Genomic DNA, 115,343 nt, shown 5'->3' on the forward strand with positions numbered 1-115,343 from the left:
AGCTGATAGAAACAGAAGCCACTGGAGCACCTCAAAAACACCATCATACACTAAATCAGTAAGTTGGCAGCATCACCCTCTCTTTAAGCCATCTTAAATGACTCTGAGGTGTCTGTTAAACCCGTGGCGATTCAACTCATTAATTATTCTTCACCAATATCTTTATAGAATGCTATTTCCTTATATTCCGCATTAGGTATACGTAGGAAAACAAAACAACGTTTTATATAATAACGATTAATGACGTTAGCAAAACCGTTCATATACTAAAATGGTCCATCTCAATGAATTTTGCATAGGGTCTATTGATTAGGCTGTTTTTTCTACAAGCAACAAGAAAGAATAGATATTACTAATTTTGTAATGTTATTATTTTTAACGAACTAATTATCGCTCTAATTTTTTTTCGTGAGTAACGCTTTTAAATTGAAGTGCTAGTTTGTTTAGTGTATTACTATTTTTTAACCATATAGCTCATTACAATATGCTTAGAAAGCAATAGAACAGATTGAGTTGGCACTGAAATAGGCTAAAACCGACATACGTATCGGGGAAGAGAACAGAATTTTGTGAGGCGGCGTGAGGAATGAGGGCGTAGAAGATTATGATTAAGAAAACATTATGCAGCTTATTGCTGGCCGTACTTTGTGGCGGCATGGTTGGCCCCGCAGTGAGTGCGGAGAATGACCATCGGTATATTAGTATTCGTAATACGGATAGCAGTTGGGTGCAGGGCGTGTGTTCTTTGGTATTCCGGCTGGGTAACCGCGGTGATGGGACATTCAATAACCTGACAGTCAGCTTACAATTAACTGATAAATCGGGAGCCGTTCTGGAAAAAGGAACTCTTGATGTTCAGCCGTTTGGCGATAGCAGTGCAACTCGCTCAACCCTTTCGGCAACTGAATTCAGCTGTGATGCGGTTGAAAATACAGCCAACATCGTGATTACCCACGTTGAGGAAACGTCTTCGGATGGTTCAGTCCATGCTCTGCCACTGTCGATGTTTGATCCGCAATATTATCAACCATTAAAAATGAGCGTACAAAAAAGCGGATAGCTTTAGCTGCCTTCTATGGGGATGATAGATATACATCCCCATTACGACGAAATAAGCGTTTATGCTTTGTTGATTAAATCGATAATACGATCGCCTTCTGTATCTTCTTGCGCAACTCGGCTAAAGATGCTGCCATCGTTTTGTGTACCCACCTTGATAGGTTCCTTGCAATCTTTGTGGAAGATTCTTTTCCCTTTTTTTGTGACAACCACACCTGACATATCGCCGTGCTGCTCTTTATCGTAAACAATATATTCATAGGGGCCTTTGACGACACGTATCCAGTAAAGCGAGCCACCGGCGATCATCTGAGAATTATAGTAGGCGTTAACCCCCGGTTGATTAGTGACAAGATTCAGCTCAGCAGTCGGAGCAGACTGGGTTCCCAGGGCATATCCCGCGCTATCCTGCGCAATAAAGGCGCTGGCGTATTTATTATTGGTGAGCAGGCATTCCAGCGTTAATTGTTCCTGATCCTCCGCACTGTAAGACGCAGCTAAAGCTGTCTGGCTGAGTGACATACAGACAATGGTCAACGCTGCAATTCGTAGAGTTAATTTCACGTTCCTTACTCCTTTATAAACTGACATGTTTAAGATTAGTGGCCGTTCTTTACTTGTTTGCAGGTATCCAGCCAGCCAGCTGTATCAATTTTGCCGTTCGCTAGGTATTTTTGCTGATTCTGCCAATGAGCAGCGAGGAACGGCTTAAGACCGGAAAGACGTTTATTCAGCGTCAGCATCTGATTGAACACGTTCACTTCGCCTTTTAGCCCTGCTTGCCCATACAGGGTGCCGGAATCCACCAGACTGCTGGCGTAGTAGCTCGTTAGCTGCTGTAGACGATCGGTTTGTTCCGCCAGCTTATTTTTGCGGATGGCACAGTTGGCATCGCTGCTGTCTTTATCTTTGCACAGCAGCTCATAATTGTGATTGAGGAAGTCAAGGAAACGACCATCATCCTGTAATTTGGTACAGAGAAAAGAGCCCAGATTCAGGCTGGCGCGGATAGACTGTGCTCTTTCTTCTTGCTGCTGCTGGTTGCTGGCACGAAGTTGGTTTTCCAGATCTTTCAGCTTTTTCTTCAGCTCGCCGTCTTCAACGCCAGAAGCCAGGCTACCTAACGCTTTCGCCGTATCATTGGACCCGGATTTGCTGCTCTCTGCGCCCGTTTTATCATCACCGAGAGTCGACCAGTTTTTCTCAAGAAGTTTGACCCGGTCCGTTGAGGTAATTGCCTGGGAAACCAGCACCAACCGCAGGCCCATTGTTTTACTGGTAAAAGGCTGGGCATTATCGTAATAGTTAATTTCTTTACGGCTAGCGCTGCGGATATCCGACTCACTGGACATCACGCTGCCGCCACGCACCACAAAACCGCCAGCCTGGCCATGCAATCGATTAATTTTATTGAGGTAGAAGGGGGTAAACATCATCTCAGAGACGTTGCCTAACATATCGTACAGGCCGAGCGGGTTAGGATTTAACAGACCGATGAGCTGAAGTTTCCCGTTTGAGGACTGCGAACCGGAATACCACTCATAATTTTTGATGTCGTCCATCGGATAACGGGAATCACGAAACTGTGCGGTATCCACTTTCAGACCGCCGCGCGCGGCAAACTCCCACTCTACTTCGGTGGGCAGTCGTAAAAAACCTGGCTTGTTATCTTCTTTCGGCAGCTTGTCGAGCGCGTTTGCGCGTAACCACTGGTTATATTTATCGGAGAAATTAACGGCCTCAAACCAACTGATGCTGGTTTGAGGGAGGCTAAGTTTACGCGATGGTGTCGGGCAAGTATCGGAAGTTAATGCCTGATATTGCAATGCCGTCAGCTCATATTTCGCCATTAAATAATAACGGCCTTTATTTTGGGGCGTTTCAGTAAAGCTACCGGCGATAAACGTGGGATAACTGTGTTCCACAAAGCCCCATTCACCGCCATCTTCCCCTAAGGTGATGGGAATATCATCCAGAGGACCGGCTACTGGAATTTCTACCCGACGAAATACCATCGAACCTTCGCAGGGCATAGGCAAAATCACGTCATCGCTATCCGGCTTCGGATTATAGGTTTTCTCTGCCCACGGTTCTGCCAGCGCGGGGGAGATCTTCACCAGCAGGGCTAGCGCCAGGCAGCGCGATAATGTGGAAGGAGTAAAGGCCATGAACGATCTCCGCTAAAATAGATGCTTAGGGCAAATTAAAAAAATAAGGGTTATGCCTCGCGCAGGCTCTGCGCAGGTTCAATATGGATCGCGCGCCAGGCACCGATACCGGCAACCAGCGTCGCCACAACCAGCGTCAGTAAGAGGGCGATAAGGCCGTGTAAGGGCGTTATCTTGCAAATCATCTGACCGGTGGCCTGGCTTGTGGACAGCGCCCGGTTAAATATCTGGCTGGCTAAAAAATAGATGCCAAAACCGCCTATATAGGCCATCAGGCTGAGCAAAGTGCCCTGACTAATGACGTAAACGCCTACGGCTGGTCGCGTGAAGCCCAGCAGACGAAGTACAGCAATATGCTTACGTTTACGATCGACATTGGCGATAAACGAGCCGATTAACGAGGCGATACAGCCAATGAGCGCGGTGATGGCGATCGTGTTAAAGATGATGCTCAACACACGGTTAATGCTTTTTACATTCTCAATATCCGCCAGCCGACTGGTAGTTTCGATGTGTTGGGCGCGCAAATCGCGTTCAAGGCTGGCGACATGGTCAATATCGCGTGCGTACAACCTTGCGCGGGCGTAGCGCGGCGCGTTACCGTTAAGCTGAGCGCCGCTGGCGACCCCTAACGCTGTTACCGCATAGCCATCGCGAAAATGTTCAAGAGCCATTAATAACGCGGGGCGGGTAAAGATAGCGGGGCGATTAAAATAGGTGGCTGGCAAAATCCCCACCACGGTCACGCGCTTACGTCCCCATTCGCGGCGTTCATCGAGCATACGACTCACGCGTAGCGTGAGCGTATCACCGGTTTTCACCGCCAGCTTGCGTGCCGCTTCCTGAGTAATAACAACTTCATGGTCATGATGGAGCACCTGCGTGCCGAGCAAAGGATCGCCAGCCTCTGTCGGAATGACTTCCGCATTTTCAATAAAATGTGTGCTGTCCGTCTGCAAGTCAGTCAGCGTATTGAGCGAGCGCGTTTGCCCGATGGCGAAGCCGACATCAGGCCGCTGCCGTAGCTGCGTGATCCAGTGCTGATCGTAGCTTCCGCTGCTCAACATGCGGATCTCCAGATTGCGGGGATCGTTGGCCAGATCGTTTTGTAACTGGTTCACAATGCCAAAGCGCAGGCCAAAAAGGAGCAGTAAAGGGGCGATGACCGCAACAAGAGAGGAGACGATGCAAAAAGAGATGATGCGATCGTGCCACAGGTCTTGCATTGCAAGGCGACCGAGCAGTCTTGCACGATTAAAGGACAAAGTAAGTACCTCCCCGTTCGCTCTGTGATGACGCCGTCAGCGATTCTGGCTGCGCAGCTAAACAGGGTAAATTGAAGTGTTTGACCAGAGGCCAGTCATGGCAAACGACCAGCGCCATCATGTCTTCCTGACGGACTAGTTCGATAAACAGGCTAAATAATTTCTGGGCATTGTAGGGATCGAGCGCCGCCGTCGGTTCATCTGCCAGTACCAGCGCCGGGCGATGTAATATCGCGCGCGCAAAAGCGGTGCGCTGCCGTTCGCCAAAGGAGAGCTGGGTAGGATATTTTGCCAGTAGTGGCGACAGTTTTAGCGTGTCGATGACCCTATCCAGCATGGTGCTGTCAGGGCGGGCTCCCAGCAGCTGGCACGGCAAGAGAATATTATCTTTGACGTTCAGGTAGGGAAGGAGGCCACCGTTTTGTAATACAAAGCCAAGTTCGCGTGCCCGAATCGCAGCGAGTGTATTATGTCGCTCGCCCAGAAGCAACGCGGCAATATCCTGCTGCTGTGCCCCTTTGCTGAGCGTGAAACGCCCAATTTTGCTGGGATGCAACACTAAACCAATGGCTTCCAGAAGCGTGCTTTTACCGCAGCCGCTTTCACCCGTTACCGCCACCACCTCGCCTGGCCGCAGCGAAAGCTGCGGCAGGTAAACACGGTGAGCCTGATGATCCTGACCACGAACCACGCACAAGTCTTCAATGTGCAGCATCAGGGCATCATTTCCAGTGGGATGGGATACACGCGATCGCGCGGATCGCTACCTTGCGCTAGCTCGACCCAACGGTCGACATCTGCATTATATTTTTGATAGTGACGCAGCTTGGATGACAGTGTGCGGATAAATTTCTCCTGTGACAGCCCATCCCAGCTTTTCCACGTTTCTTCATCGAGATTCAGCACATCGCTTTTGTAGGGAAGATCGGCCAGATACTCGCCCAGCACGCCAAGATCGCCGATGCTCGCGCTGTCTTGCTGTTTCAACTGGTTAGGATCGGTCCCCATTGTTGCCGCAACGGTGCGCAGTTGTTCAAACATCTTAGTGGGCGAGATCATCCCTTCATTAGCGGCTTTCAGAATCTGGCTGACGGCATCGCTTAAATCGCTCAGCTGTCCCTTGGTTAAGAGCACGCGAACATCTGTTGTGGGGATGTTCTGCTTAATCAGATCGCGATCGCTAATCCAGGCCTGGAACACCAACGGGGCTTGGGTGCTGTTGCGTTTGCCCAAATAGGCTAACTGCATCGCATGCCCGATTAACGCCGTATCCTGGAGCAATTTCTGCTCCGCCGTGAGCTTTTGCCCCTCATCTTTGGCATACAGCGCGCTGCCAATGGCGGCATCCCCCATATAGGCGGCTTTCACCTGTTCCGTAATGGCTGACGCCAGGGCATCAACCTGCTGACCGAACATTTTGATATCGCCTGCATTCACCGCCTGATAAAGGTTAGATTGCGTGCTATCAAAATTGGATAGATCGCGGTACTGGCCCTCGGCTTTGGTATGGTTTGCTTTGCCGCTGGCGGTTTTCAGGTGCAACGTATAAATAGCAATGCCGCGGTTACCGGCTTCCAGACGGAGCTGGCTGGCATCAAGGCCGGTTCCTGAAAGTTTATTGCTGCCCTCAATCGCGCCAGCATCGGTAATCAGCACCATATAGCGGGCGCCGAATGGACTCCAGTCAATGTCATCAATAGCTGATAACACGCCGGAATAGGCATCCTCGTCGTATAAAGAGCTTGAGACCTTCGCTTCTTTAAGATCGGCGACTTTCTGCAGAAAATCCGCGCCGTCCTTGACCTGGTTAGGGTCGGCGAAAATGCGGGTGTTATATTCAAGTCCCGGTACGGCTTTGGTATTTGAACGATAAGAGACCAAACCAAACTTGACCTGCCCATCCAGATGCTCTTGTTTAATTTTGTCGTAGATCTTATTGACCGCCTCTTTAGTGCGCTCAATATACGGCCCCATTGAAATGGTTGAATCGATAACGAACACCACCGAAGCGTTAAAGCCTTTCAACTGGTTTACGTCGTTATCTTGTTTTGCCGCTGCGTTATCATCCGCCTTGCTGACGGAGGCCACGTTGAGCAGGCGCGTATAGAAGCCATCTTCGGTCATGACCTCTTCGCCGCTCAGGATTGGCAGCAGATAAAATTGCTTTTGCAGATCGACAAAATATTCCGGCTCCTGGGCCTGAATACCTTCAGCGTGGCCGTCACGCTTCAATTTGGCGCGCAGCGGCGCCACCAGAGAGACAGGATCGGGGGCAGAAAGAATGTTATCCAGACTTTCTTTCTCTTTGAAAAAGAGTAACCGATCGCGGTTGGCCGGGTTGGTAAACGCCAGCGTCAGCTGCATTTTCCAGTCTACGGTACAGGATTTCGGCAACCAGCCAAGGGTTTTGCCATAGCTATCCGGCCCGACTTTAAGCCAGCTTTGCCCCTTAGCCTCTTCCTTTTGATAAACATAAAGGCTGCTAAAGGCAGGCTGAAGCTGCCCATTTTCATCCCCGGCGTTGTCGCTAAGCTTACAGCCTGGCGTCGTCAGGATGCGCTGGTATAGCGTTTTCTTCCCTTCCTGAAGCAGCGGTTTATCGCCCTCGGCGGCAAAGAGGTGCCCGCTGAACAACAGGCCGCATAATGGCAGCGCCAGACGGCAAAAAAAAGTCCGGGTCATTTTGCTAGCTCCTCAAGGCGCTGCTTAGCCGTTTGGTTCTCGGGTTCTGATTGCAGTACCGTTTCGTACCAATAGGCCGCGGTATCTTTATCCGCCTCTTTGAAACATTCGCTTGCCTGATGGTATTTCGGATCGTACTCACCGGCGTAAATCAGGGCGATTTTGGTATCGCCGCCCTGCGCGCGATTTGCGTACAGGCGCTGGGCGACGCCGCATTTCTTCGCCTCTTTCGCTGACTGGATAATGGCCAGCAGTTTATCGCTATCGAGTTTTTCCTGAACGCACGTCTGCACGAATTCAAGCTCGCTCAGCGTGTCTAAACTCTGTGCGGAACAGCCAGCCGGGGCTTTAGGCTCGGTGTTCGTCGCTTCAGGGGCGGCGGCGGCGGGGGCTTGCTGAGCTTGTACCGCCGGGACCACCTCCTGACCTTTGTCCCGGCCCATGAACCACCAAAGCGCGCCAGCAATCACCACTAAAAGCAGGATGGCAGCGATGATGAGCGGGAGGCGGGAAGCCGCAGGTTTTTGTTGCGGCTGCGGCTCGGCATGAATGGTCGGCGCAATGGTTTCAGATTCTGCGACGGGCGCTTCTACGATGGCCGCTGGTGCGGAGTCGGTTTCTGGGGTTGCCAGCATACTGCTGCTGCTGTAATTACCCGTCGCGCCCCTGGCTTCAGAAGAGAGCAACTCATCACGCACCAATTGGAGGGTGGTATTGCGCACTTCTCCTGAAGCCAGCTTGATCTGAATCTGGACCTGGCTTGCGTTTGCCAGCAAAGGGTCAAGTAGAGTAGGGCCGATACGAAAGCCGCTGCCGTTGGCCAGGGAGTAACCGCCGTTGACAGTAAACCAGTGCTGTGCAGGGCTCCAGCTGCCATCGGGCTGCAGATAGTTCTGCTCGTTATTACAAAGCGTAAAGGTCAGATCGGGCAGCACCGCAGTTTCGCCGCGCAGGCGAACCATCAATTGTGCGGTACCCGGCTCTGCCGGTTGGCAGGCGATGATTTTAGCTAGCATGGCATGTTCTCTTGTTTCAATTGGCTGATAATTTGACCAAGTTGGCGATTATGTTCGACGGAAATATCGCGCGTGGCGCTATGACCAGCGTTATCAAGTACGACGCTCATCAGGGCGGATAGCCAGTCTCCCAGATAAGAGACACCCGGCTGCGGCGCAACGGCGGCGAGCTGCGGCAGCTCGTCGTTCATCAGCGGTTTCTGGCGCAGGAAGACTTTATTTTTCTCGCCAACATAGCTGTTGGGCACCTTTTCAGGCGGTAGAGTGAGATAACCAAACCAGGCGATAAAATCACGCATAGTCAGTTGGGCGCGCAGAACCTGGCGTGCCATAAGATGTTCACGCCGCGTACCCGCTTGCTCCTGACCCGCCAGCGCGCGTTTCAGCGTGCCTTCCAGATCGAGGCGCGTGGCTGCGGTGATCAACTCTTCGCTGAGATGATTAATCAGTTCGCTGTTCATCCCCAACTGACGCCACTGCGGCGCTTGCTGCGGCAGTTCACGCAGATGCGCGACCCAGGCTTTAAACGCCTGATGGGCGAAATTATCGTCCTGGCCGACTCTTTCCTGGGCAGTTGACGCCGGCGCGTCAACCACGGCGGTTTCAGCCGGGGCGGCGGCGAAGGGATCGCTGCCAAACGGGTTATCACCGAAGGGGTTGCTGCCAAATGGGCTGGCGGTAAACGCGTTTGCCGCTGGGCTGTCGCCATCGCTTGACGGTTCCGGGTTGCGGTCGCGAATGCTTAAATAGATGTTATTAAGCTCCTGCGTCGGCAGATCCAGACGATTAATTAGCTCTCCCATACTGTGGGAACAGGCGGACAGCCCCTGCCATAGCTCTTTCGCAATGGCCTGCTTTTTCACGAGCTGCCCGTCGCCGTCTTTTTCGTACCAGCGGCCCAGGCGGCGATCGCCGGTCTCCTCGCGACACTGCTCAAGCTGTTGCTGCAAACGCGCCAGCTTAAATTCCAGATGCGCGACGCCGCGCAGCGCTTTGGTTAAGCGTCCCATACCGCCATCGTTGAGTTCGAGCATCGCGTGCCAGGCTTTGCTCGGCTCGGTGATGTGTTGCAGCACGTTTTTAGCGCTGATGAAGGTGCTGCCCATTTCGTCGAGCTTCTGGCGATAGCGCTCGGTGATGCACGCTTCCTTGTTTCGCTCCTGGTCTGTACCGTCTTTTAGGTCGATGAACGGGTTATCCAGCCCCGGTTTTCGCACCAGGAAACAGTTATTAAACGCCTGGCCGGGCGCCCATTGCTGCAGCCAATCATATTGGGCGAAACGCTCCAGCAAGGTCATGTGCAGCATACCTTCCCAGCCTTCTTTTAACTGTTCGGTGGTGAGTTGCAGACTGCTGTTGATGCGCATATCGCACATGGTGATGGCCCAGAACAGCCCAGGGTTACGGCCCTGACGTTCTTCGGCGCTTTTACCCTGCGTTTTTTCTACCCAGCGGTTTAATACCGGACCAACGTCAGCAACATCGCTCTGTTTGGCGGAGCTGGCGCACACGACCAGCGCGTTCATCTCCTGATTATCGGTGTAACGCTCAAACAGATAGGCGACTTTACCGCGCAGCAGAAGCTGGCAAATGGGATTAAGCCCCTCTCTACCGGCCTCTTCCAGCGCGGTAATTTTAAGACGCCCGCGATACCCAGGGAAATCGAGCAGATCGACCTGCTCCACGACGCTGTCGGCTTCGACTTCCGCTAACGGGAAGATAAGCTCGGTGGTTAACGCCGCCAGTTCCGCCTGGGTTAAGCTGGCGCTGCCGATTTGCTGCTCCTCTTTCCAGTAGCGGATCTCCACGTGGCGATCCTGGCTGGAGCCTAACCGGTTAAGGCTGTCGACGTTCATAATGCTGCCGTTACTGTGATCGATCAGCGTCTCCAGCGGGGCGAACACCGTCCGGGCATGATTGAGTTTGGTCAGTACATTGGCTAATGAACGATAGGTCTCGGTGAGGGCCGGCAGTTCTCCCCACAATAAAGAAAATAGCTCTGCGCGTTCGCCTGGACTCAGCGCAGGGGCAATTTTCAACACCTGCGGCCAATAGGCGTGTTCAAGTTTTTCAACCGATTTTCTGAACGAGGCGTTTAGGTAATCCCATAAGGCAACCACATCTTCCTGGCTCACGCCGTTATAGCTTTTTGCTTGTGTGGCGCGTTGCAGGAAGGGGCGCAGTCGCTCTTCAACCCTGGCTTCATCAAGCTGAAAGCTCAACTGCTCGTGGTTGAAATCATTAAACCAGGCGTTTGCCAGAATTTTTGCCAGATCGATTTCACTGAACAGGCGCAGAGGCACAGGGTAGCCCGCGGGCGCGGCGGGGGCCTGGCGGGTGAAGCGGGTGACCAGGCCGGTGGCCTCTTTACCGCCGCCGACGGGATTCACTTCTTTGATAAAGTCGACGCGCCGTTCGCCATAAAGGGCTTCCAGTGAACCGTTGCTGCCCGCTGCCAGCGCGGAAATCAGATAGGATTTCCCGGCCTGAGAAATGCCGAAAAAGCCGACGGTCATTGGCGTTCTGGCGACCAGCTTCAGGCTGTTGGCCTGGTTACGCGTGCGGAGCAAGCTCAGGTTGAGTTTATCCGCCTCGTTGTCGAGGCGACGTGAACCGGTACGCACCGCATCGACCCAGCCAAGCGCGTCGTGACAGCCCTGAGCGATAGCTGCCCAACCCTGAGTGAGAGATTTTTGATCGCTATTCATTATTTTTTAACGCTCCCGCTATCGAGCCAGTGTCGGCTATCAATGAGCCCCGTATCGGGCATGGTATTGAGTTCCAGATCTACATCACGCTTGCTGAATGACTTATCGGTGTTGCTGGTGATATCCGCAATCATCAGCCGATCGCTGATTAAGCCCAGTTGGCGCGCCCGTTTGCCTTTGTCGATAGCCAGTCTCACTTTCAGATACGGTGAACCGTTATCCACGGAGAGGGCGGCGGAAAACTTCTTACGGCCTTCTTCGCTAAAACGTAAGGTATAAAGCGGCGCGGCGGCCCAACGTTCGGCATCCAGTTGACGATAACCCAGCCGCAAATCGCCACGCATGATGATACTTTGCGTGGTGTTCTCGCCATTTTCGTCGGTGAATGTCGGCAGTTTTATCTGCCCGTTCTCCGATTCGATATGGCGATAAACGATATCGGCGCTGCGAATCAGGTTATCCATATCAATGGTGCCAATATGGCGAATCGTTGAGTAAGGCTTTAGCGCCGAGGTACGGAAATGGAAGTTAGGAATGCTGTGGTTTGCGCACAGCTGTGTGAGCATCGCGCCAACGGAGGCGGTGCTCTTCGGATCGTCGATATGGCCGTTTTTATGGAACGGATACCAGGTACCGGTCTGATAACCGTGCAGCGGTAAAATACGCCCCGGCGGCAACGGCAGGTTGCGACGGATAATTGCCTGAATGCCCGGCAGCTGTGAAGGGCGGCCCGTCAGCAGTAGCAGGTCGCAATGATAATAGCTCAGCACTTCGCACAGCGCGGTTAGCACTTTATCAATGTTGAACTTACCCGAGCACAGATCGTTATGCACTCTGGCGAGCGGCAGAGTAAGCATGACCTCCGCCAGTTTGAAATCGGTCGGGCCGCCGGCTTTCTGTACTTCGCGGCGAACAAAGCTCTCGACTTCATCACGCAGAGAACCTACCGGCAGCAGATCGCCGACACGTTGGTTAATCACGATATGCGTTTGTTCGTCCAGCGGATCGAACTGCTCGTATTTACCCAGAATGTGCAACGCTAGGGGAACGAAGAGTTGCAGGGTGAGCTGCTGACGCAGCACGGATTCCGCCGCGCTAATATTTTGCGAGCCGCACAGTTGAGACATCAGCGTCTCAACGGATATGACCCCCGTTTCACGCAGCGCCTGCTCAAAGGCTGGAAGCACATAGGACTGGATGACATCCAGCAGAATATCGTCGCCGGCAATTTTAAAACTGTCGCGGAAACGCTGGTGCGGGATGATATGGACGTTAGCGCCGCCTCCGCTATGACCATTGCGATCGAGATGATAATCGGTGATGACCAGATCGGTGGTGCCGCCGCCGATATCGATAGACGCGATGGATATGCTTTCACGTTGCGTGCTGTCGGGTCGGCTAAGGGCGTCGAAAAACGACTCCGGGTGACCGGCAAAGTTTTGGTTAATCTCGGTATAGAGATAAACCAACTGCGCGCAGGACGCTTCATCCCACTCGACCCTGATTTTCGGCAGCGGTATTTTAATGTTTGTCTGACTATGATCTTCTTGCTCATCCTCGTAAGGATCGTTTTCGCCGTTGTGCCAGCGTAGCGCTTTCCAGACTAAACCGACCGCCTGACGCATACGGTCATCCAGTACGCAACGTTCAGCCATCGGCATACCGGGCGGCACGGTCAGAATAATATGGCGTAGCTGACGCGGAATACCTGCGTGTCCCTGACGTATGCGCTGTTCCGGGCTATTAATCTGACTAATCGCCTGGGTTAATACTTCCGCGAGCATAAAGGTCATCAGCGAACTGCGGGAATAGCGCGGCGTAAAGACCGGGATGCGATCCATCTCATCTTCGATGGTGTGTAACGCCTCGCCCCGTTCATCGATCAGATTCGCGAACGGCGCAGCGGTGGCGAGCGGATTGCTGTCCTGCACGTAGCTACCGTTAAATCGCCAGCCCTGACCGTAATATTTTTCATCCCAAAGATAACGTTTAGGACTGGAGAGACCGGTTGAACCTTCGCTGCCTTTTCGGCGCGCCGCTAAACGACCCGCTTCTCCGCCAATACGGGCGATCGTCGGCCACTGGAAGGCATCGTGGCGGCCGCTACGCACCGAGCAGTGATCTTTGCCGAAGAAGGCCTGTGAAAATTCGACCCGGCTTTCAAAGGGTTCGGTATAAACATGTTCCGGCGCGCTAAGATCGCGCAATTTGAGCACATAGTTGTGCTGCATACCTGAACCCGATTGCCCATGATCTTCAATGAGAATACCGCAGGTGCGTGAGTTGCCGACATCGAGGATCAAATCCACGGGAATAGGCTTGATAGCGTTAGTTTCCCGATTGGCGATGACCCTGAACTGCGGCAGTTCAATGATGGGGGCGGTCTGACTTTGCAAACCTTCGACGGGAATCGCCATCAGTGAAAGAAGGTTAAGGTAGTGCGCCAGCGGATACTGCTGGTTAAGCTCCTGCTCGCGTTCGTCGATATCCCGGCCTTTGCTCGCCTCTTTAAATACCTCTTTCAGCCAGTCGACAATCCACTCTTGCGTGAGATACCAGTTGAGGGCATAGGTGGCTGTCGCTACCGCAAAGGTCGCCCCGGCATTGACATCTTCCTGGTTCGGGCTGAGGTCGGCGGCGGCCTGCTGTTTGGCCATCACGCGCGTATCGATAGCCAACGTCATTCGGTGGCTATGCCCGTCCATATCCGGCTCGTCCAGCTTGACGATACGAAAACGCGCCCAGTTTAGCGGCCCTTCCTGATAGACGTCAGGCGGGCTGAAACGGAGTAGGGGAAGCGGCAACCATGTTCCGTCAAACAGCTTAAGACTCTGCTCAACGGGAATATCGTACTGGCTTTTAGCCTTCTCGATATTTTCCGGGCTGGGCTGATAAAAATAGTAATCGCGCTGCTCGTTGTAGATTAAACGGGTCAGTACGCCATTGGCTAATTTAACAAATTCACCGGCGGGCAAACGTCCGGGAGACAAACCAAAATCCATAAACTGGATCCCGGAGTCACCTACCAGGGTTACTTGACGATCAAAAGATACAATCTCGGGCAACATAGTTATCTCGTCCCTGTTCAGGAATTAGGTTGAAGCATACGAATCGGGAAGGTTTTTTCCCCATCGTTGCTGCCAATACAATCGGCATGACCCGCGGAAGGTGATTTGCACTCGATGGTCGGCACAATAAAGTTGGAGCCATCGCTGCAGGTCATTTGCTCAGGGTTGGTAATGTTGAGCGCCCCCTGCTGCACGTTACCGCTGGCAGGACCACGGCACGTTACGCCGCTGGACTGGCGGACGCTGACGGTGCCGTTGCCCTGGTCAAAGTTATATTGCAGCTGGAGCGGGCGTCCGGTGTGCTTGTCCTGGATACCGCCATTCACGCGCCATTCGCCGTTAAGAAATTGCGCCGGGCCGTCTGGTAGGGTGGCCGGGAGGGTTAACGGTTCGCCCTGCGGCGCAACGAGCGGCGGGGCGGTTACCGGCGTCACGCCCGGAGGCGTCTGCTCGTCGTGGGTATCCGGCACGCCGGGCGGCAGCGGAGGTTCTACGCTGGCTTCATTCGCGCCAGCCTGCGGCGGCGTCGCATCGCCTTCTACTGCGCTGTCAGATGCGTCGGCAGGCATCGCGGGCACCGTTGAATCCAGTGCAGGATGCGCGTCCGCTGTTGACCCTTCCACGATGCCGGGTACGACGCGAGCGCCAACGGTGGTTTCTGACCCTCTGAGCGCCACGTCATGGTTGCTGGTGGCCGGGTGCGCAACCACAGGCTCCGCGGTGATCGTGGTGTTATCCGCAGAAAGACCAGGGTGGCCCGGCAGGGAAAGAGAAGGAGCGCAGCCGCGGAGCAGCCCTAACAGCAGCGCCAGCAGCAGTAACGCCAAAAGTAGCCATAGCAACCAACGCCAGCGCCAGCGACGCGTTCGAACATCAACAAAGGGCGCGGGAGCGGGTTCGACGGTTTTTTCCGTGGCGCTGGCCTGCGGCGGAACGGCCGCGAGGGCGGCGGCGGGAACGGACGATGAACTCAGCCAATGCATCGGGTGACGTTGTTCCCCTTCCGGGTGGACAAACCCCCAAAAGGTGATCACCAGCGTTCCATTAACGAGATAGACAAACTCATAATCGGGGAAATGGGTCACAGATTTAAGCAACTGGGCAAAGACCCGACGATCGCCGCCGGTTCCGCTTTGCTCCGCGTTGAGCAACTGTTCGCTTAGTGACTGCACTGCCATTTGAAACGCATTAAATTGCTGGCGCGCCGATTCTCGCTCCGCTTCGCTTGCGCCGCTCCACGGGATAACATCGCCGGGAAAACTGCTGTACCAGTCGGTTCTGTCACCGCCCTGATCGTTTTGCGGGATAGCCAGATGACGGGCCAGATCGCGCCCTGCATCAAGACGATAGATGGCTTCGCGTAGCTGGAAGGCCATCTTGAAAACAGGATAGCCCGTTTCACCCAGCGCCTTGAATGAAGAGTTATTTCCGGTACGAAGTAGTGGTCCCTGAATCGAATTTCGCATTATCTAACCCTTAAAGGCTGTAATTTGACTAAAGCCACAGTGGTACAGGCTAATTTTTGGTCGCGCCGGGCGTCCATTTGAAACCCCAGCCATAGTGCTTATCCATCGACTCGCGGTCGGGGAAGAAACGGTCAAGGCGTTCAACCTGAATATTGCCATCGACATTTTTGAGCCTGGCGATGGCGGCGACATTATTACGCTGGTCACTATCCGTGAGCATGGATGTAATCGGCTGCTGTTCGGGGACATAGAGGGTGACGGAGGCGTTTGTCCCTTGCCAGTTATCGGTGCCAGCGTAAATGAAGCTATAAATCAACACCTCATCAATGTCCTGCCAGTGGCTGCCGTTGACGAAAAGCCATTCGCCATCCACGTCATTGCCTTCACGCAGATCTTCCTGCAGCAGCAGATACGGTGGCTGGTCATAGTTGCCGGGCAAATGACTCAGCGCCTCAGCGCCGCTGATTTCACCGTTTTTTAAGCGCACAAAGGCGGCAATATCGAGATCGACAGGCTCTTTGTGGTCCCCCTGCTTCCACTGCAGATTGATTTTTATCCGGCCAAAATCCTGACGTTTCTCAAGCTTCACGCTGGGATTGGTGTCAGTTAATTCGGTATGGGTTGGTGTAACAACGGGGAGCTTCACGGCCGGGCGATGTGTAAACCACCACCAGACACCGACGAGCAGGAGCAGCAGTAGCAATAATGCCAGCCAAGGAAGAAAACCGCGCCACCAGGGGATAACCACTACTGTATGGAGGGGGGCCGCTGTGCTGGCTGTGGCCCAATTGACCAACACCGGTTCACCGCCGACGCTATAGCCGTCGAGGTGGTGTGATTGGGTGAGCAGCGTTTGCAACGCATGTGCTGACTTATCTTCGCCGCGCGCGGCCAGCTGGCTGATTAACCCCGCCAGAATGTCCTGATATTGCTGACGTTTATTCTCAACAGTCAGCCGTTCGGCGTCATTCAGTGCGGAAAAAGGTTTAGCCAGCCCCTGACGTGCTGTCCACCACTCCAGGCGTCCTTCAGCATTGCGACGCGCGGTGGCATACAGCAGCGCCAGTGAAGGAGGAAGATGACGATGTATGATACCGACCGTCTCTTCATAGGTTGTCAGCGTTGCTTCATCAATCGGCGCGGCAGTTGTTAATCGTTGCATAAGCAAATCATTATTGTTGTGGGTGATATGCATGAGATGTGTATCATCGCATCTCAGACAGCCGGAACGTTTTCTGCGCTTTTAGCGGAGCGTATTTGCTTCTTCGAGAACTTTAATTTTGTGCTTGGCTTCGGCGACCTTTTTCTCAATCGCTGAAATTTCGCTGGCGCTCGTTGCCGTTTGTGACTGGCGCTGCAGCTCCTGCAATTTGGCAATTTCCTGCTGGCGTTCGCGGCTTTGAATCTTGCTTGATTTCAGTTTTGCGAGAGTCTGCGACAGATCCGAACGCACGGCATTTAGCCTTGCTTGTTCATCTGCCAGCTTTTGATTTAAGGTCTGCTGTCTGTTTTGGGTATAATCCTGCTGTTGCCTGGCCGATTCATTTTGATATTGGCTCAGACGAACCTGCTGTTCTTTTTGATCAACCTGCTGACGATAACCACCCGACGTGGCGCAGCTCAGTTTGGTAATAAAGCTTGGATCTTGTGCGTGTAAATCACAGTCCTGGGGGGACGTAGTACAACCCGTAAGGACAAGGGCGGCAAGAAGTGCGTATTTTCTCATCAAATAATCCATCATTAGCGTCGAATAACGCTGCTTTAAGCAGTCTTAAACCGGCCGATAATGCTATCGGCCGAAAGGGTTAACCAAGGGAGATCGCCTGGCGCTGTTCATACAGCTCGTTGGTTTCTTGTTCCAGAGCAGCAATCTTGCTATTGAGATTGGCATATTCTTTGTTCAAATTTGCCAGCTTGCTTTTCTCTGCACTTGTGGTGGTCGTTTGACCTTGTAAAGCGACCTTATAGGCAGATTCTTTATCCTTCATGCCTTTCATGGTCTCTTTCATCTTGCTGATGTTGGCATCAATTTGCGCCAGCTGGGTTTTCGCACCGACTTTATCAAATCCAGCTTTATCTTTTTGGATGCTGATTTTGGTTAAGGTGGCCTGGTTTTCGCTAATAACTTGTTTCATCGCCAGCGTCGATTTTTCAACCGCTGCGGTATCTTTGCTGATGTCATTATCCATAGCCTGCAGACGATCGGCTGTAGAGGCATAATCTTTTTTCAGGCCATCAAGATAGTAGTTAGCGGTCATACCTGCAGCACAGCCAGCTGCGCCACCAATTGCAGCGCCGGCAAGCGCTTTCTTCGAGTCACCTGCTAACGCCCCTACTAACGCGCCGAGAGCTGCGCCGGATACGGCGCCTACGCCACAACCTTGTGCACCAGAAGCGCTAAAGAACTGTGATTGTTCTGTGGTGGTAAGGCGAGGATCCGGCTTTGTCCCAGACAGGAGAGAGCTTCCTGTATTGGCACAGCCTCCAAGTAACAATGCTGCGGAAATCACGATGCATGTGGTAGTTCGGTTAAATGTATTCACAATCTTTTTCCTTAAAAATAATTAAGTAACGACAAGCAAGCTGTATCAACTAAAAATTTAGAATTAGTAATGATTTTGTCCGACATTACTGATTATTGTATTAGTTATAAGATGTCAAAAGAGCTATTCAAAGAGTATTTAAATAATAAGCAATAAATTAATTGCAATGCGTTATTATGTGTTCGTAGGTATCCCGCACTGACAGCTTATGCAATTTTGTGTTTTCGTATCACTTTATGTTGGCCTTGCTGCTGAAACACATCTTTTTTAAAAATAATCGACATTTTCGAATTCGTAGGCCTTACCATGAAACATGGGAGGATATCTCCACATAAAACATACATTCCGTGAATGTATCTCAACGTCTGACATTTTTCCAGTGTGTACAATTAGGATGTTGATTCAACTGATTAATCTGTATTAAACACACTAAAGATCATGCCAGAAATGCCGATAAATCACAAGTATGCTGCCGTCTTTGCTTGTGATGTAGGTAGGGTTACAGTTCTTGTTTTCGCCGATGTAATCTGTATTTGATACCTTAATGTAGTTGTTTATTAGTTGCAGTGTTTTGTGTATGCGTGGAAGGATGAGTGTACGTAAAGTGGCAGGCGGGAATGTTAATGGAAACCTTGAAATATACTTTTGGGAGATAGGGGGGTTTTTAATTTAATATGCATGAAATTTTCATTTACTATCACCTTCTTGATTATATGTCCGTGATCTGATGCAAGTATCTATGAATCTAAAAAAGGGTGTAGTGAATTTTTTCTAACGGAATATACAATGTGGTTTTGTTCATCCATCAATGTTTGTTAAAATCATTTTATGAATCGATTCCGCGCACGATTAAATTGGAAGACTTTTTAGTACAGGGCTAGGATGTCAACGACGGGTGAAAAGTGATCCACTTACATCTCCACCTACATTCTAATATTGATCCACCGTTTTACTCAGGATTAGCTTCAGCGATAACTGTAGTGGTTTACAGAATTTTACCACCTGAACAAAGGTGATACGCTCATCTCAGAACAATACAGGCATCCCAATGAAAAAAAAGAAATTTCAGTGCTGAATTTAAATACGAATCCGCACAAATGGTCCTTGAGTAGAACTACACCATTGCAACTGCGGACAGTGCTATGGGGGTGGTTCTTTCTACCATGACGCGATGGGGAAAGCAGTTGCGAGATGACCGACAGGGCAAAATGAATTTCTGTTTAGTTACCTGAAAGCAGATAACCATGAGAGTTGCTCATTACCAGAGCCTGCTATGATCTCTGATTGTTTCATTTCAGCCTTGAAGGACACACTGGAAATCGTTCGGGCCTCGCAGGGCCGTGGATGTCAGAAACTGCAGCGCACTCATAACCCAAGTGTATCCAGAATGCATGATCATACTTAGCGACCAGAATTCACTTGCTGCTGCCGTGAGTAATAGCGTAACCAGTACGAGCATAATGGCCGACGTTATTCGCTCAACCCGGCGATATGACCACATTGCGGTATTAATGGGAAGACCCGCAAGCTCCTGATAATCTTGTTCATCCAGAAAACCATATAACTTACTTCTCCAGGTTATTCTGTTTTGTTCCAGCAGTGAAAGGGCATTCCGGTTGATATAGACCGACATCCCGTATGAGATGGCGATATACAGGGCCAGTGCACAAAATGCCAGAGCATACACTTTTTGCGGACCACTTGCCTTTAGGGCCTCCAGACTGTAGCGAAGGATCAGAGTGCTGATAACCAGGGCCATATCTTTCCACAACGTGGAAGACAGGTCACGCGACTGCTGCAGAATTTTTTGTGTGTCCTCTGTCAGACTTTTTCGCAAATCGCCCAGCGATTTCAGGGTGTCTTTTCCCCCTGTCCGGATATGGGCCTTGTAGAGAAGTCGGGCTGACTCCAGTGCCGGGGAGAGTCGATACACAATGCCTTCACAAAACGTAACGCCCTCAGGCCATTCTCTGGCCAGTTCACTGGACAAAAAGGTATGTTTAAGCTCGGTTTCGTTTCCTTCCAGAAAAATCCATTTTGCTGTTTCCTGAATGACGTCAAAGGCGGGCAGAGCCGCATGTTCTTCCCCGAAAGGGATTTTCCGCGGCGGTTTTCCTGACAGTCCGACCTTTTTTATTTCGGCAGCAAAAAGCTCATTGACGAAACATTTCAACAACTCCCGACAAGCGAGTGACTCCCAGAGTCTCATTGATTCGTCGATCACTGTATCGCCGGATATCAGGATCCAAGGTGCAATGGTATCTGGGGGAAGAAAGTCAGTTGAAAAACAACGGATAATGCTTTTTGTGACGGAGGCCGTCTGAGTTGGGACGTCGCTTTCACTCTCATCCGGGAGCATTTTTTTCCACGGCGCGACCTTCCATTGTTGTGTTTCAAATGCTTCGTTGATAAACAGGGCGTAGATGCGGTGATACTGACAGAGCCTGGGATCCTGGAGTAAAAACGAACGCCAACCTTCCAAGGTGAAGAGGCGCAAAATTCCGGGGAGTTCATCGCTGATGATGGTGATAAAGTGCTTCTGACCGGGGATACCTTGTGCGGGGTGGATATCATCTCGACTATCATCAACAAAGGTGATCCTGAGATTTTCGGCATCGGTATCCATTACTTCCCCCCATAACTGAAGGGTGTCATTATCCATGGTTCCAGAAATGAACAATTTCCGGGTGGTGGTTTGCTGATCTTCAGTGATCACCAGATCAGATGTGCGGCGTGAGCAGTCAATTGCCTTACCGATTTTTTCCAGTATCGATGTCATCTGTCACCAGCTCTGCAGTCACTATCACTATACGTTTTCGCCCGTCTTCCATCGTTTGGATATCCGGTGCATTATCCTCATCGTAGATAACAATAACATCTTCCAGAGTTACCAGTTTTCTTTTCCGTGGCTTAGGAATGTTCTCAGGGGTGATCCGGAAAGATTCACCTGAAATTCCCAGGTCTTTTATTTTACGGGTAAAGGATTTGACCAGCGGATGATCTTCTTCCATTGGTCCAAAAATCTGGTTAAGCAGGGAAAGGGGTTCATCGGTGTTAAAATCCTGCGCCCCGTGATGTAACGTTTCATAAATCTTGTTAACACCGCTGCGTCTGATGTCGTCCGGTAACAGGTCTCGATGCTTTTTGAAGACATCCTTGAGTGCGGCAACCAGTTTGTCGCTGAGATCGGTTGTACTGTTGACGCGCTGTACCTGTAAAAAACGCTCAAAATAAACGGAGATATTGGTTCGTTTGCTGCGATCCCGAACGACAACCCGCCCACCCTGAGCATCTGCCGTCAGGCGGACCAGAGCAATTTTCTGCATGGCTTCAGCTTTCTTGACGAAGCTTTCGCGGAAACGTTCGAGTCTGGGAACCTGAAACTCGTCTCCCTCCGCATCCAGCACGTAACGTACCACGTCCTCGTTATCATATTTAATGAGGGCAAACAGTTTTTCATCATTGAGGGTGTGAAGCTCAAAAAGAAAAAATACCCCCATGCTGGCATTTTTTGTGTGGTGATGAGACTGAAAATCGTTTGCCAGAAAGGTGGACTGTTCGGTGAAGCAACTAGCGTCGGTATCGGCATTGTTCCTTATGAGCCGCAGAATACGCTCGGTATTGGACAATTCCGTAAACCGGAACATGTTACCGCTTAATGCAGACTTAATCCGTTCCAGAAAAAAATCGACGTGTTCAGGTGGTGATATTTCGCTGAGCAGCACTGGGATCTCCAGTTCCCCACCAACGACATGAAAAATCATTCGTTTTATTGTCAGTGCATTAATTTCTTCATCCGTTAAAAAACTCATAGTGACACCCCGTTATTTCGTGTCTTATTTTATCGTTAATTGCTGTGACATGCTTTAAAGCGGGTAGTATAGGTAATCACCTGTACCTACGTAAAATAGTTCATCACAAGGACAGGCGGCAGCTTGCCATCAACCCCTCTGTGAATAAATGTATACAGGGAAAGAATAAGTAAACATTCTCCCGGCATTTCTGCCGGGAGAATAGATTATAATTGTTGTCTGGCGTAATCGAAAGGTGAGACCGGATTTTCACTATTCGCATCGAGAAAATCTGCCCACCATTGCAGCATCAATTTGCGTTCATCTAAGAACTCAGCTTTATGAATGTAGGCCGCACGTACGCCATTACGTTCCTGATGGCTCATCTGGCGCTCCACAGCATCTCTCGACCATAATCCTGACTCAATCAACGAACTACAGGCCATTGCCCGGAAGCCGTGACCACAGACATCGACCTTTGTATCGTAGCCCATAAGACGTAGTGCGTTATTCACTGTATTTTCACTCATGGGTTTCCATGGATTGTGATCGCCAGTGAAAATCAGTTCATATTCCCCGCTGATGGCTTGGATTTGTTTGAGAATATCCAGTGCCTGAGTTGATAGCGGGACCAGATGCTCTGTACGCATTTTAGAGCCTCGATGCGAGTACTTGACCCCTTCAATAGGTTTCCGCTCGGGAGGAATGGTCCACATGGCTTTCTTGAAGTCGATCTCAGACCACCTAGCAAAGCGTAGTTCACTGGAACGTATGAAGATAAGCAGGGTAAGTTTGGTTGCCAGCCGGGTGAGAGGTTGTCCTCTGTAGTTGTCCAGTCGTTCAAGCAGCTCTGAAATGCGATTTAAGGCGAGGGCAGGGCGATGCTGGCGCTTCACCGTCGTTAAAGCACCAGCCATATCCACGGCAGGGTTATAGCTGATAATGCCGGACTGGGCAGCATAGCGCATGATGGCAGTGATACGCTGCTGAAGGCGGGCTGCAATCTCATATATCTCTTTGGATTCGGCTGTTTTAACGGGGACAAGTAAATCGGGAGTTCTGAGGGTGGTAATATCACGTGAGCCGATAAGAGGAAATACGTGACTCTCAAGACTTTTGAGCACCTTCTCGCTGTGAGCTTCGGACCATTTTTTGTTGCTCTTGTGCCACTGACGTGCAACAAGCTCGAACGTATTGCTGGCCTCCTGTACTGCTTTCTTTACTCGTTTCTGTTCGCACGGATCAATTCCCTCCGTTATCTGTTTCCTTGCCGCATCGCGCTTTTCCCTTGCTTCTGATAATGAGACTTCAGGATAGACGCCCAGAGCGAGCGTTTTCTCTTTGCCCAGAAACCGATAGCGGAGTCGCCAGTAACGCGAGCCGTTAGGGTGAACGAGCAAAAACATGTTGCCGCTGTCAGCAAGTTTATAAGGTTTTTCATCCGGTTTAGCTGCCCGGATTTTAGCGTCAGTGAGCGCCATTGGTGGGGTCTCCTGATAGTAAAAGGGGTATAAATTTTATCGAATCAGACTATACCCTCAGTTGTACCCTCGCAAGGGACTTGAAGCGGGTTGAATTTGATTGAGTTGGGTGGAGTTAACGTATTGTGGATGTGTTGATTTTCGCGGGTTCAGAATGCAAAAACGGACCTCCGTGGAGGTCCGTTGATATGAATTTGGTGCCCGGACTCGGAATCGAACCAAGGACACGGGGATTTTCAATCCCCTGCTCTACCGACTGAGCTATCCGGGCAACGAGGCGCATTAAACCCGATTCACTTCGTTTCGTCAACGAAATTTCTTCAAATCAATGCAGACTGCACAATCTATCACCACATTGCTGGTATTGCACGCATTCTCAGGCAAAAAATGCCGTCCATGCTGCGGAAAGCGGCATTGCCAGCAGCAGGGCGGGAAGCATATTCACCACCGCAAACATTTTGATTCCGCAAATACGTAGACCCGTCGCCAGCAACAGCAGTCCGCCTACCGCGCTGAAATCGGCCATCATGGCTGGGGTTGTCAGCGGTAAAATCAGAGCCGCGCAGGTGGCGAGCGTCAACTGAATTGCCAACATTGGCACACAAATTGCCGATACCGCGATTCCTAATGAGCAGGCAAAGATGATGGCCGTGAAGAAATCCAAAAATGACTTGGCGATTAAAATATTAGGATCGCCGGTCATCCCTTCATGGATCGCACCGAAGATCCCGGTCCCGCTGGCGCAAAACAACACAATGATCGCCACATAGCTTTGGATAAAGGATTCGTGTGTTGCATTGACATCCGATTTGGTGAAAAGCTGCTGCGCTTTGGCGACAGCGGTATTAATGCCTTTTTCCAGATGACAGAACTCGCCGATCAGCGCGCCGAGCAGCGTTGCCAGCACCATCACCGGCAAGTTAGCGCATTTGATAACCAGCAGGATACCAATCCCCAACGAGCACAACCCGAATATTGAGGTCATTGAGATCCGAATACGTTCGGGTAAGTGCTGGCTGAGCAGCGCGCCAAGAACGCCACCGAGTAAAATGGCGCTGGCATTAATAAAGGGTCCGATTACCACGTTAGCTCCTGCATACCTATTATCGTATTGATGTTAAAGGCAATTACCTAGGTGAAATTATGTTTCAGATTGCATTATTATGCCGCTATTTTCAGACGAAATGTTTGTTTATCTGTGAGGTTTAAGCACAGGATTTTATCTTGCGCCTGTAGGTGAAAGGTGCCATGATTGCGCGAATTTTCTCCTGTCTGAATGGGGCTGCCTGGGATGACATTACTCCCCCTACATCGCCTTCAATATCGCCTTTTTGCGCGACGTTTGCCCCTTCCTGCGACTTATCTATACTCTCCCACCATGCGGTGAGGGCAGCGCACGCTCACTGCAGGATAACAGTAAAATCAGAGGCTATCTGCTTTTACTGATGTCTGGCGGTCGGGGCTGGTGACCAGTTTGACCTGTCATTTCGTGGGGCATAGCAATGCGGCTTTGCCCGGGACTTTTGATTCTCCCGATACGGGTTTTTGCGCTTATGAAATCAATGAATATTGCCGCCAGTGGTGAACTGGTTTCCCGTCTGTCTACTCATCGCAAGGTGGTGACGCTGGACAGTACCGATTTTACTGACGTCGCGGCAGTCGTCATTACCGTTGCGGACAGCCGCAGCGGGATCCTGGCTTTGCTGAAACGCACCGGGTTTCACATACCGGTGTTTATATTTTCAGAGACCAACGTGGATGTCCTGGCAGACGTTGAGGCGGTTATCTGCGGCAATGCGCAGGACTGGCTGGAGCTGGAGTCTGCCGCCTGTCGGTATGAGGAAGAGTTGCTGCCGCCGTTCTATGACACGCTGACCCAGTATGTTGAAATGGGGAACAGTACCTTTGCTTGTCCGGGGCACCAGCACGGTGAGTTTTTTAAGAAGCATCCGGCGGGTCGACATTTCTACGAGTTCTTTGGCGAGAACCTGTTTCGCGCGGATATGTGCAACGCTGACGTTAAGCTGGGCGATCTGCTGATTCATGAGGGATCAGCGAAACATGCGCAGAAATTTGCCGCGAAAGTTTTCCACGCGGATAAAACCTACTTTGTGCTGAACGGGACTTCTGCGGCGAATAAAGTGGTGACCAATGCGCTGCTGACGCGCGGCGATCTGGTGTTGTTTGATCGCAACAACCATAAGTCCAACCACCACGGCGCGCTGATCCAGGCAGGCGCGACGCCGGTTTATCTGGAAGCAGCGCGTAATCCGTTTGGCTTTATTGGCGGCATTGATGAGCACTGCTTTGATGAGGCGTATCTGCGCCAGCAACTGCGTAACGTTGCGCCGCACAAGGCTGACCAGCCGCGCCCGTTCCGTCTGGCAATCATTCAGCTTGGTACCTATGACGGTACGATCTACAACGCCCGGCAGGTTATCGACAAGATCGGTAGCCTGTGCGATTACATCCTGTTTGATTCTGCCTGGGTTGGCTACGAGCAATTTATTCCGATGATGGCCGATGGGTCACCGCTGCTACTGGAGCTCAATGCTGACGATCCGGGGATCTTTGTCACCCAGTCGGTACACAAACAGCAGGCCGGATTCTCGCAAACCTCGCAGATCCACAAAAAGGATAACCATATTCGTGGTCAGGCGCGATTCTGCCCGCACAAGCGTCTGAACAATGCGTTTATGCTGCATGCTTCCACCAGTCCGTTTTACCCGCTGTTTGCGGCGCTGGACGTGAACGCCAAAATCCATGAAGGCGAGAGCGGTCGTCGGCTATGGGCGGAGTGTGTGGCGCTGGGGATCGAGGCCCGTAAAGCGATACTTACCCGCTGTAAGCTGATTCAGCCGTTTATTCCTCCGGTAGTTGATGGTAAGCCGTGGGAAAGCTATCCGACGCAAGTGATTGCCAGCGAGCGCCGCTTCTTTAGCTTTGAACCGGGTGCTAAATGGCATGGTTTTTCCGGCTACGCGCGCGACCAGTACTTCGTTGATCCCTGCAAGCTGTTGTTAACTACTCCGGGCATTGATGCGCAAACCGGGCAATATACTGAGTTTGGTATTCCGGCGACGATTCTGGCGCATTACCTGCGTGAAAACGGTATTGTGCCGGAGAAATGCGACCTTAACTCGATTCTGTTCCTGCTGACTCCGGCAGAAAGCACCGAGAAACTGGCGCAACTGGTGGCGATGCTGGCGCAGTTTGAGCAGCATATTGAGGACGATACGCCGCTGGCGGACGTGTTGCCCTCCATCTTCAACAAGTATCCGGTACGTTACCGGGATTACACGCTGCGTGAACTGTGTCAGGAGATGCACGATTTATACGTCAGCTTTGATGTGAAGGATCTGCAAAAAGCGATGTTCCGCCAGGAGAGTTTGCCTGCCGTGGCGATGAACCCGCAGGATGCGAACAGCGCTTTCATCCGCGGTGATGTCGAACTGGTGCGAATTTCTGATGCCGCAGGTCGCGTTGCGGCAGAAGGTGCGCTGCCTTATCCTCCGGGCGTGCTGTGCGTGGTACCGGGCGAAATCTGGGGCGGGGCGGTGCTACGTTATTTCCTGGCGCTGGAAGAGGGCGTTAACCTGCTGCCGGGCTTCTCACCGGAGCTGCAAGGTGTTTACAGTGAAACGGATGCCGACGGTATTAAGCGTCTGTATGGATATGTTGTGAAGTAAGTGCAAAAAAAGCGGGTTACCTTTTGGCAACCCGCTTATCTCTGCGTAAACGTTAGTGCGCGATAGTTTGGGTACCTGCCGGAACGCGTACGTGTTTGTATTTAAACAGCGCCACGAAGGCAAAAGCCAGAACCAGCGAGTAACCTGCGAAGATCAGCCACACGGTCTGCCAGTCGGTAATACCGTTCAGCGTATAGTGTTCAACCACTTTACCGCTCACCAGACCGCCAAGAATACAACCGAAGCCGTTGGTCATCATCAGGAACATACCCTGTGCGCTGGCGCGGATTTCAGGGCGAACTTCTTTCTCCACGAATACCGAGCCAGAGATGTTGAAGAAGTCGAAGGCGCAGCCGTAAACAATCATCGACAGAACCAGCAGCACGGTACCGAACGGTGTCGGATCGCCGTAGGCAAACAGGCCGAAGCGCAACATCCACGCCACAATACTGATAAGCATCACGTTCTTAATACCGTAACGGCTCAAGAAGAACGGGATGGTCAGGATAAACAGCGTCTCGGAAATCTGCGAGATCGACATCATCACCGAGGCGTGTTCAACGATGAAGCTACCGGAGAACAGCGGGTTGTTATCGAAGCTGTGCAGGAAGGTATTACCGAACATATTGGTAATCTGCAGCTCAGCGCCCAGCATCATTGAGAAGATAAAGAAAATCGCCATACGCTTGTTTTTAAACAGCGCGAAAGCATCCAGGCCCAGCATGGACGACCAGCTCTGGTTTTTCTGCTGGTTAGCCACCGGAATATGCGGCAGCGTCAGCGTGAACAGCGCCAAAACAACGGACAGCGTTGCACCGATATACAGCTGCATATGACTCAGCTCGAAGCCGGAGAAGCTCACGCCCCACATCGCCATAATAAAGCCGATGGTGCCCCAGATACGGATTGGCGGGAAGTCTGTAACGATATCCATCCCGGCTGACTGCAGGCGATAGTAAGAAATGGTGTTGATTAACCCCAGCGTTGGCATATAGGCCAAAGAGTTAAGCAAGATCACAAAGAACATGGCGCCTGGGGTGGTGACTTCGGCTGCGGCGAACAGCGTTGCTGCGCCGACCAGGTGACAAATGGCGTACACCCATTTCGCACTGATCCATTTGTCGGCCACGATCCCTAATAGCGTAGGCATAAACACGGCGGCGATCCCCAGCGAGCTATACACTGCGCCAATGGATGCACCATCGAATTTTAGGGTGACAAACATATAGGAGCCGAGGGTAGTGAGCCAACTACCCCATAAGCAGAACTGCAGAAACGAGAGCACTTTCAGCTGCAGCTTAAGATTCATGTTAATTTCCTCACACCGTGATGCGGATGAATGTTTTAAAAGGCACATTTGCCGGGGCTTGATGATGTGATTCTATCAACGAGAGACACTCTTTTTTTGTTACCTGTGACAAATATTTGCAAACAATTTCTGATTGCAAAGCAAAAGAGTGATGGGGTTAACACTTTACCCTCTTCCGGGCCCCGTTTACCGGGGCAGAAGAGGGATATATTAGCGGCGTCGATATGATTTTTGTGCGGAATTGACCTTGTAAAGGTATCGGCGTGATTCAGCAGACGGATGTCGGGTGGTCAGTGTTTGATAAACGTCCCCCGGGGTCATGCTGTTGATAATATTCGCGGCCTGGATTTTATCGTTCGAGAAAACGCGCAGCACGCTGCCCGCACCGCCGTTATATGCCGTGATCACCGCGTAGCGACGGGACGTTGGATTATCAATGCCGCCTAAATAGACATTGTTGAGCATAGCCAGATAGGCGGTACCGGTATCAATGTTGCTGGCCGGGTCAAACAGGAAGCTACGGCTCGGCGTGCCGGAGCGCCCTTGCGAGCGAAACACATCTTTCCCGGCGCTGTGTTGCACCACCTGCATCAGTCCCAGGGCATCGGCATGGCTGACCGCATACGGGTTAAATGAGGATTCGGTTTGCATGATGGCCAGAATCAGCGACTCATCGACGCCATACTTACGCGAAGCCTGACGCACCATGCCGACGTATTTATGCGCGCGCTTATCAAGGTGGTTCGGTACCAGGTTGATGGTCACGCTATAGATGATGCGAATACCATTGCTGCGGCTTTTCAGGCGTGTTTTCAGCAGATAGTCAGCGAAATTGGTGGCGCGTCCCTCCCAACGAATGGGCTGGCCGGTATTATCGACCACCTGCCCGTACAGGAACGGCTCTTTGGAAATCTTGATGTCGTCGACATCGGAATAGAGGTCGATAGAACCCGGATCATCCCCCATCAGCAATGTCTTGATAATCGCCCGACGCAGATGTCCGGCGGGATCTATCCCGGCAATGGTCTCGACGGTTATCGTACCGTCATCAAAGTTGATATGGCTGCGGGTTTGATACTGATCGGTATACTTTACGTAGTCCTTTGGACCCGCAATCAGCACTTCCTTAAATCCCCACAAATTCTCAATGTTATGGGCGAATTGCCCCATCAGAATATCAAAACCGTTGGTATCCTTGACCCAGGCTTCGTTATAAGAATCGCCTTTTTTGGTCGAACTGGAACAGGAGATGAGCAACGGCGCAATAACGGCAAGCGCGAGAAATTTTTTCATCATTCCGGGAGTGCGTGTTGTGTTTGTTATTTGCAAGGACCAGATTAAATCGTAGGCCGGATAAGCGCAGCGCCATCCGGCAACGGTTCTTAAGACTCTGGTGTATAGCCTTCAATATGCACATCTTTGCCTTCAAACAGGAAGTTAATCATCTCCTGTTCCAGTAACTTACGATGCTCAACGTTCATCATATTGAGCTTCTTCTCGTTAATCAGCATGGTTTGCTTATGCTGCCATTGCGCCCATGCTTCTTTAGAAATCTCGTTATAGATGCGTTTCCCCAGATCGCCCGGGTACAGCTGAAAGTCCTGGCCTTCGGCTTCGCGTTGCAGGAAAGTGCAAAAAATCGTTCTGCTCATAAAAAATCCTCTCTATCGACCGGTACGTTAAACGTGTGTGCCGGCACGTAATTGCTGTAACAAACGCTCCACGGGAGCCGCCAGTCCGACCGACGGCGGTTGCGCTAAGTTATACCAGAGCGCGTTGCCTTCATCCATGCATGAGCCAAATGAAGACACAGGAAGCCACATAGGCACAATGTCTAAGTGGAAATGGCTAAAGGTATGGCGAAACGCATTAAGTTGGGTCAGATTATCTGCGTTAATTTGCCGTTGCGCCAGCCAGTTGCGCAGTCCGTTTTCATCGTCAAACTGCGGAAAACAGTATAAACCCCCCCATAAGCCGCTGGGCGGTCGCTGCGCGAGCAACACTTCGTCATCATGCTGCATCAGTAAAAAATAGCCCGTCCGTTCCGGCAGCGTTTGCTTGGGTTTTTTACCAGGGTACAGCGCCCAGCTTGCATTGGCGCTGGCCACACAGCCATTATCCAACGGACACAGCGAACATTTAGGTTTTGAGCGCGTACAGACCATGGCGCCTAAATCCATCATCGCCTGATTAAAACGCTCAACGCCATGGGCAGGCGTAACCTGCTCGCTCAGGTCCCACAGCTTCTTTTCGACCTCTTTTTTACCCGGCCAGCCGCTTACAGCATAACAGCGAGCCAGCACGCGTTTGACGTTACCGTCGAGAATCGGAAAATGCTGACCCAGAGAGAGGGAAAGGATCGCGCCTGCGGTTGAGCGACCGACGCCAGGTAGGGCGGCGACCTCATCAAAGGTTTGCGGAAATATACCGCCATGCATCGTCACAACCTGCTGCGCGGCTTTATGCAGATTACGCGCCCGGGCGTAATAGCCCAGTCCGGTCCACAAATGCAGAATTTCATCCAGCGGCGCATGGGCTAAATCCGTTACCGTTGGGAAGCGCGCCATAAAGCGCTCAAAATAAGGGATAACGGTCGCAACCTGAGTTTGTTGCAGCATCACCTCAGAGAGCCATACTTTGTAAGGCGTCTTATCAATTTGCCAGGGCAGCGTTTTCCGCCCGTATTTGTCGTACCAGCTCAAAACCTGAGCCGAGAATTGAGACGCTTGCATGATTACCGTTTCATTATTGCCGGGGGCAAGATTGCAGCACAGCGGCAACGGGGTGTAAACCGGAACTTTCCGCTGCTCACTTTCTTCCTTTACTTGCATCCGGCAACTAACTTTGGATAATGCCCGTTTTCAGAACTCAAACACAGCAGACTAAACTTTTATGAAGAACGACGTCATTTCACCGGAATTTGATGAAAACGGCCGCCCTCTGCGCCGGATTCGTAGTTTTGTTCGTCGCCAGGGGCGACTGACGAAAGGGCAGGAACACGCGCTGGAAAACTACTGGCCGGTGATGGGCGTTGAGTTCAGCGAAGAGCCTGTAAATTTCGCAGAACTGTTTGGCCGTGATGCGCCAGTCACGCTGGAAATCGGTTTTGGTATGGGAGCGTCGCTGGTCGCAATGGCGAAAGCGCGTCCGGAACAGAATTTCCTCGGCATTGAGGTTCACTCGCCGGGCGTTGGTGCGTGTCTGGCTTCAGCTCATGAAGAGGGTGTCGAGAACCTGCGCGTCATGTGCCATGATGCCGTTGAAGTCCTGCATAAAATGATTCCTGACAATTCTTTATCTATGGTTCAGCTCTTTTTCCCTGACCCGTGGCATAAAGCACGTCATAATAAACGCCGTATCGTTCAGGTACCGTTTGCTGAGCATATCTTAAGTAAGCTGAAGCTGGGCGGCGTATTCCACATGGCAACCGACTGGGAAGCTTATGCGGAACATATGCTGGAAGTGATGTCCTCCATTGACGGGTATAAAAACCAGTCCGAGAGTAACGATTATGTACCGCGCCCACAATCGCGCCCGGTAACCAAATTTGAACAACGTGGTCATCGTCTTGGCCACGGCGTATGGGACTTAATGTTCGAGAGGGTGAAATAATGGCAAAGAACCGTAGCCGTCGTCTGCGTAAAAAGATGCACATCGAAGAATTCCAGGAAGTAGGACTTTCGGTTGCATGGCGTTTCCCGGAAGGTACATCTGGAGAGCAGGTCGATCAAATCGTTGATGACTTTATCAATGAAGTTATCGAACCGAACAAGCTGGCTTTTGACGGCAGCGGCTATCTGGCCTGGGAAGGTCTGATCTGTCTGCAGGAAATCGGCAAATGCACCGAAGAACACCAGGCAATCGTGCGTAAGTGGCTGGAAGAGCACAAACTCGAAGAAGTGCGTACCAGCGAACTTTTCGATATTTGGTGGGACTAAGTAGCACAGGGTCGGCAAATGCCGGCCCGATTTGTCTTGAGGGAAAGATATGATGCGCAAAACGCTGCTGGCGGCAGTCCTAACGTTCACGGCGATGGCCGCACATGCAGATTACCAGTGCAGCGTCACCCCACGTGACGATGTTATTTTGAGCCCGCAAACGGTGCAGGTGAAAGGCGAAAACGGCGACCTGGTGATTACCCAGGCCGGTGATGTCACCTTCAACGGTAAACAGTACACCCTGAATGCTGCACAGCGTGAGCAGGCCAAAGATTATCAGGCGGCATTGCGAAGCAGTCTGCCATGGATTGATGAGGGAGCCAGAGCGCGCGTTGAGAAAGGTCGCGTAGCGCTGGATAAAATCATCGCCAAAGAAGTGGGTGAAAGCAGCAACATGCGCGGCCGCTTAACCAAGCTCGATGCGCAATTGAAAGAGCAGATGAACCGTATCATCGAGCATCGAACTGATGGCCTGACCTTCCATTATAAGGCGATTGATCAAGTCCGCGCGGACGGACAACAGCTGGTTAATCAGGCGATGGGCGGTATTTTGCAGGACAGCATCAACGAAATGGGTGCCAAAGCCGTACTCAAAGGCGGTGGTAATCCGTTGCAGGGCGTGCTCGGGAGTCTCGGTGGCTTGCAAACCTCAATTCAGAACGAATGGAAGAATCAGGAACAAGACTTCCAGCAGTTTGGCAAAGATGTTTGTGCCCGCGTCGTGACGCTGGAAAACGATCGTAAAACGCTGGTTAGCACTCTGAAATAATCTTCACCTCTGTTTAACGGCGCAGAAACATTCTGCGCCGTTTTATTTTGTATATTTCTGTTTTTTTTGATATCCATCTCTAAGAATGACAATTTGATGGAGATATAAATCTGGTTAATTGGATCTCGTCACATTATTCATCTGTGAGATAGACATAATGCTGCAAATTCAAGTAACTGGAGAAATAACATGGAGTTTTTCAAGAGAACGGCACTTGCCGCACTGGTTATGGGTTTCAGCGGCGCGGCGCTTGCACTGCCAAATATCACCATTTTAGCGACCGGCGGGACGATTGCTGGTGGCGGTGATTCCGCGACAAAATCTAACTACACGGCAGGCAAGGTTGGCGTAGAAAATCTGGTTGAGGCCGTACCTCAGTTGAAAGATATCGCCGTGGTTAAAGGTGAGCAGGTGGTGAATATCGGCTCCCAGGATATGAATGACGACGTCTGGTTAACGCTGGCGAAAAAGATTAATACCGAGTGTGATAAAACCGACGGCTTCGTGGTAACGCATGGTACGGATACCATGGAGGAAACCGCCTATTTCCTCGATCTGACCGTCAAATGCAACAAGCCGGTGGTGCTGGTAGGCGCGATGCGTCCATCTACCGGTATGAGCGCTGATGGCCCGTTCAACCTGTATAACGCCGTGGTAACCGCCGCAGATAAAGCCTCTGCCAACCGCGGTGTGCTGGTGGTGATGAACGACACCGTTATGGATGGTCGCGACGTGACCAAAACCAATACCACTGACGTTGCTACCTTCAAATCCGTTAACTACGGCCCGTTGGGTTACATTCATAACGGTAAAATCGACTACCAGCGTACGCCTGCGCGTAAGCACACTACATCCACGCCGTTCGATGTTTCTAAGCTGACCGAACTGCCGAAAGTTGGGATTGTTTACAACTATGCTAACGCCTCCGATCTGCCGGCAAAAGCGCTGGTAGATGCGGGTTACGCAGGGATCGTTAGTGCGGGTGTAGGTAACGGTAACCTGTATAAAACCATTTTCGATACGCTGGCAACTGCCGCGCATAAAGGAACCGTTGTCGTACGTTCATCCCGTGTACCGACTGGTGCCACCACCCAGGATGCTGAAGTTGATGATGCGAAATATGGCTTTGTGGCTTCTGGCTCGCTGAACCCGCAAAAAGCCCGCGTGCTGCTGCAGCTGGCGCTGACCGAAACCAAAGATCCTAAGCAGATTCAGGAAATGTTTAATCAGTATTAATCGATGAAGGTGGCTGCGCTTATCGACCTAACCCTGTAGGCCTGATAAGCGCAGCGCCATCAGGCAATTTGCCGGATGCGGCTCAAGGCCTTATCCGGCCTGGATCGTTACCGTATTACTCCGCCAGAAACAGCTCCAACAGAGAATTCAAAAACAGATTACCGTGTTGGGTAATCTGCCAGTATTCATCGCATTCACTCAGGTAGCCCTGGGCAATAGCCTCATCGATCTGTCGACGAATAACGTCCTCGGTAAGCCCGGTATATTGTCTGAACTCCGCGCGAGGCGCGGCCTCAAGCAACCGGAAACGGTTCATAAAGAACTCGAACGGCTTATCGGTTTCGGCGACATCACGCTGGCTTTCGAGATAACGCCCTTGCATGTAGCCACGCGGATGCCGCGTTTTGGTGGTACGCAGAATGCGCCCGTCCGGGAACGTAATTTTGCCATGCGCGCCGCAGCCAATACCGAGATAGTCGCCAAAACGCCAGTAATTAAGGTTGTGCTGACACTGATAGCCCGGCTTCGCATAGGCTGAGGTTTCGTACTGTTGATACCCGGCGGCGGTCAGCAACTGGTGGCCTTGCTCAAAAATATCCCACAGCGCGTCGTCGTCCGGTAATACCGGTGGTCGGGACCCGAACAGTGTGTTGGGTTCGATGGTCAACTGATACCAGGAAAGATGCGGTGGGTTGAGCGCGATGGCCTGCTGTAAATCGCCCAGCGCCTCTTCCAGCGTCTGATCCGGCAAACCATGCATCAGGTCGAGGTTAAAGCTGCGTAGCCCCAGATCGCTCGCCAGGTGTGCTGCTCGTTTGGCTTCTTCCGGCCCGTGAATACGTCCCAGACGCTCGAGTTTGGCGGAGCTAAAGCTCTGTACGCCAATCGAGATACGGTTGACGCCAGCGCGTTGATAATCAACAAAGCGATCGGCTTCCACCGTCCCGGGATTCGCCTCCATCGTGATTTCTGCATCTGCGGCCAGATTCAGCCGTGCGCGCACGCCGTCGAGCAGCGTTTGCATTGCCGGGCCAGAAAGCAGGCTCGGCGTACCACCACCGATAAAAATCGTCTTTACTTCACGTCCCTGAGCGTGTGCAACCTCAGAATCAAGATCGCTCAGCAGGTGCTGAACATAGTCGTCATGAGGAACCTCGCCCTTAAGTGCATGCGAGTTAAAGTCGCAGTACGGGCATTTCTGCACGCACCACGGGATGTGAATATAAAGACTTAGCGGCGGAAGGTTAACCATTACGCAGGGCATCCAGCAGCAGCTTCAGTGCCTGTCCGCGGTGAGAAATCGCACTTTTTTCTTCGCGGGTCAGCTCAGCAGCGGTTTTTCCTTCGGACGGCACAAAAAAGATTGGGTCGTAACCAAAACCACCGTTTCCGGCCGATTCACGGGTAATCACGCCCGGCCAGCTTCCGTGGCACACTAAAGGCGTGGGATCGTCCGCATGGCGCATATACACCAGCACGCAGTGGAATTGCGCCTGACGCTGGTCATCCGGGACATCCCGCAGGGTGTACAGCAGTTTTTCCAGGTTCTGTTGGTCGGTCGCATCTTCGCCGGAATAGCGGGCTGAATAGATACCCGGCGCGCCGCCAAGGGCATTAACCGCCAGGCCGGAGTCATCAGCAATGGCTGGCAAACCCGTAATTTGCGCGGCATGACGCGCCTTCAGAATGGCGTTCTCAATAAACGTCAGCCCGGTCTCTTCTGCAGAATCAACACCCAGATCCGTTTGGGCAACAACATCAAGACCGAAATCACTCAGAAGAGAGGCGAGTTCACGCACTTTACCGGCATTGCCGGTCGCGAGGACAACTTTTTGCATGGGATACCTAATCAGTTAGCGCCGCAATTTCGGGCGGGATCTGTTGCGGATGAATAATTTTAACCTGTTTATGGCGGCCAAGCTCGCCCTTCTCAATAACGACCTGGCTTTTCGCTACGCGGAACTGTTTGCCGAGAAACTTCACCAGATGGCTGTTGGCTTGTCCATCAACCGGCGGGGCGGTAATGGCGACTTTTAGCTCGTCGCCATGTAAACCCACAATACTGTCACGGCTGGCTTTCGGCTGAATGTAGAGCCGTAAAACCAGACCGTCATCGCAGGGTGTTACGGCACTCATAGCGCCATCCACAGCCCCGGCAGCAGCATGTTGCCTGTCGCCTGTAACACTTCCGCGATCCCCATGTTAATGACATAGAGCAGCAGAACCAGGATCATCGGCGAGAAATCTATCCCCCCCATTCCCGGAAGAATACGACGAATAGGACGCAGCAGCGGATCCGCCAGTTGGATCAGCACGTACTCCACCGGGCTGCGGCCCTGGCTGACCCAGCTCATAATCGCCATCACCAGCAGTACCCAGAAAATCAGCAGTCCGATGGTTTTCAGGACAATCAGCACGGCGGCGATCCAGATGATCGGCTGGAACGTCACCACCTTAAACAGCACGATGGCTTTGATAAAGCTGAGAACGAGCGCGACTAATGCTGATGCGCTGTCGATCGGCCCCATCGGGGGGATAATGCGGCGTAACGGCCCAATAATAGGTTGGGTGATTTTCACAATAAACTGTGAGAACGGGTTGTAAAAATCGCAGCGAGACCACTGCATCCACACACGCAATAGCAGCGCCATGGTATACAGCTCAATTACCGTTGAGAGCAGGAAGGTCAACGTATTCATGGTGTTCCTTAGTTTTCCTTATTTTTTAGTGTAATCACGAGCACCAAAAATGGCAGTGCCGATGCGCACCATCGTGCTACCCGCCGCGATAGCGGCATCCATATCATCAGACATCCCCAGCGAGAGCGTATCGATATTTGGGTAGCGTGTTTTCAACCCGGCAAATGCTACAGCCATTTGCTGTGCAACTTCAAACTGCCTTACATAATCTGACTCAGGCGCGGGAATCGCCATCAAGCCACGCAGGGTAATGCGCGGCAGCGCAGCGACTTCAGCGGCCAGGGCATCAAGCTCTGCCAGCGGAATCCCTGACTTACTGTTCTCATCGCTGATATTTATCTGGATCAACACATTCAGCGGCGGCAGGTCTGCCGGGCGCTGTTCGCTCAGACGGGCAGCGATGCGCAGACGATCAATCGTATGGCACCAGTCAAAATGTTCTGCGACCAGACGACTTTTGTTGGACTGCAGCGGGCCGATAAAGTGCCACTGCAGATCGTTGACGCTTTTTTCCTGAAAGTAGCGGATTTTATCCACCCCTTCCTGGACATAGTTTTCACCGAAGGCTCGCTGCCCTGCGGTAATGGCTTCTTCGATGGCGCTCGCAGGTTTGGTTTTGCTGACTGCAAGCAACGTAACTTCTTCTGAAGACCGCCCGCAACGCGTCGCGGCGGCTGAGATTTTGTCCCGGACATGTGCCAGGTTATGCGCGATATCGTTCATTTTCCGAGGATGTTCATATGAATATGGAAGAAATAGTGGCCCTTAGTGTAAAGCATAACGTGTCGGATCTACACCTGTGCAATGCATGGCCTGCGCGTTGGTGCAGACATGGAAAAGTCGAAAGCGCACCGTTTACCGCGCCTGGTGGGACTGTGGATGTGCTGAGTACAAAATGTGAGTCTGTAGGAGGATGTAAACAGATTTAATAAATAGAATTTTTAATTCGTTTTTATTTAGCTCAGGCTTGCTTTAATTTAAAGGTTTAAAGTAATAAAAACAGGTGTGAAATTATATCTCTAATAAAATTAAGGTATTACATAATTGGTGGGGTGAATATTTTTTCTTATTTTATAACTAAACGATAATACATATTGCAAATATAATTTTGGGACATGGTGATGATGTCAATAAATGGAGTTAGAAGCATTTAATGTTCATGCTAATGGTTCGCTTTGTGATATTTCATATTCTTCGTTTATAAATGAGGTGTTGTAAATGTGGAATAAAGAAGCCGCTATAAATTTTGTTAGACATAATGCTCATCCACACGCTACGGGTTATTGTGCCAGGGCAGTAACAGCAGCTATCGAACATGGCGGCGTATCATTGCACCATGATAATGCTAAAAATATGGGGAAATATTTAGTATTAGCTGGTTTTCGTGAAGTATATGGGAATCCTGTAAAAGGTGATGTTGCTATAATCCAACCATATACTGGAGGAAATGCAGCAGGTCATATGGCGATTTTTGATGGGCATTACTGGTGGTCAGATTTCAAGCAGGAACATGGCGTGTACCCCGACCCCGGTTATCGTAAAAGTCAGCCTTCGTATAAATTATATAGGCACAACTGATGAAGCGATTAATATTATTTACTTTTCTATTCTCATCATTTGCTATGGCAGAAATAGTTCCTGCTGATACGCAAGCATTAAAATTCAATACCTGGTATATAAAGCAGATTGCTCATAATGTCATCCCAGTTGCAGATAACCCGACGGCATTAGAGCCTTTCGTTAGTATTGATACATTGAATAAATTAAAACAAGCTTATATGAATAATGAGCTTGAAGAGGATTATTTTCTAAAGGTTCAGGATTTTGCAGATGAAGACTGGAGTAAGCATATTAGTATTGATCTGACTATAACTGATCCTATTTGTACCAATGTCTATTTGACATTTGGAACAGGTGAGTCATCTCAAAAAGTCATTGACTGCATGGTAGAAGAAAATGGTGTATGGAAAATCAAGAGCGTGGCTACTCGCCATTAGTTATTGTTTTCACCAATTGAAAATAATCCTGCGGTAATGGCTTCTTCGATGGCGCTCGCAGGTTTGATTTTGCTGACTGCAAGCAACATAACTTCTTCTGAAGACCGCCCGCAACGCGTCGCGGCGGCTGAGATTTTGTCCCGGACATGTGCCAGGTTATGCGCGATATCGTTCATTTTCCGAGGATGTTCATATGAATATGGAAGAAATAGTGGCCCTTAGTGTAAAGCATAACGTGTCGGATCTACACCTGTGCAATGCATGGCCCGCGCGTTGGCGCAGACATGGAAGAATCGAAAATGCGCCGTTTACCGCGCCTGACGTAGAGAATCTGCTGATGTGCTGGCTCAGTGAGCAACAACAGGTACAGTGGCGGGAGCAAGGGCAGGTTGATTTTGCCGTTACCCTGACGGACTCCCGGCGGCTGCGCGCCAGCGCATTTGCCCATCAGCAAGGAACGTCACTGGCGCTAAGACTGCTACCGCTGGATTGTCCTCATTTAGACGATCTCCAGACTCCCGCGGTCATACCTGAACTGCTGCGCAGTGAAAATGGGTTAATTCTGGTGACAGGCGCCACCGGCAGCGGTAAATCTACGACCCTGGCGGCGATGGTGGAGTATCTTAATCAGCATATTGAGGGACACATCCTGACGCTGGAAGATCCTATTGAATACCGCTACGCCAGCCAGCGTTGTCTCATTCAACAGCGGGAGGTGGGCGTACACTGCGCCTCTTTCGCCGCCGGTTTGCGCGGTGCGCTACGCGAAGATCCCGATGTTATTTTGCTGGGCGAGCTGCGCGACGTGGAAACCATTCGGCTGGCATTAACGGCGGCGGAGACCGGACATCTGGTGCTGGCAACGCTACACACGCGTGGGGCTGCACAAGCCATTGCGCGGCTGGTGGATTCCTTTGCTGCATCAGAGAAAGATCCGGTGCGTAACCAACTGGCAGACAGCCTGCGGGCGGTTCTTTCGCAAAAACTGGAGGAGGATAAGCAGGGGGGACGCGTGGCGCTATTCGAGCTGCTCGTTAACACGCTCGCCGTGGGCAATTTGATCCGCGAAGGGAAGAACCATCAGCTACCCGGCGTGATTCAAACCGGGCAGCAGACAGGTATGCAGACGTTTGCACAAAGTTTGCAGCAGCGACAGGCGCAGGGGCGGCTTTAATAGCCCTGCTCGAAATAGCTTTCGAGGATAATAACGGCAGAAGCGGAGTCCACTTTGCCTTTATTCAACGCCCGGTAACCGCCTTGCTCAAACAGGCCTGAGCGGGCTTCGACGGTGCTCAAACGTTCATCGTGCAGCGTTACGGTTACGCCAAAGCGACCATGAATGCGGTTGGCGAATTTACGCGCGCGCGCGGTAAGGGGTTGTTCGGTACCGTCCATGTTGAGCGGCAGGCCGAGGATGATCTCATCTGGTTGCCACTCTTTTAGCAGGCGTTCAATCGAATTCCAGTCCGGCGTACCGTCCTGCGCTTTGATGGCGGGCAATGGCCTGGCCGTACCGGTAATGCGCTGACCCACGGCGACGCCGATACTTTTCGTACCAAAATCAAAAGAGAGTAATGTTCCGCTCATCATGCGTGTCCCGCCACGCCGGGCATGGTCTGAATATCTATTCCGATAAGTTTGGCAGCGTCGCGCCAGCGGTCGGCAATCGGCGTTTTGAATAAGATGTTGAGGTCTGCGGGGGCGGTGAGCCAGGCGTTATCCAGTAGCTCTTGTTCCAGCTGGCCTTTTTCCCATGATGAATAGCCCAATGCCACCAGCACCTCGGACGGTTGCTCCTGCGTGCCCAACGTTTCTAATACATCGCGGGAGGTCGTGATGATAGTGTTATCAGAAATTAAGATACTGGATGCAAAACGGGCGGGCGGAGTATGCAGAATAAATCCGCGGTCTTCCGCCAACGGGCCGCCGAGCATCACTGCTTTATCCAGACGGATGGACGGATCGCGTCCTTCAGGCGTGATCTTCAGCTTTTCCAGAATCCCTTCAATTTGTAAGTTTTCCAGAGGCTTATTGACGATAATCCCCATTGCTCCGTTCTCATTGTGTTCGCAGATATACACCACGGAACGGCGGAAAATTGGATCCTGGAGAGCAGGCATGGCAATTAGAAAGTGATGCTGTAAATTCATTGTCAGAGGTTCTGTTTCCTGGTTCAAAAAAGCAACAGCGCCCAGTATGCGTACAAACAGGAGCGCTGTCACTATTAGTATTGGTAGGGTCCCTTCTACCGGCAAGTTCTTTTATTTTTGCAGGCGCGCTTCAATGGCGTCCATTAGCATACCGGTAATAGAGACCGGGAACTCCGCTTCAATTTCACGAATACAGGTTGGGCTGGTGACGTTAATTTCCGTCAGACGATCGCCAATGATGTCCAGACCAACAAAAATCAAACCTTTCGCTTTCAGCGTCGGCCCAATGCGACGGGCAATTTCCCAGTCACTGTCGGTTAATGGACGCGGCTCGCCACGGCCACCTGCGGCCAGGTTGCCACGGGTTTCACCGCCCTGCGGAATACGCGCCAGGCAGTACGGAACGGGTTCGCCATCAACCACCAGCACGCGTTTATCGCCATCTTTAATTGCAGGCAGATAGTTCTGCGCCATGCAGTAGCGGGTACCGTGCTCTGTCAGCGTTTCCGCAATAACGCCAAGGTTCGGATCGCCTTCCTTCACGCGGAAAATAGAGGCTCCGCCCATGCCGTCCAGCGGTTTGAGAATGATGTCGCTGTGTTTTTGCCAGAAGGCTTTCAACTGCGCTTTGTTACGCGTGACCAGCGTTTCCGGCGTCAGATCGGCAAACCATGCGGTGAACAACTTCTCGTTGCAGTCGCGCAGGCTCTGCGGTTTGTTGACGATCAGCGTTCCTTTTTCTTCTGCACGTTCCAGAATATAGGTTGCATAAATGAACTCGGTATCAAACGGCGGATCCTTACGCATCAGAATAACGTCCAGGTCTGCCAGCGGGAGATCCTGCTCGCTCTTGAACTCATACCATTTGTCGTAGTTCTGCTCTACGCTCAGGGTACGCGTATGGGCGCGGGCTTCACCGTTGATCAGATAAAGATCGGCCATCTCCATATAATGAATTTCGTAACCGCGGCGTTGCGCTTCCAGCAGCATAGCGAAGCTGGAATCTTTCTTGATGTTGATGCTTGCGATGGGATCCATCACGATGCCGAGCTTGATCATTGTTTTTCTCCGTTAGCCCAGATCGCCAAAACGCACCTGTAGCGCGGTAATGGCGGTGAGCGCAGTTGTCTCAGTACGCAGAACGCGAGGTCCTAACAGAATATCAGTAAACTGATACCGTGCGGTCATGGCAATTTCATCTGCCGATAGCCCACCTTCCGGGCCAATCAGCAAGCGGATGCGCTCCACCGGCAGCGGCAGCGTGTTGATGCTGGCGCTGGCGCGAGGATGCAGATTGAGTTTCAGACCTTCGTCCTGTTCTGCGCACCATGCTTCCAGATCCATTGCCGGGCGAATTTCAGGCACCCGGTTACGACCGCATTGTTCGCAGGCGGCAATGGCGATTTTCTGCCACTGCTGGAGCTTCTTGTTCAAGCGTTCACTGTCCAGTTTAACGCCGCAGCGCTCAGAAAAAAGTGGCGTAATGAGGCTTACACCCAGTTCGATCGATTTCTGGATAGTAAATTCCATTTTTTCACCGCGCGACATTACCTGGCCCAGGTGGATATGCAACGGTGATTCCCGATCGTCGAGTTCAGCGTTAAGCACCTTCACTTCCACGCTTTTCTTACTGGCGTGGGTAATTTCGGCGTCGAATACCTGATTGCTGCCATCAAACAGCTGTAGCGGCTGGCCTGGCCCCATACGTAGTACGCGGCCGATATGGTTGGCAGCATCTTCACACAATGAAATTCGGCTACCGGAAGTGATTGGCTCAGGGTGATAAATGCGGGGAATGCGCATAGTTAAACATCCGCGTCATGGCCCTGGGCTATTAAAGGCCAGGGCATGGTTAAAAATATTGCCGCTAGTGTAGGTTAGCTCTTTTGCGCCTGGCAAGCGCGTTGCACATACGGGTTATGATTCCCCTGTACCTTCGCGATGCGTTCGTCGCGCTCACACTCCCAGTCGGTGACCGGATACTGCTTATTCCAGGCATTAAAAAGCTGGGTTTGCTGGCGGGAGAGCGTCAGGTTGTATTGGTCGCGCATATAAAAATAGGTACGCGCGATGGCGCCACGTGCGCGGGCAGGCGGTTCGGCAACTTTTTCTTTAAAATCAACCTTCATCGCGCACTGTCCATACTGGCCTTCGCCACCGTTCCACTGGCTGTACATAAAGTTTGCGCGATCGCCATTCACTTCACCTACCGCAGGCTGCAGGTTATGCATATCGCTTTCCATTTTGCGATAGACCGGATCTTTAGCGCAGTTTTTACGCCCCCCGTCCTGCCAGCACTGGCGCTGATGACCAAACTGCCAGGCGGGGACAACGTGTTCCCATTCAATTCGACTGGCGCGGTTTTCGTTTTTTCGCACTTTATAGCCACAGGATTCGAGGTCCACGACCCCTTTTTTGCCTTGCCAGTTAATTTTGCAACCACAGTAGAAATCGCCTGGCGCATCGGCGTTAACTTTGACGCCAGCGGCTTTTGCCTGGGAAAAACTATTGATGCCTTCGGCTAAAGCCGGGCCTGAAAATGCTGCGGCTAACAGGGCAGCTGCAAAAGAAAGATTACGGTACATCACGAACTCCGTGTCAAAACGAGCCCGCAACGTAGCGAAAGTCATTCCTGTATGCAATCAGTTAGATCAGAAAAGTTCCTGATAATTCTGAAGATTATTCTGCAATCAGTGGTTCGCCGCAGTGAACGCAGCGGTAGGTGGCTTCACCGCGTACCACGCGGTTATGGCGGCGTACGGTCAGTTGGTGTTCCTGACACTTGCAGCGGTAAGTAAAGGTCTTACGCTGCACGGATTGCAGTTCGAACTGATGTGTGCGTCGGGCTGGCACGCCCAGCACGCTCTCCATCATCCATTTCCACTCTTTGCCGTGCGGCGGCACGCGACCAAAGTATTTCCACACCAGTAAATGCGCCAGTTCATGGGGCACCACCTCATTCACGAATGCGTCGACATTTTCCATCAGTAGTACCGGATTGAGGCGGATTTCGTAGGTTTGTAACCACGCGGTGCCTGCAGCGGTGCCGCGCTGTTGGTACACCAGCTTAGGTTCCGGATAATTACGCTTGAGCTTAAGATTGGCCTGTGCGAGTTTTTCCCGCAGGCTGCGCATAACGGCTTGCTGGATGGCGATAGGGAGACGGGAGGTTTTCATAACGCCAGAGGATAGTGCGACAGGGAAGGGACTGCAAGAGGAAGGCTTCCTCCCGCGGGGGAGGAAGCTTTTCGTGATTAGTCGTGTGCGCCAATTTCGCGCAGTTTACGACCTTTCATCAGGTTACGTTCAATGTGTTCCAGAGAGACGTTTTTAGTTTCCGGAATCAGCCACAGGGTCAGGAAGATGAACAGGACGTTCAGACCACCGTAGACCCAGAAAGTATTGGCGCTGCCCAGCGAGTTCAGCATCGTCAGGAAGGTTGCACCGACGATCATATTGGCAATCCAGTTGGTTGCGGTAGAGCAGGTGATACCGAAATCGCGGCCTTTCAGCGGCTGAATTTCAGAGCACAGTACCCAAATTAGCGGACCGGCACTCATGGCGAAACCAACAATAAACATCAGCAGCATCAGTACAGCGAAGTATTGCGCGGCTGCCGAGTGAATACCCACGTGCATCATCGTGCCCAGTACGCCCATACCGACGGCCATGACGATAAAGCCGAGGATCAGCGTAGGTTTACGGCCCCAGCGGTCAACCAGGCCAATGGCGATAAAGGTTGCCAGCACGTTGGTCAGACCGACGATAACCGTCCCCCACATCTGCTCGGTGGTGTTGGTGTAGCCCGCCAGCTCAAAGATTTTCGGTGCGTAATACATAATGACGTTCATCCCGGTGAACTGCTGCATCACCTGTAACAGGACGCCAAGGAATACCGCGCGGCGGAAGTTGCTGTTCTCTTTAAACAGCGCCCAGCCGCTCTGCTTCACCTGCAGACTTTCACGAATTTCATCCAGCTCGCGTTTGGCTTCTGCGCTGGTATCACGCAGACGCAACAGAACACGTTCAGCATCGACAAAACGACGTTTAGCAGCAAACCAGCGTGGGCTGTCCGGCAGGAAGATAACGCCAACCAGCAGCAGCAGGGCAGGGATGATGATCACGCCCAGCATCCAGCGCCATGCACCGCTGTAGCTAAACGCCGTATCGGAAAGATACGCGCCTAAAATACCGATGGTGATCATCAACTGATACATAGAGATCATGCTGCCACGAATTTTTTCCGGCGCGATTTCGGACAGGTACAACGGTGCGGTATAAGACGCAACGCCCACCGCCAGGCCGAGCAGTACGCGGGAAACCAGCAGCACTTCAACGTTTGGCGCCGCGGCGGAGAACAGTGAACCGGCAACAAACAGGATTGCGCCGATCATCAGACTCTTTTTACGCCCCAGTTTGAAGGAGAGCCAACCGCTGCCGACGGCACCCACGGCAGCACCAAACATCATCGAACTCACCACCCATTCCTGAGTGTGGGGGGTAATTTGGAACTCGTCGGTGATGAACGGTAAAGCACCGGCAATAACACCGATATCCAGGCCAAAAAGTAATCCAGCCAGGGCTGCAAGAAAGCAGACAAAAAATGTCATGGCTTTGTTGGAACGCCCCGTTTTTTTATTGTCAGGCATGATGCCCTCCGGTTGGGTAGCTAGTTTTGTTGATGTTAAGGGTAGGTGAGTACGGGGTAAAAAAATGCGAATCACATCACATTAGTGTAATCGGTTACACTGGCATTTATCATGATTATCGATTAACCATTTGAAAATTAACATTTTATAATACGATTAAATATGGTTAATTGCCTGGAATTAAGACGATCCTGAAAAATAATGTAACAGTGACGCAAGCTTGACGGAAAAGAGATGTTAACTTGTTGTGGATAGAAAATCGGTGCTATGTAATCGCTTTCATTGTTGTTAGAGGAACGCTTCACTGCATTGTTCAGGTGACGAGGCGTTGGGGGGAAAATTGGGGAATAAAAAAAGACCAGCACGAGGCTGGTCTTACTAAGCGGACAGTCTTCAGTAAATTACTTCAGACCGGCAGCTTCACGCAGCAGAGCGGCTTTGTCGGTTTTTTCCCATGGGAAATGTTCGCGGCCAAAGTGACCGTAAGCTGCGGTTTCTTTGTAGATCGGGTGCAGCAGATCCAGCATCTGAATCAGGCCATACGGACGCAGGTCGAAGAACTCGCGCACCAGCAGGGTCAGCTGTTCTGAAGGTACTTTTTCGGTACCAAAGGTTTCAACCATGATAGAGGTCGGTTCAGCCACGCCGATGGCGTAGGAAACCTGAATCTCACAGCGATCAGCCAGACCAGCGGCAACAATGTTTTTCGCGACGTAACGAGCTGCATAGGCTGCAGAACGGTCAACTTTAGATGGATCCTTACCAGAGAATGCACCGCCGCCGTGACGCGCCATGCCGCCGTAGGTATCAACGATGATTTTACGACCGGTCAGACCGCAGTCGCCCATCGGGCCGCCGATCACAAAACGACCCGTCGGGTTGATGAAGAATTTGGTCGCAGCGCTCAGCCATTCAGTCGGCAGTACCGGCTTGATGATCTCTTCCATGACGGCTTCTTGCAGAGATTTCTGGTCGATATCTTCAGCATGCTGAGTCGACAGAACCACGGCATCAATACCGACGATTTTGCCGTCGTCATACTGGAAGGTAACCTGGCTTTTTGCATCCGGGCGCAGCCACGGCAGAGTACCGTTTTTGCGTACTTCAGCCTGACGCTGTACCAGACGATGCGCGTAGGTAATTGGAGCTGGCATCAGCACGTCGGTTTCATTGGTTGCATAACCAAACATCAGGCCCTGGTCGCCAGCGCCTTGTTCCAGCGGATCCGCGCGGTCAACACCCTGGTTGATATCCGGAGACTGCTTACCGATGGCGCTCAGAACCGCGCAAGAGTTGGCGTCAAAGCCCATGTCGGAATGCACATAGCCAATTTCGCGAACCGTGTTACGCGTGATCTCTTCGATATCTACCCAGGCGCTGGTAGTGATCTCACCGCCAACTAAAACCATACCGGTTTTGACATAGGTTTCGCAGGCTACGCGTGCTTTCGGATCCTGCTCGAGGATTGCATCCAGCACGGCATCAGAGATTTGGTCAGCGATTTTGTCAGGATGCCCTTCTGATACGGACTCGGACGTAAAAAGGTGTTTTGCCATATTTAATTTCACCTAAGGAATATTTAGTTAGCTCAAACTGTCGAGTGGAATAGCCATGTGTAGAAGATTCTACCATGAGTCTGCAGATGACGGACACTGGCAGTCTGAGTGTTAATCGGTATAGATGGATTAACATCTGGACGGCTATTTTAGGACAGTTCTTCGCCTGATTTCCAGCTTTTTTTGATTGAGGTCGCATTGTACTGAAAATGTAACTGGAAATTTTTCCTGACGGTGCTGGCAATGCGCGCATTTATCTTTTGCTTTTTGACTTCCTTATGGGTATAAAACGCGGCGCGCGGCTCATACAAAAGCACACGACGTTTTCATCGTGTTGCCACTTCCAGCCGGGTTAACACTTTAGCTTTGGCTTGTGGGTTCGTTCCGTCAGGAGCAACCGTGGAGGTGATACGAGATAATGAACCGTTGTATTCTGCTGAATCTGTCGCACCGTTCTGGTGTACATATGTCCCCCGCAATCTGCATCTTGCATACCTGCCGATGTTATACCCATCTCGGCGCTTCTCAGGACTCCAGGGCCGGTAACGGTCACTAAGAACTGAACAAGGGCGCTCTTGGTAAACAAGAGTTTTCTCGTGGTTTCGCCGAACCGTCAGCATTAAGTTCGGTTACGTGTTTACATTGATATGAAAAAGAAACCGGTCGCACAGTCGGAGCGTCAGCACTATCTGCTGGAAATTCTGCCTGTATTTGGGTTGTTATCGCGTCTATGGATTGCGATAGTAGTCAACTGTTTTACACTTGTTAATAAAATTGAGGTTCGCTATGTCTGACGACATTTCTTTGGGTTCGCCTTCGTCAGCAGGCGAACACGGTGTACTACGCTCCATGCAGGAGGTTGCAATGAGTTCCGAGGAAGCCAGCAAGATGCTGCGTACTTACAATATTGCCTGGTGGGGTAATAACTACTATGACGTCAATGAGCTGGGCCACATCAGCGTGTGCCCGGATCCGGACGTACCAGAAGCGCGCGTTGACCTTGCTGAGTTGGTGAAAGCCCGTGAAGCGCAGGGCCAGCGTCTGCCTGCATTATTCTGCTTCCCGCAGATCCTGCAACACCGACTGCGTTCGATTAACGCCGCGTTTAAACGCGCCCGTGAATCTTACGGTTACAACGGCGACTATTTCCTCGTTTACCCAATCAAGGTCAACCAGCATCGTCGCGTGATTGAATCGCTGATCCACTCCGGCGAACCGCTGGGGCTGGAAGCCGGTTCCAAAGCTGAACTGATGGCCGTTTTGGCCCATGCCGGAATGACCCGTAGCGTGATCGTGTGTAACGGCTATAAAGACCGTGAATACATCCGTCTGGCGTTGATTGGCGAGAAGATGGGCCATAAGGTCTATCTGGTCATCGAGAAGATGTCTGAAATCGCTATCGTGCTGGATGAAGCTGAACGTCTGAATGTGGTTCCGCGTCTGGGCGTGCGTGCGCGTCTGGCATCGCAGGGGTCCGGTAAATGGCAGTCTTCCGGTGGCGAGAAATCAAAATTCGGCCTGGCGGCAAACCAGGTGCTGCAACTGGTGGAAATACTGCGCGAGCGCGGTCGTCTGGACAGCATTCAGTTGCTGCACTTCCACCTCGGTTCGCAGATGGCGAACATTCGTGATATCGCCACCGGCGTACGTGAATCAGCGCGTTTCTACGTTGAGCTGCACAAGCTGGGCGTGAATATCCAGTGCTTCGACGTCGGTGGTGGTCTGGGCGTGGACTACGAAGGTACCCGTTCGCAGTCTGACTGCTCCGTAAACTACGGCCTGAACGAATACGCCAACAATATCATTTGGGCCATTGGCGATGCCTGTGAAGAGCATGGTCTGCCGCATCCGACGGTAATCACCGAGTCTGGTCGCGCGGTTACCGCGCATCATACTGTGCTGGTGTCTAACATTATCGGCGTTGAGCGTAGCGAACACACCGAAGCCACACCGCCGGCTGAAGATGCACCGCGTGCCCTGCAAAGCATGTGGGAAACCTGGCAAGAGATGCACGAGCCGGGAACCCGTCGCTCGCTGCGCGAATGGCTGCACGACAGCCAGATGGATCTGCATGATATTCACGTGGGTTACTCTTCAGGCACCTTCAGCCTGCAGGAGCGTGCGTGGGCAGAGCAGTTGTATCTGAACATGTGCCATGACGTGCAGAAACAGCTCGACCCGAGCAACCGCGCACACCGTCCGATTATCGACGAACTGCAGGAGCGTATGGCGGATAAGATCTACGTCAACTTCTCCCTGTTCCAGTCGATGCCGGATGCATGGGGGATCGATCAGCTGTTCCCGGTACTGCCGCTCGAAGGACTGAATCAGGTGCCAGAGCGCCGCGCGGTGCTGCTGGATATCACCTGTGACTCCGACGGCGCTATCGACCATTACGTTGACGGCGATGGGATTGCGACGACCATGCCGATGCCGGAATACGACCCGGAAAACCCGCCGATGCTGGGCTTCTTTATGGTGGGCGCGTACCAGGAGATCCTCGGTAACATGCACAACCTGTTCGGCGATACCGAAGCGGTTGACGTGTTCGTCTTCCCTGACGGCAGCGTGGAAGTAGAGCTTTCTGATGAAGGCGATACTGTGGCGGATATGCTGCAGTATGTGCAGTTGGATCCGAACACTCTGCTGACGCAGTTCCGTGACCAGGTGAAAAAAACCGATCTGGATGCTGAGCTGCAACAGCAATTCCTCGAAGAGTTCGAAGCAGGTTTGTACGGATACACTTATCTCGAAGACGAGTAAGGCTGCTCGGGTTCGCTTGAACCTGGGCAAATTAACGGCGATAATTCGCCCATACAAGTAGTCACGTAAATCAATCCCTTCCTCGTCGGGCTTAACGACGCGGAGGGGATTTTTTTTCACCGATTTTAAAAGAGGTCAGTACATGAGCACCTTAGGTCATCAATACGACAACTCCCTGGTTTCTAACGCCTTTGGTTTTTTGCGTCTGCCGATGAACTTCATGCCTTACGACAGCGACGCCGATTGGGTGATCACCGGCGTACCGTTTGATATGGCAACGTCAGGTCGCGCGGGCGGCCGCCATGGCCCGGCGGCGATCCGTCAGGTTTCCACCAACCTGGCCTGGGAGCACAACCGCTTCCCGTGGAACTTCGATATGCGCGAGCGCCTGAACGTGGTGGACTGCGGCGATCTGGTTTATGCGTTCGGGGATGCGCGTGAAATGAGTGAAAAACTGCAGGCGCATGCTGAGAAGCTGCTGTCTGCCGGTAAGCGCATGCTCTCCTTTGGCGGCGACCACTTCGTCACGCTGCCGCTGCTGCGCGCGCACGCTAAACACTTTGGTAAAATGGCGCTGGTGCACTTTGATGCTCACACCGACACCTACGCGAACGGCTGCGAATTCGACCACGGCACCATGTTCTACACTGCGCCGAACGAAGGTCTGATCGATCCGAATCACTCTGTGCAGATCGGTATTCGTACCGAGTTCGACAAAGACAACGGTTTTACCGTGCTGGATGCATGCCAGGTTAACGACCGCAGCGTTGATGACATTATCGCTCAGGTTAAGCAGATTGTCGGTGATATGCCGGTATACCTGACTTTTGATATCGACTGTCTGGATCCGGCGTTTGCACCAGGAACCGGTACGCCAGTGATCGGCGGCCTGACGTCCGATCGCGCGATAAAACTGGTACGTGGTCTGAAAGATCTGAACATCGTCGGGATGGATGTTGTTGAAGTGGCTCCGGCCTACGATCAGTCAGAGATCACCGCACTGGCGGCGGCAACGTTAGCGTTGGAGATGTTGTACATCCAGGCGGCGAAAAAAGGCGAGTAAGCTGTTTTTTGCCGGATGGCGCAGCGCTTATCCGGCCTACATTGTTGCTGAATTTGTAGGCCGGATAAGGCGTTCACGCCGCCATCCGGCACTGTTCGAAGATTACTTGATCCCGTCTGCGCTCATGCGATCGCGAATATGTTGCGCACGTTCTGCGGATGCCGGGTGATCGTCAAACATTGAGCTTTGACGTCCTGCTTCCAGTTTTGCCAGTTTCTCAAAACTGGTGGCTAAGCCAGCCGGATTGATCCCACGTTTGCGCAACAGATCATACGAGTAATCATCCGCCTCGGATTCCTGACGCTGGGAGAACTGCGAGTTCACCAGTTTCTCGCCAAGATCGCCCAATTGCGACTGCGACAGGCTGCCGACAATACCGCCAGCGGAAGCCGCAGCTGCCCGCACGGCGTTCGTACCCAGCGCAACCTGCATCCCTTTTTTCACGTGACCCAGCGCAACGTGACCCATTTCGTGGCCGATCACCGCTTCGACTTCGTTGTCGGTCATCATATCCATCAGGCCGCTGTATACGCGGATACAGCCGTTCGCCATGGCGAAGGCATTCACATCTTTCGCCATATACACTTTGTAGTTCACCGGCTGGCCGTTAATGTTATCGCCAAGCGCGGCGGCGATTTTGCCAAGACGCGTTGCATACTCGCTGCCAGCCGGGGCGATGGTAGCTTTGCTGTCCATATCCTTACAGGCCTGATCGCTCAGCGCTTTTACCTGCGCATCGCTCAGACTGTAGGCCTGGAAAGCCTCTGCGCCTGAGGAAAGCAGTCCGTTTGAGTCCATGTTCTGGCAGCCGGTCAATGCCGCCGCCATGCTCGTAGCAAGCAGTAAAGCGCGAATTTTCATTTTTTCTCTTCCGCACAAGGTCAGGATTATTCTAAAAAATGCGTCGTTTACAGGTGAACCGACGCTCGGCCTAAGTATAAAGAAAAGAACAATAAGCGGGCGAGAAGATTGCGCAACTTGCGCGCATGATCCAGAGATTTCTGAAGCGGCGAAAGGATGCTCCATGTACATGACACGCGGCTTGGGTTACATTGTTGGCACTTTTTTCCGGCGTAGCCCAAAACGCGCTGTCGTCAAGTCGTTTAGGGCGTGGCCTTCATTATCCGATCTGGAGTCAAAATGTCCTCACGTAAAGAGCTTGCCAATGCTATTCGTGCGCTGAGCATGGACGCAGTACAGAAAGCCAAATCCGGTCACCCGGGTGCCCCGATGGGTATGGCTGACATTGCCGAAGTCCTGTGGCGTGATTTCCTGAACCACAACCCGACTAACCCGTCCTGGGCTGACCGTGACCGCTTCGTGCTGTCAAACGGCCACGGTTCAATGCTGATTTACAGCCTGCTGCACCTCACCGGCTATGATCTGCCGATGTCCGAGCTGCAGAACTTCCGTCAGCTGCACTCCAAAACGCCGGGTCACCCGGAAGTGGGTTACACCGCGGGTGTTGAAACCACGACCGGTCCTTTGGGTCAGGGCATTGCGAATGCAGTGGGTATGGCTATCGCTGAAAAAACGCTGGCGGCGCAGTTTAACCGTCCTGGTCACGACATCGTTGACCACTTCACCTATGCTTTCATGGGCGACGGCTGCATGATGGAAGGTATCTCTCACGAGGTATGTTCCCTGGCTGGTACGCTGAAACTGGGTAAACTGGTTGCGTTCTACGATGACAACGGCATCTCTATCGATGGCCACGTTGAAGGCTGGTTCACCGATGACACCGCGAAGCGCTTCGAAGCTTACGGCTGGCACGTGATTCGTGGTGTAGATGGTCACGATGCTGACGCCATTAAACGCGCTGTTGAAGAAGCACGCGCAGTGACCGACAAACCGTCCCTGCTGATGTGCAAAACCATCATCGGTTTCGGTTCTCCGAACAAAGCCGGTACCCACGACTCTCACGGTGCGCCGCTGGGCGATGCAGAAATCGCACTGACCCGTGAACAGCTGGGCTGGAAATACGCGCCGTTCGAAATCCCGTCTGAAATCTACGCGCAGTGGGATGCGAAAGAAGCCGGCCAGGCAAAAGAAGCCGCCTGGAACGAGAAGTTCGCTGCTTATGCCAAAGCTTTCCCGCAGGAAGCTGCTGAATTCACCCGTCGTATGAAAGGTGAAATGCCGTCTGACTTCGACGCGAAAGCCAACGAGTTCATTGCTAAGCTGCAGGCTAATCCGGCGAAAATCGCCAGCCGTAAAGCTTCTCAGAACGCGATTGAAGCCTTCGGTCCTTGGCTTCCTGAATTCCTCGGCGGCTCTGCTGACCTGGCACCGTCTAACCTGACTCTGTGGTCTGGTTCTAAGGCCATCAACGAAGATACTGCCGGTAACTACATCCATTACGGTGTACGTGAATTCGGTATGACCGCTATCGCAAACGGTATTTCCCTGCACGGTGGTTTCCTGCCGTACACCTCCACCTTCCTGATGTTCGTGGAATATGCCCGTAACGCGGTGCGTATGGCTGCGCTGATGAAACAGCGTCAGGTGATGGTCTATACTCACGACTCCATCGGTCTGGGTGAAGATGGCCCGACTCACCAGCCGGTAGAGCAGGTTGCTTCTCTGCGTGTGACCCCGAACATGAGCACATGGCGTCCGTGTGACCAGGTTGAATCCGCAGTAGCATGGAAATACGGTGTTGAGCGTCAGGACGGCCCGACCGCACTGATCCTCTCCCGTCAGAACCTGGCACAGCAGGAACGTACCGCAGAGCAACTGGCGAACATCGCTCGCGGTGGCTACGTGCTGAAAGATTGCGCGGGTCAGCCGGAGTTGATCTTCATCGCCACCGGTTCTGAAGTTGAACTGGCTGTCGCTGCCTGGGACAAACTGACCGCTGAAGGCGTGAAAGCGCGCGTGGTTTCCATGCCGTCTACCGATGCATTCGACAAGCAGGATGCGGCTTACCGTGAATCCGTACTGCCGAAAGCCGTCTCTGCTCGCGTCGCTATCGAAGCCGGCATTGCTGACTACTGGTTCAAATACGTGGGCCTGAACGGCGCTATTGTTGGTATGACTACCTTTGGTGAGTCTGCACCGGCAGAACTGCTGTTTGAAGAATTCGGCTTCACCGTAGACAACGTGGTCGCGAAAGCAAAAGAACTGCTGTAATTTCGATTACAGGTGAAAACGGGTCGCTCAGGCGGCCCGTTTTTTTGCTTATCAGGGTAGTTACGTGCGTAGCTGACCTGCTTCAAGACGTACTACGCGCGAAAAATGGCGCTGCGTAAATGCAGCGTCATGACTGATCGCCACAACGCTGGCACCACGCGTACGACACACTGCCAGCCAGTTTTCGAAGACGCCAAGCCAATGCGCATCAAAGTCCCGGCTGGGCTCATCCAGCAGTAGAATAGCAGGTTCGAGGGCTTCCAGACTGGCGACGGCAACCATACGTCGTTGTGCAGTATGCAGATCGAGCGGGTGCGCGTCGGCGACATCCTCTAACTGACATAATCGCAGCGCCGCCATCGTGCGTTGCGCAATTTCAGTCGCAGGAAGCTTCTGTAGCCGTAATCCGAAGGCCACTTCCTCTGCAACCTTGCTGTGAAAGATTTGATTCTCCGCCTCCTGAAACAGTACGCCGAGCACCCTGGCGCGCTCCCGGTTTTTCAGTTGCGCAATCGCACGATTTTGAACGGTTATTGTGCCGGATGAGGGCGTCAGTAGCCCGGCCATGATGCGCAAAAGCGTGGATTTTCCTGCGCCATTATCGCCCGTTAGCGCCAGCCATTCCCCCTCCTGGAGTTCCAGCGAAATATTGCGTAAACAGTCATCGGAGGCGTTCGGCCAGCGATAGCTGACCTGGTTTAGCGTTAGCATAGTGATGACAATGCTCCGTCGCGCAGTTGCCATGCCTGCTGGCAGTAGCTGAGAAAAGGTGAAGGGTTGCGTTCGAAAAGTATCACCAAAGCATGCTGTTCCTGTGCCCACTGCTGCAGTCGAGCCAGCAGCATTGCCGTGGCTTGCGCCGTCAGGCGACTGAATGCTTCATCCAGAATCAATATTTTCGGCTGCATGGCGAGTGCGCTGGCAATAACTACCCGCTGGGTTTCCCCACCGGAAAGGGTGCCGGGATGACGATGGCGCAGAGGCTGACATTCCGTCAGCGTAAGGGCGGCATCTATGCGCTGCATAATTTCAGTCTCGGTAAGGCAGAGATTTTCCGGGCCAAACGCCACTTCTTCCTCCACGCTGAAAGTACAACCTGAAAGCTGCAGGTAAGGTGACTGCTGCACAAGCTGGATGGTACTCGACTGCTCGACCAGCGACAGTTTCCCGATGGGATTACCCAGTAGCGTGCCTGTGCCCTCAATTTCTCCCGGAAGGAAGTCGGGGTACCAGCCAGCCATCAGCTGTGCCAGCGTACTTTTCCCGCTGCCGTTCTCACCAAAAATAGCCACCATACCAGGCCTGGCGTAATGGAAATCGTAACCGGCGGATGGCCGCATAGCGTGCGTCGGAATATAGCGAAACTGCTCTAACGTAACCATATCCAGATTCCTGTCTCAACCGCCATCAGAACCACCATACCGTAGCGGGCCAGACGTTGTAAGGTGCTGTCTGGCGGCGCCCACAGCGTGGTGCGAGTGCGATGCAGGCGAAATCCCCGCATATCGAGCGCTGCACCGCGAACGGCCAGGTCATTGAGCGCGTTATGGGTGAGCGGCACAATTAATGCCGGCATAGCGCGTAAACGTTGGTACCAGGATTCATCCAGCGGTACGCCGCGTGCGCGCTGAGCCTCGTGAATAATCGCCAACTGGTGTTTGAGCTGTTCAACCACCAGCAGTGGGCCTGCGAACAGATAGGCAACGCCTGGCGGCAGGCGTGAAGCAAACAGGGCGCGCATAAAGCGCGCAACCGGCACGTACTGCATCCACATCTGCGATGTCGACACAATGGCCAGGATCCGCAGCCAGAGCGTAACGGCATCGGCCCAGCGTTCTGGTGCGCGCGGCTGCCCGCTAATCCACTCGGTAAGCCATCCGCCGTGTACCAGCCATAGCCCCAGTCCTAAGGGGATCATCAGCCAGAGTACGTATTTCGCCCGCGACCGCGTAGCCTTCATACATAGCAAACCGACAAACGTCGCGGCGCTGTACAAGCTGAGCGGCACTCCGGCTGGCAGCAGGAGCGTGGAGCAGGCGGCAAGCGCCCACAGAGTTAACGACGTAAATGGATGCATTTAACGCACGGCAGACATCGTAGGGAAATGGCGCGTGGTGCGCAGCGGAAGTTGTCGCAGCAGCACCCAGACGATGATTGCCGTAAGGATTTTATCGACCAGATTCGCTCCGATGACGGTAATGGCGACGGACTCCACCAGGTTCTGACCGACCGAGTGCATCCAGGCGACAAAAAGATCCGCACCGCTGCCGGTGACACCGCCGAACAGAGTCGTGCGAATCGGCACGGCAACGAGGGTCACGGCAAGCGTGATAATTACGCCGCTGACCACGACTTTGGGTAAGGTGCGAAACCATCCTGCCCGTGCCAGCCAACCGGCGACCAGTCCAATAACCATGGCAACGGGCGCAAAGGCGGCGGCGATCGGATCGGTCAGTAATCCCCACAGCAAGTTAGTGAGTAATCCGGTTAGCATCCCCACAACCGGGCCTAACAGCACCGCGCTGATCAAAGTGCCAATCGAGTCGAGAAAAATAGGTAATTTCAACATGCTGATAAGCTGCCCACCGACCATGTTGATGGCGATAGCAATGACAATAAGAACCAGAGACTGGCTGGAAAATTGGCGACGCGCCATAAAAGACCTCGTATAAGTGAAGCGTTAGCGGGATGAAATAACCAGTTCGTCATAACCGGAAACGGCGCAGGGCTGACGGCTGAATGCCAGAGACGTCAACTCGCCAATCACCAGTTCCAGCGTGGTTCGCACGGTACAGCCCGGCATCATGTGTCCACCCAGCATCGTGCCGTGTGGGTCAGCAACCGCCAGATGGAGATGCTCGCCGGTAAGTTCTAGTGTGCCGTTCAGAGAGATAATTTCCCACGTACCCGTAAGTAATGTGGTTTCTTCACGTCCGGCGAAGCGCAGAGCAATGTTGGTCAAACTGCCGGTGCAACCCGCTATCCAGGCTGCCTGTAGTTGATGTTGCTGGATAAAAGCGTGTAGCTCTGAAAAGACTTCCTGGCCCGGTAATAAACGCAGCGCATGAAAGCGAGCTTCAGAGGGTTGGGGATAGAATGTTGCCATAGTTGAGGGACTCCGAGACTCGGACGTTGCGCTGATAATATAGACGCGGGTTAGGGAGCTTTCTGATATAAATCAGGATTTGTGACATGGCAACGAAATAATCTTGCTACGGTTATTCGTAATTCTGGAATATGGAATAAAAGTCGCGTTGAAGGACGTTAAAATGTGACGTAAGTCAGATAACTGTGTTCTGTTGCTGGACAATCATTCCTTTTATTCCGCGTTTCGCTTATTCTAGCTGAAGCGTTTCAGTCGATTAAATGTTCGACAATTAACCAATTAGTCGCAGTTTGCGACAGGTAAGGTTTCCCTGAGCGATTTGCTGCATTACTCTGTCTGCCACATCGTTTCTGAGAAATCCTTGCAGGAGACCTATGACCGTACGCGTAGCGATTAATGGTTTCGGTCGCATCGGACGCAACGTGGTTCGTGCTTTGTATGAATCCGGGCGTCGGGCGGAAATCACCGTGGTGGCAATCAACGAACTGGCGGATGCTGCAGGCATGGCGCATTTGTTGAAATATGACACCAGCCATGGGCGTTTTGCCTGGGATGTTCGTCAGGAACGAGACCAGCTCATCGTTGGCGATGACGCGATCCGCATTCTGCATGAGCGAACGCTCGATGCGCTTCCGTGGCGCGAACTGGGTGTCGACGTTGTGCTGGATTGTACGGGGGTCTTCGGCAGCCGCGAACACGGCGAGGCGCATATTGCCGCCGGCGCAAAGAAAGTGCTCTTTTCACATCCTGGTAGTCACGACATCGACGCAACCGTTGTGTTTGGCGTTAATCAGGATCAGCTGCGCGCTGAGCACCGGATCGTTTCCAATGCCTCCTGCACCACGAATTGCATAATACCCGTCATTAAATTGCTGGATGATGCTTACGGCATTGAGTCTGGTACCGTCACCACGATCCACTCCGCGATGCACGATCAGCAGGTTATTGATGCTTATCATCCTGACCTGCGTCGCACGCGAGCGGCCAGCCAGTCGATCATTCCGGTTGATACCAAACTGGCGGCGGGCATCACGCGAATTTTCCCGCAGTTTAACGATCGTTTTGAAGCGATAGCGGTGCGTGTACCGACCATAAATGTGACGGCGATCGACTTAAGCGTGACGGTGAAAAAACCAGTAAAAGCCAGTGAAGTCAACCAGTTGCTGCAAAAAGCAGCACAAGGTGCATTTCATGGTATAGTTGACTATACGGAATTACCGTTGGTCTCAGTAGATTTTAACCACGACCCGCACAGCGCCATCGTTGATGGTACGCAAACGCGTGTGAGTGGCGCTCACCTGATCAAAACGCTGGTCTGGTGTGATAATGAATGGGGCTTTGCTAACCGTATGCTCGACACGACGTTAGCGATGGCTGCTATTGGTTTCAGGCTCGACGCTTGAGCGTCGACAAAACTTTATGAATCAACGAGAGGATTCACCATGTCTGTAATTAAGATGACCGATCTGGATCTGGCTGGTAAACGCGTTTTTATCCGTGCGGACCTGAACGTACCAGTTAAAGAAGGGAAAGTAACCAGCGATGCGCGTATCCGTGCTTCCCTGCCGACCATCGAACTGGCCCTGAAACAGGGTGCTAAAGTGATGGTAACTTCCCACCTGGGTCGTCCTACCGAAGGCGAGTACAACGAAGAATTCTCTCTGCTGCCGGTTGTTAACTACCTGAAAGACAAACTGTCTGCTCCGGTTCGCCTGGTAAAAGATTACCTGGACGGCGTTGAAGTCGCTGCTGGTGAACTGGTTGTTCTGGAAAACGTTCGCTTTAACAAAGGCGAGAAGAAAGACGACGAAGCACTGTCCAAAAAATATGCTGCTCTGTGCGACGTATTCGTTATGGACGCTTTCGGTACTGCTCACCGTGCGCAGGCGTCTACTCACGGTATCGGTAAATTCGCCGATGTCGCTTGTGCAGGTCCGCTGCTCGCTGCCGAGCTGGATGCACTGGGTAAAGCACTGAAAGAACCTGCTCGTCCGATGGTTGCTATCGTTGGTGGTTCTAAAGTTTCTACCAAACTGACCGTTCTTGATTCTCTGTCAAAAATTGCTGACCAACTGATCGTTGGCGGTGGTATCGCGAACACCTTCGTTGCTGCTCAAGGTCACAACGTGGGTAAATCCCTGTACGAAGCAGATCTCGTTGACGAAGCTAAGCGTCTGCTGACCACTTGCGACATCCCGGTCCCAACCGACGTTCGCGTTGCAACTGAATTCTCTGAAACCGCACCGGCTACCCTGAAATCCGTTAGCGATGTAAAAGAAGACGAGCAGATCCTGGATATCGGCGACGCTTCTGCACAGCAGCTGGCTGACATCCTGAAGAATGCGAAAACCATTCTGTGGAACGGCCCGGTTGGCGTGTTCGAATTCCCGAACTTCCGCAAAGGTACTGAAATCGTTGCTAATGCCATTGCAGACAGCGAAGCATTCTCTATCGCAGGCGGCGGTGACACCCTGGCAGCAATCGACCTGTTCGGCATTGCTGACAAAATCTCCTACATCTCTACTGGCGGCGGCGCGTTCCTCGAATTCGTGGAAGGCAAAGTCCTGCCAGCAGTAGCCATGCTCGAAGAGCGTGCTAAAAAGTAAGACTTTAATGGGCAGGGAAACCTGCCCTTATTTCAGCGCGCTTTAGAGCACGCTTCAATTCTTTACACAAAATCATTCGAGTTGCATCAAGGCGGCAACAGAGTGAGTTCCCGGGAGCTTACTTACGTAAGTGACTGGGGCGAGCGAGAGCAGCCAACGATGAGGCGGCTTGAAGGATGATGTGTATAACGGCCGAAGATACAGGACTCGTAATATGTCTAAAATTTTTGATTTCGTAAAACCAGGCGTAATCACTGGTGATGACGTACAGAAAGTTTTCCAGGTAGCTAAAGAAAACAACTTTGCTCTGCCAGCTGTTAACTGCGTGGGTACCGACTCCATCAACGCCGTTCTGGAAACTGCTGCAAAAGTTAAAGCGCCGGTAATTGTACAGTTCTCCAACGGTGGTGCTTCTTTCATCGCGGGTAAAGGCGTGAAGTCCGACGTGCCTCAGGGCGCTGCAATCCTGGGTGCTATCTCTGGCGCGCATCATGTTCACCAGATGGCTGAACACTACGGTGTTCCGGTTATCCTGCACACTGACCACTGCGCGAAGAAACTGCTGCCGTGGATCGACGGTCTGCTGGACGCGGGTGAAAAACACTTCGCAGCAACCGGCAAACCGCTGTTCTCTTCTCACATGATCGACCTGTCTGAAGAGTCTCTGGAAGAGAACATCGAAATCTGCTCCAAATATCTGGCGCGCATGTCCAAAATGGGCATGACTCTGGAAATCGAACTGGGTTGCACCGGTGGCGAAGAAGACGGCGTGGACAACAGCCACATGGACGCTTCTGCACTGTACACCCAGCCGGAAGACGTTGATTACGCGTACACCGAGCTGAGCAAAATCAGCCCGCGTTTCACCATCGCAGCGTCCTTCGGTAACGTACACGGCGTTTACAAGCCGGGTAACGTGGTTCTGACCCCGACCATCCTGCGCGACTCTCAGGACTATGTTTCTAAGAAACATAACCTGCCGCACAACAGCCTGAACTTCGTCTTCCACGGCGGTTCCGGTTCTACTGCTCAGGAAATCAAAGACTCCGTAAGCTACGGCGTAGTGAAAATGAACATCGACACCGATACCCAATGGGCTACCTGGGAAGGCGTTCTGAACTACTACAAAGCAAACGAAGCTTACCTGCAGGGCCAGTTGGGTAACCCGAAAGGCGAAGATCAGCCGAACAAGAAATACTACGATCCGCGCGTATGGCTGCGTGCTGGTCAGGCAACCATGATCACCCGTCTGGAACAGGCTTTCAAAGAACTGAACGCGGTTGACGTTCTGTAATTTACGCCGTTCCATGTGACATGAGGCCCGCAAATGCGGGCCTTTTTTATTGCTATGTCAATGTACTGCTGGCAGAGAATTCTGTGATCTGTTTGGCAAAATCCGGGTTTATTGTTTACCCTTGTCAGGTTGCCAGTCCCGTCAGGGCGGCTTTATTTCTCCCGTTTGGGTAAGCAAAAAAGGAATAGTGAATGGAAGATTTGAATGTTGTCGACAGCATAAACGGTGCGGGCACCTGGCTGGTGCGTAACCAGGAACTGCTGTTGAGCTATGCCGTCAACATCGTTGCGGCCATCGCGATTGTCATTATCGGTATGATCGTGGCGCGCATTGTATCAAATACCGTTAACCGCCTGATGCTGGCGCGTAAAATTGATGCCACCGTTGCCGACTTCCTCTCTGCACTGGTGCGTTACGGTATTATCGCTTTCACGCTGATTGCCGCTCTGGGCCGCGTTGGGGTGCAAACTGCCTCCGTGATCGCCGTTCTCGGTGCCGCAGGTTTAGCCGTCGGTCTGGCGCTGCAAGGCTCCCTGTCTAACCTCGCCGCAGGTGTCCTGCTGGTAATGTTCCGTCCGTTCCGTGCGGGTGAGTATGTCGATCTCGGCGGCGTGGCCGGAACCGTGCTCAACGTGCAGATTTTCTCCACCACTATGCGCACCGTTGACGGTAAGATTGTTGTGATCCCAAACGGTAAAATTATTGCCGGGAACATCATTAACTTCTCTCGCGAGCCGGTTCGTCGTAACGAATTTATTATCGGCGTGGCTTACGACTCCGATATCGATCAGGTGAAAAAAATCCTCACTGATATCATTCAGTCGGAAGATCGCATTCTTAAAGACCGTGAAATGACGGTGCGCCTGAATGAGCTGGGGGCTTCCTCAATTAATTTCGTCGTACGCGTCTGGAGCAACAGCAGCGATCTGCAAAGTGTCTACTGGGATGTACTGGAACGCATTAAGCGTGAGTTCGATGCCAACGGCATCAGCTTCCCGTATCCGCAGATGGATGTGAACTTCAAGCGTGTGAAAGAGAGTACGGCAGAGTAATTACGCGCCCGGAGGTGCTTTCGCTTTCCGGGCCGATAAAACTATCTTTCCATTAATTTCCCTAATCTGCGATTAAAATTATCAATTTCCGCTAATGATTTTCCCGCGCTATAGTCTGCTCCTAAGAGAAACAGTTCGGGATGATTAACGTGTTATCGTATTATTTTCAAGGGCTTGCACTTGGTGCGGCCATGATACTTCCGCTTGGTCCACAAAATGCCTTCGTGATGAACCAGGGCATTCGCCGCCAGTATCACATCATGATTGCTTTACTCTGTGCTATCAGCGATTTAGTGCTGATCTGCGCCGGTATCTTTGGCGGTAGCGCTTTGCTGATGCAGTCGCCGTGGTTGATGGCGCTGGTCACCTGGGGCGGAGTGGCGTTTCTGCTCTGGTACGGTTTTGGCGCGTTAAAAACGGCGATGAGCAGTAATCTGGAACTGGCCAGCGCCGAGGTAATGAAGCAGGGGCGTTGGAAAATCATCGCCACCATGCTGGCGGTAACCTGGCTAAACCCACATGTTTATCTTGATACCTTTGTGGTGCTGGGGAGTCTGGGGGGCCAACTGGACGTTGAGCCGAAGCGCTGGTTTGCGCTGGGAACCGTCAGCGCTTCGTTCCTGTGGTTTTTTGGTCTGGCATTGCTGGCGGCCTGGCTGGCTCCGCGTCTGCGTACTGCTAAAGCGCAGCGCATCATCAATACGCTGGTAGGATTAGTGATGTGGTTTATCGCTTTTCAGCTGGCAAAAGAAGGTGTTGCGCACGTTCATGCGTTGTTCAACTAAGTGTTGTCTGATGGACAACGCAGCGAGATCGGCTAAGCTTGCCTGCATGTGCCCTGAGTTTCGGGGTAATTAATGAAACATGGAGGAACGACCGTGAAGTTCAAAATAATGGCCCTGGCGGCATTAGTTGGATTCAGCGCACTATCGGTACAGGCAAATGAGTTGCCAAATGGACCGCACATCGTGACTTCCGGAACAGCAAGCGTGGATGCGACACCAGACATCGCCACGCTGGCAATTGAAGTGAACGTTGCTGCCAAGGATGCGGCCTCAGCTAAGAAGCAGGCCGATGAGCGCGTGGCGCAATATCTGTCCTTCCTTGAACAAAACCAGATAGCGAAGAAGGATATTAACGCTGCAAACCTGCGTACCCAGCCGGACTACGACTACCAGAACGGTAAAAGTATCCTCAAAGGGTATCGTGCGGTGCGCACCGTAGAAGTCACGCTGCGTCAGCTGGACAAACTCAACGCGCTGCTCGATGGCGCGCTGAAGGCGGGTCTGAATGAGATCCGTTCGGTATCACTGGGCGTTGCTCAACCGGATGCTTACAAAGATAAAGCGCGTAAAGCGGCAATTGATGATGCCATTCATCAGGCTGAACAGCTGGCTGCGGGCTTCAATAGCAAACTTGGCCCGGTGTACAGCGTGCGCTACCACGTTTCCAATTATCAGCCGAGCCCGATGGTACGGATGATGAAAGCAGATGCGGCACCTGCTACCTCTGCTCAGGAAACCTACGAACAGCCGGTTATTCAGTTTGACGATCAGGTTGATGTCGTCTTCCAGATTGAGCCGACGGCGGGGCAGCCAGCGGCAACGCCTGCCAAAACTCAGTAATCTTTTCAGACCCGGCTTTCCAGCCGGGTTTTTTCTGTGAGCAACTGTAAAAATGAGACTTCACATCCGGTCTTTTTTTTCGCCGTAATGAGGATAGGCCATAGCGATTTTTAAGGGGACGCTATGGATATTTTTATCTCAAAAAAGATGCGTAATTTTATTCTGCTGGCGCAAACCAATAACATCGCCAGAGCGGCAGAAAAAATACACATGACCGCATCGCCGTTTGGCAAAAGCATTGCCGCACTGGAAGATCAAATCGGCTATACGCTGTTTACTCGTAAAGATAACAACATCAGCCTGAATAAAGCCGGACAGGAGCTGTATCAGAAGCTGTTTCCCGTTTATCAGCGCCTCTCTGCCATTGATAACGAAATCCATAACGCCTCTCGCCGCTCGCGGGAAATCGTCATCGGCATCGACAATACCTACCCGACGATTATTTTTGACCAGTTGATCAGCCTTGGTGACAAGTATGACGGCGTGACGGCTCAGGCCGTTGAATTTAGCGAGAATGGGGTGATTGATAACCTGTTCGACCGCAAACTGGATTTTATTATCTCGCCACAGCACGTTTCCCCCCGCGTGCAGGAGCTGGAAAACCTGGCGATCAGCGAACTGCCTCCGCTGCGTCTGGGGTTTCTCGTTTCCCGGCGCTATGAAGAAAAACAGCCGCAGGATCTGCTGCGCGAGCTGCCCTGGCTGCAAATGCGCTTCCAGAATCGCGCCAACTTTGAGGCGATGCTGGATGCCTACATGCGACCCTGCGGGATCAACCCGACGATAATCTATCGTCCGTACAGCTTTATGGCCAAGATTAGCGCGGTGGAGCGCGGGCAGTTTTTGACGGTGATCCCGCACTTCGCATGGCGGCTGGTGAACCCGTCGACGCTGAAATATTTCGACGCGCCCGGCAGTCCCATGTATATGCAGGAGTTTCTCTATTCGCTGAAAAATCATCGCTATACCGCCACCATGCTCCAGCATATTGCTGAAGATCGTGACGGTAGTGCAAGTTAACCTAGCATCGAGCCTGTTTCGAGAAGGTTGCGATGCAGATCGAACGCATGGCTGAGATCGTGATGGATATGCCCGCCGGGCGCTTTTTCCAGATAGCGGTGCAAATAATCTCTGTAAAGCGGATGCGCACAGTTATTGATAATCGTGTGCGCCCGCTGCATCGGAGATAGCCCACGCAGATCGGCAATCCCTTGTTCGGTCACGATCACTTTAACGCTATGTTCGCTGTGGTCGACATGGCTGCACATCGGTACGATGGTGGATATTTTCCCGCCTTTGGCAATCGACGGCGCCATAAAGATAGACAGGTAGGCGTTGCGCTCGAAATCCCCGCTGCCGCCGATGCCATTCATCAGGTTCACCCCCGCAACGTGCGTGGAATTGGCATGACCGTAGATATCAAACTCCAGACCAACGTTGAGCGCAATAACCCCCAGCCGACGGATGATTTCCGGGTTATTGGAGATCTCCTGCGGGCGCAATACAATCCGGCTGGCGAAGAAGTCCATGTTGTCGTAAATCTTCTGTAGCGACGGGGCTGAAATGGTCAGGCTGGAGGCGCTGGCACCGGTTATCTTGCCCGTTTCCAGTAGATGCACTACCGACTCCTGCAACACCTCCGAATACATCATAAAGGGCGGGATATCCGGGTTCTCGCCCAGTCGAGCCATTACCGCGTTGTTGATATTACCCACGCCGCTTTGTAAGGGCAGAAACTCAGCAGGAATGCGTTTGTGCGCCATTTCTGCCAGCAGGAAAGAGACCACGTTATCGGCAATTTGTTGGCTGACTGGATTGGTTTTATCCGATGCATTTCCTGTATCGGGCAGTTCGGTATCCACCACCGCAACCACCTTTTTGGGGTCTATCTGTACGCACTGACTGCCTACGCGATCCATGGTATGAAAAATGGGTACGCTGTTACGCCGCGGCGGCGCACCGGGTATCACGATATCGGCAAACTCCGCCACACGCGGATTATGGTAATGATTCAATTCAATAATCACTTTTTTCGCCCGCAGCAGCCAGGTGGGGGCATTACCGATACCGCTGGACAGCCAAATCCGGCCATCCGGCGCGATGGCTGAGGCTTCAATGACGGCAACGTCGATCTCGCCAAAAAAGCCGTAATTAACCATCTGCGCCACTTCGCTCAAATGGAGATCGACAAACCTCACCTGGCCCTGATTAATTTTCTCGCGCAGGCCCGATGACGTTTGATAAGGCGCACGCCAGGAAACGGCATCCGCCGCGGATAGTACATCATCAGCGGCGGCGCCAATTGATGCTCCGGTCAGCAGGCGGATCTGAAAAGGCTGTCCGTTCTGATGCTGTTCGCAGGCGCGTTGGGCAATTGCGCTGGGTAACGCTTTTGGCGAACCCGCGGGGGTAAAGCCGCTAAACGCCACCATATCATCGTGCTGGATAATTTCTGCCGCCTGTTCGGCGCTCATCCGTTTCATGGCCGTCTCCTTCCTCAGACGTGATTAATGGCCGACAAAATTAGGTTTACGTTTTTCCATAAACGCGTTCATCCCTTCCTGATAATCCTCGCTGTCGTACACCGCGCGGCGCATGCCCTGAATGCGCTCGAACTCATCGGAATTCATGGTGTGCGCTTCACCCAGCACGCGCAGCTCTTCTTTAATGACGGCGATTGCCAGCGGCGCTTTTTCCGAGATGTGGTGCGCCATTTGCAGAGTGAAATCTTCCAGTTCGTCTACAGGAACCACATGGTTGAGGATCCCGACGGCCATCGCACGCTGAGCGGTAATCGGCGAAGCGGTAAAAATCAGCTCTTTAACGATATGGAACCCAGCATCGCGGGTCAGGTTGTGGATGCCGACCAGGTTATACGGCACGCCGAGGTTGACCGGCGTCATCGAGAAGGTAGAGGTTTCAGCGGCGATGATGAGATCAGAACTCATGATCATCTCAAACGCGCCGCCCCAGACGCTTCCCTCAACCATGGAGATCACCGGTTTTGGATATTTTTGGATCATGCGGGTTATCTGACGCAGCGGATCGTCATAGGAGAGCGGATCGCGACGTCCGGTCGGGAGTTCATGAATATCATGCCCGGCAGAGAAAACTTTGGCTCCACTCGGAGCGCGCAGAATGATGCAGCGAATGTCCGCACGATTGAGATCGCTCAGCGCCTGCATCAGATCGTCAATAAACACTTTACTCAGGGCATTGAGCTTGCGGGCGTAGTTGAACTCAATAACCGCGACTTTCTGGATGATGACCACGTTGACGTATTGATAAGACATAATGTTCTCTTTATTGAAAGTAATGATGCTGGATAAATTCGCTGATGTGCCGCAGACCGGTGCGCGGCGACAGATCGTTATTTTTGACGGCCTGTAGCGTCTGCTGGAAATAGCGGTCGAAATCAGTCCGCGCAAACAGCAGATGTAGGGCTTCTTCTTCAGCCTGCTGGTGTAACCAGTCCACCGCCTGCTGCTGGCGGACTTTTTCCAGTCGACCGCTGGCGGTAAGGCACGTTCTAAAGTCGGTTATCGCCTGCCAGACCTCCTCAATACCGCGTTTTTCCAGCGCGCTACAGGTCAGAACATGCGGCTGCCACTCGTCATATTTGCGGCGCAGAATATGCAGGGCGGATTCGTACATATGGCGGGCGATGGCAACGTTGGTATGGTTCTCACCGTCGTCCTTGTTGATGACGACCAGATCCGCCATTTCCATCAGGCCTTTCTTGATGCCTTGCAAATCGTCGCCACCGCCAGCGATTTGCAGTGAGATAAAGCAATCCACCATGCCTGCGACTTCGGTTTCTGACTGCCCAACGCCGACGGTTTCTACTATCACCACGTCAAAGCCTGCCGCTTCGCAAAGCAGCATTAATTCGCGGGCGCGTTGGCTGGCTCCGCCTAAATGACCGCTGGAAGGGACCGGGCGAATAAACGCAGATTCGGCGCGAGACAGCTCCGTCATGCGGGTTTTATCACCAAGAATGCTGCCGCCGCTGACCGGACTGCTGGGATCGACGGCGATCACCGCCACCCGTAATCCGTGACGGATTAACAGCATGCCGAATGCTTCCAGAAAGGTGCTTTTGCCCGCGCCCGGCGTACCGGTTATCCCCAAACGCAGGGCGTTACCGGTGAACGGCATAATTGCGTCCAGCAACTGCGTACTCAGCGGCTGGTGGCGCGGGTGGCTGCTTTCGACCAGCGTCATCGCCTGGGCGAGCGTAGCCCGTTCGCCAAGTCGCAAACGACGGACGGTATCCTCAAGCGTGGCGGCGTTAATCATGATGCTGACTGATACGGGTTAACACATCGCGGACGCTGTCGAGCATTGGCGTGCCGGGGCCATAAATGGCTGCCACGCCATGCTCGTGCAGGAAGGCGTAATCCTGTGGCGGAATAACGCCTCCTGCTACCACGCAGATATCTTCACGCCCCCATTTTTTGAGCGCAGTAACCAGTTCCGGGATCAGCGTTTTATGACCCGCCGCCAGTGACGATGCGCCTATTACATGCACATCGTTTTCTACCGCCAGACGGGCGATCTCTTCTGGTGTGGAGAACATCGGACTGAGGTCAACATCGAAGCCGAGATCGGAGTAGGCGCTGGCGATCACCTTCGCGCCGCGATCGTGGCCATCCTGGCCCATCTTGGCGATCAGGATCCTCGGTCGGCGACCATTTTCTGCGAGGAACTGTTCGGTTTGCGCAACGATGGCGTCGAACTCATCGGCGGACTTGTCGGACTGGTGATAGCTTTGCGCAATCACGCCGGTGACGCACTGGCTGGGAACCAGATAGCGGTCAAAAGCGCTTTCCAGCGCGTCGGAGATCTCACCAAGCGTGGCGCGAACGCGGGCGGCGTTAACGGCGGCGGCCAACAGGTTTTCATTATGCTGTGCGGCGTGGGTCAGCACGGATAACGCGGCGTTAACGGCATCATTGTCGCGAGTTGCACGGATATGCTGCAGCGAGGCAATCTGCTCGTTGCGCACCTTCACATTGTCGATCTCCAGCACCGACGTCTCGTCTTCTTTATCCAGCTTGTATTTGTTCACGCCGACGATAACGCGTTTACCCTGGTCGATCAGCGACTGCTCGCGCGCGGAAGCTTCTTCGATCATCCGTTTAGGGAGCCCGGCTTCGATCGCTTTCGCCATGCCGCCTGCCTCATCAATTTGTTTGATGATCGTGCGCGCCTGCTTCACGATTTGATCGGTGAGCGACTCGACGTAATACGATCCGGCCAGCGGATCGACGGTGCGGCAGATCTCTGACTCTTCCTGAATGATGATCTGTGTATTACGCGCGATGCGGGCGGAGAAATCGGTGGGCAGACCGAGCGCCTCATCAAAGGCGTTGGTATGCAGGGACTGAGTGCCGCCAAGCGTAGCGCCGAGCGCTTCAATGGTCGTGCGGATCACGTTGTTGTAAGGATCCTGCTCGGTCAGACTCCAGCCGGAGGTCTGGCAGTGGGTACGCAGAGCGAGAGATTTCGGGTTAGTCGCACCAAAACCGCTGACTGCTTCACTCCACAAATAGCGAGCCGCGCGCAGCATGGCGACGTTCATAAACAGATCCATGCCGATGCCGAAGAAGAATGACAGGCGCGGCGCGAAGTCATCAATTTTCAGCCCGGCAGACAGCGCGGCTTTGATGTACTCAATGCCGTCAGCCAGCGTAAACGCCACCTGCTGGACGCAGTTCGCCCCGGCTTCCCCCATGTGATAACCGCTGATACTGATGGTGTTATAGCGTGGCATATTGGCGGAACACCAGGCGATGATGTCGGCGATGATGCGCATTGAAGGTTTTGGCGGGTAAATGTAGGTGTTGCGGCACAGGTACTCTTTCAGAATATCGTTCTGAATGGTCCCGGTGAGTTGCTCCGGCGTTACGCCTTGTTCTTCTGCAGCGACGATATAAAACGCCAGTACTGGCAGCACCGCGCCGTTCATGGTCATTGATACCGACATCTTATCCAGCGGAATCTGGTCGAACAGTACCTTCATATCTTCGACAGTATCGATCGCCACGCCCGCTTTGCCGACGTCACCTGCCACGCGCGGGTTGTCAGAGTCATAGCCGCGATGGGTGGCAAGGTCAAAGGCGACGGAAAGCCCTTTTTGCCCGGCGGCGAGGTTGCGACGGTAAAAGGCGTTGGACTCTTTGGCGGTAGAGAAACCAGCGTACTGGCGAATGGTCCACGGCTGCGCGGTATACATGGTGGCGCGCGGGCCACGCACGTAAGGCGGCAGGCCGGGAAGGGTGCCCGTGACTTCCAGATTATCGAGGTCCGCTTCAGTGTACAGCGGTTTGATGGCAATCCCTTCCGCCGTCTGTCTTTCCAGCGACTCAACGGTTTTTTCCCGTCGACTGAGTTCTTTGTTGGCGAGTGTTTGCCACTCCTGCACGTTTGCCATTTTTTGCTCCGTATTACGCAATAAGTTGAATCTTTGCGGATACGGTGAGCTTTTTCATTTGGCTTGTCGCCAGCAAAAAATAGCCAACAGGACGTCGTTTTTTGCCGCGTGGCGTGTTTTATTTTGTGATGTATTTCAAAGACGTGGCGGGAATAGCATGAAAAGAGGGTAAAGGCTTGTAGGCCGGATAAGGCGTTACGCCGCCATCCGGCACTCTGGAGCAATAAATGGTTTAATCCTGACGCAACACCTTGTGCCCGTATTCCAGCAGCGCGTCGGTAACGTTGCGCATCATGCGGCTTTCCGGGGCAAAACGGTGCCAGTACAGCATCCGGCGCTGGAACAGGCCCGGCGTTAAGTCGATCAGCTCGCCGCTTTCCAGCTCTTTCTCAATCTGCAAGTGGGGGATCATGCAGCAGGTGGTTCCCTGGCGCGCCAGTTGGACGAAAGCTTCAGACGAGTTAACGATGTGACACGGCACGCTGCCCGGCGGCAGGTCGAAGTTTTGTTGTAAGAACGCCTGGTGCATATCATCAAGATGGTCAAACGCTACCGCCGGGGCTTTCAGCAGGGCGGAGCGGGTGACGCCGTTAGGGAAATAACGTTCGGCGAAAGGTTTGGAGCCAACAAACAGGTAGTCCAGCGCGCCGAGTTTATCCACCAGACAGCTTGGCAGCGCCTGATGTTGGATACTCACCGCACCGACCACTTCACCACGACGCAGACGTTCCTGGGTGCGGGTTTCATCTTCAACCTGCAGATTCAGGCGAATCGGCGAATTAGCCAGTACCGGGGCCAGCGCCGGAAGTAACCAGGTTGCCAGGCTGTCGGCGTTCACCGCCAGAGAAAGCAGCAGCGGCGTCGAGCCGGTTTGTTCATCACCCAGCCACTCGTCTTCCAGCAGTTCAACCTGGCGCAGAAGTGCCAGAAGCTTTTGTCCTTGTTCGGTAGGGCGCGGGGGGACGGTACGCACCAGCAGAGGTTGTCCGAACATATTCTCAAGCTGTTTTATGCGCTGTGAAACCGCGGATTGCGTGATGCACAGCTTTTGCGCCGCGCGCTCAAATCCTCGTTCACGAATAACCGCATCCAGTGCTTGTAGTGTTCTGTAGTCCGGACGTTTCATTGCTTTGACGCACTCCTGAAAATTTTGCTTGTTCTGCACTATGACACAAATTTAGGTTGGGTAAAGACGAAATCCGCCGCTTGCGAGCGGGTGTGGGAACATTTTTCTGCACAATGTTCTATAATGCGCGTGAATTTTCCCACCATATTCACACCACAGGCGAAACGATCATGACGCAGGATGAACTGAAAAAAGCAGTAGGATGGGCGGCACTTCAGTATGTACAGCCCGGCACCATTGTGGGCGTAGGTACCGGTTCAACAGCCGCACACTTTATTGATGCGCTGGGCACAATGAAAGGTCAGATTGAAGGTGCAGTGTCCAGCTCGGACGCCTCGACCGAAAAACTCAAAAGCCTCGGTATCCACGTGTTCGATCTTAACGAGGTGGACAGCCTTGGCGTATACGTTGACGGCGCGGATGAAATCAACGGCCACATGCAGATGATCAAGGGCGGCGGTGCAGCGTTGACCCGTGAAAAAATCATTGCTTCCGTGGCGAAGAAATTTATCTGCATCGCGGATGCGTCCAAAGAAGTCGACATTCTCGGCAACTTCCCGCTGCCGGTTGAAGTGATCCCAATGGCGCGCAGTGCTGTGGCTCGCCAGTTGGTGAAGCTGGGCGGTCGTCCTGAATACCGTCAGGGCGTGGTGACGGACAACGGCAACGTGATCCTTGATGTGCACGGTCTGGAGATCCTTGACGCCGTGGCGCTGGAAAACGCCATCAATGCGATTCCGGGCGTAGTAACCGTAGGTCTGTTCGCCAACCGTGGTGCGGATGTGGCGCTGATCGGCACACCGGACGGCGTGAAAACTATCGTAAAATGATCTGATGGGAGCGTCTTCTCCCGTTAAAAAAATTTTGGCAGGGCAAATTTGGTGACTTGTGTCACGTTTATAATATTGTCCTGCCGATCCCTCCAAAGAAAAAGTTATCGCCAGTATATTCCTCTGACAATTCCCGCTGAATGACATTTCCTCAGCACGGCGACGCAAACGTTCATATTGCCGCAATATTATTTTTTGATATGTTGAAGAGGAGGATGAAAATCCCACACACAACACATCAGTTTGAACAAAAAAGACAGGGTCGGGAAATGGCAAAGGTATCACTGGAGAAAGAGAAGATTAAATTTCTGCTGGTTGAAGGCGTGCATCAAAAAGCACTCGAAAGCCTTCGTGCAGCAGGTTATACCAACATCGAGTTTCACAAAGGCGCTCTGGACACTGAACAACTGAAAGAGTCCATCCGTGATGCCCACTTCATTGGCCTGCGATCTCGTACCCATCTGACTGAAGATGTGATTGACGCCGCAGAGAAACTGGTCGCGATTGGCTGCTTCTGTATCGGCACCAACCAGGTTGATCTGACCGCTGCGGCAAAGCGCGGGATCCCCGTGTTTAACGCGCCATTCTCTAACACGCGTTCCGTTGCGGAACTGGTGATTGGCGAACTGCTTCTCCTGCTACGCGGTGTACCTGAAGCGAACGCCAAAGCACACCGCGGCGTGTGGAACAAACTGGCTACCGGCTCATTTGAAGCGCGTGGCAAAAAACTGGGGATCATCGGCTACGGCCACATTGGTACTCAGCTAGGCATTCTGGCGGAATCGCTGGGGATGCATGTCTATTTCTATGATATTGAAAATAAACTCCCGCTCGGCAACGCCACACAGGTGCAGCATCTTTCCGACCTGCTCAATATGAGCGACGTGGTCAGTTTGCACGTACCGGAAAATGCCTCCACCAAAAATCTGATGGGCGCGCGTGAGATTGCGTTGATGAAACCAGGCGCGCTGCTGATTAACGCCGCACGTGGTACGGTTGTTGATATTCCTGCGCTGTGCGACGCGTTAGCGACCAAGCATCTGGCTGGGGCGGCAATCGACGTATTCCCAACCGAGCCGGCAACCAACAGCGATCCTTTCACTTCGCCGCTGTGTGATTTCGACAACGTGATCCTGACGCCGCACATTGGTGGTTCAACGCTGGAAGCGCAGGAAAACATCGGTCTGGAAGTGGCTGGGAAACTGACCAAGTATTCCGACAACGGCTCTACGCTATCTGCAGTTAACTTCCCGGAAGTGTCGCTGCCGCTACACGGCGGTCGTCGTCTGATGCACATTCACGAAAACCGTCCGGGCGTACTGACCGCGCTGAACCAGATTTTTGCCGAGCAGGGCGTCAACATTGCCGCACAGTATCTGCAGACTTCCGCACAGGTAGGTTACGTGGTTATTGATATTGAAGCGGATGAAGATGTGGCGGAGAAAGCGCTGCTGGCGATGAAAGCCCTCCCGGGTACTATTCGTGCTCGTCTGCTGTACTGATTTCCTCTACATGGGCAGGCGGTTGACCTGCCCATCTTTCTTCTGATTTTCCTGCCTCAAATCTCTTTGTGTAACGCATACATTCTGTTTTCGGCTCTTGCCGCAATTGGTAATTAAAGGCTGCGCTCTGCGTTGTACATCAATAAAAGGAATTTACGATAGGGGCTCAGCATCGTGCTGAAACGGGAAAGCCCCTACCGAAGCAGGGGCTTTAAAAAGGAAAGGGACGATGATGAGATACGTCATCATGCTGCTGATCCTGTTAATCATCGCTTACCCAGCATATTAACAGAGAGTACGCAGGAGGGAGGTTAGCCTCCCTCACCCTTCACCGAGGAATTTAGGTCAAAAAAACGACGCTGTCAATCGCTAAAAAACGGCTACCATTGCCAAATTTTTGACGGCGTCACCACCGCAGGTAGCGGGATATCCCACTCTTCAACCGGCAACTTCTCGACTAACTGACAGTCGTGCGCGTAGCCTACTGGCTGGATCTTATGCTGCTGCCAGTTTTGTAACGTGCGGTCATAAAATCCGCCGCCCATCCCCAGGCGCTGCCCATCCTCGTCAAAAGCCACTAACGGCGTAATCAGTACATCCAGCTGTGGCAGCGGCAATACGTCACGCACATCAAGCCGTGGTTCCTGGATCTTTAAGCGATTGGTTACCAGGTCGCTGTGCGGATGATAGTGCAGGAACAGTAAATTACCGGGGCTGAAGGGATGAAGCACTGGAAGGTAGACACACTTGCCCGCTCGCCACAGCTGTTCGATCAGCGGCTGGGTATCGAGTTCGCCATCGAACGAGAGAAACACCGCCACCGTATGAGCGAGTACAACAGGGGGAAAGCTGAGCATTCGGGTCGCGGCTTGCTGACCGTATTGTTGCTGCTGTTCGAAGGTAAGCGCACGCCGACGCTGACGAATCAGTTGACGAATTTCTTGCCGGGATAAAGGGAGTTCAGAAAGTAATGCCATGGCTGTTGCCAGGTAGAAGGGAATCTCCGAGATGCCGCCGCAGGCTGTAACCCTTGAACCCTTGGTTCAAGGTGAATGCGTCGTCACAGTTTTAAGGCTTCTCGGACGGGCCGAGCATGCTCACCAACCGTGGAGCGCCACATTCTTGTGGTATGAAATATCGGCTCAGGGGACTGGCCCGCTTGCAAACATCTCAGAGAAATTTTGTCTTCACGGTCACTCTACCACAGTAAACCGAAAAGTGTTATTCAAAGTTTTGGCCCGTTTTTTCGGTTATGCGACCCTGATCAAGCAACGCCTGTTCGATGGTCTGTTGTAGCATCCGAATACGTTGTTCCATGCTCGCCGCGTACTCACGCGTCTTCGCTTTTTCCTGAGTTAATTCATAGCTGATGTTCAACGCGGCGATGAAAACCAACTGCTCAGTATTTGTGACTCTAGTGCGAACTTTCAGATCTTGCAATCGCTGATTGAGATCGTCCGCAGCCTGATTCAACGCATCCCTTTGTTCAGGCGGGCAATTCACTCGCAGTGAACGGCCAAATATTTGGATATCGACGGGTTGTGCAGACATGCCACCTTCCTGCTGATTGACTGCGCTGCCTTCGTCTCCAGACCGTGGGTCCGCGAAGGGGCGACACTATAGCTACCCTGGTATCAAGATACAAGCCCTTTTCTGGTCCACCAGGGTCCAAAGTGGTAGCATACCATGAATATTCCTCCCTTTGATGACGAATGCTTATGTCTATACAGAACGAAATGCCTGGTTACAACGAAGTTAGCCAGTTTTTGAACCAACAAGGGGCTGGATTAACCCCGGCCGAAATGCACGGCTTGATAAGCGGAATGATTTGCGGTGGAAACAACGACAGCTCATGGCAGCCGCTGTTGCACGACCTGACGAACGAAGGTCTGGCCTTTGGTCACGAGCTGGCTCAGGCGCTGCTGAAAATGCATTCTGCCACCAGCGATGCCCTCGAAGACGACGGCTTCCTTTTTCAGCTTTATCTGCCTGAAGGGGATGACGTCAGCGTGTTCGATCGCGCCGATGCGCTGGCGGGATGGGTAAACCACTTTTTGCTGGGCCTTGGCGTCACGCAGCCGAAGCTCGACAAAGTAACCGGCGAAACCGGGGAAGCGATTGACGACCTGCGTAATATCGCTCAGTTGGGATATGACGAAGACGAAGATCAGGAAGAGTTGGAAATGTCGCTCGAAGAGATCATCGAATACGTGCGTGTAGCCGCCTTGCTGTGTCATGACACGTTTACGCGTCAACAGCCGACCGCGCCTGAAGTCCGTAAACCGACTCTGCATTAAGAACAAAACGCCAAGGAGAGTGTGATGAGCGAAATATCTCAGCAAGAATTCCAGCGCCGCCGCCAGGCTTTACTGGCACAAATGCAGCCCGGCAGCGCCGCGCTGATTTTTGCCGCGCCTGAAGCGACGCGCAGCGCGGACAGTGAATACCCGTACCGCCAAAGCAGTGATTTCTGGTACTTCACCGGTTTTAACGAACCTGAAGCCGTGCTGGTGCTGATTAAAAGCGATGACACTCATAACCATAGCGTTTTGTTCAATCGGGTTCGCGATCTGACGGCGGAGATCTGGTTTGGCCGCCGTCTCGGTCAGGATGCCGCACCGGCAAAACTCGGCGTTGACCGGGCGCTAGCCTTCAGCGAAATCAACCAACAGTTACACCTTTTACTCAATGGCCTGGACGCGGTGTATCACGCACAGGGCGAATATGCCTGGGCAGATGAGATTGTGTGTACGGCGCTGAATAAACTGCGTAAAGGTTCCAGGCAAAATTTGCGCGCGCCTGCCGCGATTATCGACTGGCGTCCAATGGTGCATGAAATACGCCTGTTCAAATCAGCGGAAGAAATTGCGGTCATGCGCCGTGCCGGAGAGATCACCGCGCTGGCGCATACCCGTGCGATGGGAAAATGCCGTCCGGGAATGTTTGAATACCAGTTAGAAGGGGAGATTCACCACGAGTTTACCCGCCATGGTGCGCGTTATCCGTCCTATAACACGATTGTCGGCAGCGGCGAAAACGGCTGTATCCTGCATTACACCGAAAATGAAAGTGAAATGCGCGATGGCGATCTGGTGCTGATTGACGCCGGGTGTGAATACAAAGGCTATGCGGGCGACATTACGCGTACCTTTCCGGTAAATGGCAAATTTACCCCTGCACAGCGTGAAATCTACGACATCGTACTGGAATCCTTAGAGACCAGCCTGCGCCTGTATCGTCCCGGGACATCCATCCAGGAAGTCACCAGCGAAGTGGTGCGTATCATGATTACCGGCCTGGTGAGGCTTGGCATTCTGCACGGCGAGGTCGATCAACTGATTACCGAAAATGCACACCGACCTTTCTTCATGCACGGGCTTAGTCACTGGCTGGGTCTGGATGTACACGACGTCGGCGTTTATGGTCAGGACCGCTCACGTATTCTTGAGCCGGGAATGGTGCTCACCGTCGAGCCGGGACTGTATATCGCGCCGGACGCCGATGTACCGCCGGCTTATCGTGGTATCGGCATTCGTATTGAAGATGACATCCTTATCACGGAAGACGGCAATGAAAACCTGACCGCCAGCGTGGTGAAGAAAGCGGATGACATTGAAGCCCTGATGGCTGCGGCGCGACTGCAATGAGCGTGATTATCGTCGGTGGTGGCATGGTCGGCGCGACGCTGGCGCTGGCCATTTCCCAGCTTAGTCATGGGACGCTGCCAGTTCATCTGATAGAAGCAAGCGCGCCTGACAACGATCGCCATCCAGGGTTTGATGCCCGGGCGATCGCGCTGGCGGCAGGGACCTGCCAACAGCTGGCGCGAATTGGCATATGGCAGGCGATTGCCGATTGCGCAACGGCGATCAAAACCGTTCACGTCAGCGATCGCGGCCATGCCGGATTTGTAACGCTGGATGCGCAGGAATACCGTATTCCTGCGCTGGGGCAAGTTGTAGAGCTGCACGATGTCGGGCTACGTCTGTTTGCGCTACTGCGTAAAGCGCCGGGCGTCACGCTGCACTGCCCCGACCGCGTAGCCAGCGTGTCACGCACGCAGGAGCGCGTGGAAGTTACGCTGGAAAATGGCGAAATGATTGATGGCCGCCTGCTGGTGGCCGCCGACGGTACGCGCTCCGCACTGGCTACCGCCTGCGGCGTTGACTGGCAGCAACAGCCCTATGAGCAACTGGCGGTAATTGCCAACGTCACAACCTCTGTGCCGCACGACGGTCGAGCGTTTGAACGTTTCACGCAATATGGCCCGCTGGCAATGCTGCCCATGTCTGATGGTCGCTGCTCGCTGGTGTGGTGTCATCCGCTGGAGAAGCGTGATGAGATTATGGCCTGGTCCGACGAACAGTTTTGCCGTGAACTACAAACCGCGTTTGGCTGGCGACTGGGACGTATTACCCAGGCCGGTAAACGCAACGCCTATCCGCTTTCGTTAACCTCGGCGCAAAAAGCGATTACCCATCGAACCGTGCTGGTAGGGAACGCAGCCCAGACGCTGCACCCCATTGCCGGACAAGGTTTCAACCTTGGTCTGCGTGATGTGATGAGCCTGGCTGAAACGTTGACCCAGGCGCAGAACAGCGGGGAAGATGTCGGTGATTATGCGGTGCTGGCACGCTATCAGCATCGCCGCGAACGCGATCGCGAAACGACGATTGGCGTGACTAATAATTTGGTGTATCTGTTTGCCAATCGCTGGGCCCCGCTGGTTGTTGGACGAAATGTCGGGCTGATGGCGATGGAATTATTTACCCCTGCGCGCGATGCGCTGGCGGAGCGAACCCTCGGTTGGGTTGCGCGATAAATATGACCTGTAGGCCGGATAAGGCAAAGCCGCCATCCGGCAAGGGTCTCCGCAAAAATGCCTGATGGCGCTGCGCTTATCAGGCCTACGGATTACAGGTTTCGAGGTATAAACAGTGCAAAGTGTTGATGTAGCAATTGTGGGTGGCGGCATGGTGGGACTGGCGGTTGCCTGCGGCTTGCAGGGCAGCGGGTTGCGCGTTGCGGTGTTGGAACAACATGTCCCGCAGCCTTTGGCGGCGGATGCTCCTCCTCAGCTTCGTGTTTCGGCCATTAATGCCGCCAGCGAAAAACTGCTGACCCGTCTTGGCGTCTGGTCCGACATTGTTGCCCGTCGCGCTTGCTGCTACCACGGCATGGAAGTCTGGGACAAAGACAGCTTTGGACGTATTGCGTTTGATGACCAGAGCATGGGCTACAGCCATTTGGGGCACATTGTCGAAAACTCAGAGATTCATTATGCGCTGTGGCAAAAGGCGCAGCGTTCAGCGGATATTACGCTGATGGCACCCGCTGAATTACAGCAGGTGGCCTGGGGTGAGAACGAGGCATTTCTGACCCTGAAAGATGGCGCAATGTTGACGGCCCGCCTGGTCGTCGGTGCTGATGGTGCTAACTCCTGGCTGCGCAACAAAGCGGATATTCCGCTCACCTTTTGGGATTACCGCCATCATGCGCTGGTGGCGACTATCCGTACGCAGGAAGCCCACGGTGCGGTTGCGCGTCAGGCGTTTCATGGTGAGGGTATCCTGGCATTCCTGCCGCTCAGCGATCCACACCTGTGTTCTATCGTCTGGTCGCTCTCGCCGCAGGAAGCAGAACGTATGCAGCAGGCAAGCGTAGACGAATTCAATCAGGCGCTGAATATCGCTTTTGATAATCGCCTGGGGTTGTGCAGCCTTGAGAGCGAACGCCAGACGTTTCCGCTGACTGGACGCTATGCCCGCCAGTTTGCCGCCCATCGTATGGCACTGGTGGGTGATGCGGCGCATACCATCCACCCGCTGGCGGGTCAGGGGGTTAACCTTGGCTTTATGGATGCGGCAGAGCTGATCGACGAGCTTAAGCGGCTACAGCGTCAGGGCAAAGATATTGGTCAGTACCTCTATCTGCGCCGTTATGAACGTAGCCGTAAGCACAGCGCAGCGCTGATGCTGGCGGGGATGCAGGGTTTCCGTGAACTGTTTGCTGGCGAGAATCCGGCTAAAAAACTGCTGCGTGATATTGGTCTGAAACTGGCCGATACCCTGCCAGGCGTAAAACCGCAACTCATCCGCCAGGCGATGGGACTGAACGATCTTCCTGAGTGGCTACGCTAGTGTCCGTAAGGACAATCTTAAGAGTTTGAAACCCGTCACACTTTCCTCTCCCGGCCTGCGCGCCGGGATGGTTCTCTCATTTGAAATAATCTAATTCCACGCCTTTTTTCGCATTAGTTTTTTTAATATTACGTTTTTTTCATAACGCCATTTTTGACATTTTTTCCACATTTAATATGGATTGATACGGCTTAACTTCGCTTATATATGTCTGTTGTTCTGATGTATTGGCATTTTACTGGTTTTTTATGCTGTCGTCGATCTGGTCATTTTTAGTCATAAGCTAATGTGATGGTTAATTTTGCCTTATGGTTTAGCGTCTGTTTCGGTGGTAAGTTCAGGACAAAGAGAACGTTTGCGTCGCAGCCCCTGGAGCGGCTGTGGTGCTGGGTTTCGTGGCGACAATTTCACCGCGAAAGAGTTGATAGCCCCGCTTATTCAACGAGGAAAAGATGGCTCAACAGACTCCTTTGTACGAACAACACACGCTATGTGGCGCGCGCATGGTTGATTTCCATGGCTGGATGATGCCGCTGCATTACGGCTCTCAGCTCGATGAGCACCATGCTGTCCGCACCGATGCCGGTATGTTTGATGTGTCGCATATGACCATCGTCGACCTGCGCGGTAGCCGCACCCGGGAGTTCTTGCGTTATCTGCTGGCAAACGACGTCGCGAAGCTAACGAAGACAGGCAAAGCCCTCTACTCCGGTATGCTCAACGCTTCGGGCGGCGTGATAGATGACCTGATTGTCTATTACTTCACTGAAGATTTCTTCCGCCTCGTTGTAAACTCCGCCACCCGCGAAAAAGACCTCTCCTGGATTACCCAACACGCTGAACCATACGCTATCGACATCACCGTTCGTGACGACCTGTCGCTGATCGCGGTGCAGGGACCAAACGCGCAGGCAAAAGCAGCCACCCTGTTTACTGACGAGCAACGCCATGCAGTTGAAAGTATGAAACCTTTCTTCGGCGTTCAGGCGGGTGACTTGTTTATCGCAACCACCGGTTATACCGGCGAAGCGGGATATGAAATTGCCATGCCGAATGAAAAGGCCGCGGATTTCTGGCGTGCGCTGGTACAAGCAGGTGTCAAACCTTGCGGTCTCGGCGCACGTGACACGCTGCGTCTGGAAGCGGGCATGAACCTGTACGGTCAGGAGATGGACGAAGGCATTTCTCCGCTGGCAGCTAACATGGGCTGGACCATCGCATGGGAACCGGCTGACCGCGACTTTATCGGTCGTGAAGCGTTGGAAATGCAGCGTGAAAAAGGCCACGAACAGCTGGTCGGGCTGGTGATGACCGAGAAAGGCGTGCTGCGTAATGAGCTGCCGGTGCGTTTCACCGATGCTTCCGGCAACCAGCAGGAAGGCATTATCACCAGCGGGACATTCTCCCCAACCCTGGGTTACAGCATCGCGCTGGCTCGTGTCCCTGCGGGTATCGGCGACACGGCGATTGTGCAAATTCGTAACCGCGAAATGCCAGTTAAAGTCACTAAACCTGTTTTTGTGCGTAACGGCAAAGCCGTTGCGTAATTCATCCTTTTTTGGAGATTGATTGATGAGCAACGTACCTGCAGAACTGAAATACAGCAAAGAACATGAATGGCTGCGCAAAGAAGCTGACGGTTCTTACACCGTTGGTATCACCGAACACGCTCAGGAGCTGTTAGGTGACATGGTTTTCGTTGACCTGCCCGAAGTTGGCTCAACCGTCAGCGCGGGCGATGATTGTGCCGTTGCGGAGTCCGTAAAAGCGGCATCCGATATCTATGCGCCAGTAGGTGGTGAGATTGTGGCGGTTAACGACGCGCTCAGCGACTCCCCGGAACTGGTCAACAGCGAGCCATATGCGGGTGGCTGGATTTTCAAAATCAAAGCCAGCGATGAAAGCGAAATTGAATCGCTGCTGGATGCGACCGCATATGAAGCATTGTTAGAAGACGAGTAAATACGCTTCATCCTTCACGTTGCAGGTGTGTTGGCTTCCTCGCTCACCCCAGTCACTTACTTATGTAAGCTCCTGGGGATGTGCTGCGTCGCCGCCGTCCTGCAACGCGAATTATTTTGCGTATTCAGGTAAGTAGAGACACCTACGATTCACTGCACGTTTCAGGAACCATCGCCCATGACACAGACGTTAAGCCAGCTTGAAAACAGCGGCGCTTTCATTGAACGCCACATCGGACCGGACGCCGCGCAGCAGCAAGAGATGCTGAATGCGGTTGGCGCCGAGTCGTTAAACGCGCTGATCGGCCAGATTGTGCCGAAAGACATTCAGCTCGCAACCCCGCCGCAGGTGGGCGAGGCGGCGACCGAATACGCTGCGCTGGCTGAATTAAAAGCCATCGCTGGGCGTAACAAGCGCTTCACGTCCTACATTGGCATGGGCTACACCGCCGTGCAGCTGCCACCGGTAATCCTGCGCAACATGCTGGAAAACCCAGGTTGGTACACCGCATACACGCCGTATCAGCCGGAAGTCTCTCAGGGGCGTCTGGAAGCTCTGCTGAACTTCCAACAGGTCACACTGGATCTGACGGGGCTGGATATGGCTTCCGCTTCTCTGCTGGATGAAGCCACCGCGGCCGCTGAAGCCATGGCGATGGCCAAACGTGTCAGCAAACTGAAAAACGCCAACCGCTTCTTCGTTGCGGCTGATGTTCATCCGCAAACGCTGGACGTCGTGCGTACCCGTGCACAAACCTTTGGTTTTGACGTGATTGTTGATGACGCGGCGAAAGCACTGGATCACCAGGATGTGTTTGGCGTGCTGTTGCAGCAGGTTGGCACCACCGGTGAAGTGCATGACTACAGCAAACTGATTAGCGAGCTGAAATCCCGTAAAGTTGTGGTCAGTGTCGCTGCCGACTTTATGGCGCTGGTACTGCTGACTGCCCCGGGCAAACAGGGCGCGGATATCGTTTTCGGTTCTGCACAACGCTTCGGCGTACCGATGGGTTACGGTGGCCCACACGCGGCATTCTTCGCCGCTAAAGACGAATTCAAACGCTCCATGCCAGGCCGTATTATCGGCGTCTCCAAAGATGCGGCGGGCAATACCGCACTGCGCATGGCGATGCAGACTCGTGAGCAGCATATCCGCCGCGAGAAAGCGAACTCCAACATTTGTACCTCGCAGGTCCTGCTGGCCAACATCGCCAGTCTGTATGCTGTTTATCATGGTCCAGTTGGCCTGAAACGCATTGCTAATCGCATCCACCGCCTGACTGATATCCTGGCAGCCGGTCTGCAACAGAAAGGATTGAAGCTGCGTCATGCGCATTACTTCGACACCCTGTGCGTTGAAGTAGCCGATAAGGCCGCAGTGCTGGCGCGTGCCGAAGCAGCAGAAATCAACCTGCGTAGCGATATCCATAACGCGGTAGGTATTACGCTCGATGAAACCACCACCCGTGAAAACGTGGTGCAGTTGTTCAATGTTCTGCTGGGCGACAGTCACGCTCTGAACATCGATACGCTGGATAAAGACGTGGCGCTCGACAGCCGTTCTATTCAGGAAAGCATGCTGCGTGACGATGCGATCCTCAGCCACCCGGTGTTCAACCGCTATCACAGCGAAACCGAGATGATGCGCTACATGCACTCACTGGAGCGTAAAGATCTGGCGCTGAATCAGGCAATGATCCCGCTGGGTTCCTGCACCATGAAACTCAACGCCGCTGCCGAGATGATCCCTATCACCTGGCCTGAATTCGCTGAGCTGCATCCGTTCTGCCCGCCAGAGCAGGCTGAAGGTTATCACCAGATGATCGGCCAGCTTTCCGAGTGGCTGGTAAAACTGACCGGTTATGATGCCGTCTGCATGCAGCCGAACTCCGGCGCGCAGGGCGAGTATGCGGGTCTGCTGGCGATTCGTCATTATCACGAAAGCCGTAACGAAGGTCATCGCGATATCTGCCTGATCCCGGCCTCTGCCCACGGTACTAACCCGGCATCTGCACAGATGGCGGGTATGCAGGTCGTGGTTGTCGCCTGTGATAAGAACGGCAACATCGACCTGGACGATCTGCGAGCAAAAGCAGAACAACATGCCGACAACCTTTCTTGCATCATGGTGACCTACCCATCCACCCACGGCGTTTATGAAGAAACGATCCGTGAAGTGTGCGACGTTGTGCACCAGTTCGGCGGCCAGGTTTACCTTGATGGTGCGAACATGAACGCTCAGGTTGGGATCACCACGCCGGGCTTTATTGGCGCAGATGTCTCGCACCTCAACCTGCATAAAACATTCTGCATTCCGCACGGCGGCGGCGGCCCAGGTATGGGACCGATCGGCGTGAAATCACATCTGGCGCCGTTTGTACCGGGCCACAGCGTAGTGCAGATTGAAGGGATGCTGACCCGTCAGGGCGCAGTTTCTGCAGCGCCGTTCGGTAGCGCATCCATTTTGCCAATCAGCTGGATGTACATCCGTATGATGGGCGCAGAAGGTCTGAAGCAGGCAAGCCAGGTGGCGATCCTTAACGCTAACTACATTGCCAGCCGTCTGAAAGATGCTTATCCGGTACTGTATACCGGTCGCGATGGTCGCGTGGCGCATGAATGTATTCTCGACATTCGCCCACTGAAAGAAGAGACCGGCATCAGCGAACTGGATATTGCCAAGCGCCTAATCGATTACGGTTTCCATGCGCCGACTATGTCATTCCCGGTCGCGGGTACCCTGATGGTTGAACCGACTGAATCTGAAAGCAAAGTGGAACTGGATCGCTTTATCAATGCGATGCTGGCAATCCGCGCTGAGATCGATCGCGTGAAAGCCGGTGAATGGTCACTGGAAGATAACCCGCTGGTTAACTCACCGCACACGCAAAACGAGCTGGTAGCGGAGTGGAATCACGGTTATAGCCGCGAAATCGCCGTCTTCCCGGCGGGTGTGGCGAACAAATACTGGCCAACCGTGAAACGTCTTGATGATGTTTACGGTGACCGTAACCTGTTCTGCTCCTGCGTACCGATGAGCAAATATCAGTAATCTGCTGATTCAACTATCTTTTAAAGGCGCTTCGGCGCCTTTATTTTTTGGGAGAAACGTTATGGCTATAGCATTGGTGACGGGCTGCAGTCGTGGCATTGGTCGAGCAACCGCGCTGCAACTGGCGCAAGAGGGTTACACGGTCGCCGTGAATTTTCATCACAATATTCGTGCGGCAACCGAGGTGGTGAACAACATCGTCGCTGCAGGCGGTAAAGCATTTGCTTTGCGTGCGGATATCAGTGATGAAAGCCAGGTGGTGGCAATGTTTGAGTCTATTGACCGTGAAGGCGAGCCGCTGACAGCCCTGGTGAATAATGCCGGGATCTTGTTTGAGCAAAGCACGGTCGAAAACTTAACCGCCGAACGCATTAATCGCGTTCTGGCGACCAATGTTACCGGCTATTTTCTGTGCTGTCGGGAAGCGGTAAAGCGCATGTCGTTCAAGCATGGTGGTCAGGGCGGGGCGATTGTGAATGTCTCTTCAGCGGCATCGCGGCTTGGTGCGCCATTTGAATATGTTGATTACGCGGCCTCGAAAGGCGCTGTGGACACGCTCACCACCGGCCTGGCGCTGGAGGTTGCGGCGCAGGGCATCCGCGTGAACGGTGTGCGACCGGGTCTTATCTACACTGAAATGCATGCGTCAGGCGGCGAGCCGGGAAGAGTCGATCGCGTGAAATCTATGTTGCCTATGCAGCGTGGCGGGCAGCCGGAAGAAGTCGCGCAGGCAATTACCTGGCTACTGAGCGAGAAGGCATCTTACGTAACGGGCAGTTTTCTGGAACTGGCGGGCGGGAAGTAGGGACTTGATTGCCGGATGGCGCTGCGTTTATCCAGCCTACGGGAGTATAACCTGTAGGCTGGATAAGGCGTTTACGCCGCCATCCGGCAAAAAATTACAGATTCTCGCCGTTGCTGGCAATCACCTCTTTGTACCAGTCAAAACTCTTCTTCCGTGAACGTGACATATCGCCGGTGCCGTCGTCGTGTTTATTCACATAGATAAAGCCATACCGTTTGCTGTACTGGCCGGTGGTGAATGACACGCAGTCGATGCAGCCCCACGGCGTGTAGCCCATCAGGTCTACGCCATCATACGTTACTGCTTTCATCATTTCTTCGACGTGAGCGCGCAGATAGTCGATGCGATAGTCGTCGTTGATGCTGCCGTCTTCTTCTACTTTGTCATAAGCGCCAAACCCGTTTTCAACGATAAACAGCGGCTTCTGGTAGCGTTCATACAGCTCACATAAGGCATAGCGCAGACCGACGGGGTCAATCTGCCAGCCCCAGTCGGATGCTTTGACGTGCGGGTTCGGTACGCTACCCTCAAAGCCGGAAATCGCATCACCGCTGCCACCTTCCGCTTTAACGGCGTTGGTCATGTAGTAGCTGAAACCGAGATAGTCACAGGTGCCTTCGCGCAGGATTTGCTCGTCGCCGTCTTCCATCCTGATGTTAAATTCACGGCGTTCCCATTCGTTTAGCACATAAGACGGGTAGTAACCGCGCAGTTGAACATCGGTGAAAACGTAACGCTCACGCATCGATTCCTGCGCGAACATCACATCCTCAGGCTTACAGGCGAACGGGTACAGTGGCACCATCGCCAGCATGCAGCCGACTTTCATTTCCGGGTTGATGCGACGTGCGGCTTTTACTGCCAGAGCGCTGGCCACGAACTGGTGGTGCAGCACCTGGTACATAGTCTCTTCCGGGGTTTCATGCTCGGTATACACCACGCCCGAGCAGCAATAGCCAAACAGCGGCGCGCGCCAGTTACGCTGGTTGTTGATCTCATTGAAGGTCATCCAGTATTTGACCTTGTGCTTGTAGCGCTCAAAAACGACTTCAGCAAAACGGACAAAGAAATCGACGACTTTACGATTGGTCCAGCTACCGTACTGTTGAACCAAATGCAGTGGCATTTCGAAGTGGGAAAGGGTGATGACCGGTTCAATGTTGTACTTCAGCAGTTCATCAAACATGTCGTCGTAGAATTTTAACCCTTCTTCATTTGGCTGGGTTTCGTCCCCTTCCGGGAAGATGCGGGTCCAGGCAATTGACGTACGGAAGCATTTGAAGCCCATCTCGGCAAACAGCTTAATGTCTTCTTTATAATGACCGTAAAAATCGACAGCTTCGTGGTTGGGGTAGTATTTACCCGGTACGACATCCTGAGTAATTTCTCGCGGAACGCCGTGTGCCCCACCGGTCAGGACGTCGCAAATGCTGGGGCCTTTGCCACCTTTGTTCCAGCCGCCTTCAACCTGATGCGCCGCCACCGCGCCGCCCCATAAAAAATCGTTTGGTAAGGTAAGTTTTTTCATCTGCGCTCAGTCTCAAATTAATACAATCTGATTTTGAGTCTAACAAAGGAAAGATAAATGTCACGATATAACAAAATAGCGTAAATGTGATTTGTTACATCAAAAAAACAGAGTGTTTTTTTACGCTATTCTTTTCGCCAGCTTGCGACCGAGTGATTCCAGAATATAAATAACGGGGATCTGCGTGGTTATATCGTATACCCCGGCAATACGTGTTTGTGGAACATGCCAGGAGAGATTAAAGTCGGCGAGTTTCGCCAGGCGAGAGTGTTCATGGCTGGTGACAGACAGAACCTTACAGTTGTGCAGACTGAACTGGCTGGCAAAGCGCAGGATCTCTTCTGTTTCACCAGAAACGGAAAGCACGATCGCCAGCGCGTTTCTGGCCATGTCGTTAGTTACCGGGAAATAAGGATCGTCAATGTGATTACTGAATTTACCGACGTTTGAGAAAAAACGTGCGCCATATTTTGCCAGCGCTCCAGACGTTCCCGCTCCGACGAATATAATACGCTCGGAAGATAATATAATATCAACAGCCTGATCGAGCAGTTTATCGAACTCGTCGTTATTGACGCCTTTAAAGAAGCTGATAATTTCGCTGGCACCGAAATTAGCCTGTTGCGGTTCATTCTGCTCTAAATATAATTTGAAGCGTAAGCGAAATTCTGAGTAACCCTCACACTTAAGCTTGCGGCAAAAGCGCAGTACGGTGGTGGTGGAAACGCCCACGGCATCAGCCAGTTCGCGAATGGTCATGTACATGACTTTGTCACGGTTTTTGATGACATAGTTGTAGACCAGCATCTCAAGATTGTTGAGACTGGCGATGGCAGCGTGGGAGAACATACTCACAATGGCAAAACTCACTCATCAGACTTTATCTACAGGGAATAATAACATGCAGCCAAATGACATCACTTTTTTTCAGCGTTTCCAGGATGACATTCTGGCCGGACGCAAAACCATCACCATTCGTGACGAGTCCGAATCACACTTTAAAGCCGGGGACATTCTACGGGTTGGACGCTTTGAAGATGAGGGCTACTTCTGCACGATTGAAGTTGTCGGCACCTCAACGGTTACGCTGGATACGCTAACGGAAAAACATGCCCAGCAGGAAAACATGGCGCTCGATGAGCTTAAACAGGTGATCGCCGAGATTTACCCGGATCAAACGCAATTTTATGTGATTGATTTTAAATGCCTTTAACTTTACAGGTACAGCTGTTAGCTGAAATATAAAATGCAATTATATGATTTTTATTAATTATTTATTATTTGATAAATATTTTAGCTAACATGTGTTCACTGGAACCATTCTCAGTTACGCTAGAGGCGCAATAACGAAAGTGTTCGTTTCTGGGGAGTAACTTATGGTTCAGAAGCCATTAATCGCGCAGGGATATTCGCTGGCAGAGGAAATAGCCAATAGCATCAGTCACGGTATCGGGCTGGTGTTTGGGATTGTCGGACTGGTGCTGTTACTGGTTCAGGCAGTGGATACCAACGCCAGCGCCATGGCTATTACCAGCTATAGCCTGTACGGCGGCAGCATGATCCTGCTGTTCCTTGCCTCAACCTTGTATCATGCGATCCCCCATCAGAGAGCGAAAGTCTGGCTGAAAAAATTCGACCACTGCGCGATTTATCTGCTGATTGCCGGGACCTACACGCCATTTCTGCTGGTGGGGCTGGATTCGCCGCTGGCACGCGGACTGATGATTGTTATCTGGAGCCTGGCGCTAATCGGTATTTTATTCAAACTGACTATTGCGCACCGCTTTAAGGTTCTGTCGCTGGTGACCTACCTGACAATGGGCTGGCTATCGCTGATAGTGGTGTATCAACTGGCGGTTAAGCTGGCGGCGGGTGGTGTGACGTTGCTGGCCGTTGGCGGCGTCGTGTATTCGCTGGGCGTTATTTTCTACGTCTGTAAGCGCATTCCTTACAACCACGCGATCTGGCATGGCTTTGTGCTGGGTGGCAGCGTTTGCCACTTCCTGGCAATCTATCTGTACGTTGGTCAGGCTTAACCCTTGATGCCGGATGGCGGCTAACGCCTTATCCGGCCTACAAAATGTGCCTGTAGGCCGGATAAGCGTGCGCTATCCGGCGTTAATCTTTTACTCTTCCAGCGAATACGGCAGCGGTACGATATGCAGCGTTTTTGCATCGTCGCGAACGCGGAACACGCTGTCGGCTTCCATGTCGTTATTCATCACAACCTGCACCAGCACTTGTCCATCAGCCAGCTGTACCGCGGCGAGTACGGTGCCGGTACGACGCCAGTTCTCGCCCATTTTCAGCTCCAGGTCTTCACCCGCTTCCGGTACCCGACTGGCCGCACCTGCCAGAGTCCACATGGCGCGTTTATTGGCGCCGCGGAATTTTGCACGAGCAACCATTTCCTGACCGGTATAGCAGCCTTTTTTAAAGCTGATACCGCCCAATGCCTGCAGATTGGTGGCCTGCGGAATAAACTGTGCGCTGTTGGCAGTATCAATAACCGGAATACCCGCTTCGATATCCAGCGCCAGCCACTGTTGGCTGTTATTCAATTCTGCTTCGCCACGCAGTTTCTCCGCAATCATCTCAGCTGTTGCGACATCAACGATCAGCAGGAAGCGTTCAGACGGATGCTCGAACCACAGCAGGGTGGAAGCGCCGTGGGTAACGACCTGCTTATCGCTGGTTGGCAGTTCGCTAAAGAGATTGGCTAGCGCCGCGCGCGCCTGGAAGCCCGCTACGCCCAGCAGGACTCGCTCGTCATCCGGGGCAATCACGACCTTCGAGAAGACGGCGTATTTTTTCAGTTCGGTCAATTGGGCATCACGCAGGCTACGGCGTTCAAGCCAGGCAAAACCATCAGCCTGACGGAAGAGACGCAGGTTGCTCCACATTTTACCTTTGGCATCGCAGTGAGCTGCCAGCAGGTGTTGCTGTTCGGTCATCTGGCTGACATCAGCGGTGACCTGGCCCTGGATGTACTTTTCACTGTCGACGCCGGTAATGGTGGCGAGAGCCCAGTCGTCGAGCGTCATTAGCGTCAGAGGCAAACGTGCCGACGCACACGGCTGGCGAGGAGGAAACGATGTAAAAGCCATAATAATGTCCTGATTTGCTTAACGCGATAATAATGACTAATGGTAAAAGAGCTATAGGCTATTGCAAGCGGTTTAAACATCCTGTTTGTGCCTTATATTAAGCTTTGCGAGGAGACATCCAAAAAAGTGAACCCTTTGACTTAATGTGGTTTTATTTAGCGATCGCGCTTCCGTTTACTGATATTCCCGTAAAAGAGCGTGAAAAACACGTTACAATAGCCGGATACTTCGTTTTCGCGAGACAGGGAAAAGAACATGGATATTAACAACAAAGCACGTATTCATTGGGCATGCCGCCGCGGTATGCGTGAACTGGACATCTCTATCATGCCGTTTTTTGAACATGAGTATGACAACTTAAGTGACGAAGAAAAACGCATCTTTATCCGTCTGCTGGAATGTGATGATCCAGACTTATTTAACTGGTTGATGAATCATGGGAAACCGGCTGATGAGCAGTTGGAGCAGATGGTGCGACTCATCCAGACACGGAATCGGGAACGTGGTCCAGTGGCAATCTGATTTACGCGTTTCATGGCGCGCACAGTGGCTCTCTCTGCTCATTCATGGGCTGGTTGCGGTATTCATTTTATTGATGCCCTGGCCATTGAGCTACACCCCATTATGGTTGGTGCTGCTCTCTCTGGTGGTGTTTGATAGCGTACGCAGTCAGCGTCGCATTAACGCTTGTCAGGGAGAGATTAGACTGTTAATGGACGGTCGCCTGCGCTGGCAGGGGCAAGAGTGGTCTATCGTTTGTGCACCCTGGATGATTAAAACGGGCATGATGCTGCGTTTGCGTTCAGATGCGGGAAAACGTCAGCATTTGTGGCTGGCAGCGGACAGCATGGATGACGCTGAGTGGCGGGATTTGCGGCGGTTAATGCTGCAACAGGTAAAGCAGGGTTAACGCCGGCGAATGACTGATGGCGAGCAGCTACGGTTTAGCGCGCTATGTAAGCCGGAGAAGGCATTCACGCCGTCATCCGGCAAACTGGCTATCAGGACCAGTGTTCGGCCATTTCACCGAGAATTTGCTCACACCATGCCTGGATACGTTCATCGCTGAGGTCGTACTGGTTCGTTTCATCCAGAGCTAAACCGACAAACAACTGCCCATCGGCAATCACGGGTTTATCACTGGTGAATTCATAACCTTCTGTTGGCCAGTAACCGACAAACTTAACGCCTTTGGTGACCAGTTTATCATGCAGCATACCCAGTGCATCAAGGAACCACTCACCGTACCCCAGTTGATCGCCCATGCCGTAAAGCGCGACAATCTTGCCTTCCAGGTTGAGGTTGTCCAGTTGATCCCAGACCGCTTCCCAGTCTTCCTGAATTTCACCGAAATCCCAGGTTGGAATACCCAAAATGAGCACGTCATACTGCTCCATTAGAGCCGGGGAATCATCCTTGAGATTGTGCAGTGTCACCAGTTCGGGACCCAGGATATCGCGGATTTTTTCTGCTGCCATTTCGGTGTAGCAGGTGCTGGAACCGTAAAAAAGACCCATGTTCATGACGTAAACATCTCAATTCTGCTGTAGCGTTGCGGGTAGTGTAACAGAATCGCCGCAATCCCGGCACAATGAGGCATAATGCATCAAAAATGAGAGTGGAATAAGGGGCGCGAGTGGAACAGGATCTGGCGCGCATCGAGCAGTTTCTTGATGCACTGTGGCTGGAACGAAATCTGGCAGAGAACACGTTAAGTGCGTATCGTCGCGATCTGACAATGCTTGTTGAATGGTTGCACCATCGTGGCATTTCACTGGCGACGGCGCAGAGCGATGATTTGCAGGCATTGCTGGCTGAGCGGATGGATGGCGGGTATAAAGCCACCAGTTCAGCTCGTTTGCTCAGTGCCATGCGGCGTTTTTTTCAGCATCTTTACGGCGAAAAATTTCGCGAAGACGATCCAAGCGCCTCGCTTGCTTCACCTAAACTTCCGCAGCGTTTGCCAAAAGATCTCAGCGAAGCGCAGGTAGAACGGCTGCTGCAGGCCCCGCTTATTGACCAACCGCTTGAGCTACGCGACAAAGCGATGCTGGAGGTTTTGTACGCTACGGGGTTGCGCGTATCAGAGTTGGTGGGGCTGATGATGAGCGATATTAGTCTGCGCCAGGGCGTTGTGCGGGTGATTGGTAAAGGCAACAAAGAGCGGCTTGTGCCGTTGGGCGAAGAAGCCGTGTACTGGCTGGAAACATACCTGGAACACGGTCGTCCGTGGTTGCTCAACGGCGTATCGATTGACGTACTGTTTCCCAGCCAGCGTGCGCAGCAGATGACCCGTCAGACTTTCTGGCATCGTATTAAACACTATGCTGTGTTAGCAGGGATCGACAGCGAGAAACTGTCACCGCACGTATTGCGGCATGCTTTTGCCACACATCTGCTCAATCACGGCGCTGACCTGCGCGTGGTGCAGATGCTGCTGGGGCATAGCGATCTCTCGACTACGCAGATTTATACACATGTCGCAACGGAGCGCTTGCGTCAACTACATCAACAGCATCACCCACGAGCGTGAGTGCTGACAGTAAAGGATAGGTTATGAAGAAACGTTTTATGATGCTCACCCTGCTGGCTACAGCGTTTTCAGGCATGGTGCATGCAGACGATGCAGCTATTCGCCAGTCATTAGCGAAGCTGGGCGTGCAGAGCACCGAAATTCAACCTGCTCCGGTTGCGGGCATGAAAACCGTACTGACCAATAGCGGTGTGCTGTACGTGACTGAAGACGGCAAGCATATTATTCAGGGGCCGATGTATGACGTAAGTGGCGCAAGTCCGGTGAATGTCACTAATCAATTGCTGATGAAGCATCTGAATGCGCTGGAAAAAGAGATGATCGTTTACAAAGCGCCGCAGGAAAAACACGTCATCACCGTTTTCACCGACATCACCTGTGGTTACTGCCACAAGTTGCATGAAGAGATGAAAGACTACAATGCGTTAGGGATCACCGTCCGTTATCTGGCCTTCCCTCGACAGGGGCTGGAAAGCCAGGCCGAGCAGGACATGAAGTCAATCTGGTGTGCAAAAGATAAAAACAAAGCCTTTGACGATGCAATGGCGGGCAAGGGCGTGAAAGCGGCGACCTGTGATGTGGATATCGCGAATCATTACGCGCTGGGCGTGCAGTTTGGCGTCAGTGGCACACCGGCGATTGTCCTGAGCAACGGCTATGTTGTTCCAGGCTATCAGGGGCCGAAAGAGATGAAAGAATTCCTCGACGCACACGAAAAACAGACCAGCGGTAAATAATTCGCGTGAAACAACAGATACAACTTCGTCGGCGTGAAGCCGACGAGACCGCCGAGCTACCAGCCGACTTGCCGCCGCTGCTGCGTCGTTTGTACGCCAGTCGCGGCGTGCGCAGCGCGCAGGAGCTTGAGCGTAGCGTGAAAGGCATGCTGCCGTGGCAGCATTTGAACGGCGTCGAAAAAGCGGTTGAGATCCTCTATAACGCCTTTCGCGAAGGAACCCGCATCATTGTGGTGGGGGATTTCGATGCCGATGGTGCGACCAGCACGGCGCTGAGCATCCTGGCAATGCGTGCGTTGGGCTGCAGCAACGTTGACTACCTGGTGCCTAATCGTTTTGAAGACGGCTATGGTTTAAGCCCGGAAGTCGTGGATCAGGCCCATGCCCGGGGCGCTCAGCTAATTGTCACCGTAGACAACGGCATCTCGTCTCACGCGGGAGTCGAACATGCCAGAACGTTGGGGATCCCGGTCGTTGTGACCGATCACCACCTGCCCGGTGACACGCTGCCGGGCGCAGAGGCGATCATCAACCCTAACCTGCCCGACTGTGAATTCCCGTCGAAATCGCTGGCAGGCGTTGGTGTGGCCTTCTACCTGATGCTGGCGCTGCGCACCTTTTTGCGTGATAAAGGCTGGTTTGATGAACGTGGTATCGCGCCGCCGAACCTGGCAGATTTGCTTGATCTGGTTGCTTTGGGCACAGTAGCAGACGTGGTGCCGCTGGATGCCAATAACCGTATCCTGACGTGGCAAGGTTTAAGCCGCATTCGTGCTGGAAAGTGCCGCCCTGGCATTAAGGCGCTACTGGAGATTTCCAATCGTGACCCGCTCAAACTGGCCGCCAGTGATTTAGGTTTTGCGCTTGGCCCTCGGCTGAACGCGGCAGGTCGTCTGGATGATATGTCCGTCGGCGTGGCGCTGCTACTGTGTGACAACATTGGTGAAGCGCGCGTGCTGGCCAATGAGCTGGACGCGCTAAACCAGACACGAAAAGAGATTGAACAGGGGATGCAGGCAGAAGCACTGACCCTGTGTGAAAAGCTGGAACGCAGTAGTGACACACTCCCAGGCGGCCTGGCAATGTACCACCCAGAGTGGCATCAGGGCGTGGTGGGGATTCTGGCGTCGCGCATCAAAGAGCGCTTCCATCGTCCGGTGATTGCGTTTGCGCCTGCCGGTGACGGTACGCTGAAAGGCTCCGGACGTTCGATCCAGGGACTGCATATGCGTGATGTGCTGGAGCGTCTGGATACGCTTTATCCCGGCATGATCATTAAGTTTGGTGGACATGCGATGGCAGCAGGTCTGTCGCTGGAAGAAGCGCAGTTTGAGCATTTCCAGCAGCGTTTTGGCGAACTGGTAACAGAATGGCTTGACCCCGCTTTATTACAGGGTGAGGTAGTCTCTGATGGTCCGCTGAGTGTGGCAGAGATGACCATGGAGGTCGCGCAAATGCTGCGCGATGCCGGCCCGTGGGGACAAATGTTCCCGGAGCCGCTGTTTGACGGGCATTTCCGCCTGCTTCAGCAGCGCCTGGTCGGTGAGCGTCATCTGAAGGTGATGGTGGAGCCTGTTGGCGGCGGCCCACTGCTGGACGGAATTGCGTTTAATGTCGATACCACATGCTGGCCGGATAACGGTGTTCGCGAAGTTCAGCTTGCATACAAACTGGATATTAACGAGTTTCGCGGTAACCGCAGCCTGCAGATTATAATCGATAATATCTGGCCACTTTAGCGTCACAATACACATAATCATTCAAGCTGCATCGAGGCGGCAAGTGAATGAGTCCCCAGGAGCGTACAACGAGTACGTGACTGGGGTGAATTCGCGCAGCCAACAAAGAGTCAGCTTGAAGGATGACGTGTATATTCGCTATAAAAAAGGGTGTGGATTGGTTACAATCCCGCTCTTATAACCGCATTTTGACTCGTTCAATAAAAGAAATCAGACCATGTTTGAAATTAATCCGGTAAATAACCGCATTCAGGACCTCACGGAACGCTCGGACGTTCTTAGGGGGTATCTTTGACTATGATGCCAAGAAAGAGCGTCTGGAAGAAGTAAACGCCGAGCTGGAACAGCCGGACGTGTGGAACGAACCCGAACGTGCACAGGCGCTGGGTAAAGAACGTTCTTCCCTTGAGGCCATCGTTGATACGCTCGATCAGATGAGCCAGGGCCTGGAAGATGTCTCCGGCCTGTTGGAACTGGCTGTAGAAGCCGATGACGAAGAAACCTTTAACGAAGCCGTAGCAGAACTCGATACGCTGGAAGATAAGCTGGCCCAGCTGGAATTCCGTCGTATGTTCTCCGGTGAATATGACAGCGCAGATTGCTATCTCGATATCCAGGCGGGTTCCGGCGGTACCGAAGCGCAGGATTGGGCCAGCATGCTGATGCGTATGTATCTGCGTTGGGCTGAAGCGCGCGGCTTTAAGACCGAAATTATTGAAGAGTCTGAAGGTGAAGTGGCGGGTATTAAATCCGTGACCATCAGAATTGCTGGCGAGTATGCTTACGGTTGGCTGCGTACTGAAACCGGCGTACACCGTCTGGTTCGTAAGAGTCCGTTCGACTCCGGCGGACGTCGCCATACGTCGTTCAGTTCGGCGTTTGTTTATCCGGAAGTTGACGATGATATTGATATCGATATCAACCCGGCGGACCTGCGTATTGACGTTTACCGTGCCTCCGGTGCAGGCGGTCAGCACGTTAACCGTACGGAATCTGCGGTGCGTATTACCCACATCCCGACCGGGATTGTGACGCAGTGTCAGAACGACCGTTCCCAGCACAAGAACAAAGACCAGGCCATGAAGCAGATGAAAGCGAAGCTTTATGAACTGGAAATGCAGAAGAAGAATGCCGAGAAACAGGCGATGGAAGACACCAAGTCAGATATCGGCTGGGGTAGCCAGATTCGTTCTTATGTCCTTGATGACTCCCGCATCAAAGATCTGCGTACCGGGGTTGAAACCCGTAACACGCAGGCGGTGCTGGATGGCAGCCTGGATCAATTTATCGAAGCAAGTTTGAAAGCAGGGTTATGAGGAACCAACATGTCTGAACAACACGTACAGGGCGCTGACGCGGTAGCCGACCTTAACAATGAACTGAAAACGCGTCGTGAGAAGCTGGCGAGCCTGCGTGAGCAGGGGATCCCGTTCCCGAACGATTTCCGTCGCGATCATACCTCAGACCAACTGCATGCTGACTTCGACGCAAAAGAAAACGAAGAGCTGGAAGCGCTGAACATTGAGGTATCCGTTGCTGGCCGTATGATGACCCGTCGTATTATGGGTAAAGCATCATTCGTTACGCTGCAGGACGTGGGCGGCCGTATTCAGCTGTACGTTGCGCGCGACGATCTGCCGGAAGGCGTCTACAACGAGCAGTTCAAGAAATGGGATCTGGGCGATATCCTCGGCGCGAAAGGTAAGTTGTTTAAGACCAAAACCGGCGAACTGTCCATCCATTGTACCGAGCTGCGTCTGCTGACCAAAGCCCTGCGTCCGCTGCCGGATAAATTCCACGGCCTGCAGGATCAGGAAGCGCGTTACCGCCAGCGTTACCTGGATCTCATCTCTAATGATGAATCCCGCAACACCTTTAAAGTGCGTTCACAGATCATGGCGGGCATCCGTCAGTTCATGGTTGCTCGCGGCTTTATGGAAGTAGAAACCCCGATGATGCAGGTGATCCCAGGCGGTGCGGCAGCGCGTCCGTTTATCACCCATCATAACGCGCTGGATCTGGACATGTACCTGCGTATTGCGCCGGAACTGTACCTCAAGCGTCTGGTGGTTGGCGGCTTCGAACGCGTATTCGAAATTAACCGTAACTTCCGTAACGAAGGCATCTCTGTTCGCCATAACCCAGAGTTCACCATGATGGAACTCTACATGGCTTATGCGGACTACAAAGATCTGATCGAACTGACCGAATCTCTGTTCCGTACGTTGGCGCAGAACGTTCTGGGAACGACTGAAGTGCCTTACGGTGAAGAAGTCTTCGACTTCGGTAAGCCGTTCGAAAAACTGACCATGCGCGAAGCGATTCAGAAATACCGTCCGGAAACCAACATGGCCGATCTGGATAACTTCGACTCTGCAAAAGCGATTGCTGAATCTATCGGCATCAAAGTTGAGAAGAGCTGGGGTCTGGGTCGTATCGTGACCGAGATCTTTGAAGAAGTTGCAGAAGCGCACCTGATTCAACCGACCTTCATTACCGAGTACCCGGCAGAAGTTTCTCCGCTGGCGCGTCGTAATGACGAAAACCCGGAAATCACCGATCGCTTCGAATTCTTCATCGGCGGACGTGAAATCGGTAACGGCTTCAGCGAGCTGAACGATGCCGAAGATCAGGCGCAGCGTTTCCAGGATCAGGTTAACGCCAAAGATGCGGGTGATGACGAAGCGATGTTCTACGACGAAGACTACGTTACCGCTCTGGAACACGGTCTGCCGCCGACTGCGGGCCTGGGTATTGGTATCGACCGTATGGTTATGCTGTTCACTAACAGCCACACCATCCGCGACGTGATCCTGTTCCCGGCAATGCGTCCGGTTAAGTAAGATGTGAACTGCCGGATGGCGGCTGATGCCTTATCCGGCCTACGCGGAAGACGATTCGTAGGCCGGATAAAACGCGTTTGCGTTGTCATCCGGCAATTAATGACCGCTGGAAAATGCGCGCAACAATTTTCGCGCCTTATCGTCTGAAACCTGCATTACCATCCACGGGCTGAAGGCCCACGGTGTAACGTCAATCCCGCATAACACATCCTCAAGATTGCTCCACCGATAATCCATCACTTCCTCCGCGTTCGGCTGCAGCGTGCTGATTAGCTGTGCGGCGTATACCGGACAAACTTCATTTTCCACAATTCCACTGGGATCTGCGGCACAATAGCGAAAATCAGCGTATACGGGCGTGAGTGCGCGAATGTCAGCTCCCAGCTCGAAGCGGGCGCGACGGATAATGGCGTCTTCAGTTGTTTCCCCTGATTGTGGATGACCGCACACCGAGTTTGTCCAGACACCCGGCCAGGCTTTTTTATGCAGCGACCGGCGGGTGACCAGTAGTTGACCCTGCTCGTTAAATATCCAGCATGAGAAAGCGGAGTGCAGGGGCGTTGTGGCGGTATGCGCCGCATACTTTTCCAGCGTTCCACAGGGTTGGCCCTGTTCGTTCAATAAAATGACATGTTCCTGTCGCATTGCGTCCACCCTCAATCTTAAGCGCCTACATTATATGCTTAATTAAGTCATATTGATTAACAGAGGGTGTGAAATGCCAGAGCCGACGCTTCGTTACGCGATATGATTTGGCATCCGGTTTCTGGCTGCTATGATAAAGCGTCTGAAAATGTTGCGAGGTATTGTTTTGAGTGCAGGACGCCTGAAGAAAAATGGCTTGGGTATCGTGATGCTGCTGTGTGCCGGTCTGCTGTTAGCGGGCTGTTCCGGGAGTAAGTCGTCTGATACAGGAAGTTATTCCGGCTCCGTGTATACCGTGAAGCGGGGAGATACGCTATACCGTATTTCGCGCGCCACCGGCACCAGCGTGAAAGAGATTGCCCGTCTGAATAACATTTCACCACCCTATACCATCGAAGTAGGGCAAAGGCTGAAGGTCAGCGGCGGCGCGAAAACCAGTTCAAGCTCTGGCAAAACAACCAAGAAATCCTCGACTAAAACGGCAACTGTCAGACCATCTTCATCCGTGCCGCAGTCATCCTGGCCGCCGGTGGGGCAACGCTGCTGGTTGTGGCCTGCCAGCGGTAAAGTGATCCTGCCTTATTCAACGGCGGATGGCGGCAACAAGGGTATTGATATCTCAGCTGCGCGCGGCACACCGGTTTATGCGGCGGGAGCAGGGAAGGTAGTTTATGTCGGCAACCAGCTGCGGGGCTATGGCAACCTCATCATGATTAAGCACAGTGAGGATTACATTACCGCTTATGCGCATAATGATACGCTACTGGTGAACAACGGGCAGAGCGTGAAGGCCGGGCAGAAAATTGCCACCATGGGTAGCACTGATGCGGCATCTGTACGCCTGCACTTCCAGATTCGCTATCGCGCAACGGCGATTGATCCGCTACGTTATTTACCGCCGCAGGGGAGTAAACCTAAGTGCTAACAGGCTATTTTATCAGCAGTTAGCATAGTTTGGGCTTGTCAGAGGGTGCGTAAGGTCTATAATGGCCCACGCACCTCTTCGCGGGCGTAGTTCAATGGTAGAACGAGAGCTTCCCAAGCTCTATACGAGGGTTCGATTCCCTTCGCCCGCTCCAAACTCAAGTCTTCTGAAGTCTACCAAACTCAATTTTCCCTTGATAAATCAGCAGTTATAGCATTCTATTAGTCTATTGAACTCAATTGTACTCCCCCAGGGTCAAGCTCAATGTGGGGGTATGGATGGGGGTATAATTGTACCCCCTGCTGAGAGGTACCCCCAATGAAGCTGACAGCTCGTCAGGTTGAAACTGCAAAACCTAAAGATAAGCCCTACAAACTCGCTGATGGTGGTGGTCTTTACCTGCTGGTTAATCCCAACGGTAAAAGATACTGGCGTCTCAAATACCGTTCGCTAGGTAAAGAGAAGCTGCTCGCTATTGGCGTTTACCCCGATGTTTCTTTAGCTGAAGCCAGAAATAAGCGTGAGGATGCAAAAAGGACATTAGCGGCTGGCAACGATCCTTCTCTTGAACGGAAAATTGAGAAACTTAGTCGTCAACAAGATGCAGAAAACTCTTTTGAGGCTATCACGCGGGAGTGGTATCAGCGTCGCTATGACCGCTGGTCTGTCTCCTACCGCGAAGAAATGTTGAGAACCTTTGAAAAGGATGTGTTCCCTTATATCGGTCACCGGCCAATCAAAGATATCAAACCGATGGAGTTGCTTGCTGTTCTTTCAAAGATAGAAGTTCGAGGAGCAACTGAGAAGGTCCGTAAGGTTCGCCAGCGTTGTGGAGAGGTCTGGAAGTATGCCGTTGTGACTGGCAGGGCTGAGTACAATCCAGCTCCTGATCTAGCCAGCGCAGTAGCTCCCCATGAGAAAGAGCACTATGCTTTTTTGACCCAGGATGAATTGCCAGAGTTTCTTCAAACTCTGAACACCTACGCAGGTAGTGTACTTGTTAAAATAGCGATGCAATTACTTATTTTGACTGGAGTAAGGCCTGGGGAATTGAGGCAAGCGGAGTGGCAGGAGTTTGATTTTGAGCGGAAGGTTTGGAACGTGCCAGCAGAGCGCATGAAAATGCGCCGCCCTCATCTGGTTCCGTTATCAAGCCAGGCAATTGACTTGCTTAATCAGCTTAAACCCATGACGGGAGCGGGAACGTTGCTGTTCCCAGGACGTAATAATCCAAAGAAACCGATGAGTGATATGGCATTGACTGTGTTGGTAAGGCGCATCGGCTATGCAGGACGCGTTACTGGGCATGGATTCCGCCACACGATGAGTACCATTTTGCATGAGCAGGGATTTAACTCGGCCTGGATCGAGCTACAGCTGGCTCACGTCGATAAGAACTCAATTCGTGGGACGTATAACCATGCTCAATATCTGGAGGGTAGGAGGGAGATGATGCAGTGGTATGGAGATTTGATCATTAATAATTGACAGAACTAATTGCAACCTGCTTCAACTCGCAATGAATGAAGCAGGTAAAAATATCTTCATTCAATAGTAAAACCAAGTTTTCTTAATGTATCAGCCTCACTATCTTTTAATTTTTTGACACCCCAGACTAATCGATATCTAGGCCTTGAGCTTGCAACATAGGCAAATCTGGTCGATTCTGACTTTTGATTATTTATCCACTGTTTCCAGTGTGAACCATTATTTCCAGAGTTTGAAGGCGATGATAGTAGAATTGTCACATCATGAGTTTCACCTTTAACGCTATGAATTGTAGCATATTTATAATTTTCAGTATTTACTTTTTCTATTGCAGTGAACTCCGAAACATTAATTTTTGCAAGTCCTGAAGGAGCTTTTATAGATAAGGGAAATACTTCCTCTACTATAGGTTTTAATTCATCAGTTATGAACGGTTGTTGATGAAGATTGATAAGGATTGCATTTGCATTTTTACACCATTTACTCCATGTTAATTCAAAATTGTTGAGCTTATTCTCGATGAAGTATTCCAATGTATAGAAAAGAAATGCTCGCCATTGCACGGATGACTCAATCTCATTAGGACAATTATACTTAGATTCTCTAATTGGATGATTTGATCTTGCGCGTATTACTGTTGAAAATAACTGCAGTGAGTTTTTTATATTTTGAGTTCCATGCAATGAGAAAATATTTATTGCGTTAACAAGATTTTTCACAATATTATCTTCGATACCATTAAATGTGAACTTTTCCAAAATAGAGTGCCCACGAGCTACAATTACATTATTACTGTATCCGAAACATATCTGTCCAATTCTATCGATTAATTCTAGAGGCGTTTCATTATACTGCAAAACGATACAGGGAGATTCAATTGAACTAAATTGGCCATTAACACCATCATGCGCTGATAATTTTGAACAAAGATCAATGATTTGCTGACAGCTTCGGTAATTAATTTTTAATGGCATTCTTTCGAATTCATTGTCAGCAATGAATTTTATTGTATCTTTAGGATCTACAGCACGGAAACCATAAATGGATTGATCTAAATCACCGACAAAGTGAAGTTTAACTCCTAGATCATGAAGCCCCTGCAATATAAATAAGTGCTCGTATGATAAATCTTGGCACTCATCAATAATAATTAGTGGAAATCTTTTAGAGAGTAATGAAGCATAATTTTTATACTGTTCATTACTGAAGATTTCAGCAGCAAGAAATAGTGAGTCATCGTGAGTCATTAATCCAGATTTAAATAACTTATTTTTTGTTTCTATTAAATCTTTAATTTGCCATTCCTTCAGATTTATGGCGTTTCTCATTCTGTCAAGTTCGGGGTTATCCGAGTTGAACAGTATGGAATCATTTCTTCTATCAAAAGTATAATGGTGAGCTTTGATCTTTCCTCTTTGATTGTAAGCATATTTTGTTTGAATGAATAATGGTGACGCAGACTCTATAATCCTTAAAGTATTGTTATTACACTCCCCCTCAAAATGAGTCAAACTTTTTGCGTTAGGACTAATTAAAAACTTAAATATAAAACTATCAAAAGTTCCAATGAAGTGTGGAAATCTACTGACTGTATCGGGAGAGTACTTTTTAACCCGTGAGAAAAGTTCATCTGTAGCGCTATTAGAAAAGGATAATAAAGCTATACCACTAGGACTAAGTGTCCAATTATTTATCTCCTTTGCAACTTTCGCGGCAATGACTTCAGTTTTTCCACTACCAGGACACGCCTCAAGATAAATACTAGAGCTAATAGATGATTCGATATAATCTATCTGTTGAGAGTTAAAATGCTTCATCTTTATACCTCTCCATCTTGGCATACCCAGAGAATAGCATTTTTAATATATTCTGGCGTTTCAAATTTAACTTTATTACTTAAGATTTTATCTGACAGACTTTGTGCAAAATATCCTTTCCCTAACTCATTGTTCTCGATATATTGTAATAACTCATTTGCAATCACAGCTCGTTCGCTAGATTTTTTCTTCGACCAATCGTCATTTACATCCATAATTGCTTTTATCTTCTTCTTTATTTCCCCGTCTGTAGGCCAAATTTCATAAAGTACAGTTGACATAACAGCAATGTTATTCCCTGTCATTGCTAAATCGTATTCAAGTGTTTTGTATTTACTTACATAAAGCCTTGCATATTTAGAACTATTTATCTCTCCCACGAGTTTGATAGCATGATTAGTTCCATCATACATTTCATCATCATGGGGGATAACTATTTTTTCAATGAACTTATTTTCTTCTACGCTTTCCTTTATCTTTTTGGGAGGGTCAAGATCTGTTAATCCTGCACAGCGAACAGGTATGTTTAATCCTTCATGTTTTGTCTTTTCACTTGGGATTGCAAAGTTACAATATATTCCCATGAAGTGTCTAAAATAGATACCATTAAGATTTATAACAGAAACACCTAAATCTGATAAGGTGTTCTTCCCTACATCTCTACTAGCTAATGCCTCTTTTGCTAAAACAGGCAATAGCATTTGCTCGGCTATACCCTCGACGAGAATTACACCACTTGCGAAAAGTAAGTTGGATTTAGTTACATCCATCCATCTATCAATGAACTCTTTACTTTTTTTTGCCAATCCACAGTCTTTTATACGTGTTGCTACTGGGGAAGTTGATTTGGATAAGTGAATGATAGAATCAACACTGACTGAAGAAGCAAGAGTTGTCGAATGCGTTGTGACAATTACTTGCACATTATTTTCTTTGTCTTCGGATACTTTTTTTAAATGCTCAAGTAATCTTATTTGAAGTTGAGGGTGCAAATGAGCTTCGGGTTCTTCTATTAATAACACTCTACAAGTAGATGAGTCTTGTTCGTTGCCTAGAGTAAGCTCGGCTAATATAGATGCAATATAAAGGAGATTATTATAACCTAAGCTGTTTTGCTCTAAATTTCTAAAAAGTTTGGTGTCATTCTCTTTTAAGTCAGGGAAAAATATAAGCCGTAAACTTTCTACAATTCTAGTAAAGTCACTTTCTGCAAATTGAATTGCTGTGTTCTGCCCAAAATTAAGCCCTATAGCATTCTGTAGCTGGTTTTTTATTAATTGGTTTGCGGCTTTAATACTGTATAAATCACTATTTGATAATTCATCATTGAAGGTATTAACTTTATCTACTAAAGGATGCACTCCACCACTTTTTTTAAGTGTTTTTAGATCTTTTCTATTTATAGCTTTTAAAAGTTTCGATAATCTTGACTGCCGACCGTTGGTCAGTTTTGATTCTGCATCTCTTAATGGCGGGAGATATATGCAATAAATTAGGTCTAATAATTCATAATCAAATTGAGAATTTTGCGAATCACCACCCCAAAGTGATTTTTTATATCTCCCTCTTATTTCTTTATTCTCAACGTGTAAATTTAATTTAGCTACATCTGAATTCCCAGTCCAAGGAAGTAAGGCAATTATCTCCTTTGCATCTAAATTAGAAAACTCCGCATTAATTGTAAATGAATCACTTGCTTTTGGAGGATTACTGAATGGGCTATGAAAATCATTTTCTGTTATGTTATATCGCTCTGATTCTGAATCAATAAATAATTGCCTTATTGAGTTTATAATAGCAGATTTCCCAGCCCCATTTTCACCTACAATAACACTAAGACCTTCATTTAATGAAATATTAAATTCATCATTAAAACATCTAAAGCCTTTTATTTTTAATTTGCTTAAAAACATATGAGTAACCATCCTGATAACATCAGCAAATTGCTTTTTTCTGTTTAAAATCCAAATCCAACGATTAACAAAAAAATAAAATAATTTCAAGGTATTAAAGAGAAAAGTAAACCCTTGCCCCGTAATTTGTGGGTCACATCTCGTAAAAACGCATAAAACATATTCGTTTTTACGAATGTGTAAATTGATTTTATTTTTTTAAAGAGTATCCTGACTTCAAATGAACAGGAGGAATGATGTCTCTAACTTCCCTACAACTCTTCAAAAACCTCTCCGATGAAACCCGTCTGGGCATCGTGCTGCTGCTCAGGGAGATGGGAGAGCTGTGCGTGTGCGATCTCTGTACGGCGCTGGATCAGTCGCAGCCAAAGATCTCCCGTCATCTGGCAATGCTCCGGGAAAGTGGCCTATTGCTGGATCGCAAGCAGGGGAAATGGGTTCACTACCGCTTATCCCCGCATATTCCTTCCTGGGCCGCTCAGGTGATTGAGCAGGCCTGGTTAAGCCAACAGGACGACGTACAGGCCATCGCCCGTAAGCTGGCATCGGCAAACTGCTCTGGTAGCGGTAAGGCTGTTTGCATCTAAAAAATTTGCCTGAACATATATGATTTTACGAATGTGAGGTATTCAGAATGAAAACGTTAACGGTGTTTGACCCGGCAATGTGCTGCAGTACCGGCGTATGTGGCTCAGATGTCGATCAGGTTCTGGTTGATTTTTCTGCTGATGTGCAGTGGCTGAAAGGACGTGGTGTGCAGGTTGAACGTTACAACCTGGCGCAGCAGCCCATGAGCTTTGTTCAGAATGAGAAAGCGAAAGCATTCCTCGAAGCATCTGGAGCAGAAGGGCTTCCGTTACTGCTGTTGGACGGTGAAACGGTGATGGCAGGGCGATACCCAAAACGCGCTGAGCTGGCTCGCTGGTTCGGTATACCGCTGGAGAAGGTAGGGTTAGCTTCCACCAGCTGCTGTGGTGGTAATACTTCCTGTTGCTGAGTATGTCAGGAGGATATATGAAATTCTTACAGAATATCCCGCCTTACCTGTTTTTTACCGGTAAGGGAGGTGTAGGAAAAACTTCTATTTCCTGCGCGACGGCAATCCGCCTTGCTGAACAGGGTAAGCGGGTTTTGCTGGTCAGTACCGATCCCGCCTCCAATGTCGGCCAGGTATTCGATCAGGCTATAGGTAACACCATTCGCCCTGTGGCAGAAGTTCATGGACTTTCCGCTCTGGAAATCGACCCGCAGGAAGCCGCCCAACAATACCGCTCCAGAATCGTTGGTCCTATCAAAGGTCTTTTGCCTGATGACGTTATTAACAGTATCAGCGAGCAGCTTTCAGGAGCCTGTACCACTGAGATTGCGGCGTTTGATGAGTTCACCGGCTTATTGACAGACGCTTCCCTGCTGACCCGCTTCGATCACATCATTTTTGATACAGCGCCGACGGGTCACACGATTCGCCTTCTCCAGCTTCCCGGTGCCTGGAGTAGCTTCATTGAAAGTAATCCAGATGGTGCTTCCTGTCTTGGCCCAATGGCCGGGCTGGAAAAGCAGCGTGAGCAGTATGCTCATGCGGTAGAGGCGTTATCCGATCCTGAACGTACCCGCCTGGTTCTGGTTGCGCGACTGCAAAAATCTACGCTGCAGGAAGTCGCCCGCACCCATGAAGAACTGGCTGCGATTGGGCTGAAAAACCAGTACCTGGTTATTAATGGTGTGCTGCCTACAACTGAAGCTGAACATGACACCCTGGCCGCTGCGATATGGCAACGTGAACAGGAGGCACTGGCAAATCTTCCTGCCGGTTTATCTGGGCTACCGACAGATACCCTATTACTACAGCCAGTCAATATGGTTGGTGTTTCAGCATTGAAGGGACTGCTGGATACCGGTTCTGAGGCATTACCGCTCCCGGTAACGAACATCCAGTACACGCCTGAAAACTTATCGCTCTCTGGCCTGGTCAATGATATCGCTCGCAGTGAACACGGCCTGATTATGCTGATGGGCAAAGGTGGCGTAGGGAAAACCACAATGGCTGCTGCCATCGCCGTAAGGCTGGCAGACATGGGATTTGACGTGCATCTCACGACCTCTGATCCTGCTGCGCACCTAAGTACAACGCTGAACGGCAGCCTCAAAAACCTTCAGGTCAGCCGCATCAACCCTCACGATGAAACCGAACGCTATCGCCAGCATGTTCTTGAGACGAAGGGAAGAGATCTGGACGAAACAGGGAAACGGCTACTGGAAGAGGATTTACGTTCTCCTTGCACGGAAGAGATTGCGGTGTTCCAGGCGTTCTCACGCGTAATCCGTGAAGCAGGCAAACGGTTTGTGGTCATGGATACGGCACCCACCGGGCATACGCTATTACTGCTTGATGCTACAGGGGCTTATCACCGTGAGATTGCCAAGAAGATGGGAGATAAAGGTCATTTTACCACTCCGATGATGCAGCTTCAGGACCCGGAACGCACCAAAGTCCTGCTGGTCACTCTGCCTGAAACCACACCGGTACTGGAAGCAGCAAACCTGCAGTCCGATCTTGAGCGTGCGGGGATTCATCCGTGGGGCTGGATTATCAATAACAGCCTTTCCATTGCGGATACGCGTTCTCCGTTGCTTTGCCAGCGCGCCCAGCAGGAACTGCCTCAAATTGAGGCTGTTAAGAATCAGCATGCTGACCGTATAGCGCTCGTTCCGGTACTGGCTTCTGAGCCAGCCGGTATTGAAAAACTCAGAGAGTTGGCGAGTTAATTTTTTGTTTTTACAGGGCGGTAGAACCGCCCTGTCAGGAGGATGTATGTTACTGGCAGGCGCTATTTTTGTCCTGACCATTGTTTTGGTTATCTGGCAACCGAAGGGATTAGGGATCGGCTGGAGTGCAACGCTAGGCGCAGGACTGGCTTTGATATCTGGCGTTGTGCATGTAAGCGATATTCCGGTGGTGTGGAATATCGTCTGGAACGCGACAGCGACCTTTATTGCGGTGATTATCATCAGCCTGCTGCTCGATGAATCCGGCTTTTTCGAATGGGCGGCATTGCATGTTTCACGCTGGGGTAACGGTCGTGGCCGTTTGCTCTTTACGTATATCGTCCTGCTAGGTGCAGCGGTGGCGGCATTGTTTGCCAACGATGGTGCGGCATTGATTCTTACTCCAATTGTCATCGCCATGCTGCTTGCATTAGGTTTCAGTAAAGGTACTACTCTGGCATTTGTCATGGCCGCCGGGTTTATTGCCGATACGGCCAGTCTGCCGCTTATCGTGTCCAACCTGGTTAACATCGTTTCTGCAGACTTCTTTGGGCTGGGCTTCTCTGAGTATGCGTCGGTAATGGTGCCGGTGGATATTGCCGCTATTATCGCCACGCTGGTGATGCTGCATCTGTTCTTCCGCAAAGATATTCCGCCGACTTACGACCTGGCTCTCCTGAAAGCACCTGCAAAAGCGATTAAAGATCTGGCAACCTTCAGAACCGGTTGGATCGTGTTGATCCTTCTTCTGGTTGGCTTTTTCGTCCTTGAGCCGTTGGGTATCCCGGTCAGCGCGATTGCTGCTGTAGGAGCTGTCATTCTGTTTGCGGTGGCGAAACGAGGCCATGCCATTAACACTGGCAAAGTGCTTCGCGGTGCGCCATGGCAGATCGTCATCTTCTCATTGGGGATGTACCTGGTGGTCTACGGTCTGCGCAACGCTGGGCTAACCGAATACCTTTCAGGTGTGCTGAACGTACTGGCGGATAAAGGACTCTGGGCTGCGACGCTTGGTACTGGCTTCCTGACGGCTTTCCTGTCTTCCATCATGAACAACATGCCTACCGTGCTGGTTGGCGCTCTCTCTATTGATGGCAGCACCGCAACAGGCGTTATCAAAGAAGCGATGATCTACGCCAACGTGATTGGCTGCGATCTGGGCCCGAAAATTACACCTATTGGTAGCCTGGCAACGCTGCTCTGGCTGCATGTCCTTTCACAGAAGAATATGACCATCACCTGGGGATACTATTTCCGCACCGGGATCGTCATGACTCTGCCTGTGCTGTTTGTAACGCTGGCAGCGCTGGCGCTACGTCTCTCTTTCACTTTGTAATGAGATACTGATATGAGCAACATCACTATTTATCACAACCCGGCCTGCGGCACGTCGCGTAACACGCTGGAGATGATCCGCAACAGCGGTAATGAGCCGACCGTTATTCTTTACCTTGAGACCCCACCTTCACGCGATGAGCTGGTCAAACTCATTGCAGATATGGGCATTTCCGTCCGGGCTTTGCTGCGTAAGAACGTCGAACCGTATGAGGAACTGGGTCTTGCAGATGATAAATTTACTGACGACCAGCTCATCGACTTTATGCTGCAGCATCCGATTCTGATCAACCGTCCGATTGTTGTGACTCCACTCGGAACTAAACTTTGCCGTCCTTCGGAGGTTGTTCTGGATATCCTTCCAGATGCCCAGAAAGCGGCTTTCACCAAGGAAGACGGTGAGAAGGTTGTTGACGCCAGCGGAAAACGAATCGACAACAAGTAACTCAACCTATGAAAGGGCTAATTCCATAGCCCTTTCAAATCCTCTTTTTTATTATCCATCCAGATAGTCAAATCTACGCTTCCAGAATCCTTACTCTCTGTGTTACCTTTCCCGTTATGTCAAAAACGACATAACGGGAAAGGTAACATATGTCATCAGAATTAAAACGGAACGGGAAAGGTTTTTTATCAGGCACGTTAATAGGTGCTTTAGGTGGCTTGATTGGTCTTGGTGGTGCTGAATTCCGCCTTCCGGTCCTGATTGGCAGTTTCAAAATGCCCACACTGGAAGCGGTTATATTTAACAAAGCAATGAGCCTTACTGTCGTTGCCGTTGCTTTGATATTCCGCACAAAGTCGATTGCAGTCGACCAGCTGTTGGCACATCTTGATATTGTTATCAATTTGCTTGCTGGTAGCCTTATCGGAGCATGGTGGGCTGCTGGAAGAGCTATAAAAATGTCACGTATCTGGCTGGACAGAATCATTCTGATCCTGCTTGTTATCTTGTCATTCGTAATGCTTTCAGAAGCATGGATGCCTCTGCATGACAGCTCAACTGGATTATTCCAGCCAGGAATCGCCACCATCATTGCTGGTGTCATTGCTGGTTTCTTCATCGGGAATGTTGCGGCTCTGCTGGGTGTTGCAGGGGGAGAACTCCTTATACCAACCATCGTTATCCTTTTTGGGGCTGACATTAAACTGGCAGGCAGTTTGTCATTAATGATCAGTTTACCGACGATGATTGTGGGTTTTTCTCGCTACACCAATGCTGATGCTTTCCAGATCCTGAGAAAAGAGAAAAAACTTTTTGTGTGGATGGTCATCGGTTCCGTTATAGGGGCTGCTGTTGGGGGCCTTATGCTCGGTATGTTCCCGGTAAGAGTACTTATGACGCTGTTGGGCGTGGTACTGCTTATTTCCGCAATCAAAACCTTTAAGCATACCCGGCAAAGATGATGGTTTACGCTTTGGACCATTCCGCATCACAGAGAAAATGATTTTGAAAAGGTATCAGAATGAAAAGTAAGCCCCTTAAATCAAACTTAATATTAGTCAGACCACGGATCTATATTAATGACAACATTTCTCTGGGGCCGGGGAAGGTTGACCTTTTAAGAGCAATTGATGGTTTTCACTCTCTCTCGGCGGCAGCTAAAGATTTGGGGATACCCTACAAAAGAGCATGGCTCTTAATTGATACCTTGAATAAGGGGATCGGTCAGCCTGTTGTGACCACATCTACAGGTGGCAATAAAGGCGGTGGTACAGTGCTGACTCCATTGGGACGTAACCTGCTGACCTGGTATGATCAGGCCGAGGCTCATCTAAATGAGCAATCTCAGCAACAGTTAATCGAGCTCGAAAAAATTCTATTTGGGAAGTTGTAGGTCCCAGAGTTTAATAACCCGGTAAACATAACGACAACAAAGCATTAAGGGGGCATGCGCCCCCTTATCAGTTTCGCTATTTAGCCATTTCAGCCAGAAGGTTAATACCTACTGGTTCTTCACTCTGCAGAGCTGTCAGTGCAATACGCTTTGCATACTGCTCTTCCACATCAGAGATGAGAGGCAACTCGCGGTTCGCCCTGGTCTTCAGGAAAGGTGAAGACGGTTCAGCTGCCGCCAGGCTGTTATTCACAACCCATGCCCATGGCTCGATGCCAGCGCGACGCAAATCATGCTGCAAGTTTGCCGCTTCCAGTACCGGTGTCGTTTCGGCAAGCGTCACGATAATCACCTTTGTCTTCTCCGGGTCCTGCAATTGCATCATTGGCGTCATCACATGGTCATGTGTTTGCCCCATCTGGCGCACCATTTCCCGGTGATAGGCTCCGGTCGCATCCAGTAGCAGAAGTGTGTGGCCCGTTGGCGCAGTGTCCATAATGACAAAATGATCGTCGGCCTCTTTGATGATCCGCGAGAATGCCTGGAAGACGGCGATCTCTTCAGTACATGGCGAGCGGAGATCTTCCTCCAGCACCGCCAGCCCTTCCGCATCCAACCCTTTCCCCTGGTTTTCCAGAACAAAGTGACGATAGCGTTCTGTTTCTACCTTCGGGTCGATACGGCTAACCTGAAGATTTGGCAGCGAGCCATCCAGGGTGTAAGACAGATGTGCCGCCGGATCGGATGTGGTCAGGTGGACCTTGTGACCACGCTTAGCCAGCGATACCGCTACCGATGCCGCTACGGTCGTTTTACCCACTCCGCCTTTACCCATCGTCATGACCAGCCCTTTGCCTGTTTGGCTGAGTTCATCTACCAGTGAGGAAAGTTTCGGTAAATCCAAAGTATTCAGCGTGGTAGCAGGGAGCGGCAGCGAGGCTTTGTTCTCCGTAAATAACTGACGCAGGGCTTCCAGACCGACCAGATTAAATGGCTTCAGATACAGCTGCGAGCGGGGAAGGTTCGCCAGGTTCTCTGGCATTGCCTGTAATGCTTTTTCTTCTCGAGCCAGAATACTTTGCGCGAGTGGATCATTTTCACCCGCAAACGGCGGCAGCACGCCATTAATGGCAAGGTGTTGATGCTGCAAACCGATAGCAGAAAGCTCATCGTGCGTATGAGAGACTTCTTTCAGTGTTGAAGCTTGGGCTCGGGCAACCAGAACCAAGCGCGTGAGAGCTGCATCAGACAGCGCCTTAACCGCGTCTGAGTACTGGTGCTGTTGTTTCTCCAGCCCCACCAGCGGCCCGAGGTTAGCGGCGGCATCAGGGTTCGCTTCGAGATAACCGCTCCAGGCCCCCGGCAACTCAAGCATACGGATGGTATGACCGGTTGGCGCAGTATCAAATACGATATGGTCATACTTTTCCCGCAACTCATGGTTGGTAAGAAGACCAGTAAACTCATCAAATGCCGCGATTTCCGTAGTGCATGAACCGGAGAGCTGTTCTTCAATGCTGCTGACCACATCGGCTGGCATCAGCCCGCGAACCGGGTCGAGTACTCGGTCACGATAAGCCTGTGCTGCAGCCATCGGATCAACTTCCATCGCGGCAAGATTTTCTACGGTACTGATATCTGTGATTCGGTGGCCGATAGTCTGGCTAAAGACTTGGCCGACATTGGAAGCCGGGTCGGTACTCACCAGAAGCGTTCTCTTACCCTGATCGGCCAGCCATACCGCAGTAGCACAGGCCAGGGATGTTTTACCCACGCCACCTTTGCCAGTGAAGAAGATGAACGGGGGAATGTCTTTTAAAAATGGCATATTCATCAGTGATTGCTCCTCTGGAATTAAGGCATACGTGGAATGCTGCAGCAGCGTGGTTGTGCGCTGTCTTTACTCCAGTCCTGAGTAAGCGGAATACCTGCCCAACGGGCGATATCTTCACGAGTCGGCAGTTTGCCTGCCATCACGAGTTTGCCGTCGAGCAAGGTGACAGGGAGGGACTCCATCCCTGATGTGTTCAGAAACTCTTTAATGACCGGCGAATTCAGGAACTGCTGCGGGTTCTTCGCAAGGCTGTAGCGCTGTATATCAACGCCATTCTTTTTCGCCCATTCGGCGCTGGCGTTCCATTTGACGGCTTCGTCACTGACTACAACGCTGCTGGTTGCACAGCAGCCTGCTGCTTCAAAGATCTCAATTTTTGACATGGACTGTTTACCTCAGTGTTTAGTCATTTGGCTTTACACTGAGGTAAACGAAGGTGGTGGGGAAAAGATGCGCGATTAATTCATATTTTTGTGGCAGCAGACGGGAGACGTGTCATCCGCCTCAATCTGACAAAGTTCTGTCATCGTTTCTTTCAGGTGCTTTCTGGCCCGTAGTAGTCGGGATTTAAACGCCGTAAGCGTGATTCCCAGTTCATCGGCCAGGGACTGCTGGGGACGCCGGTTAAGGTCGGATTCTTCAATCAACCACCGCTCATCTTCAGGTAATGCCTGCAATGTTTCAGGCAGGCAAATATCCAGCGTTGAGATTGCATCAGGGGATGCATCAATTAATGGGGCATCATCTTCCAGCTCAACGAATTCCCTGGTGGTGCGGTACTCATCAATCAGCAGATTCCTCGCCGCCCGATACAGCCAGGCTCGCGGATTCTCCATTTCGCAGAAACTGTCTGAATGAGCGCGGGCACGCAGGAATAGCTCTTGCAGAAGGTCTGCTGCTTTTTCGCTATCACCTGTCTTCGATGTCAGAAAGCGAGAGAGTTCGGCTTCATGTTGACGCCAGAACACGCTCATGCAGTTGTTGAATACCGTTACATCACTCATACCAGCCCTCAAATTTTGCTCTGATTAACCCGCCGTGAAAGTTCTTCTGCAGACTCTTTTCGTTCGCTGTAGCGATCAACGAGATAGGCTGAGTTACCTCGGGTCAGCAGAGTAAATTTCACCAGTTCTTCCATCACATCCACGATCCTGTCGTAATAAGACGACGGTTTCATTCGTCCATCTTCATCAAATTCCTGCCAGGCTTTTGCCACGGAGGACTGATTCGGGATGGTGATCATCCGCATCCAGCGGCCAAGAATTCGCATCTGGTTTACGGCATTGAAAGACTGAGAGCCACCGCAGACCTGCATAACGGCCAGTGTCTTACCCTGCGAAGGGCGAACAGCGCCTTCTGATAACGGTATCCAATCAATCTGGGCTTTCATGATGCCGGTCATCGCACCATGGCGTTCAGGGGAACACCACACCATCCCTTCGGACCAACGAACCAGCTCGCGCAGTTCCATGACTTTAGGATGCGAGTCAGGCGCATCATCAGGAAGAGGCAAGCCTGAGGGATTGAAGATCCGAACCTCTGCGCCCATGGCTGTCAGCAATCTTGCCGCTTCTTCCGTTGCCAATCGGCTGTAAGAGCGTTCACGTACAGAGCCGTATAGCATGAGGATTCGCGGCGGATGAGGAACGGCAGGAACACCGAATCTTGCTTCTGTGATTGAGGTGTCGAACAAACCCGCATCAACATTCTTAAGATCACCTGTCATTTTACTTCTCCGTCTTCTGGGGCAGGGGGAGGCAGTCGTTAGTCCCTGAGCAGCATTCTTCTGTCAGGAAGGCAATCAGAGCCTCAAGGTTTTCATATCGAGCGTGGCAAAAGAGCGTTCTACCCTGACGTTCCTGGCGTACCAAAGAAACTGATATCAACGAGGAAAGATGATGGCTCAACGTAGACGCTGGGATTTCGAGCAGCTTCTGCAGTTCGCCAACCGGTAGCCCTTCATGCCCGGCTTTAACCAGCTCTCTGTATACGCTTAGGCGCGTAGGATGACCCAGCTCTTTCAGGGTTTCTGCTGCTTTCGATAGCTCCATTTGCATCTCATTTCTATATTTCTGGAATTATAGAAATGTATCGTATCTTCCAATAAATACCAATAGTGAATGGGCCTTGCCCCTGAACATTTTGGATAAAGGGGGAGCATCATTGAGAAAAAGGGCTATTTGCATTCTAGGGTTGGAATTCATCCATTCTAACCCTTGATTCTTAGTCGGAAAAAAAGCTGCTTCTGGTTGGATTTTTCTGTTTTTCACCACCCAGCGAAAATCTAACATTGGTTGGATTCTCAGACGCGCCATCTCTCGCGTTAATCCAACTCTCCACCTTCTGCCTGCTTCAACAATGTCGGAATGTGCGGTCCATACTCGACCTTGCCTCGTCCTGCTCGAATACCACTGCCAACCTTGCGGGCTTCTTTGGAGTACAACGTCTTTGCACGGATGATCTCATAGCTATAACCCCGACCTAACCGATTGGACATCTTGATCAAGCCGTTGAGCCCTTCTGTATAGCCATTGGTGATTGAGAACGGCGCATCCCAGTAGGC

General features: G+C 51.8%; 108 protein-coding genes, 2 tRNA genes, 1 other RNA gene and 2 pseudogenes (1 of these 113 running past the window's edge). 51 read left to right on the forward strand and 62 right to left on the reverse strand.

Annotated features, from left to right (window positions below; genetic code table 11):
* The first annotated feature begins 604 nt into the window (after positions 1 to 604).
* Positions 605 to 1,060, forward strand: a complete 456-nt coding sequence (locus OGY19_RS04660; protein WP_084832406.1) for an IrmA family protein — start codon at positions 605 to 607, stop codon at positions 1,058 to 1,060.
* A gap of 59 nt (positions 1,061 to 1,119) precedes the next feature.
* On the opposite strand, the gene OGY19_RS04665 is transcribed toward OGY19_RS04660, so the two are convergent.
* From OGY19_RS04665 to OGY19_RS04745, 17 genes are all read right to left on the reverse strand, one after another.
* Positions 1,120 to 1,623 (reverse strand): hypothetical protein, encoded by a 504-nt coding sequence (locus OGY19_RS04665; RefSeq protein ID WP_040232055.1) that lies wholly within the window; start codon positions 1,621 to 1,623, stop codon positions 1,120 to 1,122.
* 35 nt (positions 1,624 to 1,658) lie between these two features.
* Positions 1,659 to 3,227 (reverse strand): formylglycine-generating enzyme family protein, encoded by a 1,569-nt coding sequence (locus OGY19_RS04670; RefSeq protein ID WP_040232056.1) that lies wholly within the window; start codon positions 3,225 to 3,227, stop codon positions 1,659 to 1,661.
* 50 nt (positions 3,228 to 3,277) lie between these two features.
* Positions 3,278 to 4,492: an ABC transporter permease gene (locus OGY19_RS04675; protein ID WP_084832405.1), complete on the reverse strand. Its 1,215-nt coding sequence runs from the start codon at positions 4,490 to 4,492 to the stop codon at positions 3,278 to 3,280.
* Positions 4,482 to 5,207 carry an ABC transporter ATP-binding protein gene (locus OGY19_RS04680; RefSeq protein WP_047358974.1) on the reverse strand — a complete coding sequence of 242 codons (726 nt, stop codon included), beginning with the start codon at positions 5,205 to 5,207 and terminating at the stop codon, positions 4,482 to 4,484. The genes OGY19_RS04675 and OGY19_RS04680 overlap by 11 nt, the downstream gene beginning before the upstream one ends.
* The gene (locus tag OGY19_RS04685) at positions 5,207 to 7,174 is read right to left on the reverse strand and encodes a vWA domain-containing protein (protein WP_040232062.1); all 1,968 of its coding nucleotides are present in this window, start codon (positions 7,172 to 7,174) and stop codon (positions 5,207 to 5,209) included. The genes OGY19_RS04680 and OGY19_RS04685 overlap by 1 nt, the downstream gene beginning before the upstream one ends.
* Positions 7,171 to 8,190 (reverse strand): hypothetical protein, encoded by a 1,020-nt coding sequence (locus tag OGY19_RS04690; RefSeq protein WP_017901258.1) that lies wholly within the window; start codon positions 8,188 to 8,190, stop codon positions 7,171 to 7,173. The genes OGY19_RS04685 and OGY19_RS04690 overlap by 4 nt, the downstream gene beginning before the upstream one ends.
* Positions 8,184 to 10,898, reverse strand: a complete 2,715-nt coding sequence (locus OGY19_RS04695; RefSeq protein WP_055322300.1) for a putative virulence factor — start codon at positions 10,896 to 10,898, stop codon at positions 8,184 to 8,186. The genes OGY19_RS04690 and OGY19_RS04695 overlap by 7 nt, the downstream gene beginning before the upstream one ends.
* Positions 10,898 to 13,966: a virulence factor SrfB gene (locus OGY19_RS04700; RefSeq protein ID WP_055322299.1), complete on the reverse strand. Its 3,069-nt coding sequence runs from the start codon at positions 13,964 to 13,966 to the stop codon at positions 10,898 to 10,900. The genes OGY19_RS04695 and OGY19_RS04700 overlap by 1 nt, the downstream gene beginning before the upstream one ends.
* A 17-nt stretch (positions 13,967 to 13,983) precedes the next feature.
* On the reverse strand, positions 13,984 to 15,432 hold the full coding sequence (locus OGY19_RS04705) for an SrfA family protein (RefSeq protein WP_055322298.1): 1,449 nt from the start codon (positions 15,430 to 15,432) through the stop codon (positions 13,984 to 13,986).
* 49 nt (positions 15,433 to 15,481) lie between these two features.
* Positions 15,482 to 16,594 (reverse strand): tellurite resistance domain protein, encoded by a 1,113-nt coding sequence (locus OGY19_RS04710; RefSeq protein WP_073970863.1) that lies wholly within the window; start codon positions 16,592 to 16,594, stop codon positions 15,482 to 15,484.
* 81 nt (positions 16,595 to 16,675) lie between these two features.
* A complete protein-coding gene (locus OGY19_RS04715; protein ID WP_023288353.1) occupies positions 16,676 to 17,158 on the reverse strand; it encodes a hypothetical protein in 483 nt (160 codons plus the stop codon).
* A 79-nt stretch (positions 17,159 to 17,237) separates the two neighbouring features.
* Complete coding sequence (locus OGY19_RS04720; RefSeq protein ID WP_040232073.1) at positions 17,238 to 17,975, reverse strand: coiled-coil domain-containing protein; 738 nt, start codon at positions 17,973 to 17,975, stop codon at positions 17,238 to 17,240.
* 1,294 nt (positions 17,976 to 19,269) lie between these two features.
* The gene (locus tag OGY19_RS04725; protein ID WP_040232075.1) at positions 19,270 to 20,754 is read right to left on the reverse strand and encodes a hypothetical protein; all 1,485 of its coding nucleotides are present in this window, start codon (positions 20,752 to 20,754) and stop codon (positions 19,270 to 19,272) included.
* Positions 20,726 to 21,787, reverse strand: a complete 1,062-nt coding sequence (locus OGY19_RS04730) for a nucleoid-associated protein (RefSeq protein ID WP_055322232.1) — start codon at positions 21,785 to 21,787, stop codon at positions 20,726 to 20,728. Before OGY19_RS04730 ends, OGY19_RS04725 begins: the two co-directional genes overlap by 29 nt.
* A gap of 206 nt (positions 21,788 to 21,993) precedes the next feature.
* Positions 21,994 to 23,247 carry a tyrosine-type recombinase/integrase gene (locus OGY19_RS04735; protein WP_040232077.1) on the reverse strand — a complete coding sequence of 418 codons (1,254 nt, stop codon included), beginning with the start codon at positions 23,245 to 23,247 and terminating at the stop codon, positions 21,994 to 21,996.
* Between the two features lie 195 nt (positions 23,248 to 23,442).
* Positions 23,443 to 23,518: transfer RNA gene (locus OGY19_RS04740), tRNA-Phe, on the reverse strand.
* A gap of 105 nt (positions 23,519 to 23,623) precedes the next feature.
* The gene (locus tag OGY19_RS04745; protein WP_048213202.1) at positions 23,624 to 24,331 is read right to left on the reverse strand and encodes a DUF554 domain-containing protein; all 708 of its coding nucleotides are present in this window, start codon (positions 24,329 to 24,331) and stop codon (positions 23,624 to 23,626) included.
* A 469-nt stretch (positions 24,332 to 24,800) separates the two neighbouring features.
* Here OGY19_RS04745 and OGY19_RS04750 point away from each other — a divergent pair, with 469 nt between their 5' ends.
* Positions 24,801 to 26,936 (forward strand): ornithine decarboxylase, encoded by a 2,136-nt coding sequence (locus tag OGY19_RS04750; RefSeq protein WP_286596244.1) that lies wholly within the window; start codon positions 24,801 to 24,803, stop codon positions 26,934 to 26,936.
* Between the two features lie 52 nt (positions 26,937 to 26,988).
* On the opposite strand, the gene OGY19_RS04755 is transcribed toward OGY19_RS04750, so the two are convergent.
* The 4 genes from OGY19_RS04755 to mutY form a co-directional block, all read right to left on the reverse strand.
* The gene (locus tag OGY19_RS04755) at positions 26,989 to 28,245 is read right to left on the reverse strand and encodes a nucleoside permease (protein ID WP_003027130.1); all 1,257 of its coding nucleotides are present in this window, start codon (positions 28,243 to 28,245) and stop codon (positions 26,989 to 26,991) included.
* Between the two features lie 210 nt (positions 28,246 to 28,455).
* A complete protein-coding gene (mltC, locus tag OGY19_RS04760) occupies positions 28,456 to 29,541 on the reverse strand; it encodes a membrane-bound lytic murein transglycosylase MltC (RefSeq protein WP_147293144.1) in 1,086 nt (361 codons plus the stop codon).
* Positions 29,542 to 29,627: 86 nt separating this feature from the next.
* Positions 29,628 to 29,897 carry an oxidative damage protection protein gene (locus tag OGY19_RS04765; RefSeq protein WP_003027126.1) on the reverse strand — a complete coding sequence of 90 codons (270 nt, stop codon included), beginning with the start codon at positions 29,895 to 29,897 and terminating at the stop codon, positions 29,628 to 29,630.
* 27 nt (positions 29,898 to 29,924) lie between these two features.
* Positions 29,925 to 30,977 (reverse strand): A/G-specific adenine glycosylase, encoded by a 1,053-nt coding sequence (gene mutY / locus OGY19_RS04770; protein ID WP_115602382.1) that lies wholly within the window; start codon positions 30,975 to 30,977, stop codon positions 29,925 to 29,927.
* Between the two features lie 160 nt (positions 30,978 to 31,137).
* Between mutY and trmB the strand changes: the two genes are divergently transcribed.
* The 4 genes from trmB (at position 31,138) to ansB (ending at position 34,188) form a co-directional block, all read left to right on the forward strand.
* Entirely contained in the window at positions 31,138 to 31,857 is a 720-nt protein-coding gene (gene trmB, locus OGY19_RS04775) for a tRNA (guanosine(46)-N7)-methyltransferase TrmB (protein ID WP_003027117.1), read from the forward strand.
* Positions 31,857 to 32,183 (forward strand): YggL family protein, encoded by a 327-nt coding sequence (locus OGY19_RS04780; protein WP_286596245.1) that lies wholly within the window; start codon positions 31,857 to 31,859, stop codon positions 32,181 to 32,183. Before trmB ends, OGY19_RS04780 begins: the two co-directional genes overlap by 1 nt.
* 49 nt (positions 32,184 to 32,232) lie before the next feature.
* The gene (locus tag OGY19_RS04785) at positions 32,233 to 32,952 is read left to right on the forward strand and encodes a YggN family protein (RefSeq protein ID WP_115601484.1); all 720 of its coding nucleotides are present in this window, start codon (positions 32,233 to 32,235) and stop codon (positions 32,950 to 32,952) included.
* 189 nt (positions 32,953 to 33,141) lie between these two features.
* Complete coding sequence (gene ansB / locus OGY19_RS04790) at positions 33,142 to 34,188, forward strand: L-asparaginase 2 (RefSeq protein ID WP_115601485.1); 1,047 nt, start codon at positions 33,142 to 33,144, stop codon at positions 34,186 to 34,188.
* A 115-nt stretch (positions 34,189 to 34,303) separates the two neighbouring features.
* On the opposite strand, the gene hemW is transcribed toward ansB, so the two are convergent.
* Genes hemW through OGY19_RS04815 form a run of 5 tightly spaced genes read right to left on the reverse strand, consistent with a single transcriptional unit; the run spans position 34,304 to position 37,610 of the window.
* Complete coding sequence (gene hemW / locus OGY19_RS04795; RefSeq protein ID WP_115601486.1) at positions 34,304 to 35,440, reverse strand: radical SAM family heme chaperone HemW; 1,137 nt, start codon at positions 35,438 to 35,440, stop codon at positions 34,304 to 34,306.
* The gene (locus OGY19_RS04800) at positions 35,433 to 36,026 is read right to left on the reverse strand and encodes an XTP/dITP diphosphatase (RefSeq protein WP_115601487.1); all 594 of its coding nucleotides are present in this window, start codon (positions 36,024 to 36,026) and stop codon (positions 35,433 to 35,435) included. Before OGY19_RS04800 ends, hemW begins: the two co-directional genes overlap by 8 nt.
* Before the next feature lie 7 nt (positions 36,027 to 36,033).
* The gene (yggU, locus tag OGY19_RS04805; protein WP_005123286.1) at positions 36,034 to 36,324 is read right to left on the reverse strand and encodes a DUF167 family protein YggU; all 291 of its coding nucleotides are present in this window, start codon (positions 36,322 to 36,324) and stop codon (positions 36,034 to 36,036) included.
* Positions 36,321 to 36,887: a YggT family protein gene (locus OGY19_RS04810; protein ID WP_003825417.1), complete on the reverse strand. Its 567-nt coding sequence runs from the start codon at positions 36,885 to 36,887 to the stop codon at positions 36,321 to 36,323. The genes yggU and OGY19_RS04810 overlap by 4 nt, the downstream gene beginning before the upstream one ends.
* Positions 36,888 to 36,905: 18 nt before the next feature.
* Positions 36,906 to 37,610: a YggS family pyridoxal phosphate-dependent enzyme gene (locus OGY19_RS04815; RefSeq protein WP_115601488.1), complete on the reverse strand. Its 705-nt coding sequence runs from the start codon at positions 37,608 to 37,610 to the stop codon at positions 36,906 to 36,908.
* A 17-nt stretch (positions 37,611 to 37,627) separates the two neighbouring features.
* Here OGY19_RS04815 and OGY19_RS04820 point away from each other — a divergent pair.
* From OGY19_RS04820 to OGY19_RS04830, 3 genes and pseudogenes are all read left to right on the forward strand, one after another.
* Positions 37,628 to 37,753: pseudogene (locus OGY19_RS04820) on the forward strand (type IV pili twitching motility protein PilT); the annotation flags it as partial.
* Between the two features lie 352 nt (positions 37,754 to 38,105).
* A complete protein-coding gene (locus OGY19_RS04825; protein ID WP_115601490.1) occupies positions 38,106 to 38,465 on the forward strand; it encodes a hypothetical protein in 360 nt (119 codons plus the stop codon).
* Positions 38,465 to 38,884: a DUF3828 domain-containing protein gene (locus tag OGY19_RS04830; RefSeq protein WP_048213194.1), complete on the forward strand. Its 420-nt coding sequence runs from the start codon at positions 38,465 to 38,467 to the stop codon at positions 38,882 to 38,884. Before OGY19_RS04825 ends, OGY19_RS04830 begins: the two co-directional genes overlap by 1 nt.
* A 5-nt stretch (positions 38,885 to 38,889) precedes the next feature.
* On the opposite strand, the pseudogene OGY19_RS04835 reads toward OGY19_RS04830, so the two are convergent.
* Positions 38,890 to 39,060 (reverse strand): annotated as a pseudogene (locus OGY19_RS04835) (YggS family pyridoxal phosphate enzyme); the annotation flags it as partial.
* A gap of 17 nt (positions 39,061 to 39,077) precedes the next feature.
* On the opposite strand from OGY19_RS04835, the gene OGY19_RS04840 reads away from it, so the two are divergent.
* Positions 39,078 to 40,058, forward strand: a complete 981-nt coding sequence (locus tag OGY19_RS04840) for a type IV pilus twitching motility protein PilT (RefSeq protein WP_115601491.1) — start codon at positions 39,078 to 39,080, stop codon at positions 40,056 to 40,058.
* Here OGY19_RS04840 and ruvX read toward each other — a convergent pair.
* The 8 genes from ruvX to metK all read right to left on the reverse strand — a co-directional run bounded on the left by ruvX (position 40,055) and on the right by metK (position 47,239).
* Positions 40,055 to 40,471, reverse strand: coding sequence for a Holliday junction resolvase RuvX (ruvX, locus tag OGY19_RS04845; protein ID WP_115602383.1), 417 nt, complete (start codon positions 40,469 to 40,471; stop codon positions 40,055 to 40,057). The genes OGY19_RS04840 and ruvX overlap by 4 nt on opposite strands.
* Positions 40,471 to 41,034: a YqgE/AlgH family protein gene (locus OGY19_RS04850; RefSeq protein ID WP_048213499.1), complete on the reverse strand. Its 564-nt coding sequence runs from the start codon at positions 41,032 to 41,034 to the stop codon at positions 40,471 to 40,473. The genes ruvX and OGY19_RS04850 overlap by 1 nt, the downstream gene beginning before the upstream one ends.
* Positions 41,035 to 41,145: 111 nt before the next feature.
* On the reverse strand, positions 41,146 to 42,093 hold the full coding sequence (gene gshB, locus OGY19_RS04855) for a glutathione synthase (protein ID WP_003027083.1): 948 nt from the start codon (positions 42,091 to 42,093) through the stop codon (positions 41,146 to 41,148).
* 12 nt (positions 42,094 to 42,105) lie between these two features.
* Positions 42,106 to 42,837, reverse strand: coding sequence for a 16S rRNA (uracil(1498)-N(3))-methyltransferase (gene rsmE, locus OGY19_RS04860; protein ID WP_115601492.1), 732 nt, complete (start codon positions 42,835 to 42,837; stop codon positions 42,106 to 42,108).
* A gap of 74 nt (positions 42,838 to 42,911) precedes the next feature.
* Complete coding sequence (gene endA / locus OGY19_RS04865; protein ID WP_048213191.1) at positions 42,912 to 43,619, reverse strand: deoxyribonuclease I; 708 nt, start codon at positions 43,617 to 43,619, stop codon at positions 42,912 to 42,914.
* 94 nt (positions 43,620 to 43,713) lie between these two features.
* Positions 43,714 to 44,211, reverse strand: coding sequence for a SprT family zinc-dependent metalloprotease (locus tag OGY19_RS04870; protein WP_115601493.1), 498 nt, complete (start codon positions 44,209 to 44,211; stop codon positions 43,714 to 43,716).
* A gap of 77 nt (positions 44,212 to 44,288) precedes the next feature.
* Positions 44,289 to 45,683, reverse strand: coding sequence for a galactose/proton symporter (gene galP / locus OGY19_RS04875; RefSeq protein WP_003027074.1), 1,395 nt, complete (start codon positions 45,681 to 45,683; stop codon positions 44,289 to 44,291).
* Between the two features lie 401 nt (positions 45,684 to 46,084).
* On the reverse strand, positions 46,085 to 47,239 hold the full coding sequence (gene metK, locus OGY19_RS04880) for a methionine adenosyltransferase (RefSeq protein ID WP_115601494.1): 1,155 nt from the start codon (positions 47,237 to 47,239) through the stop codon (positions 46,085 to 46,087).
* 418 nt (positions 47,240 to 47,657) lie between these two features.
* On the opposite strand from metK, the gene yqgG reads away from it, so the two are divergent.
* The 4 genes from yqgG to speB all read left to right on the forward strand — a co-directional run bounded on the left by yqgG (position 47,658) and on the right by speB (position 51,065).
* The gene (yqgG, locus tag OGY19_RS04885; RefSeq protein WP_269149342.1) at positions 47,658 to 47,795 is read left to right on the forward strand and encodes a small protein YqgG; all 138 of its coding nucleotides are present in this window, start codon (positions 47,658 to 47,660) and stop codon (positions 47,793 to 47,795) included.
* A gap of 91 nt (positions 47,796 to 47,886) precedes the next feature.
* Complete coding sequence (gene yqgB, locus OGY19_RS04890) at positions 47,887 to 48,033, forward strand: acid stress response protein YqgB (protein ID WP_005123310.1); 147 nt, start codon at positions 47,887 to 47,889, stop codon at positions 48,031 to 48,033.
* On the forward strand, positions 48,026 to 50,002 hold the full coding sequence (gene speA, locus OGY19_RS04895) for a biosynthetic arginine decarboxylase (protein WP_071887384.1): 1,977 nt from the start codon (positions 48,026 to 48,028) through the stop codon (positions 50,000 to 50,002). The genes yqgB and speA overlap by 8 nt, the downstream gene beginning before the upstream one ends.
* Before the next feature lie 142 nt (positions 50,003 to 50,144).
* On the forward strand, positions 50,145 to 51,065 hold the full coding sequence (speB, locus tag OGY19_RS04900; protein ID WP_003027056.1) for an agmatinase: 921 nt from the start codon (positions 50,145 to 50,147) through the stop codon (positions 51,063 to 51,065).
* A gap of 102 nt (positions 51,066 to 51,167) precedes the next feature.
* Here the strand turns inward: speB and loiP are convergent, their stop codons facing one another.
* Positions 51,168 to 51,926, reverse strand: a complete 759-nt coding sequence (gene loiP / locus OGY19_RS04905) for a metalloprotease LoiP (RefSeq protein WP_003027053.1) — start codon at positions 51,924 to 51,926, stop codon at positions 51,168 to 51,170.
* A gap of 279 nt (positions 51,927 to 52,205) precedes the next feature.
* On the opposite strand from loiP, the gene tkt reads away from it, so the two are divergent.
* Positions 52,206 to 54,197: a transketolase gene (tkt, locus tag OGY19_RS04910; protein WP_048213189.1), complete on the forward strand. Its 1,992-nt coding sequence runs from the start codon at positions 52,206 to 52,208 to the stop codon at positions 54,195 to 54,197.
* A gap of 60 nt (positions 54,198 to 54,257) precedes the next feature.
* Here tkt and OGY19_RS04915 read toward each other — a convergent pair whose 3' ends face one another.
* Genes OGY19_RS04915 through OGY19_RS04935 form a run of 5 tightly spaced genes read right to left on the reverse strand, consistent with a single transcriptional unit; the run spans position 54,258 to position 57,303 of the window.
* The gene (locus OGY19_RS04915) at positions 54,258 to 54,908 is read right to left on the reverse strand and encodes an ABC transporter ATP-binding protein (RefSeq protein ID WP_061068540.1); all 651 of its coding nucleotides are present in this window, start codon (positions 54,906 to 54,908) and stop codon (positions 54,258 to 54,260) included.
* Positions 54,902 to 55,579 (reverse strand): ABC transporter ATP-binding protein, encoded by a 678-nt coding sequence (locus tag OGY19_RS04920; protein ID WP_115601495.1) that lies wholly within the window; start codon positions 55,577 to 55,579, stop codon positions 54,902 to 54,904. The genes OGY19_RS04915 and OGY19_RS04920 overlap by 7 nt, the downstream gene beginning before the upstream one ends.
* On the reverse strand, positions 55,567 to 56,274 hold the full coding sequence (locus OGY19_RS04925; protein WP_044700834.1) for an energy-coupling factor transporter transmembrane component T: 708 nt from the start codon (positions 56,272 to 56,274) through the stop codon (positions 55,567 to 55,569). The genes OGY19_RS04920 and OGY19_RS04925 overlap by 13 nt, the downstream gene beginning before the upstream one ends.
* Entirely contained in the window at positions 56,275 to 56,853 is a 579-nt protein-coding gene (locus OGY19_RS04930; protein WP_003027040.1) for an ECF transporter S component, read from the reverse strand.
* A 24-nt stretch (positions 56,854 to 56,877) separates the two neighbouring features.
* On the reverse strand, positions 56,878 to 57,303 hold the full coding sequence (locus tag OGY19_RS04935) for a PPC domain-containing DNA-binding protein (protein WP_115601496.1): 426 nt from the start codon (positions 57,301 to 57,303) through the stop codon (positions 56,878 to 56,880).
* 374 nt (positions 57,304 to 57,677) lie between these two features.
* Here OGY19_RS04935 and epd point away from each other — a divergent pair, with 374 nt between their 5' ends.
* The 7 genes from epd to srsR all read left to right on the forward strand — a co-directional run bounded on the left by epd (position 57,678) and on the right by srsR (position 64,900).
* Positions 57,678 to 58,706 (forward strand): erythrose-4-phosphate dehydrogenase, encoded by a 1,029-nt coding sequence (gene epd, locus OGY19_RS04940; RefSeq protein WP_003027035.1) that lies wholly within the window; start codon positions 57,678 to 57,680, stop codon positions 58,704 to 58,706.
* A 39-nt stretch (positions 58,707 to 58,745) separates the two neighbouring features.
* Positions 58,746 to 59,909: a phosphoglycerate kinase gene (pgk, locus tag OGY19_RS04945; RefSeq protein ID WP_003027032.1), complete on the forward strand. Its 1,164-nt coding sequence runs from the start codon at positions 58,746 to 58,748 to the stop codon at positions 59,907 to 59,909.
* Between the two features lie 214 nt (positions 59,910 to 60,123).
* A complete protein-coding gene (fbaA, locus tag OGY19_RS04950; protein ID WP_003027029.1) occupies positions 60,124 to 61,203 on the forward strand; it encodes a class II fructose-bisphosphate aldolase in 1,080 nt (359 codons plus the stop codon).
* Positions 61,204 to 61,394: 191 nt separating this feature from the next.
* Positions 61,395 to 62,255: a small-conductance mechanosensitive channel MscS gene (locus OGY19_RS04955; protein WP_040232115.1), complete on the forward strand. Its 861-nt coding sequence runs from the start codon at positions 61,395 to 61,397 to the stop codon at positions 62,253 to 62,255.
* A 149-nt stretch (positions 62,256 to 62,404) separates the two neighbouring features.
* Complete coding sequence (argO, locus tag OGY19_RS04960; RefSeq protein ID WP_003027005.1) at positions 62,405 to 63,040, forward strand: arginine exporter ArgO; 636 nt, start codon at positions 62,405 to 62,407, stop codon at positions 63,038 to 63,040.
* A 93-nt stretch (positions 63,041 to 63,133) separates the two neighbouring features.
* The gene (locus OGY19_RS04965; protein ID WP_048213183.1) at positions 63,134 to 63,880 is read left to right on the forward strand and encodes an oxidative stress defense protein; all 747 of its coding nucleotides are present in this window, start codon (positions 63,134 to 63,136) and stop codon (positions 63,878 to 63,880) included.
* A 123-nt stretch (positions 63,881 to 64,003) separates the two neighbouring features.
* Entirely contained in the window at positions 64,004 to 64,900 is an 897-nt protein-coding gene (srsR, locus tag OGY19_RS04970) for a LysR family transcriptional regulator SrsR (protein ID WP_003026999.1), read from the forward strand.
* On the opposite strand, the gene scpC is transcribed toward srsR, so the two are convergent.
* The 5 genes from scpC to argP all read right to left on the reverse strand — a co-directional run bounded on the left by scpC (position 64,897) and on the right by argP (position 71,442).
* A complete protein-coding gene (gene scpC, locus OGY19_RS04975; RefSeq protein WP_115601498.1) occupies positions 64,897 to 66,363 on the reverse strand; it encodes a succinyl-CoA:acetate CoA-transferase ScpC in 1,467 nt (488 codons plus the stop codon). The two genes, srsR and scpC, sit on opposite strands and share 4 nt — an antisense overlap.
* Before the next feature lie 24 nt (positions 66,364 to 66,387).
* Positions 66,388 to 67,173, reverse strand: coding sequence for a methylmalonyl-CoA decarboxylase (gene scpB / locus OGY19_RS04980; protein ID WP_003026994.1), 786 nt, complete (start codon positions 67,171 to 67,173; stop codon positions 66,388 to 66,390).
* Positions 67,174 to 67,183: 10 nt separating this feature from the next.
* Complete coding sequence (meaB, locus tag OGY19_RS04985; RefSeq protein WP_115601499.1) at positions 67,184 to 68,179, reverse strand: methylmalonyl Co-A mutase-associated GTPase MeaB; 996 nt, start codon at positions 68,177 to 68,179, stop codon at positions 67,184 to 67,186.
* Entirely contained in the window at positions 68,172 to 70,316 is a 2,145-nt protein-coding gene (gene scpA, locus OGY19_RS04990; RefSeq protein WP_048213179.1) for a methylmalonyl-CoA mutase, read from the reverse strand. Before scpA ends, meaB begins: the two co-directional genes overlap by 8 nt.
* 232 nt (positions 70,317 to 70,548) lie before the next feature.
* The gene (gene argP, locus OGY19_RS04995) at positions 70,549 to 71,442 is read right to left on the reverse strand and encodes a DNA-binding transcriptional regulator ArgP (protein ID WP_003026988.1); all 894 of its coding nucleotides are present in this window, start codon (positions 71,440 to 71,442) and stop codon (positions 70,549 to 70,551) included.
* A 170-nt stretch (positions 71,443 to 71,612) separates the two neighbouring features.
* On the opposite strand from argP, the gene rpiA reads away from it, so the two are divergent.
* A complete protein-coding gene (rpiA, locus tag OGY19_RS05000; RefSeq protein ID WP_086523812.1) occupies positions 71,613 to 72,272 on the forward strand; it encodes a ribose-5-phosphate isomerase RpiA in 660 nt (219 codons plus the stop codon).
* A 269-nt stretch (positions 72,273 to 72,541) separates the two neighbouring features.
* Positions 72,542 to 73,774, forward strand: a complete 1,233-nt coding sequence (serA, locus tag OGY19_RS05005) for a phosphoglycerate dehydrogenase (RefSeq protein WP_115601500.1) — start codon at positions 72,542 to 72,544, stop codon at positions 73,772 to 73,774.
* A gap of 380 nt (positions 73,775 to 74,154) precedes the next feature.
* On the opposite strand, the gene OGY19_RS05010 is transcribed toward serA, so the two are convergent.
* From OGY19_RS05010 to zapA, 3 genes are all read right to left on the reverse strand, one after another.
* Positions 74,155 to 74,751, reverse strand: a complete 597-nt coding sequence (locus OGY19_RS05010) for a 5-formyltetrahydrofolate cyclo-ligase (protein ID WP_286596246.1) — start codon at positions 74,749 to 74,751, stop codon at positions 74,155 to 74,157.
* A gap of 19 nt (positions 74,752 to 74,770) precedes the next feature.
* Positions 74,771 to 74,954: non-coding RNA, 6S RNA (gene ssrS, locus OGY19_RS05015), on the reverse strand.
* A 41-nt stretch (positions 74,955 to 74,995) separates the two neighbouring features.
* Positions 74,996 to 75,325, reverse strand: coding sequence for a cell division protein ZapA (gene zapA / locus OGY19_RS05020; RefSeq protein WP_003026980.1), 330 nt, complete (start codon positions 75,323 to 75,325; stop codon positions 74,996 to 74,998).
* A gap of 167 nt (positions 75,326 to 75,492) precedes the next feature.
* On the opposite strand from zapA, the gene OGY19_RS05025 reads away from it, so the two are divergent.
* From OGY19_RS05025 to OGY19_RS05060, 8 genes are all read left to right on the forward strand, one after another.
* Positions 75,493 to 76,071 carry a YecA/YgfB family protein gene (locus OGY19_RS05025; RefSeq protein WP_003026978.1) on the forward strand — a complete coding sequence of 193 codons (579 nt, stop codon included), beginning with the start codon at positions 75,493 to 75,495 and terminating at the stop codon, positions 76,069 to 76,071.
* Between the two features lie 24 nt (positions 76,072 to 76,095).
* Complete coding sequence (gene pepP / locus OGY19_RS05030) at positions 76,096 to 77,421, forward strand: Xaa-Pro aminopeptidase (RefSeq protein WP_286596247.1); 1,326 nt, start codon at positions 76,096 to 76,098, stop codon at positions 77,419 to 77,421.
* Positions 77,418 to 78,596 carry a 2-octaprenyl-6-methoxyphenyl hydroxylase gene (gene ubiH, locus OGY19_RS05035; RefSeq protein WP_101742753.1) on the forward strand — a complete coding sequence of 393 codons (1,179 nt, stop codon included), beginning with the start codon at positions 77,418 to 77,420 and terminating at the stop codon, positions 78,594 to 78,596. Before pepP ends, ubiH begins: the two co-directional genes overlap by 4 nt.
* Positions 78,597 to 78,711: 115 nt before the next feature.
* Positions 78,712 to 79,914, forward strand: coding sequence for an FAD-dependent 2-octaprenylphenol hydroxylase (ubiI, locus tag OGY19_RS05040; protein ID WP_086523440.1), 1,203 nt, complete (start codon positions 78,712 to 78,714; stop codon positions 79,912 to 79,914).
* A 452-nt stretch (positions 79,915 to 80,366) separates the two neighbouring features.
* Positions 80,367 to 81,461, forward strand: coding sequence for a glycine cleavage system aminomethyltransferase GcvT (gcvT, locus tag OGY19_RS05045; RefSeq protein WP_101742751.1), 1,095 nt, complete (start codon positions 80,367 to 80,369; stop codon positions 81,459 to 81,461).
* A gap of 25 nt (positions 81,462 to 81,486) precedes the next feature.
* A complete protein-coding gene (gcvH, locus tag OGY19_RS05050) occupies positions 81,487 to 81,876 on the forward strand; it encodes a glycine cleavage system protein GcvH (protein WP_005123344.1) in 390 nt (129 codons plus the stop codon).
* Between the two features lie 177 nt (positions 81,877 to 82,053).
* Positions 82,054 to 84,927 carry an aminomethyl-transferring glycine dehydrogenase gene (gene gcvP, locus OGY19_RS05055; protein ID WP_115601503.1) on the forward strand — a complete coding sequence of 958 codons (2,874 nt, stop codon included), beginning with the start codon at positions 82,054 to 82,056 and terminating at the stop codon, positions 84,925 to 84,927.
* A gap of 61 nt (positions 84,928 to 84,988) precedes the next feature.
* Positions 84,989 to 85,732, forward strand: a complete 744-nt coding sequence (locus OGY19_RS05060; protein ID WP_115601504.1) for an SDR family oxidoreductase — start codon at positions 84,989 to 84,991, stop codon at positions 85,730 to 85,732.
* A 94-nt stretch (positions 85,733 to 85,826) separates the two neighbouring features.
* Here OGY19_RS05060 and bglA read toward each other — a convergent pair whose 3' ends face one another.
* Both bglA and OGY19_RS05070 read right to left on the reverse strand, forming a co-directional pair.
* The gene (gene bglA, locus OGY19_RS05065) at positions 85,827 to 87,260 is read right to left on the reverse strand and encodes a 6-phospho-beta-glucosidase BglA (protein WP_286596248.1); all 1,434 of its coding nucleotides are present in this window, start codon (positions 87,258 to 87,260) and stop codon (positions 85,827 to 85,829) included.
* Between the two features lie 120 nt (positions 87,261 to 87,380).
* On the reverse strand, positions 87,381 to 88,109 hold the full coding sequence (locus OGY19_RS05070; RefSeq protein ID WP_061068520.1) for a MurR/RpiR family transcriptional regulator: 729 nt from the start codon (positions 88,107 to 88,109) through the stop codon (positions 87,381 to 87,383).
* A gap of 52 nt (positions 88,110 to 88,161) precedes the next feature.
* Between OGY19_RS05070 and yqfB the strand changes: the two genes are divergently transcribed.
* Together yqfB and trhA are read left to right on the forward strand one after the other, a co-directional pair.
* Positions 88,162 to 88,473 carry a N(4)-acetylcytidine aminohydrolase gene (yqfB, locus tag OGY19_RS05075; protein ID WP_048213167.1) on the forward strand — a complete coding sequence of 104 codons (312 nt, stop codon included), beginning with the start codon at positions 88,162 to 88,164 and terminating at the stop codon, positions 88,471 to 88,473.
* Between the two features lie 163 nt (positions 88,474 to 88,636).
* Positions 88,637 to 89,296 carry a PAQR family membrane homeostasis protein TrhA gene (gene trhA, locus OGY19_RS05080; RefSeq protein ID WP_003026947.1) on the forward strand — a complete coding sequence of 220 codons (660 nt, stop codon included), beginning with the start codon at positions 88,637 to 88,639 and terminating at the stop codon, positions 89,294 to 89,296.
* Positions 89,297 to 89,386: 90 nt separating this feature from the next.
* On the opposite strand, the gene ygfZ is transcribed toward trhA, so the two are convergent.
* Positions 89,387 to 90,367 (reverse strand): tRNA-modifying protein YgfZ, encoded by a 981-nt coding sequence (gene ygfZ / locus OGY19_RS05085; protein WP_115601506.1) that lies wholly within the window; start codon positions 90,365 to 90,367, stop codon positions 89,387 to 89,389.
* 255 nt (positions 90,368 to 90,622) lie between these two features.
* Here ygfZ and sdhE point away from each other — a divergent pair, with 255 nt between their 5' ends.
* Positions 90,623 to 90,889: an FAD assembly factor SdhE gene (gene sdhE / locus OGY19_RS05090; protein ID WP_005123351.1), complete on the forward strand. Its 267-nt coding sequence runs from the start codon at positions 90,623 to 90,625 to the stop codon at positions 90,887 to 90,889.
* Positions 90,870 to 91,277: a protein YgfX gene (locus tag OGY19_RS05095; RefSeq protein WP_048213165.1), complete on the forward strand. Its 408-nt coding sequence runs from the start codon at positions 90,870 to 90,872 to the stop codon at positions 91,275 to 91,277. The genes sdhE and OGY19_RS05095 overlap by 20 nt, the downstream gene beginning before the upstream one ends.
* 91 nt (positions 91,278 to 91,368) lie before the next feature.
* Here OGY19_RS05095 and fldB read toward each other — a convergent pair whose 3' ends face one another.
* Positions 91,369 to 91,890 carry a flavodoxin FldB gene (gene fldB, locus OGY19_RS05100; RefSeq protein WP_048213164.1) on the reverse strand — a complete coding sequence of 174 codons (522 nt, stop codon included), beginning with the start codon at positions 91,888 to 91,890 and terminating at the stop codon, positions 91,369 to 91,371.
* Positions 91,891 to 92,003: 113 nt separating this feature from the next.
* Here fldB and xerD point away from each other — a divergent pair, with 113 nt between their 5' ends.
* From xerD to lysS, 5 genes are all read left to right on the forward strand, one after another.
* On the forward strand, positions 92,004 to 92,900 hold the full coding sequence (gene xerD / locus OGY19_RS05105; RefSeq protein WP_115601507.1) for a site-specific tyrosine recombinase XerD: 897 nt from the start codon (positions 92,004 to 92,006) through the stop codon (positions 92,898 to 92,900).
* Positions 92,901 to 92,923: 23 nt separating this feature from the next.
* Positions 92,924 to 93,637 carry a bifunctional protein-disulfide isomerase/oxidoreductase DsbC gene (gene dsbC / locus OGY19_RS05110; RefSeq protein ID WP_101742745.1) on the forward strand — a complete coding sequence of 238 codons (714 nt, stop codon included), beginning with the start codon at positions 92,924 to 92,926 and terminating at the stop codon, positions 93,635 to 93,637.
* Positions 93,638 to 93,642: 5 nt separating this feature from the next.
* Positions 93,643 to 95,376 carry a single-stranded-DNA-specific exonuclease RecJ gene (gene recJ / locus OGY19_RS05115; RefSeq protein WP_115601508.1) on the forward strand — a complete coding sequence of 578 codons (1,734 nt, stop codon included), beginning with the start codon at positions 93,643 to 93,645 and terminating at the stop codon, positions 95,374 to 95,376.
* Positions 95,377 to 95,593: 217 nt separating this feature from the next.
* Positions 95,594 to 96,692 (forward strand): peptide chain release factor 2 gene (gene prfB, locus OGY19_RS05120; protein WP_096878465.1). Its coding sequence is split into 2 segments (ribosomal slippage): positions 95,594 to 95,668 and positions 95,670 to 96,692, totalling 1,098 coding nucleotides; the frame shifts between segments, so codons are not numbered across the junction.
* Positions 96,693 to 96,701: 9 nt separating this feature from the next.
* Entirely contained in the window at positions 96,702 to 98,219 is a 1,518-nt protein-coding gene (gene lysS, locus OGY19_RS05125; RefSeq protein WP_003026911.1) for a lysine--tRNA ligase, read from the forward strand.
* Positions 98,220 to 98,315: 96 nt separating this feature from the next.
* On the opposite strand, the gene idi is transcribed toward lysS, so the two are convergent.
* The gene (gene idi / locus OGY19_RS05130) at positions 98,316 to 98,864 is read right to left on the reverse strand and encodes an isopentenyl-diphosphate Delta-isomerase (protein WP_115601509.1); all 549 of its coding nucleotides are present in this window, start codon (positions 98,862 to 98,864) and stop codon (positions 98,316 to 98,318) included.
* Between the two features lie 166 nt (positions 98,865 to 99,030).
* On the opposite strand from idi, the gene actS reads away from it, so the two are divergent.
* The 3 genes from actS (at position 99,031) to OGY19_RS05145 (ending at position 101,277) form a co-directional block, all read left to right on the forward strand.
* Positions 99,031 to 99,789 (forward strand): amidase activator ActS, encoded by a 759-nt coding sequence (gene actS, locus OGY19_RS05135; RefSeq protein WP_048213497.1) that lies wholly within the window; start codon positions 99,031 to 99,033, stop codon positions 99,787 to 99,789.
* An 80-nt stretch (positions 99,790 to 99,869) separates the two neighbouring features.
* A tRNA-Gly gene (locus OGY19_RS05140) sits at positions 99,870 to 99,943 on the forward strand.
* A 164-nt stretch (positions 99,944 to 100,107) separates the two neighbouring features.
* Complete coding sequence (locus OGY19_RS05145; protein WP_115188135.1) at positions 100,108 to 101,277, forward strand: tyrosine-type recombinase/integrase; 1,170 nt, start codon at positions 100,108 to 100,110, stop codon at positions 101,275 to 101,277.
* Positions 101,278 to 101,333: 56 nt separating this feature from the next.
* Here OGY19_RS05145 and OGY19_RS05150 read toward each other — a convergent pair whose 3' ends face one another.
* A complete protein-coding gene (locus OGY19_RS05150; RefSeq protein WP_234609489.1) occupies positions 101,334 to 103,094 on the reverse strand; it encodes a DEAD/DEAH box helicase in 1,761 nt (586 codons plus the stop codon).
* Positions 103,095 to 103,096: 2 nt separating this feature from the next.
* Positions 103,097 to 105,007 carry an ATP-dependent nuclease gene (locus OGY19_RS05155; protein ID WP_234610213.1) on the reverse strand — a complete coding sequence of 637 codons (1,911 nt, stop codon included), beginning with the start codon at positions 105,005 to 105,007 and terminating at the stop codon, positions 103,097 to 103,099.
* Positions 105,008 to 105,240: 233 nt separating this feature from the next.
* On the opposite strand from OGY19_RS05155, the gene arsR reads away from it, so the two are divergent.
* The 7 genes from arsR to OGY19_RS05190 all read left to right on the forward strand — a co-directional run bounded on the left by arsR (position 105,241) and on the right by OGY19_RS05190 (position 110,946).
* Positions 105,241 to 105,594, forward strand: a complete 354-nt coding sequence (arsR, locus tag OGY19_RS05160; RefSeq protein ID WP_191226803.1) for an As(III)-sensing metalloregulatory transcriptional repressor ArsR — start codon at positions 105,241 to 105,243, stop codon at positions 105,592 to 105,594.
* A gap of 47 nt (positions 105,595 to 105,641) precedes the next feature.
* Positions 105,642 to 106,004, forward strand: coding sequence for an arsenite efflux transporter metallochaperone ArsD (arsD, locus tag OGY19_RS05165; RefSeq protein WP_234610214.1), 363 nt, complete (start codon positions 105,642 to 105,644; stop codon positions 106,002 to 106,004).
* A gap of 17 nt (positions 106,005 to 106,021) precedes the next feature.
* Positions 106,022 to 107,773 (forward strand): arsenite efflux transporter ATPase subunit ArsA, encoded by a 1,752-nt coding sequence (gene arsA, locus OGY19_RS05170; RefSeq protein ID WP_286596249.1) that lies wholly within the window; start codon positions 106,022 to 106,024, stop codon positions 107,771 to 107,773.
* Positions 107,774 to 107,819: 46 nt separating this feature from the next.
* The gene (arsB, locus tag OGY19_RS05175) at positions 107,820 to 109,109 is read left to right on the forward strand and encodes an arsenite efflux transporter membrane subunit ArsB (protein WP_234610216.1); all 1,290 of its coding nucleotides are present in this window, start codon (positions 107,820 to 107,822) and stop codon (positions 109,107 to 109,109) included.
* Positions 109,110 to 109,121: 12 nt separating this feature from the next.
* Positions 109,122 to 109,553: a glutaredoxin-dependent arsenate reductase gene (gene arsC / locus OGY19_RS05180; protein WP_234609920.1), complete on the forward strand. Its 432-nt coding sequence runs from the start codon at positions 109,122 to 109,124 to the stop codon at positions 109,551 to 109,553.
* A 149-nt stretch (positions 109,554 to 109,702) separates the two neighbouring features.
* Complete coding sequence (locus OGY19_RS05185; protein WP_144131938.1) at positions 109,703 to 110,515, forward strand: sulfite exporter TauE/SafE family protein; 813 nt, start codon at positions 109,703 to 109,705, stop codon at positions 110,513 to 110,515.
* A 59-nt stretch (positions 110,516 to 110,574) separates the two neighbouring features.
* The gene (locus tag OGY19_RS05190) at positions 110,575 to 110,946 is read left to right on the forward strand and encodes a winged helix-turn-helix domain-containing protein (RefSeq protein ID WP_144131940.1); all 372 of its coding nucleotides are present in this window, start codon (positions 110,575 to 110,577) and stop codon (positions 110,944 to 110,946) included.
* 76 nt (positions 110,947 to 111,022) lie between these two features.
* On the opposite strand, the gene arsA (OGY19_RS05195) is transcribed toward OGY19_RS05190, so the two are convergent.
* The 6 genes from arsA (OGY19_RS05195) to OGY19_RS05220 form a co-directional block, all read right to left on the reverse strand.
* Entirely contained in the window at positions 111,023 to 112,780 is a 1,758-nt protein-coding gene (gene arsA, locus OGY19_RS05195; protein WP_286596250.1) for an arsenical pump-driving ATPase, read from the reverse strand.
* 20 nt (positions 112,781 to 112,800) lie between these two features.
* Entirely contained in the window at positions 112,801 to 113,163 is a 363-nt protein-coding gene (locus OGY19_RS05200; RefSeq protein ID WP_032943271.1) for an arsenic metallochaperone ArsD family protein, read from the reverse strand.
* A gap of 75 nt (positions 113,164 to 113,238) precedes the next feature.
* Complete coding sequence (locus OGY19_RS05205) at positions 113,239 to 113,784, reverse strand: sigma-70 family RNA polymerase sigma factor (protein WP_234609573.1); 546 nt, start codon at positions 113,782 to 113,784, stop codon at positions 113,239 to 113,241.
* A gap of 8 nt (positions 113,785 to 113,792) precedes the next feature.
* Positions 113,793 to 114,506 carry an arsenical resistance protein ArsH gene (gene arsH, locus OGY19_RS05210; RefSeq protein WP_008783811.1) on the reverse strand — a complete coding sequence of 238 codons (714 nt, stop codon included), beginning with the start codon at positions 114,504 to 114,506 and terminating at the stop codon, positions 113,793 to 113,795.
* 1 nt (position 114,507) lies between these two features.
* Positions 114,508 to 114,831 (reverse strand): ArsR/SmtB family transcription factor, encoded by a 324-nt coding sequence (locus tag OGY19_RS05215; protein WP_020996602.1) that lies wholly within the window; start codon positions 114,829 to 114,831, stop codon positions 114,508 to 114,510.
* 272 nt (positions 114,832 to 115,103) lie between these two features.
* Positions 115,104 to 115,343 carry the 3' portion of an ISL3-like element ISKpn25 family transposase gene (locus OGY19_RS05220; RefSeq protein ID WP_009653618.1) on the reverse strand. 1,029 nt of this gene lie beyond the right edge of the window, so 240 of the gene's 1,269 nt are visible here — the last part of the coding sequence; its start codon lies beyond the right edge, outside the window; it ends in the stop codon at positions 115,104 to 115,106.

The organism is Citrobacter sp. Cy070 (assembly GCF_030332245.1).
Lineage (GTDB): Bacteria > Pseudomonadota > Gammaproteobacteria > Enterobacterales > Enterobacteriaceae > Citrobacter > Citrobacter youngae.

Bases quoted from the DNA above. Each gene is read 5' to 3' on its own strand.
- arsA (WP_286596249.1), top strand. From the start codon at position 106,022: ATGAAATTCTTACAGAATATCCCGCCTTACCTGTTTTTTACCGGTAAG.
- OGY19_RS04840 (WP_115601491.1), top strand. From the start codon at position 39,078: ATGAATATGGAAGAAATAGTGGCCCTTAGTGTAAAGCATAACGTGTCG.
- bglA (WP_286596248.1), bottom strand. From the start codon at position 87,260: ATGAAAAAACTTACCTTACCAAACGATTTTTTATGGGGCGGCGCGGTG.
- pepP (WP_286596247.1), top strand. From the start codon at position 76,096: ATGAGCGAAATATCTCAGCAAGAATTCCAGCGCCGCCGCCAGGCTTTA.
- OGY19_RS04780 (WP_286596245.1), top strand. From the start codon at position 31,857: ATGGCAAAGAACCGTAGCCGTCGTCTGCGTAAAAAGATGCACATCGAA.
- OGY19_RS04955 (WP_040232115.1), top strand. From the start codon at position 61,395: ATGGAAGATTTGAATGTTGTCGACAGCATAAACGGTGCGGGCACCTGG.
- OGY19_RS04695 (WP_055322300.1), bottom strand. From the start codon at position 10,898: ATGAATAGCGATCAAAAATCTCTCACTCAGGGTTGGGCAGCTATCGCT.
- galP (WP_003027074.1), bottom strand. From the start codon at position 45,683: ATGCCTGACAATAAAAAAACGGGGCGTTCCAACAAAGCCATGACATTT.
- trmB (WP_003027117.1), top strand. From the start codon at position 31,138: ATGAAGAACGACGTCATTTCACCGGAATTTGATGAAAACGGCCGCCCT.
- speB (WP_003027056.1), top strand. From the start codon at position 50,145: ATGAGCACCTTAGGTCATCAATACGACAACTCCCTGGTTTCTAACGCC.
- OGY19_RS05060 (WP_115601504.1), top strand. From the start codon at position 84,989: ATGGCTATAGCATTGGTGACGGGCTGCAGTCGTGGCATTGGTCGAGCA.
- dsbC (WP_101742745.1), top strand. From the start codon at position 92,924: ATGAAGAAACGTTTTATGATGCTCACCCTGCTGGCTACAGCGTTTTCA.
- meaB (WP_115601499.1), bottom strand. From the start codon at position 68,179: ATGATTAACGCCGCCACGCTTGAGGATACCGTCCGTCGTTTGCGACTT.
- epd (WP_003027035.1), top strand. From the start codon at position 57,678: ATGACCGTACGCGTAGCGATTAATGGTTTCGGTCGCATCGGACGCAAC.
- OGY19_RS04850 (WP_048213499.1), bottom strand. From the start codon at position 41,034: ATGAATTTACAGCATCACTTTCTAATTGCCATGCCTGCTCTCCAGGAT.
- trhA (WP_003026947.1), top strand. From the start codon at position 88,637: ATGGTTCAGAAGCCATTAATCGCGCAGGGATATTCGCTGGCAGAGGAA.
- arsA (WP_286596250.1), bottom strand. From the start codon at position 112,780: ATGAATATGCCATTTTTAAAAGACATTCCCCCGTTCATCTTCTTCACT.
- yqgG (WP_269149342.1), top strand. From the start codon at position 47,658: ATGAACCGTTGTATTCTGCTGAATCTGTCGCACCGTTCTGGTGTACAT.
- arsD (WP_234610214.1), top strand. From the start codon at position 105,642: ATGAAAACGTTAACGGTGTTTGACCCGGCAATGTGCTGCAGTACCGGC.
- OGY19_RS04825 (WP_115601490.1), top strand. From the start codon at position 38,106: ATGTGGAATAAAGAAGCCGCTATAAATTTTGTTAGACATAATGCTCAT.
- gcvP (WP_115601503.1), top strand. From the start codon at position 82,054: ATGACACAGACGTTAAGCCAGCTTGAAAACAGCGGCGCTTTCATTGAA.
- loiP (WP_003027053.1), bottom strand. From the start codon at position 51,926: ATGAAAATTCGCGCTTTACTGCTTGCTACGAGCATGGCGGCGGCATTG.
- OGY19_RS04725 (WP_040232075.1), bottom strand. From the start codon at position 20,754: ATGACATCGATACTGGAAAAAATCGGTAAGGCAATTGACTGCTCACGC.
- rpiA (WP_086523812.1), top strand. From the start codon at position 71,613: ATGACGCAGGATGAACTGAAAAAAGCAGTAGGATGGGCGGCACTTCAG.
- gcvH (WP_005123344.1), top strand. From the start codon at position 81,487: ATGAGCAACGTACCTGCAGAACTGAAATACAGCAAAGAACATGAATGG.
- OGY19_RS05025 (WP_003026978.1), top strand. From the start codon at position 75,493: ATGTCTATACAGAACGAAATGCCTGGTTACAACGAAGTTAGCCAGTTT.
- OGY19_RS04705 (WP_055322298.1), bottom strand. From the start codon at position 15,432: ATGCGAAATTCGATTCAGGGACCACTACTTCGTACCGGAAATAACTCT.
- arsB (WP_234610216.1), top strand. From the start codon at position 107,820: ATGTTACTGGCAGGCGCTATTTTTGTCCTGACCATTGTTTTGGTTATC.
- ruvX (WP_115602383.1), bottom strand. From the start codon at position 40,471: ATGAGCGGAACATTACTCTCTTTTGATTTTGGTACGAAAAGTATCGGC.
- OGY19_RS04815 (WP_115601488.1), bottom strand. From the start codon at position 37,610: ATGAACGATATCGCGCATAACCTGGCACATGTCCGGGACAAAATCTCA.
- OGY19_RS04925 (WP_044700834.1), bottom strand. From the start codon at position 56,274: ATGCATCCATTTACGTCGTTAACTCTGTGGGCGCTTGCCGCCTGCTCC.
- OGY19_RS04870 (WP_115601493.1), bottom strand. From the start codon at position 44,211: ATGAAAACCTCCCGTCTCCCTATCGCCATCCAGCAAGCCGTTATGCGC.
- OGY19_RS04690 (WP_017901258.1), bottom strand. From the start codon at position 8,190: ATGCTAGCTAAAATCATCGCCTGCCAACCGGCAGAGCCGGGTACCGCA.
- OGY19_RS04830 (WP_048213194.1), top strand. From the start codon at position 38,465: ATGAAGCGATTAATATTATTTACTTTTCTATTCTCATCATTTGCTATG.
- ygfZ (WP_115601506.1), bottom strand. From the start codon at position 90,367: ATGGCTTTTACATCGTTTCCTCCTCGCCAGCCGTGTGCGTCGGCACGT.
- mltC (WP_147293144.1), bottom strand. From the start codon at position 29,541: ATGATGAAAAAATTTCTCGCGCTTGCCGTTATTGCGCCGTTGCTCATC.
- OGY19_RS04810 (WP_003825417.1), bottom strand. From the start codon at position 36,887: ATGAATACGTTGACCTTCCTGCTCTCAACGGTAATTGAGCTGTATACC.
- arsH (WP_008783811.1), bottom strand. From the start codon at position 114,506: ATGACAGGTGATCTTAAGAATGTTGATGCGGGTTTGTTCGACACCTCA.
- yggU (WP_005123286.1), bottom strand. From the start codon at position 36,324: ATGAGTGCCGTAACACCCTGCGATGACGGTCTGGTTTTACGGCTCTAC.
- argP (WP_003026988.1), bottom strand. From the start codon at position 71,442: ATGAAACGTCCGGACTACAGAACACTACAAGCACTGGATGCGGTTATT.
- arsC (WP_234609920.1), top strand. From the start codon at position 109,122: ATGAGCAACATCACTATTTATCACAACCCGGCCTGCGGCACGTCGCGT.
- idi (WP_115601509.1), bottom strand. From the start codon at position 98,864: ATGCGACAGGAACATGTCATTTTATTGAACGAACAGGGCCAACCCTGT.
- OGY19_RS04755 (WP_003027130.1), bottom strand. From the start codon at position 28,245: ATGAATCTTAAGCTGCAGCTGAAAGTGCTCTCGTTTCTGCAGTTCTGC.
- OGY19_RS04735 (WP_040232077.1), bottom strand. From the start codon at position 23,247: ATGGCGCTCACTGACGCTAAAATCCGGGCAGCTAAACCGGATGAAAAA.
- hemW (WP_115601486.1), bottom strand. From the start codon at position 35,440: ATGGTTAACCTTCCGCCGCTAAGTCTTTATATTCACATCCCGTGGTGC.
- OGY19_RS04800 (WP_115601487.1), bottom strand. From the start codon at position 36,026: ATGCAAAAAGTTGTCCTCGCGACCGGCAATGCCGGTAAAGTGCGTGAA.
- yqfB (WP_048213167.1), top strand. From the start codon at position 88,162: ATGCAGCCAAATGACATCACTTTTTTTCAGCGTTTCCAGGATGACATT.
- OGY19_RS04660 (WP_084832406.1), top strand. From the start codon at position 605: ATGATTAAGAAAACATTATGCAGCTTATTGCTGGCCGTACTTTGTGGC.
- gshB (WP_003027083.1), bottom strand. From the start codon at position 42,093: ATGATCAAGCTCGGCATCGTGATGGATCCCATCGCAAGCATCAACATC.
- ubiH (WP_101742753.1), top strand. From the start codon at position 77,418: ATGAGCGTGATTATCGTCGGTGGTGGCATGGTCGGCGCGACGCTGGCG.
- OGY19_RS05200 (WP_032943271.1), bottom strand. From the start codon at position 113,163: ATGTCAAAAATTGAGATCTTTGAAGCAGCAGGCTGCTGTGCAACCAGC.
- fldB (WP_048213164.1), bottom strand. From the start codon at position 91,890: ATGAACATGGGTCTTTTTTACGGTTCCAGCACCTGCTACACCGAAATG.
- OGY19_RS05150 (WP_234609489.1), bottom strand. From the start codon at position 103,094: ATGAAGCATTTTAACTCTCAACAGATAGATTATATCGAATCATCTATT.
- scpA (WP_048213179.1), bottom strand. From the start codon at position 70,316: ATGGCAAACGTGCAGGAGTGGCAAACACTCGCCAACAAAGAACTCAGT.
- OGY19_RS04670 (WP_040232056.1), bottom strand. From the start codon at position 3,227: ATGGCCTTTACTCCTTCCACATTATCGCGCTGCCTGGCGCTAGCCCTG.
- OGY19_RS04915 (WP_061068540.1), bottom strand. From the start codon at position 54,908: ATGCTAACGCTAAACCAGGTCAGCTATCGCTGGCCGAACGCCTCCGAT.
- tkt (WP_048213189.1), top strand. From the start codon at position 52,206: ATGTCCTCACGTAAAGAGCTTGCCAATGCTATTCGTGCGCTGAGCATG.
- OGY19_RS05215 (WP_020996602.1), bottom strand. From the start codon at position 114,831: ATGGAGCTATCGAAAGCAGCAGAAACCCTGAAAGAGCTGGGTCATCCT.
- scpC (WP_115601498.1), bottom strand. From the start codon at position 66,363: ATGAAACGGATGAGCGCCGAACAGGCGGCAGAAATTATCCAGCACGAT.
- OGY19_RS04750 (WP_286596244.1), top strand. From the start codon at position 24,801: ATGAAATCAATGAATATTGCCGCCAGTGGTGAACTGGTTTCCCGTCTG.
- serA (WP_115601500.1), top strand. From the start codon at position 72,542: ATGGCAAAGGTATCACTGGAGAAAGAGAAGATTAAATTTCTGCTGGTT.
- mutY (WP_115602382.1), bottom strand. From the start codon at position 30,977: ATGCAAGCGTCTCAATTCTCGGCTCAGGTTTTGAGCTGGTACGACAAA.
- OGY19_RS05155 (WP_234610213.1), bottom strand. From the start codon at position 105,007: ATGTTTTTAAGCAAATTAAAAATAAAAGGCTTTAGATGTTTTAATGAT.
- pgk (WP_003027032.1), top strand. From the start codon at position 58,746: ATGTCTGTAATTAAGATGACCGATCTGGATCTGGCTGGTAAACGCGTT.
- speA (WP_071887384.1), top strand. From the start codon at position 48,026: ATGTCTGACGACATTTCTTTGGGTTCGCCTTCGTCAGCAGGCGAACAC.
- arsR (WP_191226803.1), top strand. From the start codon at position 105,241: ATGATGTCTCTAACTTCCCTACAACTCTTCAAAAACCTCTCCGATGAA.
- OGY19_RS05205 (WP_234609573.1), bottom strand. From the start codon at position 113,784: ATGAGTGATGTAACGGTATTCAACAACTGCATGAGCGTGTTCTGGCGT.
- metK (WP_115601494.1), bottom strand. From the start codon at position 47,239: ATGGCAAAACACCTTTTTACGTCCGAGTCCGTATCAGAAGGGCATCCT.
- OGY19_RS04765 (WP_003027126.1), bottom strand. From the start codon at position 29,897: ATGAGCAGAACGATTTTTTGCACTTTCCTGCAACGCGAAGCCGAAGGC.
- OGY19_RS04785 (WP_115601484.1), top strand. From the start codon at position 32,233: ATGATGCGCAAAACGCTGCTGGCGGCAGTCCTAACGTTCACGGCGATG.
- yqgB (WP_005123310.1), top strand. From the start codon at position 47,887: ATGAAAAAGAAACCGGTCGCACAGTCGGAGCGTCAGCACTATCTGCTG.
- endA (WP_048213191.1), bottom strand. From the start codon at position 43,619: ATGTACCGTAATCTTTCTTTTGCAGCTGCCCTGTTAGCCGCAGCATTT.
- gcvT (WP_101742751.1), top strand. From the start codon at position 80,367: ATGGCTCAACAGACTCCTTTGTACGAACAACACACGCTATGTGGCGCG.
- OGY19_RS04935 (WP_115601496.1), bottom strand. From the start codon at position 57,303: ATGGCAACATTCTATCCCCAACCCTCTGAAGCTCGCTTTCATGCGCTG.
- OGY19_RS05185 (WP_144131938.1), top strand. From the start codon at position 109,703: ATGTCATCAGAATTAAAACGGAACGGGAAAGGTTTTTTATCAGGCACG.
- OGY19_RS04710 (WP_073970863.1), bottom strand. From the start codon at position 16,594: ATGCAACGATTAACAACTGCCGCGCCGATTGATGAAGCAACGCTGACA.
- sdhE (WP_005123351.1), top strand. From the start codon at position 90,623: ATGGATATTAACAACAAAGCACGTATTCATTGGGCATGCCGCCGCGGT.
- OGY19_RS05010 (WP_286596246.1), bottom strand. From the start codon at position 74,751: ATGGCATTACTTTCTGAACTCCCTTTATCCCGGCAAGAAATTCGTCAA.
- OGY19_RS05190 (WP_144131940.1), top strand. From the start codon at position 110,575: ATGAAAAGTAAGCCCCTTAAATCAAACTTAATATTAGTCAGACCACGG.
- rsmE (WP_115601492.1), bottom strand. From the start codon at position 42,837: ATGCGCATTCCCCGCATTTATCACCCTGAGCCAATCACTTCCGGTAGC.
- lysS (WP_003026911.1), top strand. From the start codon at position 96,702: ATGTCTGAACAACACGTACAGGGCGCTGACGCGGTAGCCGACCTTAAC.
- scpB (WP_003026994.1), bottom strand. From the start codon at position 67,173: ATGTCTTATCAATACGTCAACGTGGTCATCATCCAGAAAGTCGCGGTT.
- OGY19_RS04715 (WP_023288353.1), bottom strand. From the start codon at position 17,158: ATGAGAAAATACGCACTTCTTGCCGCCCTTGTCCTTACGGGTTGTACT.
- OGY19_RS05145 (WP_115188135.1), top strand. From the start codon at position 100,108: ATGAAGCTGACAGCTCGTCAGGTTGAAACTGCAAAACCTAAAGATAAG.
- zapA (WP_003026980.1), bottom strand. From the start codon at position 75,325: ATGTCTGCACAACCCGTCGATATCCAAATATTTGGCCGTTCACTGCGA.
- OGY19_RS04730 (WP_055322232.1), bottom strand. From the start codon at position 21,787: ATGAGTTTTTTAACGGATGAAGAAATTAATGCACTGACAATAAAACGA.
- OGY19_RS04680 (WP_047358974.1), bottom strand. From the start codon at position 5,207: ATGCTGCACATTGAAGACTTGTGCGTGGTTCGTGGTCAGGATCATCAG.
- OGY19_RS05070 (WP_061068520.1), bottom strand. From the start codon at position 88,109: ATGTTCTCCCACGCTGCCATCGCCAGTCTCAACAATCTTGAGATGCTG.
- OGY19_RS04700 (WP_055322299.1), bottom strand. From the start codon at position 13,966: ATGTTGCCCGAGATTGTATCTTTTGATCGTCAAGTAACCCTGGTAGGT.
- OGY19_RS04920 (WP_115601495.1), bottom strand. From the start codon at position 55,579: ATGGTTACGTTAGAGCAGTTTCGCTATATTCCGACGCACGCTATGCGG.
- srsR (WP_003026999.1), top strand. From the start codon at position 64,004: ATGGATATTTTTATCTCAAAAAAGATGCGTAATTTTATTCTGCTGGCG.
- OGY19_RS04930 (WP_003027040.1), bottom strand. From the start codon at position 56,853: ATGGCGCGTCGCCAATTTTCCAGCCAGTCTCTGGTTCTTATTGTCATT.
- fbaA (WP_003027029.1), top strand. From the start codon at position 60,124: ATGTCTAAAATTTTTGATTTCGTAAAACCAGGCGTAATCACTGGTGAT.
- ansB (WP_115601485.1), top strand. From the start codon at position 33,142: ATGGAGTTTTTCAAGAGAACGGCACTTGCCGCACTGGTTATGGGTTTC.
- OGY19_RS04685 (WP_040232062.1), bottom strand. From the start codon at position 7,174: ATGACCCGGACTTTTTTTTGCCGTCTGGCGCTGCCATTATGCGGCCTG.